The sequence below is a fragment of the Nonomuraea antimicrobica genome, assembly GCF_039536965.1.
Lineage (GTDB): Bacteria > Actinomycetota > Actinomycetes > Streptosporangiales > Streptosporangiaceae > Nonomuraea > Nonomuraea antimicrobica.
This window is the reverse complement of the sequence record NZ_BAAAZP010000081.1, coordinates 1-113,416: the sequence shown is the minus strand read 5'-3', so window position 1 is coordinate 113,416 and position 113,416 is coordinate 1. Positions and strand designations below refer to the sequence as shown.

General features: G+C 69.4%; 109 protein-coding genes, 4 tRNA genes and 1 pseudogene (1 of these 114 cut by a window edge). 59 read left to right on the top strand and 55 right to left on the bottom strand.

Annotation, left to right across the window (positions count from 1 at the left end; genetic code table 11):
- A protein-coding gene (gene mfd / locus ABD844_RS21630; RefSeq protein ID WP_344880613.1) for a transcription-repair coupling factor crosses the window boundary here: on the bottom strand, positions 1–2,662 show its 5' portion. The gene continues 827 nt to the left of window position 1, outside the view; the window shows 2,662 of its 3,489 coding nt (coding positions 1–2,662); the start codon lies at positions 2,660–2,662; its stop codon lies off the left edge, out of view.
- Positions 2,663–2,800: 138 nt separating this feature from the next.
- The gene (locus tag ABD844_RS21625) at positions 2,801–3,199 is read right to left on the bottom strand and encodes a cupin domain-containing protein (protein WP_344880610.1); all 399 of its coding nucleotides are present in this window, start codon (positions 3,197–3,199) and stop codon (positions 2,801–2,803) included.
- Positions 3,200–3,261: 62 nt separating this feature from the next.
- Here ABD844_RS21625 and ABD844_RS21620 point away from each other — a divergent pair, with 62 nt between their 5' ends.
- The 3 genes from ABD844_RS21620 (at position 3,262) to ABD844_RS21610 (ending at position 6,210) form a co-directional block, all read left to right on the top strand.
- Entirely contained in the window at positions 3,262–3,981 is a 720-nt protein-coding gene (locus ABD844_RS21620) for a class I SAM-dependent methyltransferase (protein ID WP_344880608.1), read from the top strand.
- 136 nt (positions 3,982–4,117) lie between these two features.
- The gene (cysC, locus tag ABD844_RS21615; RefSeq protein ID WP_344880605.1) at positions 4,118–5,332 is read left to right on the top strand and encodes an adenylyl-sulfate kinase; all 1,215 of its coding nucleotides are present in this window, start codon (positions 4,118–4,120) and stop codon (positions 5,330–5,332) included.
- Positions 5,329–6,210: a sulfite exporter TauE/SafE family protein gene (locus ABD844_RS21610; protein ID WP_344880602.1), complete on the top strand. Its 882-nt coding sequence runs from the start codon at positions 5,329–5,331 to the stop codon at positions 6,208–6,210. Before cysC ends, ABD844_RS21610 begins: the two co-directional genes overlap by 4 nt.
- On the opposite strand, the gene ABD844_RS21605 is transcribed toward ABD844_RS21610, so the two are convergent.
- Positions 6,155–7,180 (bottom strand): glycoside hydrolase family 26 protein, encoded by a 1,026-nt coding sequence (locus ABD844_RS21605; protein WP_344880599.1) that lies wholly within the window; start codon positions 7,178–7,180, stop codon positions 6,155–6,157. The genes ABD844_RS21610 and ABD844_RS21605 overlap by 56 nt on opposite strands.
- Before the next feature lie 370 nt (positions 7,181–7,550).
- On the opposite strand from ABD844_RS21605, the gene ABD844_RS21600 reads away from it, so the two are divergent.
- Genes ABD844_RS21600 through ABD844_RS21575 form a run of 6 tightly spaced genes read left to right on the top strand, consistent with a single transcriptional unit; the run spans position 7,551 to position 14,012 of the window.
- A complete protein-coding gene (locus ABD844_RS21600; RefSeq protein ID WP_344880597.1) occupies positions 7,551–8,843 on the top strand; it encodes a Wzz/FepE/Etk N-terminal domain-containing protein in 1,293 nt (430 codons plus the stop codon).
- Positions 8,840–10,126 (top strand): hypothetical protein, encoded by a 1,287-nt coding sequence (locus tag ABD844_RS21595; RefSeq protein ID WP_344880594.1) that lies wholly within the window; start codon positions 8,840–8,842, stop codon positions 10,124–10,126. The genes ABD844_RS21600 and ABD844_RS21595 overlap by 4 nt, the downstream gene beginning before the upstream one ends.
- Positions 10,123–11,022 (top strand): hypothetical protein, encoded by a 900-nt coding sequence (locus ABD844_RS21590; protein WP_344880591.1) that lies wholly within the window; start codon positions 10,123–10,125, stop codon positions 11,020–11,022. The genes ABD844_RS21595 and ABD844_RS21590 overlap by 4 nt, the downstream gene beginning before the upstream one ends.
- Entirely contained in the window at positions 11,019–11,873 is an 855-nt protein-coding gene (locus tag ABD844_RS21585; protein ID WP_344880584.1) for a sulfotransferase domain-containing protein, read from the top strand. The genes ABD844_RS21590 and ABD844_RS21585 overlap by 4 nt, the downstream gene beginning before the upstream one ends.
- Positions 11,861–13,117 carry a lipopolysaccharide biosynthesis protein gene (locus ABD844_RS21580; protein ID WP_344880581.1) on the top strand — a complete coding sequence of 419 codons (1,257 nt, stop codon included), beginning with the start codon at positions 11,861–11,863 and terminating at the stop codon, positions 13,115–13,117. The genes ABD844_RS21585 and ABD844_RS21580 overlap by 13 nt, the downstream gene beginning before the upstream one ends.
- 4 nt (positions 13,118–13,121) lie before the next feature.
- On the top strand, positions 13,122–14,012 hold the full coding sequence (locus ABD844_RS21575) for a sulfotransferase (protein WP_344880579.1): 891 nt from the start codon (positions 13,122–13,124) through the stop codon (positions 14,010–14,012).
- On the opposite strand, the gene ABD844_RS21570 is transcribed toward ABD844_RS21575, so the two are convergent.
- The 12 genes from ABD844_RS21570 to ABD844_RS21515 form a co-directional block, all read right to left on the bottom strand.
- Positions 13,966–14,994, bottom strand: a complete 1,029-nt coding sequence (locus ABD844_RS21570) for a WecB/TagA/CpsF family glycosyltransferase (protein WP_344880576.1) — start codon at positions 14,992–14,994, stop codon at positions 13,966–13,968. The genes ABD844_RS21575 and ABD844_RS21570 overlap by 47 nt on opposite strands.
- On the bottom strand, positions 14,991–15,875 hold the full coding sequence (locus ABD844_RS21565; protein WP_344880573.1) for a glycosyltransferase family 2 protein: 885 nt from the start codon (positions 15,873–15,875) through the stop codon (positions 14,991–14,993). Before ABD844_RS21565 ends, ABD844_RS21570 begins: the two co-directional genes overlap by 4 nt.
- Entirely contained in the window at positions 15,872–16,768 is an 897-nt protein-coding gene (locus tag ABD844_RS21560; protein WP_344880570.1) for a sulfotransferase family protein, read from the bottom strand. Before ABD844_RS21560 ends, ABD844_RS21565 begins: the two co-directional genes overlap by 4 nt.
- 97 nt (positions 16,769–16,865) lie before the next feature.
- Complete coding sequence (gene cysN, locus ABD844_RS21555) at positions 16,866–18,128, bottom strand: sulfate adenylyltransferase subunit CysN (RefSeq protein WP_344880567.1); 1,263 nt, start codon at positions 18,126–18,128, stop codon at positions 16,866–16,868.
- 71 nt (positions 18,129–18,199) lie between these two features.
- Entirely contained in the window at positions 18,200–19,114 is a 915-nt protein-coding gene (cysD, locus tag ABD844_RS21550) for a sulfate adenylyltransferase subunit CysD (RefSeq protein WP_344880564.1), read from the bottom strand.
- A 20-nt stretch (positions 19,115–19,134) separates the two neighbouring features.
- Positions 19,135–19,932: a 3'(2'),5'-bisphosphate nucleotidase CysQ gene (locus ABD844_RS21545; protein WP_344880561.1), complete on the bottom strand. Its 798-nt coding sequence runs from the start codon at positions 19,930–19,932 to the stop codon at positions 19,135–19,137.
- On the bottom strand, positions 19,932–21,371 hold the full coding sequence (locus tag ABD844_RS21540; RefSeq protein WP_344880558.1) for a sugar transferase: 1,440 nt from the start codon (positions 21,369–21,371) through the stop codon (positions 19,932–19,934). Before ABD844_RS21540 ends, ABD844_RS21545 begins: the two co-directional genes overlap by 1 nt.
- 110 nt (positions 21,372–21,481) lie before the next feature.
- The gene (gene pth, locus ABD844_RS21535) at positions 21,482–22,066 is read right to left on the bottom strand and encodes an aminoacyl-tRNA hydrolase (RefSeq protein WP_344880555.1); all 585 of its coding nucleotides are present in this window, start codon (positions 22,064–22,066) and stop codon (positions 21,482–21,484) included.
- Between the two features lie 66 nt (positions 22,067–22,132).
- A complete protein-coding gene (locus tag ABD844_RS21530) occupies positions 22,133–22,753 on the bottom strand; it encodes a 50S ribosomal protein L25/general stress protein Ctc (RefSeq protein WP_344880552.1) in 621 nt (206 codons plus the stop codon).
- Positions 22,754–22,851: 98 nt separating this feature from the next.
- Positions 22,852–23,829, bottom strand: coding sequence for a ribose-phosphate diphosphokinase (locus ABD844_RS21525; protein WP_344880548.1), 978 nt, complete (start codon positions 23,827–23,829; stop codon positions 22,852–22,854).
- Positions 23,826–25,277, bottom strand: coding sequence for a bifunctional UDP-N-acetylglucosamine diphosphorylase/glucosamine-1-phosphate N-acetyltransferase GlmU (gene glmU / locus ABD844_RS21520; RefSeq protein ID WP_344880545.1), 1,452 nt, complete (start codon positions 25,275–25,277; stop codon positions 23,826–23,828). Before glmU ends, ABD844_RS21525 begins: the two co-directional genes overlap by 4 nt.
- 272 nt (positions 25,278–25,549) lie before the next feature.
- Positions 25,550–25,621 (bottom strand) — tRNA-Gln (locus ABD844_RS21515).
- Positions 25,622–25,896: 275 nt separating this feature from the next.
- Here ABD844_RS21515 and ABD844_RS21510 point away from each other — a divergent pair.
- From ABD844_RS21510 to ABD844_RS21495, 4 genes are all read left to right on the top strand, one after another.
- On the top strand, positions 25,897–26,835 hold the full coding sequence (locus ABD844_RS21510; protein ID WP_344880542.1) for an acyl-CoA desaturase: 939 nt from the start codon (positions 25,897–25,899) through the stop codon (positions 26,833–26,835).
- 43 nt (positions 26,836–26,878) lie between these two features.
- Positions 26,879–27,784 carry a TetR/AcrR family transcriptional regulator gene (locus ABD844_RS21505; RefSeq protein ID WP_425568627.1) on the top strand — a complete coding sequence of 302 codons (906 nt, stop codon included), beginning with the start codon at positions 26,879–26,881 and terminating at the stop codon, positions 27,782–27,784.
- A 119-nt stretch (positions 27,785–27,903) separates the two neighbouring features.
- Entirely contained in the window at positions 27,904–29,964 is a 2,061-nt protein-coding gene (locus ABD844_RS21500; protein WP_344880536.1) for an RNA degradosome polyphosphate kinase, read from the top strand.
- Positions 29,957–30,799 (top strand): NUDIX hydrolase, encoded by an 843-nt coding sequence (locus tag ABD844_RS21495; protein WP_344880533.1) that lies wholly within the window; start codon positions 29,957–29,959, stop codon positions 30,797–30,799. Before ABD844_RS21500 ends, ABD844_RS21495 begins: the two co-directional genes overlap by 8 nt.
- 54 nt (positions 30,800–30,853) lie before the next feature.
- Here ABD844_RS21495 and ABD844_RS21490 read toward each other — a convergent pair whose 3' ends face one another.
- The 3 genes from ABD844_RS21490 to ABD844_RS21480 are packed head-to-tail and all read right to left on the bottom strand — an operon-like array spanning position 30,854 to position 33,502.
- Entirely contained in the window at positions 30,854–32,332 is a 1,479-nt protein-coding gene (locus tag ABD844_RS21490) for a CYTH and CHAD domain-containing protein (protein WP_344880530.1), read from the bottom strand.
- 52 nt (positions 32,333–32,384) lie between these two features.
- Entirely contained in the window at positions 32,385–32,735 is a 351-nt protein-coding gene (locus ABD844_RS21485; RefSeq protein ID WP_344880527.1) for a VOC family protein, read from the bottom strand.
- On the bottom strand, positions 32,732–33,502 hold the full coding sequence (locus ABD844_RS21480; RefSeq protein WP_344880525.1) for a trans-aconitate 2-methyltransferase: 771 nt from the start codon (positions 33,500–33,502) through the stop codon (positions 32,732–32,734). Before ABD844_RS21480 ends, ABD844_RS21485 begins: the two co-directional genes overlap by 4 nt.
- A 57-nt stretch (positions 33,503–33,559) precedes the next feature.
- Here ABD844_RS21480 and ABD844_RS21475 point away from each other — a divergent pair, with 57 nt between their 5' ends.
- On the top strand, positions 33,560–34,066 hold the full coding sequence (locus tag ABD844_RS21475) for a MarR family winged helix-turn-helix transcriptional regulator (RefSeq protein ID WP_344880522.1): 507 nt from the start codon (positions 33,560–33,562) through the stop codon (positions 34,064–34,066).
- Positions 34,067–34,753: 687 nt separating this feature from the next.
- Here the strand turns inward: ABD844_RS21475 and ABD844_RS21470 are convergent.
- From ABD844_RS21470 to rsmA, 4 genes are all read right to left on the bottom strand, one after another.
- Positions 34,754–36,643, bottom strand: a complete 1,890-nt coding sequence (locus ABD844_RS21470) for an ABC-F family ATP-binding cassette domain-containing protein (protein WP_344880519.1) — start codon at positions 36,641–36,643, stop codon at positions 34,754–34,756.
- 667 nt (positions 36,644–37,310) lie between these two features.
- Positions 37,311–38,213 carry a 4-(cytidine 5'-diphospho)-2-C-methyl-D-erythritol kinase gene (locus ABD844_RS21465; RefSeq protein WP_344880516.1) on the bottom strand — a complete coding sequence of 301 codons (903 nt, stop codon included), beginning with the start codon at positions 38,211–38,213 and terminating at the stop codon, positions 37,311–37,313.
- A gap of 581 nt (positions 38,214–38,794) precedes the next feature.
- Positions 38,795–39,343, bottom strand: a complete 549-nt coding sequence (locus ABD844_RS21460; protein ID WP_344880513.1) for an NlpC/P60 family protein — start codon at positions 39,341–39,343, stop codon at positions 38,795–38,797.
- A 552-nt stretch (positions 39,344–39,895) separates the two neighbouring features.
- On the bottom strand, positions 39,896–40,756 hold the full coding sequence (rsmA, locus tag ABD844_RS21455; protein WP_344880510.1) for a 16S rRNA (adenine(1518)-N(6)/adenine(1519)-N(6))-dimethyltransferase RsmA: 861 nt from the start codon (positions 40,754–40,756) through the stop codon (positions 39,896–39,898).
- A gap of 46 nt (positions 40,757–40,802) precedes the next feature.
- Between rsmA and ABD844_RS21450 the strand changes: the two genes are divergently transcribed.
- Entirely contained in the window at positions 40,803–42,959 is a 2,157-nt protein-coding gene (locus ABD844_RS21450) for a serine/threonine-protein kinase (protein WP_425568623.1), read from the top strand.
- Positions 42,956–44,155, top strand: coding sequence for a hypothetical protein (locus ABD844_RS21445; protein WP_344880506.1), 1,200 nt, complete (start codon positions 42,956–42,958; stop codon positions 44,153–44,155). The genes ABD844_RS21450 and ABD844_RS21445 overlap by 4 nt, the downstream gene beginning before the upstream one ends.
- 85 nt (positions 44,156–44,240) lie before the next feature.
- Here the strand turns inward: ABD844_RS21445 and ABD844_RS21440 are convergent, their stop codons facing one another.
- From ABD844_RS21440 to ABD844_RS21425, 4 genes are all read right to left on the bottom strand, one after another.
- A complete protein-coding gene (locus tag ABD844_RS21440) occupies positions 44,241–45,155 on the bottom strand; it encodes a resuscitation-promoting factor (RefSeq protein ID WP_344880503.1) in 915 nt (304 codons plus the stop codon).
- Positions 45,156–45,238: 83 nt separating this feature from the next.
- A complete protein-coding gene (locus tag ABD844_RS21435; RefSeq protein ID WP_344880500.1) occupies positions 45,239–46,093 on the bottom strand; it encodes a TatD family hydrolase in 855 nt (284 codons plus the stop codon).
- 82 nt (positions 46,094–46,175) lie between these two features.
- Positions 46,176–47,957 (bottom strand): methionine--tRNA ligase, encoded by a 1,782-nt coding sequence (gene metG / locus ABD844_RS21430; RefSeq protein ID WP_344880497.1) that lies wholly within the window; start codon positions 47,955–47,957, stop codon positions 46,176–46,178.
- 86 nt (positions 47,958–48,043) lie between these two features.
- Complete coding sequence (locus tag ABD844_RS21425) at positions 48,044–49,264, bottom strand: glycosyltransferase family 2 protein (protein ID WP_344880494.1); 1,221 nt, start codon at positions 49,262–49,264, stop codon at positions 48,044–48,046.
- Positions 49,265–49,362: 98 nt separating this feature from the next.
- Here ABD844_RS21425 and ABD844_RS21420 point away from each other — a divergent pair, with 98 nt between their 5' ends.
- Positions 49,363–50,910 carry a hypothetical protein gene (locus ABD844_RS21420; protein ID WP_344880491.1) on the top strand — a complete coding sequence of 516 codons (1,548 nt, stop codon included), beginning with the start codon at positions 49,363–49,365 and terminating at the stop codon, positions 50,908–50,910.
- On the opposite strand, the gene ABD844_RS21415 is transcribed toward ABD844_RS21420, so the two are convergent.
- On the bottom strand, positions 50,846–52,426 hold the full coding sequence (locus ABD844_RS21415) for a dolichyl-phosphate-mannose--protein mannosyltransferase (protein ID WP_344880488.1): 1,581 nt from the start codon (positions 52,424–52,426) through the stop codon (positions 50,846–50,848). The two genes, ABD844_RS21420 and ABD844_RS21415, sit on opposite strands and share 65 nt — an antisense overlap.
- 10 nt (positions 52,427–52,436) lie before the next feature.
- Complete coding sequence (gene rsmI / locus ABD844_RS21410) at positions 52,437–53,285, bottom strand: 16S rRNA (cytidine(1402)-2'-O)-methyltransferase (RefSeq protein ID WP_344880485.1); 849 nt, start codon at positions 53,283–53,285, stop codon at positions 52,437–52,439.
- A gap of 78 nt (positions 53,286–53,363) precedes the next feature.
- Between rsmI and ABD844_RS21405 the strand changes: the two genes are divergently transcribed.
- Complete coding sequence (locus ABD844_RS21405) at positions 53,364–54,998, top strand: dolichyl-phosphate-mannose--protein mannosyltransferase (protein WP_344880482.1); 1,635 nt, start codon at positions 53,364–53,366, stop codon at positions 54,996–54,998.
- A gap of 113 nt (positions 54,999–55,111) precedes the next feature.
- Entirely contained in the window at positions 55,112–56,311 is a 1,200-nt protein-coding gene (locus ABD844_RS21400) for a hypothetical protein (protein WP_344880479.1), read from the top strand.
- A gap of 18 nt (positions 56,312–56,329) precedes the next feature.
- On the opposite strand, the gene ABD844_RS21395 is transcribed toward ABD844_RS21400, so the two are convergent.
- Positions 56,330–56,728, bottom strand: a complete 399-nt coding sequence (locus tag ABD844_RS21395) for a MerR family transcriptional regulator (protein ID WP_344880476.1) — start codon at positions 56,726–56,728, stop codon at positions 56,330–56,332.
- A 48-nt stretch (positions 56,729–56,776) separates the two neighbouring features.
- Between ABD844_RS21395 and ABD844_RS21390 the strand changes: the two genes are divergently transcribed.
- The 3 genes from ABD844_RS21390 (at position 56,777) to ABD844_RS21380 (ending at position 59,634) form a co-directional block, all read left to right on the top strand.
- A complete protein-coding gene (locus ABD844_RS21390; protein WP_344880473.1) occupies positions 56,777–57,571 on the top strand; it encodes an MBL fold metallo-hydrolase in 795 nt (264 codons plus the stop codon).
- A gap of 43 nt (positions 57,572–57,614) precedes the next feature.
- Complete coding sequence (locus ABD844_RS21385; protein WP_344880470.1) at positions 57,615–58,547, top strand: DUF5996 family protein; 933 nt, start codon at positions 57,615–57,617, stop codon at positions 58,545–58,547.
- 292 nt (positions 58,548–58,839) lie between these two features.
- Positions 58,840–59,634 (top strand): alpha/beta fold hydrolase, encoded by a 795-nt coding sequence (locus tag ABD844_RS21380; protein WP_344880467.1) that lies wholly within the window; start codon positions 58,840–58,842, stop codon positions 59,632–59,634.
- A gap of 12 nt (positions 59,635–59,646) precedes the next feature.
- Here the strand turns inward: ABD844_RS21380 and ABD844_RS21375 are convergent, their stop codons facing one another.
- Positions 59,647–60,297, bottom strand: coding sequence for a haloacid dehalogenase type II (locus ABD844_RS21375; RefSeq protein ID WP_344880464.1), 651 nt, complete (start codon positions 60,295–60,297; stop codon positions 59,647–59,649).
- Between the two features lie 461 nt (positions 60,298–60,758).
- Between ABD844_RS21375 and ABD844_RS21370 the strand changes: the two genes are divergently transcribed.
- Positions 60,759–62,030 carry a Cmx/CmrA family chloramphenicol efflux MFS transporter gene (locus ABD844_RS21370; RefSeq protein ID WP_344880461.1) on the top strand — a complete coding sequence of 424 codons (1,272 nt, stop codon included), beginning with the start codon at positions 60,759–60,761 and terminating at the stop codon, positions 62,028–62,030.
- Positions 62,031–62,035: 5 nt separating this feature from the next.
- The gene (locus ABD844_RS21365; protein WP_344880458.1) at positions 62,036–62,830 is read left to right on the top strand and encodes a maleylpyruvate isomerase family mycothiol-dependent enzyme; all 795 of its coding nucleotides are present in this window, start codon (positions 62,036–62,038) and stop codon (positions 62,828–62,830) included.
- A 212-nt stretch (positions 62,831–63,042) separates the two neighbouring features.
- Here the strand turns inward: ABD844_RS21365 and ABD844_RS21360 are convergent, their stop codons facing one another.
- On the bottom strand, positions 63,043–63,366 hold the full coding sequence (locus ABD844_RS21360) for a hypothetical protein (RefSeq protein ID WP_344880455.1): 324 nt from the start codon (positions 63,364–63,366) through the stop codon (positions 63,043–63,045).
- 333 nt (positions 63,367–63,699) lie between these two features.
- On the opposite strand from ABD844_RS21360, the gene ABD844_RS21355 reads away from it, so the two are divergent.
- The 3 genes from ABD844_RS21355 to ABD844_RS21345 all read left to right on the top strand — a co-directional run bounded on the left by ABD844_RS21355 (position 63,700) and on the right by ABD844_RS21345 (position 67,246).
- Positions 63,700–64,653, top strand: a complete 954-nt coding sequence (locus tag ABD844_RS21355; protein WP_344880452.1) for an endo alpha-1,4 polygalactosaminidase — start codon at positions 63,700–63,702, stop codon at positions 64,651–64,653.
- 162 nt (positions 64,654–64,815) lie between these two features.
- A complete protein-coding gene (locus ABD844_RS21350) occupies positions 64,816–66,150 on the top strand; it encodes a WXG100-like domain-containing protein (RefSeq protein ID WP_344880449.1) in 1,335 nt (444 codons plus the stop codon).
- Between the two features lie 67 nt (positions 66,151–66,217).
- Positions 66,218–67,246, top strand: a complete 1,029-nt coding sequence (locus ABD844_RS21345; protein WP_344880446.1) for a WXG100 family type VII secretion target — start codon at positions 66,218–66,220, stop codon at positions 67,244–67,246.
- A gap of 5 nt (positions 67,247–67,251) precedes the next feature.
- Here ABD844_RS21345 and ABD844_RS21340 read toward each other — a convergent pair whose 3' ends face one another.
- The 3 genes from ABD844_RS21340 to ABD844_RS21330 form a co-directional block, all read right to left on the bottom strand.
- Positions 67,252–67,995, bottom strand: a complete 744-nt coding sequence (locus ABD844_RS21340; RefSeq protein ID WP_344880443.1) for a hypothetical protein — start codon at positions 67,993–67,995, stop codon at positions 67,252–67,254.
- Positions 67,996–68,307: 312 nt separating this feature from the next.
- On the bottom strand, positions 68,308–69,270 hold the full coding sequence (gene pip, locus ABD844_RS21335) for a prolyl aminopeptidase (RefSeq protein ID WP_344880440.1): 963 nt from the start codon (positions 69,268–69,270) through the stop codon (positions 68,308–68,310).
- A gap of 88 nt (positions 69,271–69,358) precedes the next feature.
- Positions 69,359–69,916, bottom strand: a complete 558-nt coding sequence (locus ABD844_RS21330) for a DUF6624 domain-containing protein (RefSeq protein ID WP_344880437.1) — start codon at positions 69,914–69,916, stop codon at positions 69,359–69,361.
- 122 nt (positions 69,917–70,038) lie between these two features.
- Here ABD844_RS21330 and ABD844_RS21325 point away from each other — a divergent pair, with 122 nt between their 5' ends.
- Together ABD844_RS21325 and ABD844_RS21320 are read left to right on the top strand one after the other, a co-directional pair.
- Complete coding sequence (locus tag ABD844_RS21325; RefSeq protein ID WP_344880433.1) at positions 70,039–70,827, top strand: hypothetical protein; 789 nt, start codon at positions 70,039–70,041, stop codon at positions 70,825–70,827.
- Between the two features lie 56 nt (positions 70,828–70,883).
- Complete coding sequence (locus ABD844_RS21320; RefSeq protein ID WP_344880430.1) at positions 70,884–71,357, top strand: GNAT family N-acetyltransferase; 474 nt, start codon at positions 70,884–70,886, stop codon at positions 71,355–71,357.
- Positions 71,358–71,383: 26 nt separating this feature from the next.
- Here the strand turns inward: ABD844_RS21320 and ABD844_RS21315 are convergent, their stop codons facing one another.
- Positions 71,384–71,587, bottom strand: coding sequence for a hypothetical protein (locus tag ABD844_RS21315; RefSeq protein WP_344880428.1), 204 nt, complete (start codon positions 71,585–71,587; stop codon positions 71,384–71,386).
- A 25-nt stretch (positions 71,588–71,612) separates the two neighbouring features.
- Between ABD844_RS21315 and ABD844_RS21310 the strand changes: the two genes are divergently transcribed.
- The gene (locus ABD844_RS21310) at positions 71,613–72,371 is read left to right on the top strand and encodes a substrate-binding domain-containing protein (RefSeq protein ID WP_344880426.1); all 759 of its coding nucleotides are present in this window, start codon (positions 71,613–71,615) and stop codon (positions 72,369–72,371) included.
- 117 nt (positions 72,372–72,488) lie between these two features.
- The gene (locus tag ABD844_RS21305; protein WP_344880423.1) at positions 72,489–72,806 is read left to right on the top strand and encodes a hypothetical protein; all 318 of its coding nucleotides are present in this window, start codon (positions 72,489–72,491) and stop codon (positions 72,804–72,806) included.
- 165 nt (positions 72,807–72,971) lie between these two features.
- On the opposite strand, the gene ABD844_RS21300 is transcribed toward ABD844_RS21305, so the two are convergent.
- The 4 genes from ABD844_RS21300 to ABD844_RS21285 form a co-directional block, all read right to left on the bottom strand.
- Positions 72,972–73,385, bottom strand: a complete 414-nt coding sequence (locus ABD844_RS21300; RefSeq protein WP_344880420.1) for a hypothetical protein — start codon at positions 73,383–73,385, stop codon at positions 72,972–72,974.
- Between the two features lie 263 nt (positions 73,386–73,648).
- A complete protein-coding gene (locus ABD844_RS21295; protein ID WP_344880416.1) occupies positions 73,649–74,188 on the bottom strand; it encodes an AAA family ATPase in 540 nt (179 codons plus the stop codon).
- 94 nt (positions 74,189–74,282) lie between these two features.
- Entirely contained in the window at positions 74,283–75,188 is a 906-nt protein-coding gene (locus ABD844_RS21290) for an NADP-dependent oxidoreductase (protein WP_344880413.1), read from the bottom strand.
- Between the two features lie 197 nt (positions 75,189–75,385).
- Positions 75,386–75,748 carry a hypothetical protein gene (locus tag ABD844_RS21285; protein ID WP_344880410.1) on the bottom strand — a complete coding sequence of 121 codons (363 nt, stop codon included), beginning with the start codon at positions 75,746–75,748 and terminating at the stop codon, positions 75,386–75,388.
- Positions 75,749–75,855: 107 nt separating this feature from the next.
- On the opposite strand from ABD844_RS21285, the gene sigJ reads away from it, so the two are divergent.
- Positions 75,856–76,749: an RNA polymerase sigma factor SigJ gene (gene sigJ, locus ABD844_RS21280; RefSeq protein WP_344880407.1), complete on the top strand. Its 894-nt coding sequence runs from the start codon at positions 75,856–75,858 to the stop codon at positions 76,747–76,749.
- Positions 76,750–76,834: 85 nt separating this feature from the next.
- Here sigJ and ABD844_RS21275 read toward each other — a convergent pair whose 3' ends face one another.
- The 3 genes from ABD844_RS21275 to ABD844_RS21265 form a co-directional block, all read right to left on the bottom strand.
- Positions 76,835–78,007 (bottom strand): MFS transporter, encoded by a 1,173-nt coding sequence (locus tag ABD844_RS21275; protein ID WP_344880404.1) that lies wholly within the window; start codon positions 78,005–78,007, stop codon positions 76,835–76,837.
- Positions 78,008–78,268: 261 nt separating this feature from the next.
- Positions 78,269–79,105 (bottom strand): hypothetical protein, encoded by an 837-nt coding sequence (locus ABD844_RS21270; RefSeq protein WP_344880400.1) that lies wholly within the window; start codon positions 79,103–79,105, stop codon positions 78,269–78,271.
- Positions 79,102–79,638: an RNA polymerase sigma factor gene (locus tag ABD844_RS21265; protein ID WP_344880397.1), complete on the bottom strand. Its 537-nt coding sequence runs from the start codon at positions 79,636–79,638 to the stop codon at positions 79,102–79,104. Before ABD844_RS21265 ends, ABD844_RS21270 begins: the two co-directional genes overlap by 4 nt.
- A gap of 187 nt (positions 79,639–79,825) precedes the next feature.
- Between ABD844_RS21265 and ABD844_RS21260 the strand changes: the two genes are divergently transcribed.
- The 6 genes from ABD844_RS21260 to ABD844_RS21235 all read left to right on the top strand — a co-directional run bounded on the left by ABD844_RS21260 (position 79,826) and on the right by ABD844_RS21235 (position 84,167).
- Positions 79,826–80,359, top strand: a complete 534-nt coding sequence (locus tag ABD844_RS21260) for an RNA polymerase sigma factor (RefSeq protein WP_344880394.1) — start codon at positions 79,826–79,828, stop codon at positions 80,357–80,359.
- Positions 80,359–81,321: a CU044_5270 family protein gene (locus ABD844_RS21255; RefSeq protein ID WP_344880391.1), complete on the top strand. Its 963-nt coding sequence runs from the start codon at positions 80,359–80,361 to the stop codon at positions 81,319–81,321. Before ABD844_RS21260 ends, ABD844_RS21255 begins: the two co-directional genes overlap by 1 nt.
- 210 nt (positions 81,322–81,531) lie before the next feature.
- On the top strand, positions 81,532–82,356 hold the full coding sequence (locus ABD844_RS21250) for a hypothetical protein (RefSeq protein ID WP_344880388.1): 825 nt from the start codon (positions 81,532–81,534) through the stop codon (positions 82,354–82,356).
- Between the two features lie 5 nt (positions 82,357–82,361).
- A complete protein-coding gene (locus tag ABD844_RS21245; protein ID WP_344880385.1) occupies positions 82,362–82,577 on the top strand; it encodes an MDR/zinc-dependent alcohol dehydrogenase-like family protein in 216 nt (71 codons plus the stop codon).
- 148 nt (positions 82,578–82,725) lie between these two features.
- On the top strand, positions 82,726–82,899 hold the full coding sequence (locus ABD844_RS21240) for a hypothetical protein (RefSeq protein WP_344880382.1): 174 nt from the start codon (positions 82,726–82,728) through the stop codon (positions 82,897–82,899).
- An 8-nt stretch (positions 82,900–82,907) separates the two neighbouring features.
- Positions 82,908–84,167 (top strand): ROK family transcriptional regulator, encoded by a 1,260-nt coding sequence (locus ABD844_RS21235; protein WP_344880379.1) that lies wholly within the window; start codon positions 82,908–82,910, stop codon positions 84,165–84,167.
- Between the two features lie 186 nt (positions 84,168–84,353).
- On the opposite strand, the gene ABD844_RS21230 is transcribed toward ABD844_RS21235, so the two are convergent.
- The gene (locus ABD844_RS21230) at positions 84,354–84,872 is read right to left on the bottom strand and encodes a hypothetical protein (protein WP_344880376.1); all 519 of its coding nucleotides are present in this window, start codon (positions 84,870–84,872) and stop codon (positions 84,354–84,356) included.
- A gap of 209 nt (positions 84,873–85,081) precedes the next feature.
- Here ABD844_RS21230 and ABD844_RS21225 point away from each other — a divergent pair, with 209 nt between their 5' ends.
- A complete protein-coding gene (locus ABD844_RS21225; RefSeq protein WP_344880373.1) occupies positions 85,082–85,348 on the top strand; it encodes a hypothetical protein in 267 nt (88 codons plus the stop codon).
- Positions 85,349–85,456: 108 nt separating this feature from the next.
- Here ABD844_RS21225 and ABD844_RS21220 read toward each other — a convergent pair whose 3' ends face one another.
- From ABD844_RS21220 to ABD844_RS21210, 3 genes are all read right to left on the bottom strand, one after another.
- Positions 85,457–86,242, bottom strand: coding sequence for a hypothetical protein (locus ABD844_RS21220; protein ID WP_344880370.1), 786 nt, complete (start codon positions 86,240–86,242; stop codon positions 85,457–85,459).
- The gene (locus tag ABD844_RS21215) at positions 86,239–86,790 is read right to left on the bottom strand and encodes an RNA polymerase sigma factor (protein ID WP_344880367.1); all 552 of its coding nucleotides are present in this window, start codon (positions 86,788–86,790) and stop codon (positions 86,239–86,241) included. Before ABD844_RS21215 ends, ABD844_RS21220 begins: the two co-directional genes overlap by 4 nt.
- A 295-nt stretch (positions 86,791–87,085) precedes the next feature.
- The gene (locus ABD844_RS21210) at positions 87,086–87,718 is read right to left on the bottom strand and encodes a 2'-5' RNA ligase family protein (protein ID WP_344880364.1); all 633 of its coding nucleotides are present in this window, start codon (positions 87,716–87,718) and stop codon (positions 87,086–87,088) included.
- Positions 87,719–87,963: 245 nt separating this feature from the next.
- Here ABD844_RS21210 and ABD844_RS21205 point away from each other — a divergent pair, with 245 nt between their 5' ends.
- Positions 87,964–88,155 carry a hypothetical protein gene (locus tag ABD844_RS21205; RefSeq protein WP_344880361.1) on the top strand — a complete coding sequence of 64 codons (192 nt, stop codon included), beginning with the start codon at positions 87,964–87,966 and terminating at the stop codon, positions 88,153–88,155.
- Between the two features lie 144 nt (positions 88,156–88,299).
- Positions 88,300–88,806 (top strand): annotated as a pseudogene (locus ABD844_RS21200) (tyrosine-type recombinase/integrase); the annotation flags it as partial.
- Between the two features lie 229 nt (positions 88,807–89,035).
- On the opposite strand, the gene ABD844_RS21195 reads toward ABD844_RS21200, so the two are convergent.
- The 7 genes from ABD844_RS21195 to galU all read right to left on the bottom strand — a co-directional run bounded on the left by ABD844_RS21195 (position 89,036) and on the right by galU (position 93,657).
- Positions 89,036–89,112, bottom strand: a tRNA-Ala gene (locus tag ABD844_RS21195).
- A gap of 49 nt (positions 89,113–89,161) precedes the next feature.
- Positions 89,162–89,749, bottom strand: coding sequence for a divisome protein SepX/GlpR (gene sepX / locus ABD844_RS21190; protein WP_344880358.1), 588 nt, complete (start codon positions 89,747–89,749; stop codon positions 89,162–89,164).
- 124 nt (positions 89,750–89,873) lie between these two features.
- A complete protein-coding gene (locus ABD844_RS21185; RefSeq protein WP_344880761.1) occupies positions 89,874–90,527 on the bottom strand; it encodes a GNAT family N-acetyltransferase in 654 nt (217 codons plus the stop codon).
- Positions 90,528–90,598: 71 nt separating this feature from the next.
- Complete coding sequence (locus ABD844_RS21180; RefSeq protein WP_344880355.1) at positions 90,599–91,075, bottom strand: MogA/MoaB family molybdenum cofactor biosynthesis protein; 477 nt, start codon at positions 91,073–91,075, stop codon at positions 90,599–90,601.
- On the bottom strand, positions 91,075–91,509 hold the full coding sequence (gene moaC, locus ABD844_RS21175) for a cyclic pyranopterin monophosphate synthase MoaC (protein WP_425568626.1): 435 nt from the start codon (positions 91,507–91,509) through the stop codon (positions 91,075–91,077). The genes ABD844_RS21180 and moaC overlap by 1 nt, the downstream gene beginning before the upstream one ends.
- Before the next feature lie 71 nt (positions 91,510–91,580).
- A complete protein-coding gene (gene glp, locus ABD844_RS21170; protein ID WP_344880348.1) occupies positions 91,581–92,768 on the bottom strand; it encodes a molybdotransferase-like divisome protein Glp in 1,188 nt (395 codons plus the stop codon).
- A complete protein-coding gene (gene galU / locus ABD844_RS21165) occupies positions 92,755–93,657 on the bottom strand; it encodes a UTP--glucose-1-phosphate uridylyltransferase GalU (protein ID WP_344880345.1) in 903 nt (300 codons plus the stop codon). Before galU ends, glp begins: the two co-directional genes overlap by 14 nt.
- A 24-nt stretch (positions 93,658–93,681) precedes the next feature.
- Between galU and ABD844_RS21160 the strand changes: the two genes are divergently transcribed.
- The 4 genes from ABD844_RS21160 (at position 93,682) to ABD844_RS21145 (ending at position 97,122) form a co-directional block, all read left to right on the top strand.
- Positions 93,682–94,251 (top strand): 5-formyltetrahydrofolate cyclo-ligase, encoded by a 570-nt coding sequence (locus ABD844_RS21160; RefSeq protein ID WP_344880342.1) that lies wholly within the window; start codon positions 93,682–93,684, stop codon positions 94,249–94,251.
- Between the two features lie 24 nt (positions 94,252–94,275).
- On the top strand, positions 94,276–95,781 hold the full coding sequence (locus ABD844_RS21155) for a potassium/proton antiporter (protein WP_344880339.1): 1,506 nt from the start codon (positions 94,276–94,278) through the stop codon (positions 95,779–95,781).
- A gap of 79 nt (positions 95,782–95,860) precedes the next feature.
- Positions 95,861–96,181 (top strand): FmdB family zinc ribbon protein, encoded by a 321-nt coding sequence (locus ABD844_RS21150; protein ID WP_344880336.1) that lies wholly within the window; start codon positions 95,861–95,863, stop codon positions 96,179–96,181.
- A 635-nt stretch (positions 96,182–96,816) separates the two neighbouring features.
- On the top strand, positions 96,817–97,122 hold the full coding sequence (locus ABD844_RS21145) for a hypothetical protein (RefSeq protein ID WP_344880333.1): 306 nt from the start codon (positions 96,817–96,819) through the stop codon (positions 97,120–97,122).
- Positions 97,123–97,242: 120 nt separating this feature from the next.
- Here the strand turns inward: ABD844_RS21145 and ABD844_RS21140 are convergent, their stop codons facing one another.
- A complete protein-coding gene (locus tag ABD844_RS21140) occupies positions 97,243–99,210 on the bottom strand; it encodes an MFS transporter (RefSeq protein WP_344880330.1) in 1,968 nt (655 codons plus the stop codon).
- Positions 99,211–99,320: 110 nt separating this feature from the next.
- On the opposite strand from ABD844_RS21140, the gene ABD844_RS21135 reads away from it, so the two are divergent.
- Genes ABD844_RS21135 through mscL form a run of 3 tightly spaced genes read left to right on the top strand, consistent with a single transcriptional unit; the run spans position 99,321 to position 101,136 of the window.
- Positions 99,321–100,127 carry an S-methyl-5'-thioadenosine phosphorylase gene (locus ABD844_RS21135; protein ID WP_344880327.1) on the top strand — a complete coding sequence of 269 codons (807 nt, stop codon included), beginning with the start codon at positions 99,321–99,323 and terminating at the stop codon, positions 100,125–100,127.
- Positions 100,124–100,708, top strand: coding sequence for an RcpC/CpaB family pilus assembly protein (locus tag ABD844_RS21130; RefSeq protein ID WP_344880324.1), 585 nt, complete (start codon positions 100,124–100,126; stop codon positions 100,706–100,708). The genes ABD844_RS21135 and ABD844_RS21130 overlap by 4 nt, the downstream gene beginning before the upstream one ends.
- A gap of 29 nt (positions 100,709–100,737) precedes the next feature.
- Positions 100,738–101,136, top strand: coding sequence for a large conductance mechanosensitive channel protein MscL (gene mscL, locus ABD844_RS21125; protein WP_344880321.1), 399 nt, complete (start codon positions 100,738–100,740; stop codon positions 101,134–101,136).
- A gap of 9 nt (positions 101,137–101,145) precedes the next feature.
- On the opposite strand, the gene ABD844_RS21120 is transcribed toward mscL, so the two are convergent.
- Positions 101,146–102,210, bottom strand: a complete 1,065-nt coding sequence (locus ABD844_RS21120) for a D-alanyl-D-alanine carboxypeptidase family protein (RefSeq protein WP_344880318.1) — start codon at positions 102,208–102,210, stop codon at positions 101,146–101,148.
- Positions 102,211–103,040: 830 nt separating this feature from the next.
- Here ABD844_RS21120 and ABD844_RS21115 point away from each other — a divergent pair.
- The 11 genes from ABD844_RS21115 (at position 103,041) to ABD844_RS21065 (ending at position 113,406) form a co-directional block, all read left to right on the top strand.
- Positions 103,041–103,113, top strand: a tRNA-Arg gene (locus ABD844_RS21115).
- A gap of 702 nt (positions 103,114–103,815) precedes the next feature.
- Positions 103,816–104,094, top strand: a complete 279-nt coding sequence (locus tag ABD844_RS21110; protein ID WP_344880315.1) for a hypothetical protein — start codon at positions 103,816–103,818, stop codon at positions 104,092–104,094.
- 484 nt (positions 104,095–104,578) lie between these two features.
- A complete protein-coding gene (locus tag ABD844_RS21105) occupies positions 104,579–105,223 on the top strand; it encodes a Crp/Fnr family transcriptional regulator (RefSeq protein ID WP_344880312.1) in 645 nt (214 codons plus the stop codon).
- 18 nt (positions 105,224–105,241) lie between these two features.
- The gene (locus ABD844_RS21100) at positions 105,242–106,033 is read left to right on the top strand and encodes a hypothetical protein (protein WP_344880309.1); all 792 of its coding nucleotides are present in this window, start codon (positions 105,242–105,244) and stop codon (positions 106,031–106,033) included.
- Positions 106,034–106,249: 216 nt separating this feature from the next.
- Positions 106,250–108,157 (top strand): hypothetical protein, encoded by a 1,908-nt coding sequence (locus ABD844_RS21095; protein WP_344880306.1) that lies wholly within the window; start codon positions 106,250–106,252, stop codon positions 108,155–108,157.
- 9 nt (positions 108,158–108,166) lie between these two features.
- The gene (locus ABD844_RS21090; RefSeq protein ID WP_344880303.1) at positions 108,167–108,883 is read left to right on the top strand and encodes a hypothetical protein; all 717 of its coding nucleotides are present in this window, start codon (positions 108,167–108,169) and stop codon (positions 108,881–108,883) included.
- On the top strand, positions 108,883–109,161 hold the full coding sequence (locus tag ABD844_RS21085) for a helix-turn-helix domain-containing protein (protein WP_344880300.1): 279 nt from the start codon (positions 108,883–108,885) through the stop codon (positions 109,159–109,161). Before ABD844_RS21090 ends, ABD844_RS21085 begins: the two co-directional genes overlap by 1 nt.
- Positions 109,158–110,288, top strand: a complete 1,131-nt coding sequence (locus ABD844_RS21080) for a hypothetical protein (protein WP_344880297.1) — start codon at positions 109,158–109,160, stop codon at positions 110,286–110,288. Before ABD844_RS21085 ends, ABD844_RS21080 begins: the two co-directional genes overlap by 4 nt.
- A 393-nt stretch (positions 110,289–110,681) precedes the next feature.
- Positions 110,682–110,744: transfer RNA gene (locus ABD844_RS21075), tRNA-Arg, on the top strand.
- Between the two features lie 774 nt (positions 110,745–111,518).
- Positions 111,519–112,532, top strand: a complete 1,014-nt coding sequence (locus ABD844_RS21070) for a protein NO VEIN domain-containing protein (RefSeq protein ID WP_344880294.1) — start codon at positions 111,519–111,521, stop codon at positions 112,530–112,532.
- 100 nt (positions 112,533–112,632) lie between these two features.
- Positions 112,633–113,406: a hypothetical protein gene (locus ABD844_RS21065; RefSeq protein ID WP_344880291.1), complete on the top strand. Its 774-nt coding sequence runs from the start codon at positions 112,633–112,635 to the stop codon at positions 113,404–113,406.
- Positions 113,407–113,416 lie beyond the last annotated feature (10 nt).

Sequence of the window (113,416 nt, the reverse complement as noted above, 5' to 3'; positions counted from 1 at the left end):
TGGCGTTGGGCACGTCGAGCCCCGACTCGACGATCGTGGTGGAGACGAGCAGGTCGTACTCGCGTTCCCAGAAGCCCACCATGATCTTCTCCAGCTGGTGTTCGTTCATCTGGCCGTGCGCGACCGCGATGCGCGCCTCGGGCACCAGCTCGCGCAGCCGCGCGGCGACCCGGTTGATCGAGGCCACCCGGTTGTGCACGAAGAAGACCTGGCCGTCGCGCATCAGCTCGCGCCGGATCGCGGCGCCGATCTGCTTCTCCTCGTAGGGGCCCACGAACGTGAGGATCGGGTGCCGCTCTTCCGGCGGCGTGAGGATCGTGGACATCTCGCGGATGCCCGTCAGCCCCATCTCCAGCGTGCGCGGGATCGGGGTGGCGGACATGGCCAGCACGTCGACCTGCGTGCGCAGGTGCTTCATGGCCTCCTTGTGCTCGACGCCGAACCGCTGCTCCTCGTCGATGATGATCAGCCCCAGGTCCTTGAACCTGACCTCGGGGCTCAGCAGCCGGTGCGTGCCGATCACCACGTCGACCGCGCCCGACCTGAGCGCTTCGAGGGTGCCCTTGACCTCGCCGTCGGTCTGGAAGCGCGAGACCGGCTTGAGCGTGACGGGGAAGCTGGAGAAGCGCTCGGTGAAGGTGGACATGTGCTGCTGCACCAGCAGCGTCGTGGGCACCAGCACCGCGACCTGCTTGCCGTCCTGCACCGCCTTGAACGCCGCCCGCACCGCGATCTCGGTCTTGCCGTAGCCGACGTCGCCGCAGATCAGCCGGTCCATCGGGACGCCGCGCTCCATGTCGCGCTTGACCTCGTCGATGGCCTCGAGCTGGTCGCCGGTCTCCGCGTAGGGGAAGGCGTCCTCCATCTCCCGCTGCCACGGGGTGTCGTCGCCGAACGCGTGCCCCGGCGAGGCCATGCGCGCGGAGTAGAGCCTGATCAGCTCGCCGGCGATCTCCTTGACCGCCTTCTTCGCCCGCGACTTGGCCTTGGCCCAGTCGGCGCCGCCCATGCGGTTGAGCGTGGGGGCCTCGCCGCCGACGTAGCGGGTGACCTCGTCGAGCTGGTCGGTGGGCACGTAGAGGCGGTCGCCCTTGGCGTACTCGATGACGAGGTATTCGCGGGTCGCGCCCTGCACCGTGCGCTGGACCATCTCGACGTAGCGGCCCACGCCGTGCTGCTCGTGCACCACGTGGTCGCCGACCTTGAGCTGGAGCGGGTCGACCATGTTGCGGCGGCGCGAGGGCAGGCGCCGCATGTCTTTCGTGGACGCCTTCTGGCCGACCAGGTCGAGGTGGGTGAGCACGGCCAGGGTGGGCGTGATGAAGCCGTGCTCGATCAGGCCGGTCGTGACGTGGACGACCTTGGGCTCGGGCGCCTTGTCCAGGTACTGCTGGAGCCTGGCGGGCACGTCGACGCCCTTGAGCAGCTCGACCATGCGCTCGGCCGGGCCGTGGCCCTCGCTGAGCAGCACGACGGCCTTGTCGTCGGCCAGCCAGCCCTTGATGTCGGCCAGCGCCTTGGCGGTGTCGCCGCGGTAGGCCTCGGAGTCTTGCGCGTCGAGCTCGGCCCCCGCGCCGAACGGCGCCATCGTCCACCACGGCTGGCCCAGCACGTCGGCGTGGTCGCGGATCTCCTCCAGCGTGCGGAACGCGGCCGCGCCCAGGTCGATCGGGGCCTCGCCGCCGGCCGCGGCGTTGATCCAGGAGGCTTCGAGGAACTCCTGCGAGGTGCGTACGAGCTCCTCCGCCCGCCCCCTGATCCGCTCGGGGTCGCACACGAACACCGCGGACCTGATGGGCAGGTGGTCGAGCAGCAGGTCCATCTCCCCTGCCAGCACGGGCGCGAACGCCTCCATGCCCTCGACCGGCGTGCCCTCGGCGAGTTGGTCGAGCACCTCGGCCAGCGCGGGGTGCTGCTCGGCCAGCTCGCGCGCCTGGGCACGGACCTCGCCGGTCAGCAGCAGCTCCCGGCACGGCGGCGCGAACAGCCCGTCTTCCGCCGCCTCCAGCGAGCGCTGGTCGGCCACCTTGAACCAGCGGATCTCCTCGACCGTGTCGCCCCAGAACTCCAGCCGCAGCGGGTGCTCCTCGGTGGGCGGGAACACGTCGAGCAGCCCGCCCCGCACGGCCACCTCGCCGCGCTTCTCCACCATGTCGACCCGGTGGTAGCCGTTGTCGACCAGGTTGCGGACGACGTCGTCGAGGTCGGCGTCGTCACCGGCGCGCAGCCTGGTGGGCTCGAGGTCGCCCAGGCCCTTCACGATGGGCTGCAGCAGGGCCCTGACCGGCGTCACGATCACGCTGAGCGGCCCGGCGGCGGTGTCGCCCTTGACCGGGTGGGCCAGCCGGCGCAGCACCGCCAGCCGCTGCCCCACGGTGTCGCTGCGCGGCGAGAGCCGCTCGTGCGGAAGCGTCTCCCAGGCCGGGAAGACCGCCACGGAACCGGGCTCGACCAGGCTCGTCAGCGCGGCGGCCAGGTCTTCGGCCTCGCGCCCCGTCGCCGTGACGGCCAGCACGGTGCGCTGGTCGTGCCCGGCCAGCGCGGCCACGCCGAACGGCCGCAGCGCGGACGGCGCGATCAGCGAGACGTCGCCGCCCTCTTCGAGAGCGGCGGTCAGTTTCGGGTCGGCGCGAACAAGGTCAAGCAGTCCGGAAAGACTCATCAGATACGCCCACAGCCCCACGACGGCAACACGACCACCCCCGGGCCAGACGAGGTCACGGGGGTCCCCACAAGCCTACTCGCCACCGGAGCTCAGCCGACGCGGCGCCCAGGCCCTGAGTAGCCAGGCCCGGAGCGTTCAGGGCCCAGGGTGATCACGAACAGAGTGATCAGGATCAGGCACGGAGTAGCCGGGCACGGAGGGCCAGCGCACGGTGAGCACGGTCGACGCCTCCTCCGCCCGCCACGAATGGTCGACGCCCCTGCCCCACACCACGTAGTCGCCCGGCTCCGACAGCAGCACGCTGCGCCCCGGCAGCTCCACCCGGAACCGGCCGCCGATCAGCACGAGCAGCGCCGTACGGTGCTCGCCCCTCACCCACTCCGCCCGCTCGTCGCCCGGCGGGTGCACACCCCACTTGATCTCGACGTCGGCGCTGTGCCTTGGGTCGCCGGGGGGTTTGAAGTGACCGAGCAGCCAGCCGCGGTCGCCCGCCGCGTCCGCACCGGCGTTGCCCACGTAGACCCGATCGCTCACAGGCCAGGACGCTAGCAGGGAAATGCATTACTGATCCCGATCGGTTGATTACTGTAGGTCACATGGCTGAGGTGCGATCAGTCGCCCAAAGAGGCGACCTCTTCGGTGAACGGCTCCGCGAGCACTGTGCCGGGCAGCCGATCAGGCGGCTCGACGTGCTGGTCGCCGGGTGTGCGCACGACGAGGCGCTGGTGCTCGATCACATCGAGATCAGGGCCACCGGGGCCGACGAGGACCACCCCGAGATCAGGAGGGCGCTGAGCGAGCGGGCCGACCTGGTCGCCTACTCGCTGGGCGACCTGCGCTCGGTGCCGCTGCCGCCGCGCGGCTTCGACGTCATCCAGCTCTCGTTCCTGCTGGAGCGCGTACGGCACGCGGAGCTGGTCTTCGACCGGCTGCTGCAGTCGTTGCGGCCGGGCGGGCTGGTGCTGCTGCGCGTACGCGACCGGCGCTCGGCCTACGGGCTGCTCGACCGCATCACGCCCTGGTGGCTGCGCCGCCCGCTGTGGCGGGTGCTGGTCAGGCCGGGCACCCCTGGCCCGCTGCCCGCCGTGTACGAGCCCCTGGCGTCGAGCGACGGCCTGCACGAGTTCTGCCTGAGCCGGGGCCTCATGATCACCGACGACGAGCGCAACACCAGCGGCCCGGCCCGCGGCCGGGCGATCGGCGCGGCCGCCGTCGCGGTGGCGTCCAAGCTGACCAGCGGACGCTTCCCCGCCTCCCACGACGAGATCACCATGGTCATCAGAAAGCCCCAGCACCACTTCGCCCGCCTGATCTGACGCCCGGCCACGGGCACATGAGGCACGGAAGGAGGCAGGGGGGCGGTCATAGGGGTCGCACGCTGGCGGCACACTGGTCTCAATCGATAGAGTCGTTTCCTACCAATTCAATCGGAATAGTTGGGATACAAAAGACGTGGAGTGGACCCCCGACCCGCGCGAGCTGGCCGACCTCGAACTGCTGCTCTCCGGCGCGTTCGAGCCGCTGACCGGGTTCCTCGGCCACGACGACCTGCACGCCGTGCACGAGCGCGGCGCGCTCGCCGACGGCACCCCGTGGCCCGCGCCCGTCACCCTCCGCGTCCCCGCCGACCTCTCCCCCGGCGACGAGGTCACCCTGCTCGACCCCGAGGGCCTGCCGCTGGCCGTGCTCACCGTGACCGCCCACGAGCCCGACGGCCTGACCGCCGGGACGGTCAAGGGCCTGGGCACGCCCGAGCACGGGCCGTTCGCGCGGCTGCGGCGCACCCCGGCCCAGGTCGCCGACGAGCTGGGCGGCCGTCCCGCGCTCGCCGTGACCATGCGCGGCCCGCTCGACGACCTCTCCGAGATCGTCGCCACCGCCAAAGAGCTGGACGCGGTGATCCTGCTGCTCCCCCTCTCGTACGGCGAGGCCGGCCCGGCCGTCGTACGCGCCGCGCTGCGCGCCAAGGAGCAGCTCCCCGCGGGCACGATCGTGGTCTCGGTCCCCCTGGCGCCCCGCGAGGAGCCGGAGCTGGACCTGGAGCTGCGCGAGCACGTCGCCACCGCCTACGGCGCGACCGAGCACCTGGCGGGCCCCGAGCCGGTACGCATCCCCGGCCCGCCGCACCGCCGCGGCCTGGTGGTCTTCTTCACCGGCCTGTCAGGCTCCGGCAAGTCCACGATCGCCCGCGGCCTGCGCGACGCGCTGCTGGAGCTGGGCACCCGCTCGGTGACCTACCTCGACGGCGACGTGGTGCGCCACCTGCTCTCCAAGGGCCTGACCTTCTCCAAGGCCGACCGCGACCTGAACATCCGGCGCATCGGCTTCGTGGCCGCCGAGGCCGCGCGGCACGGCGGGCTGGCCATCTGCGCCCCGATCGCGCCCTACGCGGCCACCCGCGATGAGGTGCGCGAGACGGTCGAGTCGGTGGGGGCCGACTTCCTGCTCGTGCACGTCGCCACGCCGCTGGAGGAGTGCGAGCGCCGCGACCGCAAGGGCCTGTACGCCAAGGCCCGCGCCGGGCTCATCCCCGAGTTCACCGGCGTATCCGACCCGTACGAGGAGCCGGAAGACGCCGACCTGGTCATCGACACCACGCACCTCTCGATCGAGGCGGCCGTGTCGCGGGTGCTGGACACGTTGCGGGGCGGAGGCTGGATTCGTTGATCGACTGGGCTCTGATCGGCGGCTCCTTCCTGGTCGCCGTCGTGGTCGGGCTGACCGGCATGGGCGGCGGGGCGCTGATGACCCCGATGATGATGTTGTTCTTCAACGTCCCGCCGCTGGCCGCGGTCTCCAGCGACCTGGTCGCCTCGGCCGTGATGAAGCCGGTCGGCAGCGTCGTCCACCTGCGCCGCGGCACCGTCAATCTGCGCCTGGTCGGCTGGCTGTGCGTGGGGTCGGTGCCGGCGGCGTTCTGCGGGGTGTTCCTGGCCAGGGCGTTCGCGGTCACCGACGCGGTCAAATACGCCCTGGGCGTCGCCCTGCTGCTGGCCGTGGCGGGCATGGCGCTGAAGAGCCTGCTCGGCGCGAGGGGTGGCTCGTCGAGCGCGCGCGACATCGTCGTACGCCCAATTCCGACCCTACTGGTCGGTACGGTGGGCGGCCTGGTGGTGGGGGTCTCGTCCGTGGGCTCGGGATCGCTGATCATCGTGGCCCTGCTCGTGCTCTATCCGGCGCTCAAGGCCAACCAGCTCGTCGGCACCGACCTGGTGCAGGCTGTGCCGCTGGTCGCCGCCGCCGCGCTCGGCCACCTGCTGTTCGGCGACTTCCGGATGGACCTCACGCTCTCGCTGCTCGTCGGCTCGATCCCGGGCGTCTACCTCGGCGCGCGGATCTCCTCGCGCGCCCCTGGGGGCCTGATCAGGGCGATGCTGGCGATCGTACTGCTCGCCTCCGCGCTCAAGCTGCTCGATGTGAGCACCACGCTCACCGTCTGGGCGCTGGCCGCCGCCACCGCGGTCACGGTCGTGGGCTGGCGCCTGCGGGTCAGGGCCGCGGCACGGGCGTCGAGCGGAAGTACGGATCTCGAGCCAGCTCGCTGAACGCCCGGTCGGCCCCCGGGTCGGAGTCGAAGCTGGTGTCGCCGCGCGGCGCCTGCGGCGAGTCGAAGTACAGCACCGCCTTGATCTGCGGATAGCGCTTGATCTGCCGCAGCACCGACTCGAAGAACCGGCGCTTGAACGAGCGGTCGCGCTCCCTCTCGAAGACGCCCCACTCGGCCACCATGACCGGCTTGCCGGGGAAGCGGGCCTGCATCCACCGGTAGAAGCCCGGCCACTCCGGATATTCCTTGCGCGTCTTGTTCACGAGCCCGTCGAAGTCCTGCACCCGGTCGTCGGCGTACGGGTCCATCGCCACCCAGTCGACCACGTCGTCACCCGGGTAGAGGTCTTCGAACCAGGGTTCGGCCGCCCAGTTGGGCGCCCCCATGTACGTCATCACCACCACGGCGTTCCGCACGCCCTCGGCCCGCAGTCGCAGCACGACGTGCCGGAACATGGCCGCGTAGTCGGTGGCCCGCATGCCGGAGCCGGAGGAGTCGTCGACGTCGTTCTCCGGCTCGTGGTGCAGGGTGAGGAAGAACCGCTCGGGGAAGGTGCGCCTGAGGTAGGCGGCCAGCCGGTCGATCCGGGCGTCGAGGGCGCCGTCGGCGATCTCCGCCCAGGTGTGGTCGAACGACGGCTTCCAGTTGATCATGAGCAGCCGCGGCCTGGCCGGGTCGCGGGCCAGCCTGACCTCTGCCTCGGTGGGGAACAGCTCGCTGCCCCGGTGGTAGACGTGCAGCACGTCGGCCGCGGCGCCCATGCGTGACTCCGCTCCGTGCAGCGCCTGCTCCACCGGGGCGCCGGTGAAGACCTCCGGGGCCATGCCCCACCAGGCGCCGCAGGACGGGATGAGCCTGGAGGTGGCCGTACAGGCGGGCGAGCCGGCGGCGGCCTGGCCGGCCGCGGGAGCCTGGGCCAGGGGGCGCAGGTGGGAGCCCTCGGCGGTGGAGCAGGCGGCCGGCGTCATGGCGAGCACCGTCGCCAGGGCGAAGCCGGCGAATGCGGCTTTCGTTGTGGAATGAGAAATGCCCCGTAGCTGCAAAGCCTTCCAACCCCCTCGTCGAACGACCCCCGCCTCTCACACCTGAACCTTGCCATGTCATTCCTGGAACTTCAGCCAGTGTGCGAGTCTCCCCAGTTCGTGATGGGTACACGCCGCTCTCAATTTCCGGACATTTCCATTTATGAAGGGGCTTCTTTCCGGCCTTACCGGAAGAAAATCATGAGTATTGAACCCTGGGCCATATCCGTCCGCCCTATAGTGGGCGAACACTCGGCAGGTGACGCAGCGAAGCCGCACAGCGACAATCCGTACACAATCAGGAGAGCCTCCCCTCATGAGCTCCGGCACCGACCTGGACGAGCACCTCTCGCTGCTACGCAGGCGCTGGCTGCTCCTCGTGGGCTGCGTCGTCGTCGGCGGCACCGCCGGGCTGGCGCTGATGCGGCTCACCCCGGCCGCCTACACCGCCACCACGCAGGTGCTGGTCGTGCCGGTGGGCCCGCAGGAGCCGGCCAATCAGGTGACCGGCCGCCAGCGCGAGGCGCTCAACCTCGACACCGAGGCCCAGATCGCGCAGTCGTCCGTGGTCGCGGCGCGGGCGGCCGGGGAGCTGGGCGGCGCCGCGCCCGAGCCGGTCGAGGTGTCCGTGCCGCCCAACTCGGCGGTGTTGTGGATCTCGGTGACCGCCGGCGACCCGGCCGTCGCCGCCACGCAGTCGCGCGCCTACGCCGAGGCGTACCTGGCCAACCGCCGCGAGAGCGCGCTGGTGTCGCTGACCGAGCAGCAGCAGGCCGTGCTGAGCAAGATCAAGCAGGTCAACGCCGGCCTCGACCAGGTGGTCAAACATCTCGGCGGGCTGCCCAAGGGCACTCCTGAGCACACGATCGCCGCCCAGCGCCAGAGCGTGCTCAACCGGCAGGCGGCCAACCTGGCGCTCAGGTACGACGCCCTGCGCACGGTCGCGGTGACCCCCGGCTCCGTCATCGGCCCTGCCGCCCCGCCCACCGCCCCCAGCTCCCCCAGCCTGTCGCTCTACCTCGGCACCGGGCTCATGGCCGGGCTGCTGGCCGGGTCGGCCGCCGCCTACGCCCGCGACCGGCTCGACACGCGGCTGCGCACGCCCGCCGACGTCGAGCGGCTCACCGGCCTGCCCGTGCTCAGCGACCTGTCCCGCCCGCGCGAGCACGGCGTGCTGCACGAGCTGGCCTGCGCCGTGGTCTCCGCCTGCCCCGGCAAGCGGCTGCTGGTCAAGGCGCTGCCCGCCGACCTGTACGCCTCGTCGCTGGCCGAGCCGCTCGCCGTCAGCGCGCCGCTCGTCGTGCTCGACGGCTCCGACGTACGCGACCTGGCCAGGGCCGACGCCGCCGTACTGCTCGTGGGGCTGGGCCGGGTGACCGCCGAGGAGGTCACCGCCGTCGTACGCGGGCTCGCCCGGCACGACGTGCCGACCGTCGGCGTGGTGACGGCCACCGACGCGGTGCCGTCGTTCATCCCCCTGCTGGAGCCGCGCACGCACCCCCCGCTCGGCAAGCTCGTCGCGACCGGCGAACTCGACGCCAACGTGTCGGCCGAGACCACGCCCATGCAGGCGTTCCCCCACCCGCGGCGGCCGGGCAAGCCGACGTGACCCGGCCCGCGTGGCCCATCGCCGCGCTGCTGGTGGGCTATCCGGTCTGGTGGGCGCTCGGGTTCGGCGGGCTGTCGGTGATCGTGCTGGCGGTGCCCATGGCCGTGGTGCTGTGGCGGCGGCGGCCGATCCGGGTGCCGCGCGGGTTCGGGCTGTGGGTGCTGCTGCTGGCCGGCTACCTGGTGAGCGCGCTGATGCTGACGGAGACGCCGCCCGGCACGTACGGCGAGTTCGGGCCCGGCCGGCTGCTCGGCTACGCCATGCGGCTGGCGCTCTACTGCTCGGTGCTGGTCATGGTGCTCTACCTGGGCAACCTCACCGAGCGCGAGCTGCCGCAGCTCCGGCTGGTACGCATGCTCGGGGTGCTGTTCGTGACCACGGTCGCGGGCGGGCTGCTCGGCGTGTTCGCGCCCGGGTTCGAGTACACCTCGCCGGTGGAGCTGCTGCTGCCCGAGTGGCTCGGCGAGAACTCGTTCGTCCGCAACCTCATCCACCCGACCGCCGCCCAGACGCAGAAAGTGCTGGGCTTCTCCTCGCCCCGGCCGGAGGCGCCGTACGAGTGGGCCAACGCCTGGGGCAGCAACGCCTCGGTGCTGCTGGTGTGGTTCGTGGTCGGCTGGTGGGCGTACGGCCGGGTGCGCCACCGGGTCTTCGTGGCCGTGGTCGTGGCCCTGGCCGCCATCCCCGTCGTGTACTCGCTCAACCGCGGCCTGTGGATCGGGCTCGGGCTGGCCGTGGTCTACCTGGTCGTGCGGGTGGGCGGGCGTACTCGGGTGGCGCTGTGCGGCGCGGCCGTGGCGGCGGCGCTGGCCTTCACGCTCAGCCCGCTGGCCGCCCTGTTCGGGCAGCGCCTGGACAAGCCGCACTCCAACGACATCCGCGCCTTCACCGTGAGCGCCACCCTCGCCGCCGCCGGCCATTCGCCGGTGATCGGCTACGGCAACACCCGCAACGCCAGGGGCAACCACCGCTCGATCACCACGGGCCGGACCGAGTGGTGCCAGTCGTGCGGGCATCCGCCGCTGGGCAGCGACGGCCAGCTCTGGCTGCTGATCATCACGCAGGGGTTCACGGGGGCGGCGCTCTACGTGGCGTTCTTCCTGGGCGCGATCCGCCGCCACTGGGGCGACCGCAGCCCCATCGGGCTGGCCGGGGTGCTGGTGATGGGGTTCGTGCTGCTCTACATGTTCGTCTACGACGGCCTGGTCACGCCGCTCAGCCTCTATCTCGTCTCGTTCGCCCTCCTGTGGCGCAACGCGTCCCTCCAGGAGAGTCAGCCATGAACGACGCCGCCGTCCGCCTCGGCTACCTTGCCGACACCGTGCGGCTGCTGTACCCCGGCACCGGCGCGCAGCGCGCGTACACGCTGCTGCCGCACGCCGCCGTGCCCCGCAGGCTGGCGCCGCGCCGGTGGTGGCACGTGGGGTCCCAGGTGCTGGTGCCGGTCGAGGGGTCGATCACGGCGTACCTGAGCGAGGTCTTCGAGCGGCAGGTCGAGACCGTCCTGCACGTGCGGCCGGCGCTGCGGGCCAACCGCAAGCCGGTCCTGGAGGTCCGGTCGGGCGGGCGGCGGCTGGCGTTCGTGAAGATCGGCGACAGCGAGCGGGCGCGCGAGCTGATCAACCGCGAGGCGGCGGCCCTGTGCCGGCTGGCCGGTCTCTCCCTGGAGACGGTCGTGGCCCCGTCCGTGCTGCACCACGGCGACTGGCGGGGGCTGCCGGTGCTCGCGCTGTCGCCCCTGCCCGTACGGCGACGGGGCGGCCCGCCCGGAACGCTGCTGCTGGACGCGGTCACGGAGATCGCGGGCACCGGCGGCGACCGCCCGGCCTGGCACGGCGACCTGGCCCCATGGAACGTGTGCCGTGCCGCCGACGGACGCCTGCTCGTCTGGGACTGGGAACGCTACGAGATCGGCGTCCCCTACGGCTTCGACCTCGTGCACCACTTCTTCCACCGGGCGCTGCGCCGGATGAGCCCTCCGCTCGCGGCTCGGGCGTGCGTGGCCCGCTCCGTACGGCTCCTCGCGCCCCTGGGGTTGTCGCCCGCGACCGCCAAGCGGACGGCGCTGCGCTACCTCATCGCCCTGGCCGACCGGCACGCCGCCGACGGCCACGCGCCGCTGGGCCCGCCGGAGTCCTGGCTCAACCCGGCCGTCGACCACGAGGAGCTGCTGACATGAGGGCCATGAAGCGATCGGTGCTGTCGCTGTCGCGGGCCACCGGACGGTTCACGTCGGCGGCGCGCGTGCTGCCGACGTTCCTGATCGCGGGCGCGCAGCGATGCGGCACCACGTCGCTCTACCGCGCGCTGGCCCAGCACCCGCTGCTGCTCAAACCCGTCCTGCACAAGGGCGTGCACTACTTCGACATCGACTACCGGCGCGGCCTGTCCTGGTATCAGGCGCACTTCCCGCTGCGGGTGAGCGTGGCACTGCTGGCCCACCGGTACGGCACGCGCGCCCAGGCGTACGAATCCTCCCCCTACTACCTGTTCCACCCGCTGGCCGGTGAACGCATCGCCGCCGACCTGCCAGGCGTCAAGCTGATCGTGCTGGTCCGCGACCCGGTCGAGCGGGCCTCCTCCGCGCACGCCCACGAGCTGGCCAGGGGCTTCGAGACCGAGTCGCACTTCGAGTACGCCCTGGAGCTGGAGTCCCGGCGGCTGGCCGGGGCCGAGGAGCAGCTCAGGCAGTCGCCCCACGCGCTGCACCATTCGCACCGCCACCACGGCTACCTGGCCAGGGGCCGCTACGCCGACCAGCTCGACCGGCTGGAGCCGCTGATCGGCCGCGACCGCCTCCTCGTACTCGACAGCCACCGCTTCTTCGCCGAGCCTGAGACGGCCTACGACCGGGTGCTGGACTTCCTGGGGGTGCCGCACCTGGGCTATCCCGTCTTCGAGCGGCACAACCGCCGCCCACTGCCGCGCCCCGTGCCCCAGGTGCTGGCGCAGGCGTTGCGTGACCACTTCGAGCCGTACGACGCGCGGCTGACGCGCTGGCTGGACGGTGAGCCCTCGTGGCGACGGTGATCGTCAGGAGAGGGCTGGCTGGACTGTCGGGGGCGGTCTTCGGGGCGCTGGCGCAGTTTTCCCTGGTGGTGGTCGTGACCAGGGCGTACCCGGCCGCCGAGGCGGGCGCTTTCTTCACCGCGACCGCGCTGGCGCTGATGGCGGCGGGCATCGCCAAACTGGACGCGGGCAACGGGCTGATCTACTTCATCGCCCGCGCCAAGACCTACCACTATCGCGGTATCTCCGGATATCTCAGGGCGGCCCTCGTGCCGTGCGTGGTGGTGGCCGGGGGCGCGGCGGCCGTGCTGTACCCGCGACTCGGGCCCCTGGCGGGGCTGCTGCCCGTCATGGTGACCGCCGACGTGCTGCTGGCCGCCACCCGGGGGTTCGGCGCCCTGCGGCCCACGGTGCTGCTGGACGGGGTGCTGCTGCCGGCGGGGCAGCTCCTGCTGGTCGGCGGGGTGGCGCTGGCGGGGTGCGCGGCCTGGTGGCTGCCGCCCGCGTGGGGGGCGGCGTACGTGCCCGTGCTGCTCCTGGCCGCCGCCGGGCTCAGGGGGCGGGTGCCGCGTACGCCCTACCTGCCGGGGACCGGGCGCGACCTGTGGCGCCACACCGGGCCGCGCTCGCTCGCGGGGGCGATCCAGGCGGTGTTCCAGCGGGTGGACATCGTGATCGTGGCCGCGCTGGCCGGGCCCGCGCAGGCCGCCGTCTACACCGCCGCCACCCGGTTCAGGGTCGTCGGCCAGCTCGCCAACCAGGGGCTGGCGCAGGCCGTGCAGGCGGGGCTGGTCAGGGCGCTGGCCGACGGGCAACGGGAGCGGGCCGGGGAGCTGTACCAGGCGGCCACGGTCTGGCTGGTGCTGCTGACCTGGCCGGTGTGGCTGGCGTACGCGTGCCTGGCGCCGTGGGTGCTGCGGGTGTTCGGGCCCTCGTACGGCTCGGCCGCGCCCGTCGCCCTCGTCCTGGCGGGCACGATGATGGTGGCGACCGCCTGCGGCATGGTGGACGTGGTGCTGACGGCCGCCGGGCACACCGGCGCCAGCCTGGCCAACCTGCTGGCCGCCATCGGCTGCACGGTGCTGCTGGACCTGGCGCTCATCCCGTCCCACGGGGCGCTGGGGGCGGTGGCGGGGTGGTCGGGCGGCGTGATCGTCAAGAACCTGCTCCCCCTGTGGCAGCTCCACCGCCGCTACGGCCTGCACCCCTTCGGCCGCCACACGCTCGCCGCGCTGCGCGTACGCAACCGGGTGGCGGGGTGGTGAGTGAATGACGGTGCTGGTCACGGGGCTGCCGCGGAGCGGGACGAGCTGGACGGGCAAGATGCTGGCCGCCGGGGGCGAACTGGTCTACGTCAACGAGCCGCTCAACCCGCAGCACCCGCCCGGCCGCTGCCCGGGGGTGCTCGCCGCCCGGGTGACGCACCGGTTCCAGTACATCTGCGAGGACAACTCCCCCGCCTGGCTGCCCGCCTTCCGCGACACGGTCGCGCTGCGCTACCGGTGGCTGGCCGAGCTGCGGGCGAACCGCGGCCCGTACGACCTGGCCCGGCTGCTCCGCTACGGCACCGCCTTCACCCTCGGGCGGCTGGCGGGGCGGCGGGCGCTGCTGGACGACCCGTTCGCGGTGCTGAGCGCGGGCTGGTTCGCCGGGCGGCTGGGATGCCGGGTGATCGCGCTGGTGCGTGACCCGGTGTCGTTCGTGGCGAGCTGGCAGCGGCTGGGGTGGACGGTGTACTTCCACGAGCTGCTGGAACAGCCGCTGCTGGTCCGCGACCATCCGGAGGTGCTGGAGCTGCGGGCGCTCGTCGGGTCGCAGGACCGGGTGGCCAAGGCGGCGGCGCTGTGGCGGGTGACGCGCTCGATCCTGGGCCGCACGCCGGGCGTCCTGCTCATGCCGTACGAGTCGCTGGCCGCCGACCCCGTCGCCGGGTTCCGTCACCTGTACGCCTACGCGGGCCTGCGCTGGTCGCCGGCCGCCGAGCGCCGCATCGTACGGGCCTGCGGCGACGGCGGGGCCACGACCGGGGCGGGGTTCGCGTGGTCGGGCCTGTCGCGCACGGCGTACCGGCGGATGGACTCGCGCCGGGCACTGGCGGAGGGCGCCCGCGGGCTCAGCGAGGAGGACGCGGCCCGCGTCCGCGCCCTGACCGGCACCTGAGCCGCGTGACGAGACACCCGCCGAGCAGCCGCACGGCGAACGGCAGGTCGTCCACCAGGTAGCGGCGCGCGAGCCGGCCCGGCTCGCAGGCCAGCCTGAACGCCCATTCGAGCCCGGCCCGCCGCATCCAGCCCGGAGCCCTGGCCGTGGTGCCGGCGGCGAAGGCGATGGCCGCCCCGCAGCCCACGAACCACGCCTGCGGCAGCTCCTCGCGCAGGGCCAGGATGAGACGGTCCTGCCGGGGGAATCCGAGCCCGACGAAGACCAGGCGGGGCCGGGCGGCGACCACCTTCCCGCGTACGCGCGCCGTGCCCTCGGGGGTGTCGTCGAAGCGGTAGGGAGGCGCGTGGACGCCGCAGACGTCCAGGCCCGGGTGGCGGGCGGTCAGCTCGCGGGCAGCCACCCGCACCACGTCAGGAGGGCCGCCGCCGAGCAGGTAGACGGGCCAGCCCCGCTCGGCGGCCAGCGCGCAGAGCGACCAGATGAGGTCGGCGCCGGTGACCCGCGCGGGCACGGGGGTGCCGAGCAGCCTGGCCGCCCACACCAGCGGCATGCCGTCGGCGACCACGAGGTCGGCCGAGCGCACGAGCGTCCGGAGCGCGGGGTCGGCGTCGGCGGCGCGGCAGATGTCCACGTTCGGCGTGACGATGCGCCCGCCCCTGCCCAGCTCCAGCGCCACCGCCACGCGCCGCACGACGTCGGCCTCGGTGACGGCGTCGACCTCGATCCCGCCCACCGCGACCCGCCCACCACCGGCCCCCACCGGGAGGCGCGGCTCTGGGAGTCGCTGCCCCTGCTCTGGGAGGCCCCGGCCCTGGCCGGGAAGGCCCTGGCTCTGGCCGGGAAGGCCCTGGCTCTGGCCGGGAAGGCCCTGGCCCTGGCCGGGAAGGCCCTGGCCCTGGTCGGGAAGATGCTGCTCGGGGAGGCGCTGTGCCGGGATCGGCGCGATCCGGGACGGCGGCGGGACGGCGCCGGGGGTCAAATGCCGTGTCCTCGGCTGTGCAGGGCCGCCTGCACGGTGGGCGCGGAGACGAGCCCCGCCGCCACCGCTAGCGCGATCGCCGCCCTGGGCTCCCCCAGCCGGGCCGACAGCGTCCGCAGGGCCCATCTCGCGGCGGCCCAGCGCTGCCCCAGCGCCGCGTGACCGAACGCAAGCTGGCCGTAGACCCGCGCCGCGCCGCGCGGGTCCACGGCCAGTTCAGGATGCCGGGCGAGCATCCACTCGAGCCCGGCAATGCGGTCGGCCCACCGGGCCGCGTAGTGGGACCCCGCCCAGCGCACCAGCACGAGCGGCCGGTCCACGTGGACGATGGGCCGCCGTTTGGCGGCGCGCAGGGCCAGGTCCCAGTCTTCGTTCTGGCCGCCGGGCGCGCTCTCGTCGGGCCGGAGCACGCCACGCCGGAACAGGAACGTCGACGAGTGCACCATCACCATCCGCGAACGCACCAGGTCGGCGGCGGTGACGACGGAGGCCCCGGCCAGACGGGCGACCCTGCGCCGCCCGTGCTCCACCTCGATGGCGCAACTGGCGAACTCTCCGTCGTCGTCCAGCAGGGCGCGTACCTGGGCGGTGAGCTTGCCGGGCAGCCACACGTCGTCGTCGTCGCAGAAGGCGATCAGGTCGGTGTCGAGGGCGGCGATGCCGGTGTTGCGCGCCCCCGGGAGCCCGGGGGTGAGGGTGTTGGGCAGCACGCGTACGCGCCGGTCGGGCACCTCGGGAGCGGGCCCGCCGTCGGAGACCACGACCACCGCGAGCCCACCCGCGTAGTCCTGCCCGAGCACGGCCGCCACGGCCTCGCGCAACAGCCCGGGCCGGTCTCCGCGCGTCGGGACGACGACCCCGACCGACGGCCACCGGCTCACGCCGCGACCCCGGTGTAGCCGTAGCGTGCCCGGAGAGGCCACGTGAGCGCGTCGACGACCCGCCGGTCGCCGTCGGCCAGGCCCGACCGCCACGAGTCGTCCCGGCGCAGCTCGACGTTTCCCACGTGGAAGCGCATCGGGTTGCCCGAGGCCGTGTGCGAGGGCCCCAGCCGGGCGGTGCGCCCCTCCAGGAAGCCCAGCTCAGGCTCCGGCAGCCCCAGGCGGACCGCCAGCCCCTTCAGCGTGGCCCCGGGGTCGGCGAGCAGGTCTTCGTAGCGGATCCGGGTCACGCGCGCTCCCCTGCCCGGCAGGAGCTCCAGGGCGGCGTTCTGCGCCGACCAGTGGACGGCGGTGCGCGCCGGGCTCCAGCGGGTCATCGGCCGCCCGTCCTCGGGCCGGTGTACGGTCCTGGCCCAGGAGTGGGCGACCGCGCGCGGGTCGCGTACGACGTGCACGACGTGTGCGTCGAGCCCGCTCGCCACCAGGCAGCAGGCCAGCGAGGCGTGCTTGCTGGAGTCGATCACCACGGGCGCGTCGGCGGCGCGGTAGAGCCGCCGGTAGGCCCGGGTGTATTCAGCCAGGTCAGGATGGTCGATGCGGGCGATCCTGCGGGTGCGGTCGACCCGGTGCCGCAGGGTCAGCATCCGCTCGGCGAGCCGGCGCGTCCAGCCGCCGAATGCCGTCTTCCCGACCCGCCCCCAGAACGGACAGGCCGGGAAGACGACCCCGCAACCGCAAAGTTCCGCTGCGAGCACCCCTCGCTCCCACAGATGCACCACCTCTCCCAGCGCCACCACACCGGGCAGCTCGCCAAGGAGCCTTTCCAGCAACGTGGTGCCGCTGCGGCCGAGGCCGCCCAGGTAGATCACCTGGGGGACGGTGGTTTCAGTCAAGGGAACGAAGGGCCTTCGCGGGTGTGACGAACACGGAACGCGATGACCCTAGCGCGGAGAGTAATGCCTTGGTAAGGCAAACGCTAAAAGATCTACCTCAGCTCGCGTCGATGATCATGCCCGCGCCCACCGTGCCGTTCGTGGCCTCGTCGACCAGGATGAAACCGCCGGTCAGCCGGTTGCGCGCGTAGTCGTCGACGAACATCGGCTGGGTGACCCGCAGCGACACCCGGCCGATCTCGTTGAGGGCGAGCGAGGTCGCCTCCTCGTCACGGTGCAGGGTGTTGACGTCGAGCCGGTAGTGCAGCTCGCGCACCATCGCACGGGCGGTGCGGGTGGTGTGCTTGATCGTCAGCTTGGTACGCGGCGTCAGCTTGAGGCCGTCGCCCATCCAGCAGACCATCGCCTCCAACTCCTGCGCCGTGTTCGGCTGGTTGTTGGGCCGGGCGATCATGTCGCCGCGCGAGATGTCGAGGTCGTCCTCGAAGCGCAGCGTCACCGACATGGGCGGGAACGCCTCCTCCACCGGCCCGTCGAAGGTGTCGATCGAGGCGATCCGCGTGGTCAGGCCCGAAGGCAGGTGCACGACCTCGTCACCGGGCTTGAGCACGCCGCCCGCCACCTGGCCGGCGTAGCCGCGGTAGTCGTGGAAGGCGGGGTCGGTGGCCCGCTGGGGACGGATGACGTACTGGACGGGGAAGCGCACGTCGGTCAGGTTGCGGTCGGAGGCGATGTGCACGTTCTCCAGGTGGTGCAGGAGGGACGTGCCGAGGTACCAGGGCATGTTCTCCGAGCGCGAGACCACGTTGTCGCCGTTGAGCGCGGAGATCGGGATGAAGGTGAGGTCGGAGACGTTCAGCTTGGACGCGAACGCCGTGAACTCGTCTCTGATCTCCTCGAAGCGCGCCTGGGAGTAGTCGACCAGGTCCATCTTGTTGACGGCCAGCACCAGGTGCGGCACGCGCAGCAGCGACGTCAGGAACGCGTGCCGCCGCGACTGCTCCAGCACGCCCTTGCGGGCGTCGATGAGGATGATCGCCAGATCGGCCGTGGAGGCGCCGGTCACCATGTTTCTGGTGTACTGGATGTGCCCGGGCGTGTCGGCGATGATGAACTTCCGGCGCGGCGTCGCGAAATAGCGGTACGCCACGTCGATCGTGATGCCCTGCTCGCGCTCGGCCCGCAGCCCGTCGGTCAACAGCGACAGGTCGGTGTATTCGGTGCCGCGGTCGCGCGAGGTGCGCTCGACGGCCTCCAACTGGTCCTCGAAGATCGCTTTGGAGTCGTAGAGCAACCGTCCGATGAGGGTGGACTTGCCGTCGTCGACGCTTCCCGCGGTGGCAAAGCGAAGAATGTCCATCAGATGTGGCCCTTGTCGTCAAACACAGCCGGTCCTCCAGGACGAACCGCGACTGCTACGGACGGGTGCATTTAGAAGTAGCCCTCTCTCTTCCGGTCTTCCATGGCCGCCTCGGACGAGCGGTCGTCGGCCCTGGTGGCCCCGCGCTCGGTGATCCGGGTGGCGGCGATCTCCTCGATGATCTCCTCGACCGTGGCGGCCGTGGACTGGACGGCGCCCGTACAGGTCATGTCGCCCACGGTGCGGTAGCGCACCACCGCCTCGAACAGCGGCTCCTCCTCGCCGCGCGACACCACCTCGGAGTCGGGCAGCAGCATGCCGTCGCGCTCGAACACCTTGCGGGTGTGGGCGAAGTAGATGGAGGGGATCTCGATGCCCTCGCGCCTGATGTAGTCCCAGACGTCGAGTTCGGTCCAGTTGGACAGCGGGAAGACGCGGATGTGCTCGCCCTTGCGGATGCGGGAGTTGTAGAGGTTCCACAGCTCGGGGCGCTGGTTCTTCGGGTCCCACTGCCCGAAGTCGTCGCGGAAGGAGAACACCCGCTCCTTGGCGCGGGCCTTCTCCTCGTCGCGCCTGGCGCCGCCGAACACGGCGTCGAACTGGTGCTCCTCGATCCCGTCGAGCAGGGTGGTGGTCTGCAGGCGGTTGCGCGAGGCGCGCCGCCCGGTCTCCTCGACGACCCGGCCCTGGTCGATGGAGTCTTGCACGCTGGCCACGATCAGCCGGGCGCCCAACTCGGCCGAGCGCCGGTCGCGGAACTCGATGACCTCGTCGAAGTTGTGCCCCGTGTCGACGTGCATGAGCGGGAACGGGATGGGCGCCGGCCAGAACGCCTTCTCCGCGATGCGTAGCATGACGATCGAGTCTTTGCCCCCGGAGAAGAGCAGACAGGGACGCTCGAACTCGGCCGCCACTTCGCGCATGATGTGGACGGCCTCGGCCTCGAGCACGTCGAGCTGCGACGTCGTATAGTCGCGCTGGAGCATGTGAACTTCCTCCGGCGGGTTCAGCGATGAAGGTCCCGGATGCCGGCGAGCAGGGATGTCGCCAGCTCTGGTAGGGAAACCAGGATATCCGGTAGTGACGGGTCGGCTTGGTTGTACGTCAACTCGGAGCCGTCGATCCGGCTCGCGTGCGCCCCTGCGGCCAGCGCCACGGCGACCGGCGCGGCGGAATCCCACTCGTTTTGCCCCCCGGCGTGTACGTACGCCTCCACCTCGCCGGTGAGCACCGCCGAGATCTTGGCCCCCGCCGAGCCGATCGGCACGAGGTCGGCCCCCACCAGGTAGGCCAGCTTCCTGACGAACTCGGGCGGCCTGGTGCGGCTGACGGCGATGCGGAAGCGCCCCTTGTCGTACGCGGGCAGCTTCGGCGGGTCGGCGGTCGTCAGCGTACGGCCCTGGGAGGGCAGCGCCACGGCGCCCGCGCTGAGCCTCCCGCGCTCCCACAGGGCCACGTGCACGGCCCAGTCGGCCCTGCCCTCGTCCGCCGCGCCCGCCTCCGCACCCTCACGCCGCTCCGAGAACTCCCTGGTGCCGTCGAGCGGGTCGACGATCCACACCCGTTCGGCGCCCAGCCTGCGCGGGTCGAGCCGCTCCTCGCGGGTGGCCTCCTCCGACAGCACGCTGTCGCTCGGCCGCAGCCGCGCCAGCGACTCCATGAGGTAGAGGTGAGAGGACCGGTCTCCCTCGGCCCGCAGCGCCCCCGGGTCGTCGTACCCCAGGTGCTCGCGAACCCGCAGCAGCCTCTCACCGGCCTCGGTCGCCAGATCGGCGGCCAGGGCGTGGTCGTCGCGAATCGTCATCAATATGCTCCTTGCCCGCGGGCGACGGCCGACCAAGTCTTCCACAGGATCTGGAGATCCAGCGTGAGGGACCAATTCTCCACGTAACGCAGGTCGAGGCGCACGGATTCCTCCCACGATAGGTCAGATCTCCCGCTGACCTGCCACAGCCCGGTCAGCCCTGGGCGTACGAGGAGCCGCCGGCGCACGTCGTCGCCGTAGCGGGCGACCTCCTCCGGCAGCGGCGGCCGGGGGCCCACGAGCGACATGTGGCCCAGGACGACGTTGATGAGCTGCGGCAGCTCGTCGAGCGAGTGGCGGCGCATCAGCGTGCCGAGCGGCGTGACCCGTGGATCGTTCCGAATCTTGAACAGCACGCCGTCGCGGTCGCTGACGAGGGTGATCTTCTGCTGCTCGGAACCGCGCCGCATTGTGCGGAACTTCACGATCGTGAAAACCTCGCCGTCCCTGCCCACCCGGGTCTGACGGAACAGCGCCGGCCCCGGGCTCGTCGCGCGTACGGCCACCGCCAGCCCCACCAGCAGCGGCGCCAGCAGCACCAGCAGCGTGGCGGCCACCAGGCGGTCGAAGACGTTCTTCACGAACTGCCGGATCCCGGCCAGCTCGGGATGCTCGACGTGCAGCAGCGGCATCCCGGCGACCGGCCTGATCGTGGTGCGCGGCCCGGCCACGTCCATCAGCGCGGGTGCGACGACCAGCTCGGTGTGGCTGCGCTCCAGCCGCCAGGCCAGCCGGCGCAGCGCCTGCCCGTCCATCTCGGGGCAGGCCAGCACGGCCACCGTGTCGGCGTCGTGCTGCTCCACCGCGATCGGCACGTCGCTGAGGTCGCCCGCGACCGGGACGTCGGCCACCCGCTGCCCGGGGTGCCCACCGGGCACGCAGGCGGCCACGACGTCCATGCCGTGGTGGCGTTCGCGGTGGAAGAGGCGTACCAGCTCGGAGATCGAGGCGGCGTGCCCGACCGCCACGACCCTGCGCATGCAGGCGCCCGCGGCCCTACGGCGGTGCAGGGAGCGGCGCAGGGCGTATCTGAGGACGAGGGAGAAGAACGTGACCAGCGGCAGCGCCAGCACGACGTAGCCCCGGGCGACGTCGGTCTTGGTCACGTAGGAGCCGATGGCGGTGCCCGCGGTCAGCGCCATGCCGGCCTGCACGACCCGGCGGAACTCCTCGGAGCCGACGCCGAGCATGCGCGGCTCGTACGCGCGGGCGACCGCCACCGCACAGCACCACACCACCGGCAGCACCAGGCTGACCAGCAGGTACGGCAGCACGTAGGGGGTGAGCCCGCCGAACCTGACCGAGAACGCGGTCGCCGCCCCGATGCCCGCCCCGCACAGATCGCCCAGCACCGCGCACATCCGATATGAGCGCACCCAGGAGGGCGTGCGCGGTTTGGCCCCCCAGCCGACCCCATGACCGGTCCTCGCGAAAGCCATGAGGCCTTCACCGCGCACGCATGCCTCCAGGTGTGACCACTCCTGAACGGACAGTCACAGATGGTAGCGGCGCGTACGTCCGGCAACCGGCGAACGACCCAATGTGGTGATCAGCGTGGAGGGCCGGAAATGTGCAGATCAGCCCGGTGGAAGTCGTTCTGGGTGGCCTCCAGGCCGCGGGCCATCAGCGACTCGACGACGTCGGCGGCCCGGTCGACGAGGAAGGGCAGGTCTTTGCGCTCGACGGTGGCGAAGTCGCGCAGCACGAAGGACGCCGGGTCCATGCGGCCGGGCGGTCGCCCGATGCCGAACCGTACGCGCAGGTAGTCGCGGGTGCCGAGGACCTTGGTGATCGACTTGAGCCCGTTGTGGCCGTTGTCGCCGCCCCCGAGCTTGGCGCGCAGCGCGCCGTAGGGCACGTCGAGCTCGTCGTGGACGACGATCAGCCGCTCCGGCCCGATCTTGTAGAAGTCGGCGAGCGCCTTCACGGGCCCGCCGGAGAGGTTCATGTACGTCAGGGGCTTGGCCAGCACGGCGGCACGCGTCTCGCACGCCTCGGCCCTGCTCTTGTGGGCCTTGAACCGCCCGCCCGCCCTGGCGGCCAGCTCGTCGAGCACCATGAAGCCCGCGTTGTGCCGGTTGCCCGCGTAGTCGGGCCCCGGGTTGCCCAGTCCGGCGATCAGCCAGCGATCCATGCGACCCCCTTGCGCGGAACGGGACGGCTCGATGCCGGCCGCCCCGTTCACGAGTGAACCTGTCGCCTACTCGGCGGCCGGAGCCTCCGCGCCCTCGGCCGCGGGCGCCTCAGCGCCCTCGCCCTCGGCGGCCTCGCCCTCGGCGGCCTCGACCGGCTTGCCGATGACCTGAAGAATCACGGCCTCGGGGTCGGCGGCCAGGGTGGCGCCCTTCGGCAGCCGGAGCTGCGCGGCGGTGACCGCGGTGCCGACCTCCAGGCCGTCGATGTCGACCTCGACGCCGGTCGGGATGTGGGTGGCCTCGGCCTCCACGGTGACCGTGACGAGCTGCAGGTCGAGCAGGCCGTCGGAGTGGACGTCGCCGACCGTGGTGACCGGGATCTCGACCGTGACCTTCTCGCCGCGCTTGACCAGGAGCAGGTCGACGTGCTCGACGAAGCCCTTGATCGGGTCGCGCTGAACGCCCTTGGGCAGCGCGAGCTCGTCGACGCCCTCACCCTTGAGGCGGATCAGCACGTTGGGGGTGCGCAGCGCGAGCAGCACCTCGTGGCCGGGCAGCGTCAGGTGCTTGGGGTCGATGCCGTGCCCGTAGAGAACGGCGGGCACCTTGTCGGCGCGGCGGATCTTGCGAGCGGCGCCCTTGCCGAACGTGGTGCGCGGCTCGGCGGCGATACGTACTTCGGACACGACATCTCCTAGGGATGCTCGGGACGGATTGTCGAACGCTCACCCTCACCCGCCCTAGCGGAAGGCATTACGAGCGCAACCCCACTATCCTACTGGGCTCAGGTGTCACCCTCGAACAGGCTCGTGACCGAGCCGTCCTGGAAGACCTCGGTGATCGCGCGGGCGATGAGCGGCGCGATGGACAGCACGGTGAGCTTGTCGAACCTGTTGGCCGTCGACAGCGGCAGCGTGTTGGTGACGATGACCTCGGAGATCCGGGAGTTCTTCAGCCGGTCGACCGCGGGGTCGGAGAAGACCGCGTGGGTGGCGGCGGTGATCACGTTGGTGGCGCCCTGCTCGTAGAGCGCGTCGGCGGCCTTGCAGATCGTGCCCGCGGTGTCGATCATGTCGTCGATCACCACGCAGGTGCGCCCGCGTACGCGGCCGACGACCTCGTTGACCTTCACCTGGTTGGCCACGTCGAGGTCGCGGCGCTTGTGGATGAACGCCATCGGCGTGCCCAGCGTGTCGGCCCAGCGCTCCGACAGGCGCACGCGGCCGGTGTCGGGCGAGACGACCGTGGTGTTCTCCAGGTCGAGCTTGTTCTTGAGGTAGCTCTCCAGCACCGGCATGGCGAACAGGTGGTCGACAGGGCCGTCGAAGAAGCCCTGGATCTGGGAGGTGTGCAGGTCGATCGACATGAGCCGGTCGGCGCCCGCGGTCTTGAACATGTCGGCCATCAGCCGGGCCGTGATGGGCTCGCGCCCGCGGCCCTTCTTGTCCTGGCGCGCGTAGCCGAAGAACGGCATGACCACGGTGATGCGCTTGGCGGAGGCCCGCTTGAGCGCGTCGACCATGATGAGCTGTTCCATGATCCACTTGTTGATGGGCCCGGTGTGGCTCTGGATGACGAAGGCGTCACAGCCGCGTACGGACTCGAGGTAACGGGCGTAGATCTCGCCGTTGGCGAAGTCGATGAGCCTGGTGGGGGTGAGGGAGACGCCGACGTGCTGGGCGACCTCCTCGGCCAGCTCCGGATAGGCCCGCCCGGAGAAGAGCATGAGGTTCTTCTCGCCGGGCTGCTTGATGCTGGTCACTGCTTCTTCTCCTGCTGCTCTTGCCCGGCCAGCGCCCGCTCGGCGGCCGCGGCCGACTTCGTGCCCGCGCGCCTGCGCAAGACCCATTTCTCGATGTTGCGCTGCCGCGCCCGCGCCACACCCATGGCGCCGGGCGGTACGTCGTCGACGATCACCGAGCCGGCCGCCGTGTAGGCGCCGTCGTTGACCGTCACCGGGGCGACGAGCATGGTGTCGCAGCCGACGAACACGCCGTCGCCCAGGGTGGTGCGGTGCTTGTCGACCCCGTCGTAGTTCACGAAGACGGTGGAGGCGCCGATGTTGACGTCGGCGCCGATGATGGCGTCGCCCGCGTAGGACAGGTGCGGCACCTTGGAGCGCTCGCCGACCGTGGTGTTCTTCATCTCGACGAACGTGCCCGCCTTCGACCTGCGGCCCAGCACGGTGCCCGGGCGCAGGTAGGCGTAGGGGCCGACGTTGGCCTCCGGGCCGACCTCGGCCTGGTCGCACACGGCGTTGCGCACCACGGCGCCCTCGCCGACGAAGGTGTCGGTCAGGGTGGTGGCGGGGCCGACCTCCGCCCCCGCCTCGATCACGGTGGCGCCGCGGAGCTGGGTGCCCGGATGGACGACCGCGTCGGGCCCGATGCGGACGCCGGCGTCGATCCACGTGCTGGCCGGGTCGATGATCGTGACGCCGGCGCGCATGTGCTCCTCCAGCAGGCGCTGGTTGAGCACCTTGCGGACGAAGGCAAGCTGCACGCGGTCGTTGACGCCCTCGACCTCGGCGAAGTCGGCGGCCACGAAGGCGCCGACCCGGTGGCCGTCGCGGCGCAGGATGGCCAGGACGTCGGTGAGGTATTCCTCGCCCTGGGCGTTGTCGGTGGACACGCGCTTGACGGCGTCGGCCAGCAGCAGGCCGTCGAAGGCGTAGATGCCGGAGTTCATCTCCTTGATGGCACGCTGACCGGGGTCGGCGTCCTTGTCCTCGACGATCTCCAGCACGGCGCCGGCCTCGTCGCGGACGATCCGGCCGTAGCCGGTCGGGTCGGGCACCTCGGCGGTCAGCACGGTGACCGCGTTGCTCTCCGCGGCGTGCCGGTCGAGCAGCTCGGCCATGGTCTTGGCGCGCAGCAGCGGCACGTCGCCGTAGGTGACCAGGACCGTGCCGGAGATCGTGCCGACCTCTTCGAGCACCGTACGCACGGCGTGGCCGGTGCCGCGCTGCTCGCGCTGGACGACGGCGCGCGCGTCGGGGCTGGTGGCGGCGAGATGGCCGCCGACCCGTTCGAGCGCGTGGCCGATGACGACGATGAGCTGCTCGGGACCGAGGTCGCGGGCGGCGGCGAGCATGTGGTCGACCAGCGCGCGGCCGCACACCTCATGGAGGACTTTCGGGGTCTGGCTCTTCATCCTGGTGCCCTCGCCCGCGGCGAGGACGATGACGGCTGCCGGGCGCGGCACACTCACGGACTGAGGCTCCCTGTGTCTGGACGGATCAGGGCTATCGGCACGTCAACCGCGCCGCTCTGCGGTGGGTCGCGTTCAGCGCTCCGCCGCAGCCTGCACATCGCGCAGCTATGGGCGGACCGCGTTCACAGACCGCCACAGCTTGCACATCGCAGCTATGGTGAACCGCGTTCAGCGGGCCGCCACAGCTTGCACGTAGTGCAGCTACCCTCCCGACACCGTGAGGATACCTGGCCCCGCCCCGGACGTTCTCCAGGGGAGGCACATCAAAGCTCCCGGAAGAGGACTCGAACCCCTACAAAGTGGACCAAAACCACTTGTCCTGCCGATTAGACGATCCGGGACAGATCGGACACGTGAGTCCGACGCCTCTCTACGATACCGACCCCGCACCCGGACGCGCGCCCGTATTAGCCGTCACCGTGTCCCGCCGCGCCCCATCGCGTCGCCCGCGTAACAGACCCGCCGAAAGGGCGCAAGGCACAAATCCCACCCACCTCGCGCCGCGCACCCTCACGTTTTACACATTCACGGCTTAGGTCTTCCTTACTTACGCTAGCGTAGGTTACGGTCGCGTAGACCGGACATTCATCCTCATACATGTCGTTGGAGGTCGCCAATGACCGTTGTCGCCGAGCGTTCCGCATCCGCGCCGAAGCCCGAGTTCGAGCCTGAGCCGAAGTCCAAGTCCGAGCTGTTCACCTTCGGCGTGGTGGTCGGGCTGCCGCTCGTCGCGATCGCGGCGGCCGTGCCGCTCGCGTGGGGATGGGGGCTCGGCTGGACGGACATCGCCATCGCCCTCGTCTTCTACGTGGTCTCCGGGCTGGGCGTCACCGTCGGCCTGCACCGCTACTTCACGCACGGCTCCTTCAAGGCCAAGCGGCCGCTCAAGATCGCCATGGGCATCGCGGGCACCCTGTCGCTGGAGATGTCCGTGCTGGACTGGGTGGCCACGCACCGCAAGCACCACAAGTTCTCCGACAAGGAGGGCGACCCGCACTCGCCGTGGCGCTTCGGCCCCGGCTTCAAGAACATGGCCAAGGGCCTGCTCTACGCCCACATGGGCTGGCTGTTCGAGAGCGAGCGCACCAACAGGGAGAAGTACGCCCCCGACCTGTGCAAGGACCCCGACGTGCTGAAGCTGCACAGGTGGTTCGGCCCCATCGCGCTCACCTCGATCCTGCTGCCCGGCGTGCTGGGCCTGCTGCTCACCTGGTCCTGGCAGGGCGGGCTGACCGCGCTGTTCTGGGGCTCACTCGTCCGCATCGGGCTGCTGCACCACGTGACCTGGTCGATCAACTCGATCTGCCACGTCTTCGGCGAGGAGGACTTCCAGGTCCGCGACAAGTCGCGCAACGTGTGGTGGCTGGCCATCCCCTCCTTCGGCGAGTCGTGGCACAACCTGCATCACTCCGACCCGACCTGTGCCAGGCACGGCGCGCTGAAGGGCCAGATCGACCTCAGCGCCGGCCTCATCCGGATCTTCGAGAAGCTGGGCTGGGTGTACGACGTCCGCTGGCCGACGCCCGAGCGCCTGGCGGCGAAGCGCATTGCCTGATGCCGATCAGCCGGTGAGCGGCGGCGCAGCCGTGGCCGTCATTATGGAGACCGTGACCGAACCCCAATCCCGCAGACGCATGTCCGGTGCAGAGCGAAGAGAGCAGTTGGTCCGCATCAGCCGCGCTCTCTTCGCGGAGAAGGGCTTCGACGGCACCTCCATCGAGGAGATCGCAGCTACCGCACAGGTGTCGAAACCCGTGGTGTACGAGCATTTCGGCGGCAAGGAAGGCGTCTACGCGGTCGTCGTCGACCGGGAGATGCAGAAGCTGCTCGGCATGATCACCGACGGCCTCGCCGCCGCCCACTCCCTGGTCAAGCTAGAGCGGGCCGCGCTGGGCCTGCTGCGCTACATCGAGGAGAGCAGCGAGGGCTTCCGCATCCTGATCCGCGACTCGCACGCCGCCTCGGGCACCGGCACCTTCGCGAGCCTGATCAGCGAGATCGCCAGCCAGGTCGAGGACGTCCTGGCCGACGAGTTCGCGGCCCGCGGCTACGACCCCAAGCTCGCGCCGATGTACGCCCAGATGCTGGTCGGGATGGTCGCGCTGACCGGCCAGTGGTGGCTCGACGTCCGCAAGCCGGGCCGCGAGGAGGTCGCGGCCCACCTGGTCAACCTGGCCTGGAACGGGCTGACCGGGCTCGATCCGAACCCGTCGCTCACCACCAGGACCCGTGGCGCCGCCACCGCGGCCAAACCGCGCGCCACCAGCGAGAAGGAGCTGCGCGAGTTCGAGAAGGCCCGCGAGAGGGAGCTCAAAGAGGCCGAGAAGGTCCGCCAGCGGGAGCTGAAGGAGGCCGAGAAGGCCCGGGTACGCGAGCTGAAGGAGCGCGAGCGCCTGCTGAAGGAGGCGGAGAAGGCCCACGAGCGCGAGGAGAAGATCCGCCAGCGGGAGGCCAAGCTGGCCGAGCGGGCCGCCCGTCTCGAACAGGTAGATCACTCTGAGTAAACTCTTGAACCCGCCGGGTCTCCGGGTCGACGATTGTGTGGAGCAGGACTGACCTTTAGGGGTGAGTCATTGCTGCGACGTTAACGTTCTGTTCAACCAAACGGGGCAATATACGCCATATGTCCGCGGAACCGTTCGAGCCTGCCAACGACCTGCCCCTCCCACAGGAGCGGTTTCTCAATCGCGAAGAAAGCTGGCTCCAGTTCAACGAACGCGTGCTCGAACTGGCCGAGGATCCCTCGCTCCCGCTGCTCGAACGGGTGCGCTTCCTGGCCATCTTCGCCAGCAACCTCGACGAGTTCTTCCGGGTCCGGGTGGCCGGGCTCAAGCGGCGGATGGCGACGGGCCTGCTGCTGCGTACCAAGAGCGGGCTGAAACCGCGCGAAGAGCTGATCAGGATCACCACGATCGCCGAGGAGCTGGCCAGGCGGCACGCGGCGGCCTTCCACCAGCAGATCTCCCCGCAGCTCGCCGCCGAGGGCATCGAGATCGTCCGGTGGGACGACCTGGGCCGCGAGGAGCGTACGGAGCTGCGCAAGCTGTTCAGGGAGCGGATCAGGCCGGTGCTCACGCCGCTGGCCGTGGACCCCGCCCACCCGTTTCCGTACATCTCCGGGCTCAGCCTGAACCTGGCCGTCCTGGTGCGTAATCCGGCGACCGATCACACGGTGTTCGCCCGGGTCAAGGTTCCCTCGCAGTTGCCCAGGTTCGTCCAGGCGTCCAAGGATCGGTTCGTACCGCTCGAAGACGTCATCGCCGCTCATCTCGGGCAGCTCTTCAAGGGCATGGAGATCCTCCAGCACCACGCCTTCCGCGTCACCAGGAACGAGGACCTCGACGTCGACGAGGACGTCACAGAGAACCTCATGCAGGCCCTGGAGAAAGAGCTGCTCAAGCGGCGGTTCGGCCCTCCCGTGCGGCTGGAGGTCGAGGACACGATCACGCCCGAGGTGCTGGCCCCGCTCGTGGAGGAGCTGGAGCTGGACCCGCACGAGATCTACCGACTGACGGGGCCGCTCGACCTGACCGGCCTGCACGCCATCGCCGACCTCGACAGGGGCGAGCTGAGCTACCGGCCGTTCGTGCCCGCCGAGGTGATCAACGCCGACGACGACATCTTCTCGACCCTGCGCGAGCGCGACGTGCTGCTGCACCACCCGTACGACTCGTTCGCCACGAGCGTGCAGCACTTCATCGAGGTGGCCGCGGCCGACCCCCGGGTGCTGGCGATCAAGCAGACCCTCTACCGCACCAGCGGCGAGTCCCCCATCGTGAACGCGCTGATCGACGCGGCCGAGGCGGGCAAGCAGGTCGTCGTGGTCGTGGAGATCAAGGCCCGCTTCGACGAGCACGCGAACATCTCCTGGGCCCGCAAGCTGGAGCGCGCCGGCTGCCACGTCGTCTACGGCGTGGTGGGCCTGAAGACCCACTGCAAGCTGGCCCTCGTCGTACGCCAGGAGCCCTCGGGCGAGCTGCGCCGCTACTGCCACATCGGCACCGGCAACTACAACCCGAAGACCGCCCGCCAGTACGAGGACTTCGGCCTGCTCACGGCCGACCCGCTGGTCGGCGAGGACGTGACCGACCTGTTCATCCACCTGACCGGCTACTCACACCACTCGGCCTACCGGCGGCTGCTGGTCGCGCCCCACTCCATGCGCAGCGGCCTGGTCGCCAGGATCGAACGGGAGATCGCCCACCAGCAGGCCGGCCGGCCGGCGCGGATCAGGATCAAGACGAACTCGCTGGTCGACGAGCCGATCATCGACGCGCTCTACCGGGCGTCCAGGGCGGGCGTCCCGGTGGACCTGTGGGTGCGCGGCATCTGCATACTGCGTCCGGGGATTCCCGACCTGTCGGAGAACATCCGCGTCCGTTCGATCCTGGGGCGGTTCCTCGAACACTCCCGCGTGTACGAGTTCGGCCTCGGCAGGCGTCCCGAGGTGTGGATCGGCAGCGCCGACCTCATGCGCCGCAACCTCGACCGCCGGGTCGAAGCGCTGGTCAAGGTGACCGCGCAGCAGCACAAGGCGTACCTCATCGAGCTGATGGACCTGGCCATGGCCGAGACCACCAACGCGTGGTGGCTCAACTCCGACGGCACCTGGGCCCGTCACCCCGGCGAGGACCTGCAGAGCCGTCTCATCGGGATGCGCCGCTGGAGGACCGTTGATGACTGACCTGCTCCGGGCCGCCGGAGCCGTGCTCTGGAGGGGCGAGGAGAGCAGCCCCGAGGTTGCCGTCATCCACCGCCCCGACTACGACGACTGGACGTTCCCCAAGGGCAAGCTGAAGTCCGGCGAGCACGTGATCGCCGCCGGGCTGCGCGAGGTGCGCGAGGAGACCGGCCTGACCGTGGTGCTCGGCCGGGCGCTGCCGCCCGTCCACTACATGAGCGCCGGGCGGCTCAAGCGGGTGGACTACTGGACGGGGCGGGCGCTCTCCGACGACGGGTTCGAGCCGGGCGAGGAGGTCGACGAGCTGCGCTGGTTGCCGGTGGAGCAGGCCAGGCGGCTGCTGACGTACGAGTGGGACGCGGGGCTGCTGCGGGCCCTGCGCGCCGCGCCGCTCGTGACCGTGCCGCTCGTCCTCGTCCGGCACGGCTCGGCCGGCTCCAGGAACGAGTGGGCGGACGACGACGCGGCCCGCCCGCTCGACACCGACGGGGCCTCCCAGGCGGCGAACCTGGCCACCGCGCTGCCCGCCTACCGGCCCGAGTCGCTGGTCAGCTCGCCCAGCGCCCGGTGCGTGCAGACGCTGGAGCCGTACGCGGAGCGGGTCGGGGCCGACATCAGGATCGAGCCGCTGCTCAGCGAGGAGAGCCAGGACCCGCAGAAGACTCCGGCGCTGGTGAGGGGCATCACGCAGCCGGCGGTCGTGTGCAGCCACGGCAAGGTGCTGCCGGCCCTGATCCAGGCGCTCAGCGGCACGAACGTGCACCTGCGCAAAGGGGCCTTCTCCGTGCTGCACCGGGTCGGGGACAAGGTCGTCAGCGTCGAGCGCTACCCGGCCTGACGCCCACCATCAGTACGGTCGCCGACAGCGTCGAGTGTCGGGTGAGGAGGTTCCTCACAGCACCTTCGTCACCGCTTTGAGGGTCTTCTTCCAGAGCTTGGGGAACTCGGCGTGGGCGCGGTCGGCGGCGTTGCGTTCGACGCCGATGAGCAGCCCGTAGGTGAAGGTGTCCTCGCCGGCCTCGCGGGCGCTCTCCGCCTCCTTGGCCAGCAGTTCCTGGGCGACCACGCCGTCCTGGTAGGTGCCCAGCACCTCCTGGATGCCCTCGGCCAGCTTGGCGAGCTTGCCCATGTCGTCTCCGAGGGTGGGCTGGAGCGCCTCCGCGGTGTATCGAGCGCGTTTGGCCGCCTTGCGCACGTCGTGCATGGCCAGCTCGCGGCGGTCGAGGTCGTCGATGGCCTGGGCGAGGTCGTACCTCTTGGTCACCCGGTCCCAGTTGGCCGCGGCGATGGCGCGCAGCCGCTCCTGCGCCGGCTTGGCCGCCGCCTTGCCCAGCGCCGGCGCGGCGGCCAGCCCGTCGAGCGCGTCGAGCAGCGCGTAGTAGCGGTCGCCGCTGAGTGCCTCCTTGATGCGCCCGTACGCCTGTTGTTCGCGTTCGAGCAGGTCCGAGCCGAGCCGGGTCTGAATGGGGCCCGTGACCAGCTCCGGCGCCAAGGTGGCCAGTTCCTTGCCGAACCTGGCCCTGATCACCTCCAGGTCGCGGGCCTCGCCGAGCACGTTGCCGAGCCAGCGCAGCTCGTCCTGGATGTGGTCGGTGTCGAGCACGACGCTCTTGAACGCCTTGAGCGCGCTGCGCAGCCGGCGGGCGGCCACGCGCATCTGGTGCACGGCGTCCTCTTCTGCGCGGCGGACGCGGGGATCCTGCGACAGGAGGGCCGAGACCTGGCCCGCGACGTAGTCGACGACGATCTCGCCGGTCGTGCCGGGCTGCGTGGGGGCTGTGGGGAGCGGGGCTGGTTCGAGCAGCTTCGCGAGCTTGCTGGCGGCCTCGGAGGGGGTGGCCCCGGCCTTCCTGAGCCGCTTGCCGACCTTGGCCAGCAGCGCCTCGGAGCCGCCTTCGAGCAGCTCGGCCTCGACCTCGCGCCACCGTACGACCTTGGACTCCTCGCCGTACACCGTGCCCTTGACGCGGTCGTCGGCGATCTCGACCAGCCTGGTCTCACCGTCCTGGAGCAGCGTGACGTCCCTGCGCGTGTCGAGTTCGGCGACCGGGTGCAGCTCGACGCCGCGGGTGTAGGCACGGACGAGTTCCGCCAGCTCGGCAGGCACGACCTTGGTACTGCGGGTGAGCGGGTGGGTGATCTCCTGGCGTACACCCTTGGCCTTGGGGAGCTTCAGGTGCCAGCCGGGATCGGCGCCGCCCCGTCTTCGCCTGAGGGTGACACCTCGGGCGGCCAGCCTCAGGTCGGGCGTGTCGTAGTAGAGGGCCACGAGCTGGTAGCCCTTCGGGCCCACGACATCCGCCAGGCCGCTGAGGTCTGGAATCGCGTATTCGGGAGAGACGTCGAACTTGTCCTCGATCTCGATGCCCACTGCACCTCGCAAGAGTTCGATTTCGGACAATCATGCCACTCAACGATGAATATCACACGGGTCGCAGAAGCTCGATTCTGTTGCCCACCGGATCTTCGACATGGATGCGCCGGTATCCAGGGAAAAGATCGTCTTCCGTTGCATCCGGAAATTTCGCTATATAGGAGTCTAGGTCATCTACGAGAAAGGCGGGATGGGCCTTGCGCGCGGGCCGGAAATCGTCCTCGATGCCGAGATGAACCTCCAGGTCATCGCCCCTGAACCAGACCCCGCCGCGCGCGGCCAGTGCCGGCGGCTTGGGCACCTCACGCAGGCCGAGCACTCCCGTGTAGAACTCCCGCAACAGCGGCTCACTGCCACGCGGCGCGGCCAGTTGAACGTGATGCAGCGCTTCTATCCTCATTTCTGAGCCACCACGAAGATCCTCCGGAATGGGAACGGCGTGCCGTAACTCCTGGCCGGATACGCCTCGGCCAGCGACCCGGAGAGATCGCGCAGGAAACGCCGCCGCTCGGCCGGATCGAGCCGATCCAGGATCGGGCGCAGGGCGGTGCCGGAGACCCAGTCGAGCACCGGGTTCTCGCCCTGCAGAACGTGCACGTACGTCGTCTCCCAGGCATCCACCCGGACACCGCCCCGGTGGAGCAGATCGAGGTAGTCCAGCGGCTCGGCGACCGGGCTGTCCCTCCTGAAGTCGCCGAGCCTGTCGGACCAGGCGCGCGAGGAGCACAGCTCGCGGATGGCGACATGGCTGGGCGCGTCGAAGTTGCCCGGCACCTGGAAGGCCAGCCAGCCGCCCGGGGCCAGCGCCTCCACCCAGTGCTCCAGCACGGCGCGGTGCTCAGGCACCCACTGCAGGACGGCGTTGGAGACGATCACGTCCACGGGCCGGTCGGGACGCCACGTGACGACGTCGGCCACCGCGAACCTGACCTTCGACCCCAACTGCCTGGCCTTGCCGATCATGGCCGGGGACGAGTCGAAGCCCTCCACGGTCGCGTTCGGCCAGCGAGTGCTCAGCTTCGTGGTGAGTTCGCCGCTGCCGCAGCCCGCGTCCACGACATAATCGGGCTCGACCGCGCCCACTCTGGAGACCAACTCGACGAACGGCCGCGACCGCTCGTCGGCGTAGACGGCGTAGGTCGCGGGATCCCAGATATCTCTTGACATGAAGATAATTGATATCGAGAGAGATATCTCGACGTCAAGACAGTACACTCTTGTGTCATGACGGAGGATGCTAGGGACGAGGTGGACCGCCTCGTCGCGGCTTGGCGAACGGAGCGCCCCGACCTCGACGTCGAGCCGCTCCAGGTGCTCTCCAGGGTGTCACGACTGGCCAAGCACCTCGACCGTGCGCGGCGGGCGGCGTTCGCCGAGCACGATCTGGAGCCGTGGGAGTTCGACGTGCTGACGGCGCTGCGGCGCGCGGGGAAGCCGTACGAGCTCAGCCCCGGGGCCCTGCTCCGGGCCACCCTGGTGACCTCTGGCACGATGACCAACCGCATCGACCGGCTCGCGCAGGCGCGACTGGTGCGCCGCCGTCCCGATCCCGAGGACCGGCGGGGGGTGCTGGTGTCGTTGACGGACACAGGGCTGGCGCGGGTGGACGCGGCGTTCGACGACCTGCTGCGGAGGGAGCGGGAGCTGTTGTCGGGGTTGGAGGGTACGGACCGGCGAGCGCTGGCCTCCCTCCTCCGCACCCTCCTCGCCCCCTTCGACTCCCCCCACTGACCTCTACCTCTGCCCCTCCTCGGAAGCCGCCTGCCTCCCAGGCCACCGACCGCGCGGGGACGGCAGCCTCCGGCTGCCCGCCCGATGAGCGACGGCCTCCCGGGGGCGAACTATCTCTCAGGCAGCCAACCACCGGGAAGCAGCCGCCCCTCGGGCCGCCGATCATCCGCGAATGGCAGGCTCCGGGGCAGACAGGCCCCATAGACGGCGGCCCCTCCGAGCTACCCGCCCCATATATGGCGACCTCTCCGGGCAGCCAGCCTCATGAACGGCGGCCTCTCCGGGCAGCCAGCCCTCGTGAACGGCGGTCTCTCCGGGCAGCAACTCCCAGGTACCGCCTGCCTCCCGAGTCGCTGTCTCCCAAGGGCCGTCAGCTTCCCAGGCGGCCGATCTTTGGCAGCGGCCGGCTCCGGGCTGGTGACCCGGGGCGGCGGTTTCTTGGGAGGTCCGGCCGATCCCCGAGACCCGGTGGCGCTCCCCGGCCTTCCAGGACGGTTTGGGCCCTGCCGAGCAGGATGCAGACCGCCAGGGACGCGCGCTTGGGCGCAGGGACGCCGCGCGCTTCGGCGCAGGGACGCCGCGCACTAAGGCACAGGGGCACCGTGCGCTTGAGCACAGGGGCGCCGTGCGCTTGGGCACAAGGACGCCGTCGTTTACCGAGGCGCCGTGGGCGGCGGCGGGGGTGCGTCAGTCGCCCAGGCGGTCGGCCACCTCCAGCCACTCGGCTTCGATCGTGTCCTTCTGAACCGTGATCTCGCGGAGTTGCGCGTCGAGCGAGCCGAGCTTGGCGTAGTCGCTGGCCGCCTCCGCCATGGCGGCGTGCAGGCGGGACTCCTGCTCGCCGAGCTTGTCGAGCTGGCGTTCGAGGCGGTTGAGTTCCTTGCGGAGCTCGCGTTCCTCCTTGGCGGACAGCCCGGCCTGCGACGCCTGCCCGGCCGCCGCCGTTCCCCCTGCGGTGGCTCCCCCGACGGTCGCGCCCGTCACCGTGTCACCGGCGGCCGTCGCGGTACCCGCAGCCGTACCAGCGGCTGTGCTGGAGGCCGTCGTGGTGCCGAGGCCGAATCGGGCGGTGACAGCCGTGCCCGCGGCGCGCCGTTCGAGGTATTCGTCCACCCCGCCCGGCAGCAGCGACAACCTGCCGTCGCCCAGCAGCGCCACACACCGGTCGGTCACCCGCTCCAGGAAGTAGCGGTCGTGACTCACCAGGACGAGCGTGCCGGGCCAGCCGTCCAGCAGGTCTTCGAGCTCGTTGAGGGTCTCGATGTCGAGGTCGTTGGTGGGCTCGTCGAGCAGCAGGACATTGGGGTCGTCCATGAGCAGCCGCAGCAACTGCAGCCGCCGCCGCTCGCCGCCCGACAGGTCGCCGATCACCTTCCACTGCGCGTCGCCGCGGAAGCCCAGGCGTTCGAGGAGCTGGGAGGCGGTCCACTCGCGCTTGCCGAGCTGGAGGTACTTACGGATCTCCTCGACCGACTCCAGCACGCGCCGCGTCGGGTCGAGCTCGGCCAGCTCCTGGGACAGGTGCGCCAGGCGTACCGTCCTGCCCCTGACCACCCGGCCGGAGTCGGGGCTGACCGTGTCGGCGAGCAGCCGCAGCACGGACGACTTGCCCGACCCGTTGACGCCGATCAGCCCGATCCGGTCGCCAGGCCCGAACTGCCACGTCAGGCGATCGAGCACCAGCGGCCCCGCGCCGGGGCCGCCCGCGTGCAGGGTGACGTCTTCGAGGTCGTAGACGGTCTTGCCGAGCCGGGCGGCGGCGAAGCCCATCAGCTCGACGGTCTCGCGCGCCGGCGGCTCGTTCGCGATCAGCGCCTGAGCGGCCTCGATGCGGAACTTCGGCTTGGACGTGCGGGCGGGCGGGCCGCGCCGCAGCCAGGCGATCTCCTTGCGCATGAGGTTCTGGCGGCGTTCCTCGGCGGCCTGGGCGATGCGCGCGCGTTCGGCCTTGGCCAGCACGTACGCGGCGTATCCGCCCTCGTAACGCTCGACCCGCCCGTCGACGACCTCCCACGTGCGGGTGGACACGGCATCGAGGAACCACCGGTCGTGCGTCACCGCCACCAGCGCGCTCTTCCTGCCCGCCAGATGCCCGGCCAGCCACGCGATGGCCTCGATGTCGAGGTGGTTGGTGGGCTCGTCCAGCATGATCAGGTCGTGGTCGTCGATGAGCAGCTTGGCCAGCGCCGTACGCCTGCGTTCGCCGCCGGACAGCTCGCCCGCCTTGGCGTCGAGCTCGAGGTCGCCGATCAGGTTGGCGAGGATCTCGCGTACGCGCTGGTCGCCCGCCCACTCGTGCTCGGCCAGATCGCCCAGGACGATCTCGCGTACGGGGGTGGAGGGGTCAAGTGTGTCCTGCTGTGACAGGAACCCGACGCGCAGGCTGCGGTTGTGGGTCACCCGACCGCTGTCGGGGCGTACGGTGCCGGCGAGAACGGACAGCAAGGTCGTCTTGCCGCCCCCGTTACGCCCGACCACGCCGATACGCTCACCGGCCTCCACGCCGAGCGAGACGTCGGCGAGGAGCGGCTTGGGCCCGTATGCATGGGAAACCGACTCAAGATTGACCAGATTCATGGCCTTCCCAGGGTATCGGCTCGTAACGGGCTCCACTCCAACCTGCACCGAGCGGAGGAGCGGGAAAGTGCGGTCGGGGGCGAAAGGGATCTGAGGCCAAGCGGGTGGACGCGTTCAAGGAGTTGAGTCTCCGGGCTGCGCTTTCAGCACTTTCACGCTCTCCGACGCACCGCCAAACCCCCTGATCCCCGTCTGGCGGCCCCATACGGCCCCTTGGCAGCCCAGTGCCAACGATCTCAGGATGCGCAGAGACGGCCGCCGCCGCAGGTGAGAGCGGCAATCAGGGACACGCGGAACGTACGGCCCCTGGCAGGGATGGCTGCGAGACCGAACGCACGGCCGCTGACAGGCGCAGTCGCAAGACCAAGCGCACGGCTCTGGCACGGACGGCCGTGAGGCCGAGCGCACTGCCCTGGCACGAACGGTTGCGAGACCGAGCGTACGAGCGTACGGCCCTGGCACGGACGGCCGTGAGACCGAACGCACTGCCCTGGCACGGACGGCTGTGAGACCGAGCGCACGGCTCTAGCACGAACGGCTGTGAGACCGAGCGTACGAGCGTACGGCTCTGGCACGGACGGCCGTGAGACCGAGCGTGTGACCGTTGGCAGGGGCGGTTGCGAGGCCGAGGGTGAGGCCCCAGGCCGGGGACGGGTGTGAGCTGGTGTTAGACCAGGGTGGCGCCGTGGACCGGGCCGTGGGCGGCCACTGCGGTGTGGGCGGCGCCGGTGGCGGTCAGGCTCTGGGCCAGGTCGCGGGCGTGGGTGGCGTCGATGGCCAGGAAGGCGCAGGTGGGGCCGGAGCCGGAGACGATCGCGCCCAGCGCGCCGTGCTGACGGCCCGAGTCGAGGGTGGGCGCGAGTTCGGGGCGGAGGTTGAGGGCGGCGGCCTGGAGGTCGTTGGTCAGGTGAGACCCGAGGGCGTAGGCGTCGCCGGTGCCCAGGGCCTCCATCAGCGAATCGTCGAGCATCGGCCAGGGCACCTCGGCCCCCAAGGCCGCCCTGAGACGGTCGCACTCGGCGTACACGGTGGCCGTGGAGAGGCCGCCGTCCGCCAGCGCGAACACCCAGTGGAACGTGCCTCCCGTGGGCAGCTCGCTCAACTGCTCACCGCGGCCGGTGCCGACGGCGGTGCCGCCGATCAAGGAGAACGGTACGTCGCTGCCGAGGTCACCGGCGATCTCCATGAGATCTTCCATGGGCAACCCAAGCCCCCACAGCTCGTTGCAGGCCACCAGGGCACCGGCGGCGTCGGCACTGCCGCCCGCCATCCCCCCGGCGACGGGGATCTCCTTCTGGATGATCAGGTCGGCGCCGTAGGTACGGCCCGCGTGCTTGGCGAGCGCACGGGCAGCGCGGATCGCCAGGTTGCAGTCATCGGTCGGCACCTGGTCGGACCACTTCCCGTTCACCTGAACCGTGATCGACTCGGACTCCTTCGCCACGACCTCGTCGAAGATCGATACTGCATGGAAGACGTTGACCAGGTCGTGGTAGCCATCTTCCCGGAGCGGGCCGACAGAAAGCTGCACGTTGACCTTCGCGGGCACACGTACGGTCACCGAACTCATCGATCTTCTGCCACTCTCATCACTTGCCGGGGTCAAGGACACTCGATGTTATCGGGGCCCGCCGCCCTGACATGCGGTTCTCGAAAATATGACCCGGAGGACTACCAGATGTTCAACACGGAGAGTCAAGTTGGTGGGCATTTGCCCGATGCCGAGGACTAACGAAAAGTGGCCGGTCATCCGGTGAGCCAGCGTCGGTGAAGGCTGCTGTGTCCCAGCGACGCACTGGCGGCCGGACTGACTGCCCGGTAGGTGGGCCGTGGCACCGCCCGGGATCGTGAATCGGTCGTTCGACTCGGGTGTGTGAGGACGGGACACGGGCGCGCGAGGATGGGACACGGGCGCGTGAGGGGAGGGGACACGGGCGCTGGTCGTGTCGGACGTCGGCGCGTAGGGCGTGGCGGAGCTTGGGACGATGGCGGAGCCTGGGGCGGTGGCGGAGCCTGGGGCGGTGGCGGAGCCTGGGGCGGTGGCGGAGCCTGGGGGTGTTGACCGCCTCGGGACTCGGAGGTGGAGCTGCCCACTCGTGCCCGGCATGCGAGCCGCGTCTCGGGCTGAGGGCGAACGGAGCGTGATGCTGCTCACCCGGGACGTACGACGCCTCTGAAGGTGGTGCGGTAGTAGGACGAGGTGAGGAAGTTGGACTTTCTGACCATGTCGCCCGTCCTCGTGGCGTGGACCATGAGGCCACCCGTCAGGAACAGGGCCACGTGGGTCGGGTCGCCCGCGCCACCCCCGAAGAAGAGAAGATCCCCTGTACGGCGTGCGGCGAGAGGAATCCGGCGGCCCTGCCGGAACTGGGCCCCGGTGTAGTGACTCAGCCGTACGCCCGCTCTGGACCAGGCGTAGAGGGTCAGCCCGCTGCAGTCGAAGCCTCTGGTGCCGGATCCCCTGCCTATTCCCAGGGTGGGCCCCTTCGGGGAGCCTCCGCCCCAGGAGAAGGAGACGCCTATCTGGGTGATGGCGGCTGCGGCGGCGATCTGCCCCTTGGTCAGGACCTTGTTGGCAAGGAGCGGGCCGTTCGCTCGCGGTGGTGCGGTGGGGCCGGCATGAGCGGGGGCGGGCGTGAGAAGGGCGGCGAAGACTGCCGAGATGAGGACCAGGCACAGGGTGATGGCGTGGTGGAGCATTGATGGCCTCCCGGATGGATCGAGGTGGGAGGCCCAGCATCGGATGGCGGACGGGTGGGCGGATCGGCCGAACGGGATTCTGTGGAGGACGACCGCTTATCCACAGCCGAAGGGGTGACCTGCGGCTGTGCAGCCATAACGGCCCGCCCTGGTCCGACAAGCCCGACGGTGCGAACGGCGACCTGCACAGCAGCTCGACCCGCCGCGTCCCAGCCAGGAAGAAGCCCAGGCTGTCCTTGCGGCGATCCCGTCTCGTTCTCATCCGGGGCGAGTAGGGCGACCGGAGCGACCGCGCCGACCGGGGCGAGCAGGGCGAGCAGGGCGAGCAGGGCAACCGCGCCGACCGGGCGACAGGCCCGACCGCGCCGACCGGGCGACAGGGCCGACCGGGGCGACCGGGGCGACCGAGGCGACCGAGGCGACCGAGGCGACCGAGGCGACCGAGGCGACCGAGGCGACCGAGGAGCGTACGGCGTTTGGCGCGGGTTCTGGCCGTGGTGAGGGTGGGTTCTGGCCGTGGTGAGGGTGGGGTCGGGCCGTGGTGAGGGTGGGTCAGGGGCGTTGTTCGGCTATGCGGGCGAAGGCGTGGACGTCGAGTTGTTCGCCTCTCGTCGACGGGTCGACGCCCGCCGCGCGGAGGGCGCGTTCGGCGTCGGCGGCGGTGCCGGCCCAGGTGGACAGGGCCGCGCGGAGGGTCTTGCGGCGCTGGGCGAAGGCCGCGTCCACGACCTCGAACACCTCCTCCCGCGTGGCTGAGGTCGGCGGGGGGTCGTGGCGGGTCAGGGAGACGAGGCCGGAGTCGACGTTGGGGACGGGCCAGAAGACCGTACGGCCGACGGGGCCCGCACGGCGTACGTCCGCGTACCAGGCGGCCTTGACCGACGGCACTCCGTACACCTTCGAGCCAGGGCCGGCGGCGAGCCGGTCGGCGACCTCCAACTGAACCATGACCAGGCCCTTGCGCAGCGACGGAAGGGCCTCCAGGAGGTGCAGCACCACCGGTACGGCCACGTTGTACGGCAGATTGGCCACCAGGGCGGTGGGCACGTGGCCGGACAGGTCGTCGAGCGTGACCTTCATGGCGTCGGCGTTGACGACCGTCAGGTCGCCGCCGGCGTCGCGGTCGGCGGCCGTGATGGGGAGTTGGGCCGCGAGAACCGGGTCGATCTCGACGGCGACCACGTGAGCCGCCGACGGCAGGAGCGCGAGCGTGAGCGAGCCGAGCCCCGGCCCCACCTCGATGACGACGTCATCAGGGGACAGCTCGGCGACCCGGACGATGCGCCGGACCGTCCCCGCGTCGATCACGAAGTTCTGGCCAAGTCTTTTTGTCGGACGAAGATCTAGCTTGTTCGCCAAATTACGTATTTCCGCCGGGCCCAACAGGCTCATCATCCAACCAGTCTCCCGCATCGAAGAACGTGCGATGGCGGACGGGGAGACCAAGGGAGAGGATGGCGTGGAACAGGAAGGGACGTCCCTCATGGAGCCAACGGGCGCCGCGCCGCTCCAGCCTGCCGACCGGCGGGAGATCGGGCCCTACCGGCTGCTCGGGCGGCTCGGCGAGGGCGGGATGGGGACCGTGTTCCTCGCCCGCGCCCCGACGGGGCGTTTCGTCGCGCTCAAGGTGGTCAAGGCGGAGTTCGCCAATCAGCAGGGCTTCGCGGCCAGGTTCCACGCGGAGGTCGAGAACGCCCGGCGGGTGGCGTCGTTCTGTACGGCCCAGGTGCTGGACAACGGCGACACCGGGGACGGGCGGCCGTACATGGTCACCGAGTACATCGCCGGGACCCCTCTGTCCGACCAGATCACGACCTACGGGGCTCTGGACCCGGGGGCGTTGCACGGCGTCGCGCTGGGGGTCGCGGCGGCGCTCGCGGCCATCCACGTGGCAGGGCTGGTGCACAGGGACCTGAAGCCGGCGAACGTCATCCTCTCCCTCTCCGGCCCACGTGTGATCGACTTCGGCATCGCCAGGGCGCTCGACCGGGACACGGGGTTCACGCTGTCCGGTGAGCTGCTGGGGAGTCCTGGATGGTGGGCGCCCGAGCAGGTACGCGGTGAGGTCGTCAGCCCGGCGGCCGACATCTTCGCCTGGGGCTGCCTGGTGTCCTACGCCGGGAACGGGCGGCATCCGTTCGGGCGGGGCGACGCCGTCACGCTGGCCACGCGGGTGCTCAACTCGCCGCCCGACCTGGGTGCGCTCCCGGCGCCGCTGAACGAGTTGGCGTGGCGGGCCACCTCGATGGACCCCGCCCTGCGCCCGACCGCGCAGGATCTGCTGATCGCCCTGGTGGGAGGCAGCGCCCCGGCACCGGCCGCCACCATCGCCGCCACGCCCGCAGGTGATCCGCCGACGCTCGTCGCGACCGAGTTGCTCGGCGGCTGGCAACCGCCGAGGAACGTGGTGGACGGGCCGGACATCACGGCCGCGTTCACGACACCGCCGCCCGGCGATGCGACGGGCAGGGCGGTTCCGGGCCCAGCGGCTTCGGGGGCTGGGCTGAGGGCGGGTTCGGGGCCGGCTCCCCGTGCTGGTGAACGTTCGAGGCAAAGTGCTGGTGAAGGTGGAGGTCCCGGCGCTGGTGCCGGTGCTGGTGAAGGTGCGGGCCCCGGTGCTGGTGAAGGTGCTGGTGCTGGTGAAGGTGCTGGTGCTGGTGAAGGTGCTGGTGCTGGTGAAGGTGCTCGTGGAGGTTCGGGGCGAGGAGTGGGTTCCGCGCCGGGTCAGGGATCCCGGCCGGGTAGGGCCGGGCCGCCGTCGGCGTTCGGTGCCGCGGCCGGGGCCGGGCCGGGTCTCGCCACGTCCGGCGGTGACGACCGGGGCGCGGCCGACGTTTCGCCGCAGGCTCCGGTGTCCGTCGAGGAGCGGGCTCGCCGGGAGGAGCAGGCTGCCAGGGAGGAGCTGGCCCGCTGGCAGGTCCCCGGCCGGGAAGAGGAACGACGACCGTCGCGGGTACGCGGGTTGTTACGCTCGGCCGGGCAACCCCGGCGACCACCGGCCCCTTCGCGGCAGGGGACCGAAGCAGGCGCTGAGACCCGGCCCGGTGACGCCGTACCGACCGACCCGGGCGAGGACGACGGGGCCCGCGGCTCGCGTACGGCCGGGACGCGGTGGCTGATCGCCGCCGCCGCGGCCGTGCTGGCCATCGTCGTGACGGCGGGCGTGCTGATCGCCACCTCCGCCCGCGACACGACCACCACCACCGCCGCCCAGGGCACTCCACAGGCTGCCGGCAGCACGCGCCCGAACGACGTGGGCCGCAGGTTCGCGCTGGGCGCCGACTTCGACGACCCCGTCGCCATCGTCGCGGCGGCCCCGGAGTGCGGGCTGAAGGAGTACGAGGGCCGGACCGCCGCCCGAGGCCAGCTCTGCGTGGTCCGCTGGACGATGATCAACCCGGGCGGCGAGCGCCAGGTGCTGATCCAGCCCGTGGTCACCATGGTCGACGACCGGGGCGGGGAGCACGACGCCGCCCCCGTGACCCTGCCGCCCGCCATCCTGCCCGGTGGGAGGGTGGACAGCGCGTTCGTGTTCGACCTGGCCGCCTACCGCAGGCCCGTACGGATGACCGCGACCATGCTGGAGAACGGCCGGCAGATCGAGGTGGCACTGTGACGATCTGGTCCGTGCTCGTCGCGCTCGTCCTCGCGGCGACGGGAGTTCCGGCCATCGGCACCCCTGCCGTGGCCTGCGCCGGGGCCGGGGCCGCCGACTTCGACGGTGACGGCGTGGACGACGTCGCCGTGGGCGATCCGTTCGGCGACGATCGGAAGGGGGCGGTGCACGTCCTGTCCGGGGGCAAGGTGGTGCCCGTCGCCGTTCCCGGGCTGCTCGCGGGCGACGGTTTCGGCTGGTCCGTACGCCTCGCGCAGGTCAACGGCGACGCCTGCGCCGACCTGGTGATCGGTGCCCCGTACGCGGACGTGGACGGCGCCGAGGACGCCGGAGCCGCGTACGTGGTCTACGGCGCAGGCGCCGCTCCCCCGCAGCGCCTGGTCGCGCCCCAGCCCCAGCGGTTCGCGCATTTCGGCTGGTCGCTGGCCGCGCGCGGCGACCTGGTCGCGATCGGCGCGCCGTACGAGGACGAGGCCCAGCTCGTCGACGTGGGCACCGTCTACGTGCGCAAGGGCGCGGGCGAGCTGCGCCGGATCGGCCAGGAGACCGTGGACGTGCGGGGCAACAGCGAGGTGGGCGACCAGTTCGGCTGGTCGATGGCGTTCGGGCCGGGGAACGGGCTGGTCGTGGGCGTCCCGTACGAGAACGCCGACGGCGCGGGCCGCCAGGTCGAGGCCGGGCGGATCGACTCGGGTTCGGTCGTCTTCATCGACGACGTGCTGGCCCAGAAGCTCACCTCGGACAAGCTCGACTCACCGACCGACGCCTCAGGCGACCGGTACGGCTACGCGGTCGCCTACTCCGAGGGCTCCGGCTATGCCGTCAGCGCGCCGGGCCCCGGATACGTGCAGCTCCTGGATCCGGCCAGGAAACCCACGCGGACGGTGACGCAGGCGGGCGGGCAGGCGTTCGGGTTCTCGATGGCCGCCTCGGCGGACGGGCGGCTGGCGATCGGCGCCCCCTACGGCGGCGGGGTGCGGGTGGTCTCGTGGCTGAACGTCTCGGAGGAGCGCAGGCTGGCTACCGGTGACGGGCTGTTCGGCTGGTCGGTGGCCTTCAGCGGGAACAAGGTGTACGTGGGGCAGCCGGACGCGGGGCCGCACGGGAGGGTCGCGGTGGCCGGGCGCAACGCCGACACGGTCGAGCCGGTCCAACCCCAGAACGGGGCCGACTTCGGCGTGTCGGTGTCAGGCTAGGCGCCCCGGGCCCTTCGTCCGGCTCCGTGTCAGGCTGGGCCTCCCCGCCTCCCCGCGTCCCCGCGTCCGCTCGGCCGGCTTCGTGTCAGGCGGTGCCGAAGAGGTGGGCGCCGCAGCTCGGCCACTGGCCGTGCCACCTGCCGCCCACCTGCTGGTACAGGAGCTGCGCCCGGTACGTCTGCTCCTCCTCCGGCCAGGCGCTCGGCAGCCCCATCCCGCCCACGGACTGCCACATGGGCAGGCTGAACTGGTACATGCCGTAGTAGGGCCCCTCCGGGTTGAACGCCGTCGGGTCGCCGTGCGACTCGCACTCGGCCAGGGCCCGCCAGTCGAGCCGGGCGGTCGCGGGCACGATCTGCGTGGTGCGGGTGGGGGTGACGGTGATGACCGTCCCGTCCTTGGGGAAGCTGCCCAGCGGCGGGGTCACCCGGTAGCCTCGGCGCAGCTCGATGCGCTTCTGCCTCAGCACCTCGCGCACGGTCCTGGCGGTCGTACGCGAGGTCAGCCGCATGGTGCCCGCCACCACGTAGACCACGCGCCGGGTGTAGACGGTCAGCTCCATGCCCTCCAGCGGCACCGCGTCGCCGGGCGGGGCCGACAGCTTGCTCGCGGCGGGGGTGATGTCCAGCTCGGCCAGGGCGTCGCCGACGTTCGTGGCGGTGACGAGGTGCCTGCTGGTGTGGCCGTCGAGGGTCAGGGTGATGGGGCGGGCGCGGCGTACCTCGATGGTGGCGCCGTCGGCGACCTCCTCGTGGCCGGAGGGGTTCACGACGTCGCCGTACCCCATCGACACGCCGGCGTCGGCGAGCAGTTCGTGGACGGTCGCGGCGAAGGCGCGGACCGGCCTGCGCTCGCCGTCGACGACCACGATCACCTCTTTGACCAGGACCGACACCGCCACGAGCACGCCGACGGCCACCGCGCCGGCCAGGCACACGACGGGTGTCCACGGCGAACGCCACGGGATCGGCGGACGGGGCGCACGCCTCTTGCCTCGCACGAACCACCTCCGGTAGGGGGGTAGGACCGCCCGAACGTTAGCGTCGGGCCCGTGCCCGCCTCCACCGGTTCACCAAAAGATGGTCACCACTCGCCGAAGACCGTGACTCCGTTGGCGCTGATCGCCTCGCACAACTCATCCGGATGGACCTTTTTGACCTCGGCCAGGCAGCGCAGGGTGAGCGGGATGAGGTAGGGGGCGTTGGGCTTGCCTCGGTGCGGGACGGGCGGCAGGTAGGGGGCGTCGGTCTCGACCAGCAGCAGCTCGGCGGGCGCGACCTCGGCCGCCGCACGGAGGTAGCCGGCGTTCTTGTACGTCACAGGCCCGGAAAACGACATGAAATATCCGGCTTCGACGCACTTTTTCGCCATTTCGGCGTCACCCGAGTAGCTGTGGAAGACCACCTTGTCCGGCGCGCCCTCCTCCGCCAGCACCCTCAGCACGTCGTCGTGCGCCTCGCGGTCGTGGATGACCAGCGCCTTGCCGGTGCGCTTGGCGATCTCGACGTGGGCGCGGAAGCTCGCGTGCTGGTCGGCCTTGCTCGCCCAGTCGCGGTAGTAGTCGAGGCCGGTCTCGCCGACCGCGCGCACCTGGGGCTGCCCGGCCAGGGCCTCGATCTCCGCCAGGACCTCGGGAGTGGCCTCGTGGGCCTCGTTGGGGTGGATGGCGACTCCGGCGTAGACACCCTCCTGGTCGGCCGCCACCTGCGCGTTCCAGCGCGAGGAGGGCAGGTCGTAGCCGATCGTGACCAGCCTCGTCACCCCGACGGCGCGGGCGTCGTCGAGGATGCCGCGTACGCTCGCCCGTGCCGCCTGCGCGGCCAGCGCCACCGGGTCACCCGACGACGCCTGCCGGTCGCCCACCATGATGTCGAGGTGGCAGTGGCTGTCGAACACGGGGGCGGAGAGCGGCTCGGGCGCGGCGGGAAGCTTGGTCACGGCATCCAACGTAGCCTCCCCGCGGCCCGGCCGCGGCCACGCCACCCGTGCGGGGAACGTGGCCGGGCCGATCGCCCGCGGGTCACTCGCCCAGCCGGGCCAGCTCCTCGTCGACGACCTTGGGGTCCAGCTTCTTGAACAGCGGCACGGGCGGCGCGAGCGGCGTGCCCGGCTTGATCGGCCGGTGCTCCCAGCGGGCGGTCCCGTCGTACTCGCCGGTGATCACCGGGTAGGGGGTGCCGCCGTCTTCGTCGACCTCCTGGATCTCCGGCATGCCCGACCACACGCCCTCGCCGCCGAGCATGGCGAAGACCTTGTTGGACGAGCCGGGCAGGAACGGCGTGAGCATCGTCTTGGCGTCGTCGACCACCTGGAGCGCGACGTGCAGGATGGACCTCTGTCGCGCCGGGTCGTCCTTCAGCTTCCACGGCTCCTGCTCGGCCAGGTATTTGTTGGCCTCGCGGACCACGTCGAACGCCTCGGTGATCGCGTTCTTGAACCGCGACCGGCCCAGCTCCGCGCCCACCGGCCCGAACGCCTTGCGCGAACGTTCCAGCAGCGCCCGGTCGGCGTCGGTGAGGTCGCCTGGCTCGGGCACGGCCCCGAAGTTTTTGGCCGCCATCGAGATCGACCGGTTGACCAGGTTTCCCCAGGCCGCGACCAGCTCGCCGTTGTTGCGGTTGACGAACTCCTGCCAGGTGAAGTCGGTGTCCTGGTTTTCCGGGCCGGCCACGGCGATGTAGTAGCGCAGCGCGTCGGCGTCGTAGCGCGCCAGGAAGTCGCGCACGTAGATGACGACCTGCCGCGAGGAGGAGAACTTCTTGCCCTCCATCGTCAGGAACTCGCTGGAGACCACCTCGGACGGCACGTCGAGCGCCCCCAGCGAGCCGGGCGAGCCGTCGCGCGCGCCGATGCCGCCGTAGCCGTACAGCATCGCCGGCCAGATCTCGGCGTGGAAGACGATGTTGTCCTTGCCCATGAAGTAGTAGCCCCGGGCGTCGGGGTTTTGCCACCACTGGCGCCAGGCGTCGGGGTCGCCCGAGCGCCTGGCCCACTCGATGGAGGCCGACAGGTAGCCGATGACCGCGTCGAACCACACGTAGAGGCGCTTGTTGGGCTGGTCGCGCCAGCCGTCGAGCGGGATCGGCACACCCCAGTCGAGGTCGCGGCTGATCGCCCGCGGCTGCAGGTCGCCCAGCAGGTTGAGGGCGAACTTGAGCACGTTGGGCCGCCACTCGCCCTGCTTGGCGCGCAGGTAGGTGCCGAGCACCTCGGCGAAGGCGGGCAGGTCGAGCATGAAGTGCTCGGTCTCGACGAACGTCGGCTTCTCGCCGTTGATGCGGCTGCGGGGGTTGATGAGCTGGATCGGGTCGAGCTGGTTGCCGCAGTTGTCGCACTGGTCGCCGCGCGCCCCGTCGTAGCCGCAGATGGGGCAGGTGCCCTCGATGTAGCGGTCGGGCAGGGTGCGGCCGGTGGAGGGGGAGATCGCCCCCATCGTGGTCTTGGGGAAGATGTAGCCGTTGGCGTGGAGGCCCTTGAAGATCTCTTGCGTGACGGCGTAGTGGTTTCGCGTGGTCGTCCTGGTGAACAGGTCGTAGGACAGGCCGAGCCCGGTCAGGTCTTCGGCGATGACGCGGTTGTAGCGGTCGGCCAACTCTCTGGCGCTCACGCCCTCCTTGTCGGCCTGCACCTGGATGGGCGTGCCGTGCTCGTCGGTGCCGGAGACCATCAGCACCTTGTTGCCCGCCATCCGCTGGTAGCGGCTGAAGACGTCGGACGGCACGCCGAACCCTGAGACGTGCCCGATGTGGCGAGGGCCGTTAGCGTACGGCCACGCGACGGCGGTCAAGATGTGCTGGGACATGTTCCTAAGCCTACGGGGATCGCGAGCGGGCCTCGAACCGATTGCCCGCGAGCCCCCTCAGCGCGCCGCGGGCCCAGCCCCTGTCTCTACCGCTTCGACTTCTCCAGCGAGACCGCCTCCGCCGCCTCCTCGGCCGCCTTGGCAGCCACGTCGACCGAGCTCTCGCGGGTGCGGCGGATGCCCAGGATGCTGATGAACAGCGCCGCGAAGATCGTCTGGAAGCTCATGACGAGCGCCGTGGCGGACGGCACGACGATACGCAGCGACTCGCGCGGGTTCAGCTCGCCGAAGCTGCGGATCTGCCAGTGCACCAGCGACATCACCAGGCCGACCAGACCGGCCAGCGCCAGCAGCCCGCCGACCACGAGCCCCTTCTCCAGGCTCACGATGCCGATCAGCTTGCGGATGCGCGGCGACTCCGGCAGGAACCCCTCCTCGGCCGCGTAGACCTTGGTGAACACGGCGAACAGGGCCGCCTGGAAGCCGATCACCACCAGCGCGGACGACCCGACCAGGGTGTCGACGTCGAAGGCCAGCTCGCCGATCTCGACCGGGCCGAAGGTCAGCGCCGTGCCGGCGACCAGGCCGATGATCATCATCAGCACGCCGGGGTAGAAGAACAGCCACTTCGGGCTGTAGAGGAGCAGGAAGCGCAGATGGCGCCAGCCGTCGCGCCAGGAGCGCAGGTGCGGCGGGCGGGAGCGGCCGTCGGGCGAGAGCGTGGTCGGCACCTCGCGTACGTCGAGCCCGGACAGCGTGGAGCGGACCACCATCTCCGAGGCGAACTCCATGCCACCGGTCTGGAGCTGCAGCCGCAGGATCGAGTCGCGCCTGAACCCGCGCAGCCCGCAGTGGAAGTCGCCGATCGCCGACGGGAAGAACAGCCGCCCGACGAACGACAGCACCGGGTTGCCCAGGTAGCGGTGGAGCGGCGGCATGGCGCCGGGGGCGATGCCGCCCTTGAAGCGGTTGCCCATCACGAGGTCGGCGCCGTCGCGCAACTGCTCGACGAACGGCATCAACGCGGTGAAGTCGTAGGAGTCGTCGGCGTCGCCCATGATCACGAACTTGCCGCGCGCCGCCCTGATGCCGCCGATGAGGGCGTTTCCGTAGCCCTTCTCGTCGACATGGACCACGCGGGCGCCGGCGTCGCGGGCGAGTTGCTGCGAGCCGTCCGTGCTGCCGTTGTCGGCGATCAGCACTTCGCCCTCGATGCCGTGCTCCTCCATGCACGCCAACGCCTTGCGTACACAGACTTCCACGGTCTCCGCCTCATTGAGGCAGGGCATGACCACCGTCAGTTCCACGTGTCTACCCTTCAGTTAAAGCTCTTCAGTGGACCATCATGCCCTGAACGCGACGGTGGTCGGGCACAGACGTGAAAACGACTGGCATTCTTTACAGCATGGTGAGCGTCGCGGAGATTACCCCTGTGAACCACTCCGCTCCAGGCCGGGCAGCTCGTGCGCTGTCCATGTTGCGCAGGCATCGGGTGTTCGCCGCGGCCTTCGGCGGCGGCGCCGTGCTGCGGCTCATCACCATGCTCGGCTACGGCCCGGCCATGTGGTTCAACGACTCCTACGAGTACGTCTCGGTGGCGTTGCACCCGCGGCCGCACCCGATCAGGCCCGACGGCTACAGCTTCTGGCTGATGCTGCTCAAGCCGTTCCACAGCTTCGCCCTGCTCACCTTCACCCAGCATCTGATGGGCCTGGCCACGGCGTGCCTGATCTACGCGCTGCTGCGGATCAAGTTCCGGCTGCCGAAGTGGGGGGCCACGCTGGCGGCGGCGCCCGTGCTGTTCGACGCCTACCAGATCCAGCTCGAGCAGTTGGTGATGTCCGACACGCAGTTCATGCTGCTCGTCGTCGGCGTGATCACGATGGTGCTGTGGAAGCGGCGGCTGACCTGGAAGGCCGGGGCGGTCGTCGGCCTGCTGCTCGCGATGACCTGGCTGACCCGCTCGATCGGCCTGCCGATCCTGGCGCTCGTGGTGCTCTATCTGCTGGTCAAGCGCACCGGGTGGCGGCCGATCGCGGCGGTGGTCACGGCCTGCGCGATCCCCGTGATGGCGTACATGGGGTGGTTCGCCTCCGCGTACGGCAAGTTCGCGATGACCAACAGCGACGGGCTCATCCTGTACATGCGCACGGCCATCTTCGCCGACTGCAACAAGATGGACATCGACAAGTACAAAGAGGTCCAGCTCCTGTTGCTGTGCATCAACGACCCGGTGAGCCAGCGCAAAGACTACGCGCAGTGGTACCTGTGGGGTCAGGGCAACGGCGACGGCACCGGCACCGGCGAGGTGCTGCACCGGTGGGGCATCAACAAGAAGTGGAGCGAGATCACCAACGACGCCGCCAGCAAGTTCGCGACGCGGGCGATCCTGTCGCAGCCGGGCGACTATCTGAAGGTGGTCGCGCGCGACTTCTTCCGCTCGTTCCACTGGTCGCGCCCGCGCTTCCCCGACGAGTCGACGTACAACATGTACCAGTTCAAGCCGTACGTCGAGATCGACGACACCGGGCAGCCCAAGCGGCTGCCGAAGTGGGCGTCCTACGCGGGGGGCCGCACCGACACCGACGCGTTCAGCTACGAGCAGGGCCCGCCCGAGACGCGGGTCGTGCACCCGTGGGCCGACATCATGAGCGCCTACCAGAAGGTGTTCTACCTGCCCGGCATCGCGCTCGGCGGCGTCCTGCTGATCGGCCTGTACGGCGTCGCGGTGCGCTGGCGCAAGTTCGGCGGGCCGGTGGTGCTGCCGTGGCTGGGCGCGATGGGGCTGCTGCTCGCCCCGGCGGCGTCGGCGGAGTTCGACTACCGCTACGTGCTCCCCGCGGTGCCGCTGGCCTGCGTGGCTGCGGCGATCACGCTGCGCCACGGGGTCACTTGGGGGCGACGCCGACCCAGGAGTTCAGCAACATCCGGGCCCACCACTGCGCGTGGGTGACGGTCTCGCCGGTGAGCACCGGTGACAGCCACCAGAAGTTGACCAGCACGACGAGCGCGAGCGCGCCCGCGCCCGCCGCGCCGACGGCCCGCCTGGTGGGGCCGGCGTCCCGCCTGCCCAGCACCAGCCCGGCGCACAGCGTGAGTGCCAGCACCATGAACGGCACGACGGGGATCATGTAGAACAGGTACATCGTGCGGTTGTCGGCGATGGCGTAGTAGAACCACGGCAGCCAGCCGACGGCGAAGGCCAGCAGGGTCGCGCCCGCCCGCCAGTCGCGGGAGGAGACGTACCACACGATGAGCGCGATCAGCGCGAGCGCGGCGGCGTACCAGAGGGCGGGGGTGCCGACGCCGTACACGGCCTGTGTGCAGTCCTGGCCGCCGCAGGCGTTCTTGGTGCCCTGGTAGTAGAAGGGGACGGGGCGCACCAGCAGCGGCCACTGCCAGGGCTCCGACATGTACTCGTGGTAGTCCTGCAGGTTGCTGTGGAAGCCGAGCACCTGGATCTGGTACTGCAGCCACGACCGAACCGAGTCGAACACGAAGAAGAAGGGCCCCTGGGAGGTGGCCTGGTCCCAGTTGCGGCCCCAGCCGCCGGCGGTGGCGAACCAGCCGGTCCACGACGCGACGAAGGCCGCGGCGGGCACGAGCGTCATGGCACCCAGCGCGCCGGGCCCGTCGTGGGCCAGCGCCCCCCGGTACGGCTCCCGCAGCCCCAGCGCCCGCCGTGCCCCCGCGTCCCACATGAGCGACAGGACCGCGAAGGCCAGCAGGAAGAAGATCCCCGACCATTTGACCGCGCACGCGGCCCCCAGGCAGAACCCGGCCGCCAGCCGCCACGGCCGTAACCCGAGCCGCGGGCCCAGTGTGCTCACCGGCGAGGTGTCGTGCCGGTCGGCCAGCCGCCGCCGCGCCCAGTCGCGGTCGGCCACCAGGCAGGCGAACCCGGCCAGCACCCAGAACATCAGGAAGCCGTCGAGCAGCGCCGTCCGCGACAGCACCAGGTGCAGGCCGTCGAGCGCCAGCAGCAGACCGGCCAGGCAGCCGAGCAGCGTCGAACGGGTCATCCTGCGCGCCACCCTGGCCATGACCAGGATCGACAGCGTGCCGACGAGTGCCGCCGCGAAGCGCCAGCCGAACGGGGTCATGCCGAACAGCCACTCGCCCGCCGCGATCATCCACTTGCCCAGCGGCGGATGGGCCACGAAGGAGGCGCAGTCGGCGGGCTGCGCGCACTGCTTGAAGACGTCGAGGTTCCCGGCGAGCAGGCGCCGGTCGGCGATGGGGTTCTTGGCGTCGCCCAGCATGGTGCGCTCGACGCCGTGGACGATCAGGGAGTAGGCGTCCTTGGCGTAGTACGTCTCGTCGAAGACCAGGGCCTTGGGCTCGCCGAGCCGGAGAAACCGGAGCAGGCCGCCGAAGATCGCCACGGCGAGCGGCCCGGCCCAGCCCAGGAGGGCCGTGCCCTGGATCGGCGGGACCAGCCGCTGCGCCGAAGGCCCCCAATTGTTCACGATGCGCACCCTATGGCGTGGCGGATCTCCTGTGAACCAGGTCGTACAGCTCCCGTTTGGGGATGCCCGCGCCCTTGGCCACGCCGGTGACCGCCGTGTTGCGCCGCTCTCCCTCGGCGACCCTGCGCTCGACCTCCGCGACCAGCGCGTCGAGGTCGTGCTCGGTCTCGCCCGGCACGTGCCCGGCGACGACCACCGTGATCTCGCCCTTGACGCCGGGGGCCGCCCACTCGGCCAGCTCGCCGAGGCCGCCCCTGCGCACCTCCTCGTAGGTCTTGGTCAGCTCCCTGCACACCGCGGCCTGCCGGTCGTGACCGAACGCCTGCGCCATCGCCTCCAGGGAGCCGGCCAGCCGGTGCGGCGACTCGAAGAAGACCATCGTGCGCTGCTCGGTCGCCAGCTCGGCCAGGCGGCGGGCCCGCTCGCCCGGCTTGCGCGGCGGGAAACCCTCGAAGCAGAACCGGTCGCTGGCCAGCCCGGACACGGCCAGCGCGGTGGTGACCGCGCTCGGCCCCGGCAGCGCGGTGACGGTGACGCCCGCCTCGACGGCCAGGCGGGTCAGGCGGTAGCCGGGGTCGGAGACGCCCGGCATGCCCGCGTCGGTGATGACCACGACCGTGCGGCCCTGCTTGAGCGTCTCGACGAGCTCCTGGGCCCGGCCCACCTCGTTCTGGTCGTAGTAGGACACCACCCGGCCGGTCAGCTCGACGCCGAGGTCGGCCGCGAGCCTGCGCAGCCGCCTGGTGTCCTCGGCGGCCACGACGTCGGCGCTCGCCAGCACCTCGCGCAGCCGGGGCGAGACGTCTCCGACCTGGCCTATGGGGGCCCCTGCCAGCACCAACCTGCCGTTCCCTGTCACCCGACCATTGTGGCAGGGCATCCCAATTGGACCGTGTTTCTTGGGTAACCACCGCTCTGGGGCCCGTACGATGTCCGAATGGCGGTGACCGATTCCCCGTACCAGACCTACGAGAGCCCGGAGGTCGGCATGAGCCGGCCCCGGGCGCAGTCCGTACGCGATCGGGTGGTCCCTCCCCTGCGCGGAAGCGTGCTGTGGGGGTGGATCGGACCGCTGCTGGTGACGTTGTTCGGCGGCGTGCTGCGGTTCATCCAGCTCGGCCATCCCAACTCCGTGGTGTTCGACGAGACGTACTACATGAAGGACGGCTTCTCGCTCGTCACCCACGGTGTCGAACGCGTCACGATCAAAGACGCCGACAAGGCGATCATGGCCGGCAACACCGACATCTGGCAGGCGTGCTCGCCCGCGGAGCTGGAGAAGTGCGCCTCCTACGTGGTGCACCCGCCGCTGGGCAAGTGGATGATCGGCGTGGGCGAGTGGCTGTTCGGGCTCAACCCGTTCGGCTGGCGCTTCGCGGCGGCCGTGGTCGGCACGCTGTCGATCCTCATCCTGGCCAGGGTGGCGCGCAGGATGACCCGCTCGACGCTGCTCGGCTGCTTCGCGGGCCTGCTGCTGGCGCTCGACGGCCTGCACTTCGTGCTCTCGCGCACGGCGCTGCTGGACATCTTCCTGATGTTCTGGGTGCTGGCCGCGTTCGCGTGCCTGGTGGTCGACCGCGATCAGGCCAGGGCGAAGCTGGTCGCCTGGTACGAGGACTCACCGATCTCGCCGCAGGGCCCGTCGCTGGGCATCAGGTGGTGGCGGATCGGGGCCGGGGTGTGCCTGGCCTTCGCGATGTCGGTCAAGTGGTCGGGGCTGGCGTTCCTGGTCGCGTTCGCCGCCATGTCGCTGTTGTGGGACTTCGGCGCCCGCCGCGCCGTGGGGCTGCGCCAGCCTTACCGGGGGGCGTTCGGCAAGGACGTGCCGCAGGGGCTCGTGGCGTTCGGCGCGGTGCCGTTCGTGGCGTACATGGCGACCTGGGCGGGCTGGTTCGCCACCGCCGGCGGCTACGGGCGCAACTGGGACCAGGCCACCTCCTCCAGCAACCCGCTCTTCTTCCTCTTCGACTCGATGCGGTCGTGGGTGCACTACCAGTGGCAGGTCTTCACCTTCCACAGCGGGCTGGACACCACGCACTCCTACATGTCGGAGCCCTGGTCGTGGCCGCTGCTGCTGCGCCCGGTCGCCTTCTACTACGAGGGCAAGCAGAACGTGTGCGGCGCCAAGGACTGCTCGGAGGCCGTGCTCGGCGTGGGCACGCCGGTGATCTGGTTCGGCGCGGTGGCCGCGCTGGTGGCCCTGATCGCCTGGTACTTCTCCTCGCGCGACTGGCGGGCCGGGGCCGTGCTGCTGAGCTACGCCATGGGCTGGCTGCCGTGGTTCTACTTCGCCATCGCCGACAACCGTACGATGTTCCTGTTCTACGCCATTCCGATGGTGCCGTTCATGGTGCTGGCCATCACGTTGTGCGCGGGGCTGCTGATCGGGCCGTCCACCCCGACGGCCACGGGCGCGATGCCGCTGCGGCGTACCCTCGGGGCCGCCGTGGTCGGCGCGTTCGCCCTGCTCGCGCTGATCAACTTCTGGTGGCTGCACCCGATCCTGTCCGGCGAGTTGATCCCGTACGCAGAGTGGAAGGCCCGCATGCTCTTCGAGAAACGGTGGATATGATCGCCTTACCGTTGGCTCAATAGGGGTTTCTTAGGGTAGTCGCAGTGCAAGACCCAATACGCACCGGATTCGGTCATCGTCAGGTCCGGGGTCGATACGGCAAACTTCGAGGCATGAGCGCACCGGATGTCACCGCCCTTCTCGCCGAGTTGGAGCGATCTCAGCCGGATCTGGCCGAGGAGGCCAGGACCGCCGTCGAATGGTTGACGGGTGGGGAGCCGCTGGAAACGGTGACCCAGCTCGACGTCTGCGAGTTCCTCTGGTATACGCTGCCGCTGAAGGTCGGGCCACAGAAGGCCGGCGGCGACCACGAGCGCCTGGCGCGTTCGCTGGGACGACTGCTCCAGCTCGGTGGCATGGACCGCTACGCCGCGTTGTGCGTGTCGCCGACGACCGTCCAGATCCTGCGCACCTACGCCCGCGAGGGCGAGGACGCGGGCACCAACGCCTATCAGCAGGCCCTGGAGGCCACGGGCGTGCTCCCGCCCGACGTGCCCGAACTCCAGTGGAGCATGATCATGGGGCCGGAGGAGCTGGGCGCGCACATCGCCTGCTCCGCCGCACTTGAGCTGGCCATCGTGGCCGGCGAGAGCGTCGACCGTACCGAGCTGACCCGCCGCTGGCTCACCCAGCCGCGGGCCGACCTGGGCGGCGACACCTGGCTCAACCGGGTGCACGGCGAACGGCTCAACCGCTGGGTGCTGGGCCGCGGCCCGGCCCGGCGGGAGCTGGCCCAGCCGTTCGAGGTGCGCCTGCACGCTCCCGTGTCCCCGCAGCCGCTGCCCGCCCTGCACCGGCTGCTGTCCGTGGCCGCCTCGGGCGAGTCCCTGCCGCTGCGGCTGGCGCCCTCCCCCGAGGCGGCGCGGCTGCGCGACCTGGCCGAACGTGAGCTGGGCGCGATCCGCCGCGACGGGGCCAAACTGACCATCACCGACTACGGGCGGCGGCTGCTGAAGTCGAAGTCGGCCATGTGGTCGGCGGTCACCAGGCTGCTGCTGGCCAGGGGCGAGCACGAGTTCGAGGTGTCGGCCAGGGAGGCCGCGCTGATGCTGCTCGCCGACGGCACCCTCATGTCACCCGCCAAGCTGCTCGAACGGGTGACCGAGGTGGTGGGCGGCGAGGGCTGGCACCCGGCCACGAGCCTTGAGGACGTCACCGGGCCGGTGACCGACCTGGTGGCCCAGCTCACGGCGCTGGGGCTGGCGTTCAGCGACGAGCTGGCGGTGCGAATGGACCGCTCCGGGCAGTTCGCGGCCCTGGCGGCGCTGCGGGCCCACGCGCTGCGGCCCAGGAAATACGTCAGCTCCGGCTGACACCCGTGGCGGGGTGCCTCAGCCCTGGGGCACCCGCCGTACGGCCTGTTTGAACTCCGGACATTCAACCAGCGGGTCGTGCTCGCACACCGCCGCGTGGCGCAGGCTGTCACGCAACCGGGTGAGCTGCGCGACCCGCTCCGACACCTCCCGCTCCTTGGCGGCGAGGTGCTCGCGCAGCCGGGTGTCGGACGGGCCGGCAAGCAGGAAGTCGGCGATCTCGGAGAGCCTGAACCCGGCGTCGCGGGCGCAGGAGATCAGCGCCAGGCGCTCCAGCGTCTCCGGCCGGTACGCCCGGCGCAGCCCGTTGCGCCCCTCGGCCTGGATGAGCCCCTTTCGCTCGTAGAATCGCAAGGCCGACGCGGCCAGCCCACTCCGCCTGGCCACCTCTCCGATGTCGAGCAACGTGCCGTCCACGACCAGACTCCTTGACTTGAACCGCGCTTCAAGTCGCAGTCTAGTCGCATGCGAATTCACCACCTCAACCTCGCCGGGATGCGCGAGATCGACTCACTTGACGGACGCCCCTCCAAGCGGGCGGTGTGCCACGCGCTGCTAGTCGAGACCCCCGGCTCCGGGCTCGTCCTGGTGGAGGCCGGGCTGGGCCTGGACGACGTGACCGAGCCGGGCGAACACCTCGACCGCGAGTGGACCGAGTTCGTGGAGCCGGTCCTCTCCCCCGCCGAGACGGCCGTGCGGCAGGTGGCGGCGCTCGGGCACGACCCCGCCGACGTACGCCATGTCGTGCTCACCCACCTCGACGTCGACCACAGCGGCGGCCTGCCCGACTTCCCGCAGGCCCGGGTGCACGTGATGGCCGCGGAGCTGGAGGCCGCACTGGCGCAGGCGCCGAGCCGCCGCTACCGGCCCACCCATTGGGCGCACTCGCCCGACTGGGTGACGTATCCGGGCACGGGCACCCGCTGGCTCGGCGTGGACGGAGTGCGACCGCTGACCGGCCTGCCCGAGGACGACTTCCTGCTCGTGCCGCTCGCCGGGCACAGCGCGGGGCACACAGGGGTGGCGGTCAGGGACGGCGACCGCTGGCTGCTGCACGCCGGGGACGCGTACTTCTACCACGGCGAGCTGGCACGCGAGCCGGTCTCCCACCCGCTGATGGACGTCGTGCAGCTCGACGCCCAGATCGATCCCGCGCGCCGGCTGTCGACCCAGGAGACCCTGCGCTCGCTCGCACACGACCACGGAGTGGCGGTCTTCTCGGCCCATGACCCCTGGGAGCTGGCCGAATACTCAGAGTAGTTACGATTGTCGAGATAACGCGCTACGTCGGAGGGGGATCGTCATGGAGCTGTTCCCGGCCATGCCGCTGGCCGAGTGGACGGAGGCGAAGGAGACCTTTCACAGATTCGCGCAGATCGTCGGCAAGATCCGGCTCGCTGCGAGCAACCGGCGCAACCACTGGTGGCAGGTGCCGTTCCACCCGACCGGGCGCGGGCTCACCACCCGGCCGATGGGCGGGCTGGGCGAGCAGCCGCTGTTCAGCATCGACTTCGACCTCGTACGCCACCGCCTGGTCGTGGACGTCTTCGACGGCCGCAGCGCGGAGTTCAGCCTGATCGGCAGGTCGGTGGCCGCGTTCCACGACCGGCTCTTCGACACCCTGGCCGGGCTGGGGATCCGGCCGGAGATCTGGGCCGTGCCGTTCGACCTGAGCGACGACACGCCGTTCGCCGAGGACACGCTGCACGCGCGCTACGACCCGATACTGATCAACCGCTACTGGCGGATCCTGTCGCAGGTGGTGCAGCTCCTGGACCGCTTCGCGGCCGACTTCGCCGGCAAGACCAGCCCGGTGCACCACTTCTGGCACACCTTCGACATCGCGGTCACCCGGTTCACCGGACGGGTGGTCACGGTCTCGCCCGACGCCGACCCGGTCACCCGGGAGGCCTACAGCTGGGAGGTCATCAGCTCGGGCTTCTGGTTCGGGGACAAGGAGCGGCCCTGGCCGGCGTTCTACTCCTACACCGCGCCGGAGCCGCACGGGATGGAACGCGAGCCGCTGCGCCCCGCGCAGGCGGAGTGGATCGCGGCCAGGGGCAGCCACCTGGCCGTCCTGCGCTACGACGACGTACGCGTCATGGACGACCCGGTGGGGGCCGTGCTGGAGTTCCTGGACAGCGCTTACCAGGCGGGGGCCCGGCTGACCGGGATCGACGCGGAGACGCTGGCCTCGCCAGGGGGCGTCACGGACCCGTACTGGGCGAAGACCTGAACACACACGTGAGCGCCCGCCCTCCGGGGAGGGCGGGCGCCCGACGAGTGCGTACCGGTGTGCAGGTCGCCTCTCGGCGAAAGGCACAACGCGGCTCCAGCCGAACGGTAGTCCGCGAAGGCAATAGGTGAGGCCCGGGGACACTGGACACACCGGCCACGATCTATGTAACCACACCAGCCCGGCGCGCATTCCCCTCCCGCTCCGGTTATTTTCCTGAGCCCTCCGGCGGGCGCCGGACGCCAGGCCGGAGGATTTTCGCCGCCTTCCGCCATGCGGCACCATCGGAGGCGTGCCATACGCAACCAGCCCCGACGGCGTGAAGCTGTCCTACCAGGTCCGCGGCGCCGGGCTCCCCCTCGTGCTGCTCCAGGGCCAGGCCAACGACCACCATTGGTGGGACACCGTACGCGGCGACTTCGACGGCTCACACCTGACCATCACCTTCGACTGGCGCGGCACGGGCAACAGCGACAAGCCCGACGTGCCGTACACGACGCGCGGGTTCGCCGCCGACGTGCTGGCCGTGCTCGACGACGCGGGCGTGGCGCGGGCGCACGTGTACGGCACCTCGATGGGCGGGCGGGTGGCCCAGTGGCTGGCGGCCGACCATCCGTCGCGGGTGGGGGCGCTGGTGCTCGGCTGCACCTCGCCGGGCGGGGCCCACGGGGTCGAGCGGGACAACGACGTACGCAGGTCGCTGGTCCAGCCGGACCGGGCCGCCGCGCGGCGGGCGCTGCTGGAGCTGATGTACACGCCTGCCTGGCTGGCCGAGCATCCGGGGCCGTACCACACGATCGGGTCCCGGGGCATGCCGGCCCACGCCCGCCGCCGCCATCTGGCCGCCAGCGCGGGGCACGACGCCTGGGACGCGCTGCCCGCCATTGAGGCGCCCACGCTGGTCGTGCACGGCACCGACGACGTGTTCAACCCGGCGGCCAACGCGCCGCTGCTGGCCGGGCGCATCCCCGGCGCCTCGCTGCGGTGGATCGAGGGGGCGCGGCACGCGTACTTCGAGGAGTTCAGGCAGGTCGCGAGCCCGCTGGTGCTGGAGTTCCTGGACGGGGCCGCGTCGCTGCTCCCCTGACCCCGTGGCGGGTCACGCCCACAGGGCCGCCAGGGCCCGCAGGTCGGGGGCCGAGACGTGCGGCGCGCTCATCACGCTCGGGTACGCCCCACCGTCCCGGTCCAGGTACGCCCCCGTCAGCCCGGCCCGCTGGGCGCCGTCGACGTCCCACGGGTGCACGGCGACCAGGGCCGCCACGCCGGGGCTCACTCCCGCCTGGCCGACGGCGTACTCATAGGCCGCCCTGGCGGGCTTCCACGCGCGGGGGCCGCTGACGTCGAGGGTGGCCTCCACCAGGTCGAGCAGGCCCGCGCGGTCCAGGATGCCCCGGGTCATGGCGGCGGCGCCGTTCGTCATGGTGAACAGCCGGATCCCGGCCGCGCGCAACGCCCGCATCCCCTCCGGCACGTCGGGATGCACGCCGAGCCCCGCGAACCCGCTCAGCACGTACGCGACCGCCGCGTCGTCCAGCCGCAGCCCTCTGAGGACGTCGGCGGCGATCCGGGCGAACTCCGCGAAACCGCCGGACACCGTGAGCGCGAAGCCGTCGCGCAGCACGCTCGCGAACCAGGTCGTCATCTGCTCGCCGGACAGCCCCACCTCCTCGAACCTGGCCCGCAGCGGCTCCATGTCGGTCAGCGTCTCGTTCACGTCGAAGATCACGACTTGCGGACGGGCGTCCATCTGCCTCTCCTCACCTTCCTGGCCCTCTCAGCGCGTCGAGGGCCGCTGCCACGCCTCTGCCCACGTCGGCCGCCGCCGCACCGACGCTCCCGGCGCCGGTCGCGGAAATCGATTGGACGCGACGCGGGCGGGGTTGCTACGTTGCCGGGTATGTCGAGCCCCGAGGCGTCAAGACACTAGCCACCGGTCGTCCGGTGGCTGTCCCGTGCCGCCCGCTCCGCCCCACGAGGTGAGAGCGCGCCGCCGCGACCCCGGGGCGTGGCTCATCACCGCCACGAGCTGCCCGGAAGCCATGACTTCCGCGCCCGCGCGAACGCCTCCCGCGCCTTGAGCGCCTCGGCCTCGCGTCCCTTCGCGCCATCCGGACCACCGTGAACGCCAGGCCGTCCGCCGTGGCAGGGCCGCATCCCGGTCCTGCCCGCCCTACTGAGCCGATCCACCACGTGGTCGCGGAGTTTCTCATGCCTTTCGCTGTTTACCTGCTCGGACTGGCGGTCTTCGCCCAAGGGACGTCCGAGTTCATGCTGGCCGGGCTCGTGCCCGGCATCGCCGGGGACCTCGGCGTGTCCATTCCCGCCGCAGGGCTGCTGACCTCGGCGTTCGCCGTCGGGATGGTGGTGGGGGCGCCGCTGATGGCGGTGCTGAGCCTGCGCCTGTCCAGACGGTTCGCCCTGCTGGCGTTCCTGTGCGTCTTCCTGGTCGTCCACGTGGTCGGCGCGGTCACGACCAGCTACGAGGTGCTGCTCGTGACGCGGGTCGTGGCGGCGCTGGCCAACGCCGGGTTCCTGGCGGTGGCCCTGGCCACGGCGATCGCCCTGGCCCCGCGCGACGCCAAGGCGCGCGCCACCTCCGTCCTGCTCGGCGGCGTCACCGTCGCGTGCGTCGCGGGCGTGCCCGGAGGGGCGCTGCTCGGTGAGCTGTGGGGATGGCGCTCGGCGTTCTGGGCGGTGGCTCTGGCGCTGGTGCCGGCCGTCGTCGCGGTGCTGAAGTCCGTACCCGGCCCGTCAAGCGCCGAGAACGCGGCGCCTGCCGGGGACGCGCCTGCCGGGGACACTGCTGGAGACACTGCCGGGGACACTGCCGGGGACACGGCGCCTGCCGGGGGAACGGCGCGCGGGGAGCTGCGGGCGTTGCGCCGTCCGCGGCTGCTGGTGCTCCTGCTGCTGGGGGCGCTGGTGAACGGGGCCACGTTCTGCACCTTCACCTACCTCGCGCCGCTGCTCACCGAGGTCACCGGCCTCGGGTCCGGGTGGATGCCCGGCATGCTGGCGCTGTTCGGGCTGGGCTCGTTCGCCGGGGTGACGATCAGCGGGCGGATCGCGGACGCGCGTCCCGTACCGCTCCTGGTGATCGGCGGGCTGGCGCTGGCGGGCGGCTGGGCCGTGCTCGCCCCGGCGGCCGGGGCTCCGGCGGCGGCCGTCGTACTGGTCTTCGTCCAGGGGATGCTGTCGTTCGCCGTCGGGTCCACGCTGATCTCGCAGGTCCTGTACGCCGCCACCGGCGCCCCCACGCTGGCCGGCGGCTTCGCCACGGCGGCGGTCAACGTGGGCGCGGCCCTCGGGCCCTGGCTGGGCGGGGTGGCCATCGGGGCCGGGCTCGGGTTCCGCTCGCCGGTGTGGGTGAGCGCAGCGCTGGTGGGGGTGGCACTGGCCGTGGCGGGTGTCGCGTACCTGGTCGTCGCGCGGCGCGCGGGAAACCGGGTGGAGGCCGGCCTGCGGGCCGGGGCACAGTGAAGACCATGGAACCTGCCGCACGTTTCCAGCGGGAAGCACGTGCCTTCCACGCCGCCGCCCGGCGGGCGGCCGAGGCGGGCGACGCGCCCGTAGTGCCGTCCTGTCCGGGCTGGTCGATGTCCGACCTCGTGCTCCACCTGGGCGGGGTGCACCGGAGCGTGAACGCCATCATCAGAGATCGCCTCGGCGGGCCGCCCGAGCTCGCCGGTCTCGTCCGTGCCGAGCTGCCCGCCGACACCTCGGGCTGGCCCGCACCGGACTCGGCGCCGACCATGGGGCCGATCCCGTCCACGCTGCTCGACTGGTTCGCCGAGGGGGCAGAGCAGCTCGCGGCCCGGTTCCGTGCGCACGCGCCCGACGAACCCGCGTGGACCTGGTCGAGCGAGCAGACGGTCGGGTTCTGGCTGCGGGTGCAGACGATCGAGGCGGCCGTGCACCGCTGGGACGCCGAGAACGCCCTCGGCGCTCCCCGGCCCATCTCCGAGGAGGTCGCGGCGGACGCGATCACGCACACCTTCGAGGTCATGGCGCCCGCGCGGCGCGCCTGGGCGGACGCGCCGGAGGGGGCGGGCGAGCGGTTCCGCTTCGTCCGTACCGACGGGCCGGGCGAGTGGGTGGTGAGCTTCGAGGGCGGGCAGGTGCGGCTCGGCGACTCCGGCGGGGACCCGGATGTGGAGGCGGCCGGGACGGCGTCGGATTTGGCGTTGTTCCTCTGGCACCGGATCCCGGCCGGCACCCTCGGCGTACGCGGCGACCCGACCCTGCTCGACCGCTACTTCGCCCTCGTTCCGCCGGTCTGAACGGCGGCCCGTAGGGTGGTGCGGCGAGCACCGGCGCCGGACGCTGCACCGTCACCCTCCACCCCGGCGGCTCGCTGTTCGTGGCCGACGCCGGGCGCGGCACCGACACCCGTTTCGACGAGCGAGGCCGACCGGTGAAGAAGCCGATCCCGGCCTGGCCCCGCTCGACGACGACCTGAGCCGCTTCGCCCCCGCCTGGCCGCACCTGTCGATCACGGTCGACGATCGGCATCGCCCGTGGAGGCGACCTCCTCGGCGATCGTGAGCTCGGCCAGGCGGATGTCCTCGGCCATCCGCTGCATCGCCTCGCCGAACCCGTTCATGTTGCCGCACAGGTGCTCGCAGGCCTGGGAGAGGAGATCGGTGAGCGAATCCATCTCCGCTCCTGTGGCGGTGCCGCCAAAGGCGGTGCCGCCGGTGCCGTGCACGGTCGCGAGCAGGGTGTCGGTGCGGCGCCGGAACGCGGCGACCGAGTCGGTGAGGTCTCGCCCCCCACCGCTCAGGGCCGAGTAGTCGAAGCGGAACTCGTCACTCACAAGCATCGTGGCTATCACGAACGGCACGAGGCGGGCAAATCGGCAACCGGTCCACGGCGGACTGCCGCTGCGCGGGGCCTTGCGACCGGATCTCGCGCATCCTTCGTCCTGAACCGCGACAGGGTGATCCACGGAGTGGCCGAGCGGTGCATCGTCGGAGGGTGTCCGCAGGACGGGGAGGTGTGGGGCGGAATATGAATGTTTGGTGGACCGGGTGGTGGGGCTCCGGCCGCCTGTGCGATTCTCAACCCCAAGATCGGCAGCCTCCCTCTGGGAGGCGTCCGCTTTCTTTTCCGCGAAATCGCATTCCGCCATACAGAACAGAAGGTGAGCATGTCGGTACAGCTCCGAACGCTCTCGACCCGGATCGCCCTGGTCGCGGCCCTGCTACCGGTCGCGACGGCCGCCATGGCGGCCCCGTCGCAGGCTGCCGCATCGGCCCAGCTCTGGCGCCCGTCGGTGGAGAGCCGCTGGCAGTACCAACTCGAGGGCAACAAGGCGTACGCCTCGACCGGCGGCGTGAACGTCAATGTCTGTGAGGTCCCGCAGAGCGGCGGCGCCTGCGTGCGACCGAGCGTCTTCGACATCGACCTGTACGCCGCCGAAGAGGTCTCCGGCAACAACAAGACGCTCAACACGGCCGCCGTCAAGGCCATCCATGCCCGGGGCGCCAAGGCGATCTGCTACATCGACGCCGGCTCGATCGAGGAGTTTCGTCCCGACTACCAGCAGTTCGTCGACTGGCACAAGAAGAACGGCAACTCGCTGCTGGGCAAGCCCTTCAGCGAGGAGTTCCCCAACGAGCGCTGGGCCAACCTGAACAACGACAAGGGTCAGCGCGACTTCCTGCTGAAGATGATGGCGGCCCGCGTCGACAAATGCGTCCAGGCCGGGTTCGACGGCGTCGAGTTCGACGTGGTGAACGCCCACGAGGAAGGCAAGTCCGTCACCGGCTGGAACATCACCCCCGCCACCCAGCTCGTCTACAACCGGGCGCTGGCCGACCTGGCCCACGCCAAGGGCCTGTCGGTGGCACTGAAGAACGACCTCAGCCAGGCCAAGCAGCTGGTGTCGAGCTTCGACTACGCGGTGAACGAGGAGTGCTTCCAGTACGAGGAGTGCGAGTCCTTGTCGGTCTTCGTCAAGGCGGGCAAGCCCGTCTTCCACGTGGAGTACGAAACCTCCCCGGCGAGCTACTGCGCCAAGTCGAAGGCGCTGAAGTTCAACTCCATCAAGAAGCCGGCGGACTACTCGCTGCACGACAAGCCGTACAAGGCGTGTAGGTAGGACGGGCGGGCCGCCACTGTGCGGCAGACTGCCCGATGTGACCGTTTAGCACCGTTCATGGTAATTATTGGTACGCCTCCCTTCGACTACCATCCTCGGCACCACAGGACGGGAACATGACGGAGATCGACTCCGTGGGCAGTTACACTCGGGCCTGATCAGATGGCGATCACGCTTCCGGCCCACTTACAGGAGCCGTTCAAACTACTTGGCGTGGAGTGGGTGCCGGAGGACGAGGATCACATCCGGCAGTGCTCGGCCGCGCTGCGCGCATGCGCCGACAGCCTGGACGCCGAAGTCGGCCCGGAGGCGAACGGCGCCGTCCGCCACGCGTCCGCGGGGAACGCCGGCGACCACATCGACGGTCTCAACGCCGACTGGTCCTCCTACCACGACGAGAACCAGAACTCCGGACACCTGCGGAGCCTGGCCGCGTCACTGCGCCACCTCGCCGACGGGCAGGACGTGTACGCCGGTTTCGTAGAGATCGTCAAGTTCCTCCTGATCCTTCTGGCCGCCTACGTCATGCTCGTGGTGGCCTGGGCCGTGGCCATGGCGGTCATCTCCGGAGGCGTGGCCGTGGCTCAGGGACGGACCATGGTCGGGATCTTGCGTACGTTCGCCAGAAGGGCCGTGGCCACCCTGCGCAGTAAGCTGGCGCGCCACTTCGGCCAAGCGGTGATCAGGACGGTGGAGCGCAGGCTGCGCTCCCTGCTCGGCGCCAAGGCCCCCAGGTTCCCCCCTGTGCAGAAGGGCTCGCGTGTTCGCGCGGCGCTCGGCAGGACCGGCATGCTGGGGGCCTCCGGCGCCGCTGCGTGGACGATCTCCCAGAACCCGCCCACGCGGCACCCGCACGAGCCGCCGACGTCGCCGGAGAAGGGCCCCAGGGACGGCAAGTACGATCTGGGCCCACCACGGGACCCGGGGATCCCCTTCGACGACCCGTGGCCCTTCGACCCCGACGCCAAGCCGGGCCTCTCGGACTACGCGCAGTGGTACAAATGGCAGGCGCTGCAGGACGCCGAGGATGCCACGCCCGGCTTCGACGAGGCCGCGGACACGCTCCGGCACTACCTCAGCGGCTCGGGCGACGACTACCAGGTCGACTACGACCGCGCATACCAGGACGACGCACTGATTCGCCAGGCCGTCGACGCGGAGATCCGCCGCGCCCAGGAGAACGCCGAACGCCTCCACCGCGAAACGGGAAACCAGCAGTTCCAGATGACCGGCGAGCCGATCTCCGTCAAGAACACCGAGACGAAGAACTGGGAGTTCGCGCTCGGGCAGCACTCCATCTGGGGCAGCGGCGACGTCAGGGTCGAGGGGAACCAGGCCACGATGGACGTCACCGTCCACGCCTACGACCGTTACAACTTCAACCGCGAGGACTCCTGGATCAACCAGGAGAACGGCCGCTTCGAGACGCTCGGCTGGGCCAGATCGTACGACACGCACGGATCACTCACGCGAACCGTCACCTGGACGATCAAGTAAGCAGGCGGACAACCAAGAGAGCCGGCCACCTTGCGGCGGGCACTGAATTTGGATAAAGGTGGCCATCATGGCACCCGAGCCCACCAGCGAGACGAGCCAGGCACAGATCACCACGACCGACGTCTGGGATTTACGAGCGGACCCAGGGCGGCTGGAAATGCTGGCCACCGCCTGGCGAAGCCTTGGTTCCAAGGTGCAGTCCGCCGAAGGGACGGTCAACGACGCCGCCCAGCGGGTCTTCTCCAGGGAAGACTGGACGGGCGACACGGCCGACTCGTTCAACGACTACCGCAAACGGCTGACCGGCGACATCGAACGGGCAGGCGCGTGGGCGGACAACATCGCGCAGACGCTCGAGTTGACCGCCACGACGCTCCGGGTGCAGCAGGGACTGCTCGACGACGAGCGCGACAGGCTCAGCGCGGTGCCCGCGAGCACCGACGCCCAGGGAGTGACCTTCCGGCCCGCGGACGCCGACCAGACCACCCTGGTCAACAGCGCCATCAGCACGGCGAACGAGATCCGCGCCCGCGTGGACACCGTGCTGGAGGAGAAGCGGCAGGACCTCAATTTCTACCGTGAGCAACTCGACCTGATCTCCGAGGAGTGGAGGCCCCGGACGATCCGCATGGTCAACCTCAACATCGGCCAGGGCGCGGGCAACTCCCCCGGCGACTCGGCCGGCACCGACTCCGAGGACATCGACGACATCGCGGAGGCGATCACCAGCCAGGACGCGGACATCGCCACGGTCCAGGAGGTCTTCGGGCACGACGTCGCGAACCTGGAGGAGGAACTGGAAAGCCGTACGGGTGACAACTGGGACGTCAGGTACGAGGAGGCGAGCAGCAAGTACCACGCCAGCAGCAGCCTGCCCATCCTCGGTGACGTCATGAACGCGTCGTTCGGCAACGCCGTGCTCGTCCGGGAAGGGGACGTGATCGCGGGCTCGGACGGCAGCGACCGCGTCAAGCTCGACGTCGAGGGCGGCGAGATCACGCTACCGGCGAACCAGCCGGGCAGCGGAAACCCCCAGATCGACGACGGGGAGGGCCGCTCCGCCGCCACGACGGAGGTCCAGATCAATCCGCGATGAGCGGGCTACCAGTCGGGGATCTGCACGTCGACGGCCTGGCCGTCGTGGTCGGAGGTGGCCCCGTCGAACAACCGGGGCGGCTGGTCCATGGTGAAGGCGGGCGAGCCGGCCAGGTGGTCGATGCGCTTACCGGTGGGCGAGGTGCCGACCATCTCGCCATCGCCGTTGACCGCCCCGGAGTAGACCGTGTAGCCCTCGTCGGCGAAGTCGCCGACGGCGTCGCCCGAAGTGGTGTTCTTCGGGTTGTCGCCGTCGTTGGTGACCACGTTGAGGTCGGCGCCCAGAAGGGACGGGCCGCTGTTCATCGCCTCGTGCAGCCGGTCGATCTGGCCGGTCCGAACGTAGTCGTCGTACTCGTGCAGCCCGTGGCTGTGCACGTGGGCGCTGTAGACGTTGAAACCTTCCGCGGCTCCCGCGAACAACCGGTCGGCGATCTTGTCGTCCAGCTCCCTGAACGCCGTGATGACCCGGCGCAGCCGTTCACCGTCGGACCCGAGCACCCCGACGAGGATCTCCGCGAGACCGTCGGCCGCCGCCTGGACATCCGCGTGCGCCGACCCGGCCGACGTCGCCTTGGAGGTGTTGCCGAACGCGTTGGATCCGGGCACGCTGGGCACCGGCACGTAGGTGACGGCCCCCGGGCTCTGTGCCAGTGCCTCGCGCCCCTCCTCCACCGCGGTGCGCGCCGCGTCCACCTGCTCGGCCAGCTCGCCGACCGGACCGAACTTCATGCCCACCTCAGCACCCATGGCTCACAATCTACCTGTCATCAAGGACGCGTCCCCTGACATTTGCCGCACCGCCGCACACCGCGCCCGACGCGAACACTGGGTGGCGCGAGCATAAATAGGTGGTGTCCGAATAACCCGAGAAGTACTGTTACGGCAGGTCAGCGAGCTGACAAGGCGTGGCGATGCCGTCGGCGGCGCCTCGCCGCGCCCTGTCTGCCTGCCAGCCTTCCGAACCCGCGGCTCATCCGTACGGAATCGACCGACGGCGAGGCGATGGTCGCCAGGGGCACCGTCCAAACCCCCAGATGATCGCGAGCCGCGGGTTCACCCTCACCTGGGGGTGAAGCGGTCGATGGCGGAGAAGAGCGCCTGTCTGAACGCCCCGCTGCCGGTGTGTCCCGAGTCCTCCACGACGACGAGTTCGGCGTCCGGCCAGACCTGGGCCAGCTCCCAGGCCGTCTGGAGCGGGCCGCCCATGTCGAGGCGGCCGTGGACGAGCACCCCGGGGATGCCGGCCAGCCGGTGCGCGTCGCGCAGCAGCGCGCCCTCCTCCAGCCAGGCGGCGTTGGAGAAGTAGTGGGAGCAGATCCGCGTCAGCGCCATCACGGCCTCGGAGGGGCGGTCGCTGTAGGCGTTGGGCTTGCCGTTCGGCTCCAGGGAGATCACCGCGTCCTCCCAGGTGACCCACTCCTGGGCGGCCCGCTCGCGCACCTTCTCGTCGGGGTCGGCCAGCAGCCGCGCGTACGCCGCCAGCAGCGCGAACAGGTCACCGCCGCGGTCCGCCTCGGGCACGCCCCGCCGGAACCGCTCCTGCTCCTCGGGGAAGAAGCGGCCGGCGCCGCGGTAGAGCCACTCGATCTCGCTGCGGCGCGTCATCGTGACGGCCGGCATGACGATCTCCGAGACCCGCTCGGGATGGGTCTCGGCGTAGGCCAGGATCAGCGTCGCGCCCCACGACCCGCCGTACAGCAGCCACTTGTCGATGCCGAGGTGCTCGCGCAGCCGTTCCATGTCGGCGATCAGGTGGGGGGTGGTGTTGTTGGCCAGGTCGGTGGCGGGGTCGGCGGCGTGCGGGCGGCTGCGCCCGCAGTTGCGCTGGTCGAACAGGACGATGCGGAACCGTTCCGGGTCGAACATGCGGCGCGAGTTGACGGAGCAGCCCGACCCGGGCCCGCCGTGGACGACGAGCGCCGGCTTGCCCTCCGGGTTGCCGCAGACCTCCCAGTAGACGAGGTTGCCGTCACCGGTGTCGAGCAGGCCGTGGTCGTACGGCTCGATCGGGGGATGCAACATAGGACTTCTCCACGGATTGTCGAAGCAATACAACAGTGCTTATACAGGCACTGTAACAGCGCTTGAACATATCCGGGGCGACCGGGTCTCACTGGGCCGAGCGGAGCTCCTCGAGGTACTCCCGCAGCGGCTTGAGCCCGGAGTCGGCGCGGCGTTCGTCCACGTTGGCCGCGTCCTCGATGGGCGTACGGGGTCGCCAGGCGCCCTGCGGATCGGTCTCCCACTGCGTGCCGTACACCTGCGGCCTGCCCTCCGCCACGCGTACCCGGTCCACGAGGTAGGCCAGGTCGGAGGGGTCGGCGTCGCCCTCCTCCACGGCCCGCCGCATCAGGTCCAGGCCGCGCCGCTGCAGGTCGAGGTCGCGGTCGGCGTGCTGGACGAGCAGCCAGGCCGCGTGCGCGCCGTCCTCGCCGACCAGGGCGTACCCGGGCCAGCCGTGCCGGTCGAGGATCTGGCGCGTGCGCTCGGTGTTGGCCCGTTCCACCCTGGCCCAGTCCTCCTGGGCCGCGTCGAGGGTCCTGACCTCCTGGTCCTCCTTGAACATGCGGAGCAGTTCGGCACGCAGCGCCGGGTTCGCCGGCTGATCGTCGCCGCAGGCCGTGACGAGTGCCAGGGCGGTGAGCAGGAGGGCCAGGAGTAGGCGCATGCCTCGACCCTTCCTCGCTCCCGGCGGGCGGTAAAGAGGGCTAGATCCAACTATTACGTACTCGAACCACCACTAAGGGTAATGATCGCAACGAGAGTAGATCTTCACTCAACGGGAGCATCATGTACAGGCAGGCCATTGCCGCATTCACCGCGACCTCCGCCGTCCTGCTGGCCGCCGCCGCGCCGGCGAACGCGGAGGACGCGACCGTCGCGGCGCAATGCAGCAACCGCGACGACATCAGCATCAACGTCACGCCACCCGCGTCGCTGACCGGCACCATCACGGCCGACGAGATCCGCGGCCTCATGGAGTCGGTCGTCGCCGACACCTCGCTGCACGGCTTCTTCTCCCCGCCCCTGCCCATGTACGACGACCTCGACTCGGCGCGGTACCCGGGCAGGGCCCTCTCCCCGTCCCTGCCGATCCCGAACCTGCCGCCGCTGGCCAGCCTGATGCCGCCCGGCAGAGGCCCGTACGGACCGCCCAGGGTGCCCGTCCCGACCTCCGCGTACGAGCCCTGGGACACGCCGACCCCCGCCCACGACATGCTCGAAACCCTGGTCAACCGGGCGATCGAGTGCGTACGCCGCTCGGCCGCCCCGGGCACGGAGCTGCCCCCGCTGCTGTCCGTCGACACCTCGCCCGTCACGCGTTACCTCGAAGCGCTCGTCGCCACCCGGCCCCTCGTCTGCGACCCGGAGACCGGCCGGCCCAGCCCGGCCCAGAACCCCACCACGCTGCTGGAGTCGCTCGGCGTACAGAGCCTGCTCGAGGCGGTCGTAGACAACAGCACGCTCTGCGCGAACCTCGCCACGAGCCGGCCCGCCTCCGCGGTCGCCACCGGCACCACCTCGGTCCTGAACAGGATCGGCGTCGCGGGCCTGCTCGACGCACTGCTCGACGACTGACCGCGGAGGGGAGGCCCGTCCGCGCCGTATCGGTCGGGCCCGCCTATCGTGACGGGGTGGACACCATCGAGACACCCCTTCTCGTCCTGCTCCCCCTGCGTCCCGAGCACGCGGGCGAGATGGCCGAGGTGCTCTCCGACCCGGCGCTGCACGAGTTCATCGGCGGCGCCCCGCTCACCGAGGCGGAGCTGCGTACCCGCTGCGAACGGCTGACCTCGGGCCCGCCAGGCTGGCGCAACTGGGTGATCTGGGCCCGCGAGGACGAGCGGCTGGCCGGCTACGTCCAGGCCACGATCGACGGCCGCCGCGCCGAGGTCGCGTGGGTGGTCGGCACGCCGTGGCAGGGCCGCGGCCTGGCCACCTCGGCCGCCACGGCCCTGGTCGAACACCTCATGGAACAGGAGGTCGACACGGTCGTCGCCCACATCCACCCGTCCCACACCGCCTCAGCGGCCGTCGCCACCGCGGCCGGCCTGCACCCCACCGACCACTGGGAGGACGGCGAACTGCGCTGGGAACGATCCCACTAGAGCCCGGACGAAGCTCTCCAAGCCGGTCAGTCGAAGGTTTCGTGGAGGGTTTCTGGGTGGTCGTCCAGCTCGATGTGGACGCGGTCGAGCGCGCCGGTGAACGGGAAGCCGCGCGGATAGTCCCAGCTCACCGGTGACAGCGCGTCGCGGCCCAGCACCATGCCCTGCCAGCCGATCAGGTAGCGGGCCGTCGTGAGGGGCTGCGCGCCGGAGGCGGGGCGGCCGTCCACGGCGAGCGACGCGACGCCCCGGCAGATGACGCTGACCGCCGCAGGGGCCCGGTTCCTGCCCAAGGCCAGGGCGGCGCTGGCGGAGATCCGTTCGGGAGTGGACGAGGTGCGCACGCTGCACGCCGACCTCACGGGACGCTTCACGGTGGGCGGCTACCCGGGGCTGAGCGCCGTGCTGCTGGCGCCGCTGATCCAGCGCTTCCGCCGGATGTACCCGGGAGTCGCGGTGGTGCTGCGTGAGGGCGACCCGCTGCAGTTGGAGGAGGCCATCGCCCACGGGGAGGTCGATGTCGCCCTGCGAACCTCGGACGTGCCGCAGGTGCACCACGACATCCCCTCGAAGCACCTGTTCCACGAACGGATCGTGCTGGTGGCGCCGAAGGGGCACCCGCTGGCCACCTCCGCGCCGACGGACCTGACGCTGCTGGCGAACGAGACCGTCATGGTCACCGGCGACCCCTACGCCGGCTGGGCCGACTACCGCGACCGGCTCGACCGCATCGGCGCCGATCCGGTCGAGATCATGGTGATCGCCCAGTCCACCACCATCGCCGCCCTCGTGTCCGCCGGTCTGGGGGTGGCGATCCTGGGGGCGTTCGCGGCGCAGGTGTCGGTGTTCGGGGACAACCTGGTGACCCGGCCGCTGCCGGGGCCGCTGTGGCAGCGCGAGATCCGCCTCTACCGCAAGGCGGGACGGGTGACCAGCACGCCGGTGGACGCCTTCCTCGACCTCCTCGACGAGCACGCCCCGGCCCTGACCGCGCGCACCGCCGTCTGGCCCTAGCAGTGCCGGTCCCAGCCACAGCCGGGGGCAGGCCCCTATGGTCTCTTTGTAGCGGTCTTATAGCGGCTGCTTGCTACGTTCGGCGACGACGCGACCGATCTACCACCAAGAGGTTTCATGAACATGAGAGCCGGGCTCAGGGCGTGGACCGTGGCCGCCGGCGCCGCGATCCTGCTCGTCGCCGCATCGGGTGCCGCGAGCGCGACTCCTGTGGAGACGGCAGCCGCGATAAGCTGCGTCAAGAAGATCGACAGCGGCAAGGAGCGCTTCATCTACCCCTGGGTCAAGGTCAAGAGCAGTTGCGCCTGGACCTACGACGTCAAGGTCATCTGGAACAACGGGACCGACGGCAACTGCGTCGAGCTGGCGCCGGGCAAGACGACGAAGAGCATCTCCACCCCCGGCGCTTCGTACCAGCGGGTCGACCACTGCTGACGCGGTCGTGCACCCGTGCCACGGCGTTTCCCCGATGGAAAACGCAGGGGTTCGGGACTTCCCAGGCCGTCAGATGCCACCACGGCCTCGGCCGGGCGGGCGCACACCAGGCCGGACGGCCGGTGCGCGCCCGCGGGGAACCCGGCATCGAAGCCGGTCGAACGGTTACAGGTTGAACTGGCCGGTCTCGACCACGACCCGCCCCCGCGGCACTTCCAGCTTGCAGTTGATCTTGTAACGGTCACCGTTCGTGCCGCGCTTCGTGGCCGGCCCCACGCCCAGACTGGTCGTGGTCCGCGGGCCGTTCTGGATGATGTCGCCGGTATGAGAGTGCCAACTGAAACTGTGACGGTGCACCGGGAAGCACCACAGCTTCATGCTGCGCCGGGAACTGCACCCGGCCTTGCCGGAGTAGGTGTAGCGGTTGGCGCTGCTGTTCCAGTTCACGCTGGCGGTCACTTTGCAGCCGTGGCCGCTCTTGCTCACCCTACTGGTGCCCGCCCAGGCGGGCGTGGCGAGCAGGGCCAGCGTCACTGCCGCGCTTCCGGCGAGGGCGAGGGTCGTACGTAAGGGCTTCACGGAAGGTCCTCCCTGGGTCGGTGTTGGCGTACAGGTGGAACCGCTTCGCCTTTACTGACGAAATCAGCCGCCGACGTGTGACATCGCCTCATGACCCAACGTCAGGACGCGGGCGGCCGCATCTGACCGAAGGCCGTGTTCCCGCTGTTCACCGGGAGGTCCGCTCATCGGGACGCCGGGATGCCGACTTCACCGACTTCGCCGAGGTGCGCGGACCGACGAGACGGGCACCGTGCCCCGGTGCCCCGTGCCCCGCCCGCCGCTCAGAGCTGACTCGCCTCACCTGCCTGAAGGCGGGCGTCGCGGAGGATCAGCCGGGCGGTCTCCTCCGCCGCGCTGTCCTCGCCGATGATCGTCTCCGTGCCGTCGGGCAGGGTGTCATGGTCCAGCCACCACCGCCGCATCTCGTCGGGACCGAACTGGTCGCGCTGGGGCCGCGTCCGGTGCCTGCGAAGGGTCTCTTCCCAGGGCACGTCCAGGTAGTAGCCGCGACTGGTGCCGCGGTGGTCGCGCGAGAGCGCCCGCAGCATGTCCCCGTAGCGGCTGCGGGTGAGGATGCCCTCCAGGATCACGTGGTATCCCTGGTCCAGGGCGTGGCGGCACATCAGGTCGAGCAGCCCGATGTTCACGCCTCCCGGCCGGTCCAGTTCCCGCAGGATGTCTCGGCGTACGACGTCCTGGCCGATCACGGCCATGCCCCGTTTCCGGTAAATGTCGCGTACGGTCCGCGCGACGGTGGATTTGCCCGACCCCGAGTTGCCGCGAATGACGATGAGCACCGTGTCCCGCGAGCCAGTGAGCACCGCACGACACTACCGGACCGGCCCCGGAACGCCTGGCAACGGCAAGGCGTTCCGAGGTGAAGACCCGGCGGCCATGGCAACACGCCACCCAAGATCAGAACACGAGGGCGACCTTCCCCGTCAACTGGCCACGGCGGAAGCGCTCATGTGCCGCTCGCACCTCGCGCAGGCTGTACTCGGAGTCAACGCGTACCTTCACGTGGCCCGCGTCCACGATCCCGGCCAACTCGGCGAGACCCGCACCGTGCTCGCGTACCTGATTGACCGTGGTCCGAACCGCGCGGTGCGACAGATCCGGCACCGGCCCGGCCTGGGTCGCGATGGAGGCGTAACGGCCCTTGTCGACGACGGCACCGGTGACGAAGGCGCCGAAGGTGTCGAAGACGGCGTCGTACGCGGCTGCGGGCAGCGCCGCACTGTCGGTTGTGGCCCATTCCGCCCCGAGGTCGCGAACCACCTCGACCTGAGCCGGCCTGGACACCAGCGCGTCGACCCGCGCCCCACGCGCTCGGGCAAGCTGCACCGCCAGCCCGCCCACCGCACCGGCCGCTCCCGCCACCAGCAGTCGTTCTCCTGGGCGGAGGTCCAGCCAGTCCAGCGTCTGGGAGGCGGTGAGACCGGGCAGCGGCAGCGTCGCCGCCTCCACCAGGCTGATCGTTGCGGGGGCGACCGCGAGGGCGTCCGCCGGCATGGTCACGAGATCGGCCCAGGTTCCTCGACCGGTGTCAAGCTGGTGGGACATCCCGAAGACCCGCTCACCAACCGGCAGTCCGCTGGTGCCGCCGTCCACGACGATCCCGGCCAACTCCCAGCCCAAGGTCATCGGCAGGGGTGGAGCGCCCTCTCCGATGGCCCCTTCGCGGGTCTTGTCGTCCACGGGGTTGATGGCGGAGGCGATGACGCGCACCAGCACCTCACCGTCCCGGGGGCGAGGCGCGGGCGCCTCCGCCAGTGTCAAGACATCGGGGCCGCCGAAGCGGTCAATCCGTACAACACGCATGCCCAGCTCCCTTAGTGTTCGACCGAAATCCAACAATAGGGGCTGCGGATCTCCACGCCCCTCATGGGCCATCAACCGGAACCGAGACCGAACGACACGACGCCTACCCGCAACGGCTCCACACCGACAATCCCCATCGCGGACACATCGCACTCAAGCGCCAACCCGTTGCCGGGTTGGGAGCGGCGTACCGGACTTCAGCGCCGCGCCAGGGCGAGAACGCTCAGCCCGAACATCAGGACGCCCAGGGGGAGGTGGACCGACGGTACGTGCGCGATGCCGAGCGCGACCTGGACCGAGGCGAGGGCGAGGAAGCCGACCGCTTGCCAGACGGGCCGGGGCGAGCCGCCGCCCGGCTTCCACGCCAGCACCGCCGCGAGCACGTACAGCACCGACGCCCCGAACATCACACGGGCTCCGGCACTGTGTAGCGTCTCTCCGTAGGACGAGGTCAGCAGCAGTCCGGCGGAGACCGCTTGAAGGAAGATGGTCAGGGTCTGCAGGGCGATCGCGATCTGCAGAAACGAGAAGCGGCGCTGTGCCGTCGCCTGGGTGGCCATGCCACGGTCCCCTTTTCCGCCCGGGGGCAGTAGATCGACAGGGTCTTACCAGTTCGACGACGCGGCCCTGCGGAAGGTAAGGCGAGGAGGCGGTCGGGGGCATGGGGATGGCCGGAACACGCACCGATGAGATAACCGGCGAACGGCGCAAACTGCTCAATGTTGCCTACCGGCTGCTCGGTTCGCTGGCCGAGGCTGAAGACGCCGTACAGGAGGCCTACGCGCGCTGGTACGCGCTGCCACGAGGCCGCCAGGAGGAGATCGTGTCCCCTGGCGCCTGGCTGACTACGGTGACCGGCCGCATCTGCCTGGACGTACTCGGCTCGGCGCGGGCCCGGCGCGAACGCTACGTCGGCGCATGGCTGCCCGAGCCGCTGCCCGACCGCGCCGAGTGGGCCTACGGCGATGGCACCGACCCCGCCGACCAACTGGTCCTGGACGAATCGGTGACCATGGCCTTCCTCGTCGTCCTGGAGTCGATGACGCCTGCCGAGCGGGTGGCGTTCGTCCTGCACGACGTCTTTCGTTATCCCTTCGCCGAGATCGCCGACGTTCTCGGCCGGACCCCTGCGGCCTGCAAGCAGCTCGCGGCCTCCGCCCGGCGGCGGGTGGGCGTCGCGCGCGCTCCGATGACGGCGTCCGAGCGGGCCGACGCGGCTCGGCAGGTCAAAGAGGCATGGGAGACGAAGGACATCGCGGCCCTCGTCGACCTCCTCGACCCGGCCGCCGTGATGACCGCCGACGGTGGCGGCATCGTCGGTACCGCCCTGCGCCCGATCGAAGGCGCCGCGCGCATCGCCCAGTACATGGTCGCCATCGCCGACAAGGCTCCGGGGCTCGAACTCCTGGTGCGGTCGGTCAACGGTATGCCGGGCTTGGTGGCCCAGCATGCCGGCGCCGTCATAGCCGTCGCCTCGTTCGAGGTCGCCGACGGCCGCGTCACCCGGATCTGGGTGGTCCGCAATCCGGAGAAACTGCGGCCGTGGGCGCGGGACGGCTGACGCCTCAGTCGGAAGGCTGATCACCAAAAGGCGCCCACACCATGAACACCCTCTTCGGCAACAGCCGGCACGGCGCTTCGAGGACTCAGGGCCTGGTGAACGACCGTAGGGATACCGCCATGAGCAGAGCGGCCAACCCGCCGCAGATCATCACGGTGGAGACCGAGAAGGCGTCGACGACGCGGCCGCCGAGGAACGCGCCGAGAGCGAAGGTCGCCTGGAAGGAGGAGGTGAAGACGACGGTGGCGGCTTCAGGCGTGTGAGGGGCGGCGGTAGCGAACGATGCCTGCGAGCAGACGGGCACGCCCCCGTAGGCCAGCCCCCAGACCACAAGCAACAGCACGGCGCCGACGGTTGTACCGCCGACCGAGGGCAGCAGCAGAGTGGTGACCGCGATCAAGCAGCCGCAGGTTGCGAAAGCAGCTCGCGGGCGCGTGGCGACAGCCTTGCCGGCCAGGAAGTTGCCCGCGATTCCGGCGATGCCGTACGCCAGCAGGACGGCGCTGACGGCGGCGGGAGGCAGGCCGGTGACGTCCTGGAGGAAGGGCGTGACGTAGGTGTAGGTGCCGAAATGGGCCAAGACGACGAGGAAAGTAGCCAGCAGTGCGGTTTTGGCACCCCGAGTACGCAGCAGGCCGAGCAGGACACGAGGGCTGGTGACCTGGTGGGCGGGCAGCGGCGGCAGCAGTATCACCAGGGCGACCAGGACCAGGATGGCCAGCGCGGCCAGCACCAGGAAGGCGGTTCGCCAGCCGGCGAGCTGGCCGATGAAGGTACCGGCTGGTACGCCGAGCACGGAGCCCAGCGGCACGGCGGAGAAGATCACAGCGGTGGCGGTGCCGACGGCGTGTGGGGGCACCAGGCGGCCGGCCAGCCCGGCTCCGATGGACCAGAAGCCGCCGATGGTGAGGCCGACGAGCACCCTGGAGATCAGCATGACCCAGTAGGAGGTGGCCACGGCCGCCAGCACGTCGGCCACGGCGAGCACTGCCATGAGGATGCACAACATCACGCGCCGGTCCACCCGGGCGGTGGTCAGTGTGACGGTGGGTGCGGCGATCGCGGCGACGATGCCGGGCAGTGTCATGGTCAGCCCTGTGGTGCCGTCGGAGATGCCGAAGTCGGCCCCGATGGTGGTCAACAGGCCGATAGGCAGGATTTCGCTGGTGACGATGGCGAAGATGCCCAGCATGAGCGAGGTGACCGCGAGCCGGCCGATGAGGGGTGAGCGGGGCCGGGCGAGTGTGGTGGTGGACATGGTTCCCGTTCAGGCAGGTGTGCGTGGAGTGCGGGCTTCAGCCAAACAGCGATGAAGCAGTGAGCACTGGCATGTTTCAGACGCAACCGTCGCCTGCCTGCCCGGCGGCCAGTCCCTCACGCGCTCTCCTGCGGCTCGACACCACCAGCGCCCTCCATCAGGATCACGTCCCAGAACCGGCCTGAAGACCTGGACGGGATCCCGCACCAGCCAGGAGGCCGCGGACAGCGGCCCCCTTCACGCATACGGCGAATCTCCGTCTCACCGCGTGCCGCAGTCGTCGCCACCCGCCGACCGCTGCTGGTTCGCTCTCTTCACCCGCTCCGGACCCGCCTCGACCTGCACCTTGCCCGGGGCCCACGGCCACACGTCCGTGACGAACCAGTTGTCCGGCACCTCAGCAGCCCCAACTCTGCGGGACTCCGCGCCGTCCATGACCTTGAACTCGGCGATCGAACCGTCCCTCTCCGCCAGCACCGCTCGCAGCCCACCAACCGTGAGATTCGTGAAGGCGACACAGTGCAGCAGCTCGCCGGGGGCATCCGCGAAGCCCATCGAGTCATACTTCTCTCCCGGCCTGGCCGGCCTGGCCAGTACGAGCGTGGCGTTGCCCGCCTGATCCGCGGGGATTCGCAGCGCGAACTCGCAGCCGTCCTGACTCTCCTCGCATGCCTGGTGCGCGTATTCGATCTGCCCTCCCTCCCCCGAATCCGAGTAGACGAGCTGCCCGACGATGCTGGGCGAGCCTGGGGTGAAGGAAAGGTCGATGTCCAGTCCGCGTGCCTGGAATTCGGCGCGATAGCGTTCGGGGTCGGCGTACAGGTCGATGATCGTGACGATCAACTCGTCGCCCGACCGCTGGAACGCCAGCGCGCCGCTGGGAGCGAGCGGCGCCGCCTTCGGCACGAACGCCACTCCGATGACGGCGGCCAACGCCAAGGCGGCGGCCAAGGGCAGTATTACCGGCCAGCGCCACCTCCTGCGGACCCTGACGGGCGTCGCCACGATCTCCTCCAACAGCTCCTGAGCGCCACGCCCCTGTTGTGGCGCGCTGGGAGCGGGGTCGATGGCCCTCAACATGCGATCGACCTTGCTCACAGGCTCTCTCCCCTCAGTTCCGCGGTCGGGTTACCCTCATCGGCCAGGCCGAGCCCCTTGGCCAGCCGCTGGCGTGCCCGGTGCAGGCGGATGCGGACCGCCGTCGCCGTACATCCGAGGACCTTGCCGATCTGCTCGCTGGTCAAGCTCTCCCAGCAGGCCAGCGCCAGCACTTCACGATCACGCGACGACAGGCGGTCGAACGCGTCACGCACGTGATCGAGGTCCGCAGGCGCCACTCGGAGGTCGGCCGCCAGCTCCTCACGGAGCCGTTCGGCCAGCACGGCCCTGCGGGAGGCGCCGCGGCGCTGATTGAACAGCACACGGCGGGCCACGCCGTACAGCCACAGCAGCCCCTCATCGTCCTCAGGCACGTCATCGATACGCCGCCACGCGATGAGGAACGTCTCGGAGATCACGTCTGCCGCGTCGTCAGGCGAGCCGGCACGGCGAACGGCGTACTGGTAGATGGCCGGGTAGTACGCGCGGTAGATCGCCTCTAAACGATCCCGCGCTCCCGGTGGATGGGTCACGGATGGATCTCCTAGTCGAGAGTGCCGGATGTAGGAGTACATGTCCGGCACCCGCGGCGACTGTTTCACGCCGTATCGACCCGTTCCGACGGCCTCGGGCGCCACACCCGGGCCGCCGATGTTGTGGAAGGGTCGGCTCGGAGCGGGCAATCACTGTTGTCCATGTTTCCCGGCAAGAGAGACTTGCATGACCATGTCCCTGGACGGAGCGGTCGCCGATCCTGAGCGGTTCGCCACCGTCTTCGATGCTCACTACGAGGAGATACGCCGCTACGTCGGCCGCCGCCTCGACATCGACATCGCCGAGGACCTCGCCGCTGAGACCTTCCTCATCGCATTCCGCCGGCGCGGCAGTTTCGACGCCGCCAAAGGCACTATCAGAGCCTGGCTGTACGGCATCGCCACCCACCTCATCGGCAGACACCGGCGGGCCGAGCTCCGGCGCTACCGGGCACTGGCCAGATCCGCTTCGCCCGCCGCCGACGACGGCCATGACCAGCGCGTGGTGGATCGGGTCGCCGCCGGGGTGACCGTGCAGAAGCTCTCGGCCGCGCTGGCCGGGTTGTCGCGCGGTGAACGCGATGTGGTGCTGCTCGTCGCGTACGGCGAGCTGACCTATGAGGAGGTGGCCGCGGCGCTCGACGTCGCCTACGGCACCGTCGCCTCCCGGCTGAGCCGGGCCAGGACCAAACTGCGTGACGCGTTGGGAGTTGAGGTGTGATGAAGGAGTTCCAGCTCATCGACGAGGTGATGCCGGACGCGCCGCCCGCCGACCAGGCCAGGGTGATGGCGGTCCGCGCGCGGATGCTGAGTGACGGCCGGCGACACCGCCTGCCTGCCTGGTCCAGGGTGGCGCTCACGGCCGCGGCCGTCAGCGTGGTCTTGGTCGGCGGATTCATAGCCGCGCCCCTGCTGGGCGGGCCCGGGACCCAAACGGCTACGGCGCTGGGCCCGGCCGCGGTGCTGGAGGCGGCGGCGGACCGGCTGGCCGCACGGCCGCCAGGCACCGGCGCCTGGTGGCGGCGGGAACTGGTGCAGGTACTTCGGAGCAAGGCCATGTACGGCTTCACCGTCGAGCAGCGGGTCGAGGAGGTGCTGTGGGTGAACCGAGAAGGGGAACAGCGGACGGAGCGAGGAGACGTCTCCGCCAAACCGCTCACTCCCGCCGACGAGCAGGTGTGGAAGGACTCCGGCTCGCCGAAGCTCTGCGAGCCCAGCGACGACTGCCAGATCGGCAGGTTCTACTTCTCCCCTGTGGATCAGGTCAAGCCCGTGGCGAACCTGCCCACCGACCCCGAGGCGCTCAAGGCCGAACTGCTGAAGCACTTCCCCGTGAGTGGCAAGGAGAATAAGGAGGCGTGGCTCTGGGCTGTTGCCAATTGGCTACTCCTCAATACCGAGAGCACTCCGGGCACGAGGGCGGCGCTCTACCGGATGCTCGCCGATCTGCCGAGCGCACGGGTGACCGACGGCGTCACCGACCCCGATGGCCGCACCGGAGTCGCGCTGATGTACGGCGGCCCAAATGCGCTCGGGCAGATCGTCATCGACCGGGACAGCGGCGACCTGCTTGCCCTCCAGGATGAACAGGTCCCAGCGAATGGCCTTGATGACGTCGGAACATTCAACTCGTACGTGGTCAAGCAACTGGGCTGGACCGACGAGGCACCTGGGAGCGACTGAGGCCGCCCCGGCGGGCGCAGGTTCAGCTTCATGCTTGAGGACGCGCCGGGGGCGATGCCTGTAACGGGTCACCCCCGGCGCACCCTCACAAGCAGCCTGAGGTCAGAGGTCTGCTCGTTTCCCGGAGGCAGGCCAAGTGCGTTCAGGATGTCGCGGTCGCTCGCGTTCCACCCCGCTGGACTCGACCTCCGTCCGCAGCCTGTTTGCCGTGTGGCCGAGCGGCTCGACCCGTCCCCACTTGCCCGCCGACGGCCTCACCTGGTCGGGCGGGGCCTGGATGCGCACCTCGACCCGGTAGCGCGCGGGGGCGGTGATCCGGATCCGGTTGGGACGAAGGCGGCCGCGTATCCGCCGGGCAGTTCGCGCAGCCGGGGCGGCAGCACCGCGATCACCTTGGCCGGCGCCCTGACCGACGTCTCCTCCACACCTTCCCGCCCGCCTGCCGCAGCGCTCTGCAGGCTGAGCACGACCTCGTCGTCCTCGTCGTCCTCGTCGTCCTCCTCGCGGCCTCGGGGCGATGTGTGCGAGGAGCAGTTCGAGATCGTCGAGACCGAGGTCGCCGCACCGGGCGAGGGCCAGTTCCCGGTGCGCGACGACTGGATGATGCTTTCGGTCGTCATGAGCGCCCTGATGGAGGCCGAGCCTCACCCCGACCTGCCGATGTCGGCGTACGCGCTGGGCGAGCCGCCGTGGATGCCGACCGTGGGCACGGACGTGGCGTCCAACAGCCCGCAGCTCTTGGTCGGCGACCTGGTCCACCACAACAGCGGGTTTCGCGAGTACGTCGTCGGTGAGGCCGACAGCTGGGAGTTCACCCGGCTCGACCCTGATCTCCTGCCCGGTCCGCAATACCACCTCAACCAGGGCGTAACCGCCTGGCGGGGCATGGTCGACGTCGCCAAGATTGGCGAGGGCGACACCGTGTTCGTCTCGGCCGCCAGGCGAGCAGTTCGAAGCCGCGCTGCAGGTGGCGGCGCCCAACGCCCGCTTCGCTCTGCGGCGACCTGTCCGGCAAGAACCCCACCCTCGACCTGAACCCCGTGATCCTCAGGGACATCACGCTGCGCGGCTTCACCATGCCGTATGAGCCGGAGGCGTTCGAGACCTGGAACGCGCACTGCAGCCAGTGGCTACGAGACGACAAACTGGTCTTCCCGCACACCGTGATCGACGGCGGCCTCGCCGCGGTGCCGCGTGCTCTGGTGGACCAGCTGAATGGCAGGTTCAGGGGCACGGCGCTGGTCAAGCTGTCTTGACTCCCGCAGAGCGAGTCGTCGCCAAGCCTCAGGGGACCACAAGGCACCCGATCAAGGCAGGCGAGGCGAGATCGCAGCCTGGTGTTCTGCGCGAACGTCGGAACCCGCTGGAGTCCCCCGCGAACCGCGTCACTCGTTCGTCTCCATCATGAGTGACCAGGGCGTCATCCCCATCGAGACCATCGCCGATCTCGTCGGGCACGCGGGCACGAGTGTCACAGAGGCGGTCTACCGGTTCCAGCTCAACCCGGTGATCGCCAAAGGGGGCATGAAGATCGCCTCCCGTACCGAGAGTGATCGTCTCCCGCGTTGGACGTCATGACGGCTTTCATGCTGGAGACGATCATGTTGCCTGCAATCGGCTTCACCGGCGGCGCTTTGCGGGCCAAGATTGGTCGCATGAGCGCAAATCCCGGGCGTCCGCGTCTGTTACGTGAGCTGAACGACCGCGCTGCGGTGGAGTTGCTGGCGTCGTCCGGGGCGCTGACTCGGGCGCAGGTGAGCGAGATGACCGGGCTGTCGAAGGTGACGGCCAACCATGTCCTGTCCCGTTTGGAGGATCGTGGCCTGGTTGTCAAGGTCGGCGTGCAAGAGGGAGGACGTGGTCCTTCCGCGGCTCTTTACGGGCTCAACCCGTTGTGCGGCTATGTGATCGCGATCGAGGTCTACCTGGACACGACCTCCGCCGTTCTTACCGACATCACAGGGCGCGTGCTGGCGGAGACGACAGTTTCGACCGACGTCGCCGCGGATCCGGCCGAAGCGGTGTACACGATCGCGGAAGGCCTCACCCAGGCCGCACAGATCGACATGTCGTGGGTGCAGGCGTGCGTGATCGCTCTGCCCGCCGTCATCGATCCCGTTACAAGCAACATCCGCTTCTGCTACGACATGCCCGCGTGGTGCGGGAATGTGATCGAGGTTCTGCGCCAGAGGTTGCGGCTGCCCGTCACGATCGACAACGATGTCAACCTCGCCGCGATCGCCGAGCGCGCGGCGGGGGTCGCGAGCGACGTACGCAATTTCGTACTGGTCTGGATCGGACGTGGGCCTGGATCGGCCGTCATGGTGGGCGACCAACTGTTGCGGGGGACGGCGGGCGCGGCTGGTGAGCTCGGTTGGATGCCTGTCCCTGGCGCGGCCGTGAGCGACGGCGGCTTTGATCGCAGCCGGCATGAGGTGGGCGCTGCCTTCCAGGCCCTGGTGGGCTGGCGGGCGGTGCAAGAGCTGGCCAAGAGGCACCAGATCGCTGCCGAAGATGCCGCACAGAGCGTGGCGGCCGCCGCGGGGAATGCCGCCGCGGGGAGCGTGGCGGGGGCGGCCTTTCTTGATGAGTTGGCACGGCGGATCGCTTTGGGGGTCGCGTCAATCTGCACCGTTCTCGATCCTGAGCTTGTTGTGCTGGCAAGTGATGTCGGTGCTGCGGGAGGTGACGAACTGGCCGGTCGTGTTCAGCGGGCTGTCGCCGACATGTGTCTGGCCCGGCCTCGGGTGGAGGCAAGCACGGTTCTGGACTGGCCTGTGCTGCGCGGGGCCGTACTGGTCGGGATCGGCCAGGCACGTGAGCGTGTGTTCTTCGGCGATCTATGAGCAGTGCGCGCTCCTGGTGGGGTGTTCACGAGTGTGGTTTCGCAGGGACGATGATGCACGGGCAAAGATCGCTTCCCGAGATGCGCGTGATCGTTTCCCAGCCTGTCCGGCGTCTTCAGGTAATGGCAGCGCTCCGCATGCGGCACGCGTCGGCGCGGGACCGGGAGGTCATGCGTCACATGAGGTTCAGGGGCCGTCGGACCAGATGTACCAGGGGCCCGTGAAATGCTCGTAGCTTCCCTCTTCTGGAGCCGGTGCCCGACCCGGAAGGTAGGCGAAGCCGTACCATCTCCAATTGATCGTGAGCTCGGTGACCATGAACCTCGCTCCACCAGGGATCTTCTCCACATCGCCCACGAAATACAGGCCCCACCATCGATCGCTGTCGTACTCACTGCGCGCCGACAGGGCGTGGCGCTCCAGGCTCGACTCCGACAGGGCGAAGCGCGCGCGAAGGGGCGCGTCGACCTTGACGAGCAGCACCGTACCCAGCACCAGTGCGAGCGGGACGAACATCCACCGCGCCCACCCCCGCCCCGGACCCAACATCCACGACCAGGCAACGGCGAGCGCCACCCAGTACGGCACCAATGCCAATGCCCAGACGGACAGACCGGGAGCGCTCACCTCAAAAGACGTCAGGAGCGAGCCGAGCCCGATCGCCCCGGTAAAGAGCAGAGCGCGGCGGTTGCGAGTCGGGCCCATAGGGCGATCTTGCCCGACATCAGAACCAAGCGCAGCAGATCATCTCCCCGCACTCGCCCGACCTCGGCCACCTGGACAAGTCCGACCGGGACTGCCCTACCTGAGCCCCACACTGCCGGAGCGCGTACTTGCGGCAATCCGCACCCGGTGTAGCCCACCTCGCAGAACTCGGATACGCCAGCCGCACTTCCGTAGCCGACGAGCCCCCGTTGACCGGCGCGTACATGGCCGCTGTCGCCTTCCCGCAGTTGGCGCTCGGCGTGGTCTCGACACCCCGCACAAACGCATCGGAGCCCAACGCCGTCACCACCCTGAAACCCCTGGCCGCGCCCGGCTTCCCCACAGCCTTCGCCGTCGTCGACCGCGCCTACACCGACCAGCAACGCAACCATTTCGCCGCCGTGCTCGTCGACGCGACCGTTCGGAGGGACGGGGTGGGCAGTTTCGTCCCGGGTCGCAGTCTCCGACTCTGGTGAGAGGCTTCAATGAAGCAGCACTGCGTGCTGTCTGGGGAAGCCCGGCTTGACGGGTGAAATGCCGGTTGGAGTACGTCGGGCGCCCGCATACCCCAACCGGCTCATGATTCAGTTTCCGGCCATCTCCTTCACCATTGCCTCATCGGATTCCGCATCTACGAGGGTGCAAGGCGCGACCGGGCTGCCGGCCTTGGCCAGATAGGTACCGAGCCACCAGGCCATTTCCGGGTGGTTGCCCGGCCGGAACTCCAGCACCAGCGTCTCCCCCTTCCTGATGTAGCTCGGGGAGATCACGAAGGTGTTCCGGTTGATCGGTCTGGCGGCGTCCGCGGAGCGCCAGTTCTCCGGCGCGTCGAACTCCTTGCGCTCCTGGTCGGTCATGTTCTTGGTGCTCGGTGGGTCGTAGGCCAGGTCCGCGCCGGCAAAGCGGCCACGGGCGCAATGCTCGTCCGCATCGGTGAACGTCACGTCGGCCAGGATTCCCTCGGCCTTGAGCTTGGCCTCCAGCCCTTCAGAGTCCCGGAACTCTCGGACCGTCACCTGAACGGTGCCGTCGGGCTTCTTCACCACGGCGTACGCCGCGCTCTGTGACACGGAGACCAGCGGCACCGCCACCAGCGCGGCCGCGGCGATGCCCGCGACCGCCACCCCCGCCAGCAGGCGACGACGCAGCGGGGAAGGGCCGTGCCGCGGTGCCGCCGCGGTAGTCGCCGGGGACGGGTGAACGTGTTCCGGCTCGGCGGCACGCCTGCCGGGCAACCAGGACGCGCGGCGTCGCACGGGCGGCGTCGCGACGATCTCCTCCAGAAGCTCCTCCACACCCTGGCTCAGAGCGGGTTCGTCGTGATCAGCAGCCGGGTCAATGGTGGCAAGCATGCGGTCGATCTTGTTCATCGGGCTTCTCCTCTCAGCGGGGTCATCACGGGGGCCTCATCCGTCGTGCCGAGTAGCCGGGCCAGTCGTTTACGTGCTTTGTGCAGCCGGATCCGAACGGCGGTGCTGCTACAGCCCAGCACTGTGGCGATTTGCGGGCCGGTCAGCCCTTCCCAAGAGGCCAGGGCGAGCACCTCCCGGTCGGCCGGGTCCAGGGCGGCGAAGGCGGCATGAATTGCCTCAGTACGCGGATCGGCGAGCGTGGTCTCCTGGCGGACGGCCAGTTCGCCGCGGAGCCGCGCGGCCAGCGCGCTGCGGCGCGACTCCCCGCGCCGGTGATTGGCCAGGACGCGGCGGGCGGCGCCGTACAACCACAGCAGGGCGGCATCCCCCTCCGGGACGTCATCCAGCCGCCGCCAAGCAGCGAGAAAGGTCTCCGCGATCACGTCAGCGACGTCGTCAACCGAATCGGTACGGCGGAGCGCATAGCGCTGTACTGCCGGGTAGCAGGCGCGGTAGAGCGCCTCGAAACGATCTCGCGCGCCGAAGGGCACGCGTGGATCTTGCACAGGTGTCTCCTTGTCGAAGAGTGGCGGAACACCTCACTAGGTGTCCGGCACCTCCGTCAGTGTTTCCTGCCCTGCTCACGCGCATAGCCAGGTCGCCGGCGTGCGGGGCGCCGAGCACCCAGGCCGCGCGCCGGCCAGGACCCCGCCGTCACGCAGTTCGATGTCCCGGAGAGGCCGCCGCATGCCCGCCCGAACCGTCCGGCCGCCCGCCGCGCAGCGGGCGGCGGCTTGAACCCGCATAGAAGGTTGTAACCACGCCAGATCTGATAGCCGCCTAACGAACGCCTGGCCTGCCCTATCGGCCGCCGATGGGCACTGTGGTACGGATGTTCCAGCGGTAGACCCACTCGGGGTCCAGGACCCGGTTCTGTACGATCAACGCCACCTCATCTACGTTGACGCTCGTCGAGTCGGCCTCGACCGTGTTCAAAGCGTCGACGTAGGGCTTGGCCGGTCCGGGGGTGTTGAAGTAGGTCAGGCTCACATGTGGACGGAATCCCTTGGCCCGCTCGGCTGCTGTTGGCGCGTTTCCAGTGACTTCGGCGATGCCGTTCCTGATGTCACCCCAGATCTGGTGCAACGGTTCTGTAGGAGTTGGAGCCAGGACCACGGCTTCGCCGACAACGGCGGGTCGATGGAAGGTCAGCTCGATGGGAGCGAGCTGACCAAGGCGTACGCCCACCGCCTTGATGACCTGGTCGAGCTGTTCTTCAGACACCTCGTCGGCCCACCCCACGGACTGCATGGTGAGGTGCAGCCATCGAGCCGGAATCGGGTTGTGACCATCGATCGTGGCAAGGGCGGCTTGATAGCGCTTCGCGAGCTGGTGCAGTTCTGGGGCCCGCTCAAAGGTCAGATGCCACGTGTAGACCAGACGGCCAGGCCGCCATCCTTGTCGTGGCCACCAGTGCGATCGAACCTCGTCCACGTTCTCGATGAGATCACAACCTGATGTGCTGCACGAGCGTCGGCACCCAACTGGACGCCTCGAACGTGCAGCGGGCGTTCCGCGAGCTCATCAGACGAGCGGAACTCGGAACGGCTTGAACTTCCAGCCACGAGAAAAGGGCCCCGGGATCACTCCGAGAACCCTACTCAGGCGATGGACCGGATCTTTCCCGGTGCCTGACACGTACGTCATCATGGGGTTTCGCCCGCCACGAAGGACGGTCCTTGAAGCGCAGCAAAAGAACTTACGGCTTATTGGCCCTCGGCTGGGTCATCCTCATCTTGGTGGGTTGGACGGCCTACTTCACGAATGCTCTGACCAATGATGTCCCGTCCGTGATTGCGATCGTGGGCATAGGGCTGGGATGCCTCCTGACCGCAGTCGTCGTAGCCATCAACGACCGCTGGCCGCGCTGAGCAACGCGAAGGTGCCTTGAAGAGGGCCATCAGGCAAGCTCAGGCACGTGACATCCTGCTCAGGAACGTCGCCAAGCTGGTCACCACGCCCAAGGACACAGACGGGCGCCCAGCAGAGCACTCACCCCGCACAGGAAGATTGCAGTGCTCAAGGCCGCCAAGTCATCCGAACTCCCCGTCTACGTGGCGCTCAGCCTCACCACGGGAGTTCGCGCCGAGGAAGCCCGAGCACTCCGCTGGGACCACGTCGTCGCCTGGATCCCCAGCCCCAAGGCGTGGCAACCGGTGACCGAGGCAGGGTTCAAGCACAAGAGGTTCGCCATCTACGTGTGGCGAGCCGACCGAGAAGGAGGTGACACCAAGACCCGCAAGTCACGCCGCACGCTGGAGTTGCCCAAACTGGCGGCCCAGGCTCTCTGGCAGCACCACGTCAACCAAGCCGCCCACAAGCTCAAGGCCGGCGAGACATGGCAAGATCACAACCTGGTGCTCTGCACAAGCGTCGGCACCCAACTGGACGCGTCGAACGTGCGACGGGCATTCCGCAAGATCACCAAGGATGCGAAGATCGGAACCACCTGGAGTCCCCGAGGACCACGTCACCCGTTCGTCTCCATCATGAGTGACCAGGGCGTACCCATCGAGACCATCGCCGATCACGTCGGGCACGCGGGCACCAGCGTCACGGAAGCGGTCTACCCGGCATCAACTCAGGCCAGTGATCACCAAAGGTGCCCACACGATGAACACCATCTTCGGCGACAGCCGACACGGGTAGAGAATCCGACTGAGATGGCTCCCCGATTGGCTCCCATCGACTTCCAGACACGGGAAAAGGGCTCCCGGATCACTCCGAGAACCCTTCTCACCTGCATCTTCTTGGTGGAGATGAGGGGATTCGAACCCCTGACCCCTTCGATGCGAACGAAGTGCGCTACCGGACTGCGCTACATCCCCAAGGACTCGACTAGGTTAGCAAACTTCGGAGGGTCCTCGCGCCACCGATTCAGTCGCCCACTGCCCGCCTGGGCGGCTCGGCGTACTGGTCGAACAGGACGTCCCGGTGGTGTGTCGTGAGATCGATGACCTCGGCCTCCGCCTCCGCCGCGGCCCGGCGCTGCTCACGTTGCCGCCGCAGGCGCTCAGTGCGCGCCTGGCGGCCGCGTTCGCGGCGTTCGCGGTCCACTTGTACGGCGATGCGGAGAAAGGCCATGTACGCCATCGTGATGACGACGGACGGCGCCACCCCCCACCACGGGATCATCTTCACCGAGGCCGTCACGATCGAGGCCAGCACCAGCAGGGCGGTGAAGAAGAGCAGACGCCGGCGGCGGGCCACGATGATGGCGCGGCGGCGCAGCCGGAACAGGCGGACGTCGACCTTCTCGACCTCGACGGGCGGTGTCCCGTCGTCCTCGTCGGTCTCCGGAGGAGGCGCCAGGTTGTCGAGATCGGGCAACTGGTGCTCGCCGGTGTAATACTCTTCGAGCTCCGCCAGTTCGGCGAGATTCGTCTTGTCCCTGCGCAACCACATGGGAATCAGGACGCAGAGCCACATCACGACGATGGCCAGGTAGAGGAGGACGCTGCTCACAACCACCTCCGGGCAGCACAAAGACGCAGTTGTGCTCGTCGCGCCTTGAATGTGCTCACGTCACGCACCGTAAGACCGCGTGTCACTAATTGACGAGCATTCGGTGCGGTGTGTCGCGAGATCGTCAAACCTCTTCGACAGATGGCCCCCCGTGAGCCGCAGACTCACGCGCGCGACGCCACTGCACGAGCAGGCCGGCGGGGATGTCCTCGACGGTCAGCGCGTAGCAAATGTGGTCGCGCCAGGCTCCGTCGATGTGGAGTTGGCGCCGCCGAATGCCTTCTTCCCTGAATCCCAGCTTCTCAACCACTCTACGGCTGGCCTGGTTCTCGGGGCGGATGTTCGCTTCCAGCCGATGCAATCCGGTGGTGAAAAAGCAATGATCAACGGCCATGGCGAGCGCGGTGGGGATGATCCCTTTGCCTGCCAGCGCCCCGTCCACCCAGTAACCAACCTGGGCGGAACGGGCGGATCCCCACACGATCGCACCCACGGTGAGCTGCCCCGCGAAGCGCCCGCCGTACGTCACCACCCACGGCAACGCCAGCCCCTGCCTGGCCTCGCGCCGCAGGGTGCCGACCATGGAGACGTACGGGCCGAGCCCCGTCCTGAACAGCGGTGTCTCCGGGTTGCTCGGCTCCCAGGGACGCAGCCAGTCGGCGTTGCGCAGCCGCGTCTCGCGCCACACGCGCACGTCGCTCAGCCGCAGCGGCCGGAGGGCGACCGGGCCTTCGTTCAGAGTCGCCGGCCAGCCACGAAGTCGATCCACGTCTCTCATCATCCCCCTATCGGGCACGATGTCGCCACGGATCAGCGAGGACCACTGCGGTCGGCCTCCGGTGGCGCCGCTCAGCGCGGGTGATCGCCGCCCCGAATCTGGTCGACCGCATGCCGCAGAATGGGCGCGAGTACGGCGACGCCATCCCGTACGCCACCGGACGAGCCAGGCAAATTTACGATCAAGGAATTTCCTGCCTGCCCCGCCAGCCCGCGGGACAACACAGCGGTCGGCACCTTGTCCCGATTCGCCAGCCGAATGGCTTCGGCAATACCGGGAATTTCCCGAGAAATCACTCGGGCCGTCATCTCGGGGGTCAGATCCAAGGGGGTCAGCCCCGTCCCTCCGGTGGTGACGATCACGTCGTAGCCGCCCGCCACCCCATCACGAAGCGCGGCCTCCACCGCCTCGCCGTCGGGCACCACCACGGGGCCCTCCACCTCGCACCCGGCGTCCTGGCGCAGCAGGTCGGCCAGCAAGGGCCCGGATTTGTCGGCATAAATCCCGGCGGAAGCCCGGTTCGACACCGTGATCACCAACGCGCGCATCAGGCCCCGTCCCGCGTCCACCGCCCGGTCTTGCCGCCCAGCTTCTCCTCCACCCGGACCTCGGTGATCACCGCGGCCGGGTCGACCGCCTTGACCATGTCGATCAGGGCCAGCGCCGCCACCGAGACCGCGGTCAGGGCCTCCATCTCCACCCCGGTACGGTCGGCCGTCTTCACCCGGCACGTGATCGCCACGCCCCAGTCTTCGACGTCGAGCGTGACCTTCACCCCGTGCAACGCGATCGGATGGCAGAGCGGGATCAGGTCGGGCGTACGTTTCGCCCCCATGATGCCCGCGACCCGCGCCACCCCCAGCGCGTCGCCCTTGGGCACCTCCCCCGACCGCAGCAGCGCCACCGCCTCGGCCGACAGCAGCACCCGCCCGGTCGCCGTGGCCGTACGCGCCGAGACCTCCTTGGCCGACACGTCGACCATGCGCGCGGCCCCGTTCTCGTCGATGTGGGTCAGCTCGCTCACAGCCGGATCGCCTCCACCGGTCCGTTCGCTCACAGCCGGATCACCTCCACCGGCGCTCCGCCGGCCACCTCGGTCACGTCTTCCGGCACCACGATCAACGCGTTCGCCAAGGCCAGCGCGGCGAGCTGGTGGGAGCCCTGCCCGTGCGCCGGCGACACCGTGCCGTCGTTCGACAGCACCCCCCTCAGGAACGACCTGCGCCCGAACGGCGACCGCAACGCCCCCGTGGTGTAGGCGGTGACGGTCTCGGGCACGCCGCCGGGAAGGCCGCGCATCTTGTCGAGCGCCGGCCGTACGAACAGCATGAACGACACGTACGACGACACCGGGTTGCCGGGCAGCGCGAAGATCGGCACCTGGTCGTCCCCCAGGACGCCGAACCCCTGCGGCATCCCCGGCTGCATCGCCACCTTCTCGAACCTGACCGTGCCCAGTGGCGCCAGCGCCTGCTTGACCGGCTCGTACGCGCCCATCGACACCCCACCGCTCGTGACGATCGCGTCGGCGCGCACCAGGTGGGTGTCGAGCAGGTCGAGCAGCACGCCCGGATCGTCCCCGACCGAGCCGACGCGGTAGCCCTCGGCCCCCGCCTCCCGGACCGCCGCGGCGAGCGTGTAACTGTTGGACTCCCAGATCTGGCCGGGAGCCAGGGTGTTGCCCGGCTCCACCAGTTCGGCGCCGGTGGAGATGACCACGACCCGGGGCCGCGGCCGGGCCCAGACGCGCCGCCGCCCCACCCCGGCGATGATCCCGAGCTGCGCGGAGCCGATCACGGTGCCCGACTTGAGCACGATCTCGCCGGCCTGTACGTCTTCACCCGCGCGCCGGACCGCGTTGCCCGCCTCGGCGCGGCGGTCGATGCGGACGGAGACCGTCCCCCCGTCCGTCCACTCCACCGGCACCACGGCGTCGGCCCCGGCCGGCAGGGGCGCGCCGGTCATGATGCGTACGGAGTGACCCGGCCCCACCGCCCGCAGCTCCACGGACCCGGCCGCGACGTCGTCGATCACCGGCAACGTGACCGGAATCTCCGACAGGTCCTCGGCCCGCACGGCGTATCCGTCCATGGCCGAGTTGTCGAACGGCGGCAGCGGCACCGGCGACGACACGTCCTCCGCCAGCGTCGCGCCCAGAGCCTGCTCCAGCTCCAGCTCAAGAGGGGCCAGCGGACGTACAGTGGCCAGGATCTCGGCCAGATGCCCGTCAACTGATTTCATCGAGGAACTCCCGTAGCCACGGCACGAACTCCGGCGCCAGGTCCTTTCGGTCCGCCGCGAATTTCACCACTGTCCGCAAATAGTCCAGCTTGTCACCCGTGTCATACCGCCGGCCCCTGAAGAGCACGCCGTGCACCGGTCCGCCGTCCTCGGAGCCGCGCCCGGCGAGCGTGCGCAGGGCGTCGGTGAGCTGGATCTCGTTGCCGCGCCCGGGCGGCGTGCTCTCCAGCACCTCGAACACCGCCGGGTCGATGACATAGCGCCCGATGATCGCCCAGTTGGACGGCGCCTCGTCGGCCGGCGGCTTCTCGACGAGGTCGGTCACGCGTACGACGTCGTCCTCGTCGGTCGGCGCGATGGTCGCCACGCCGTACAGCGAGACCTGCTCCTTCGGCACCTCCATCAGCGCGATCACGCTTCCGCCGAACGTGTTGCGCACCTCGATCATGCGCCGCAGCAGGTGGTCGCGATGGTCGATCAGGTCGTCGCCGAGCAGGCAGGCGAAGGGGTGGTCGCCGACGTGGTGTTTGGCGCAGAGCACCGCGTGGCCGAGCCCCTTCGGCACGCCCTGGCGTACATAATGCAGGGTCGCCAGGGAGGCGGGCTCGCGAACCTGGGAGAGCCGGTGCTCGTCGCCCTTGGCCTCAAGGGCCTCCTCCAGCTCGAACGCCCGGTCGAAGTGGTCTTCGATCGAGCGTTTGTTCTTGCCGGTGACCATGAGAACGTCGAGCAGCCCGGCGGAGGCGGCCTCTTCGACGACATACTGGATCGCGGGCTTGTCGACGATGGGCAACATCTCTTTGGGTGTCGCCTTGGTCGCCGGAAGAAACCGGGTGCCCAGACCCGCGGCGGGCACGACGGCTTTCGTCACAGGGTCAAAGTCAGCCATGAGTAGACCCTAGTGGAGGGACCTGTGGACAAGCTGAACCTGCGCCGTCAACTGAATGAGGCACGCGCTGCCCTCTCCCCCGAACAACTACACGCGAACGCCGTCAAGGTTCGCGAAACTCTGCTCGAACAACCCTGGGTCCAGATGGCCGGCCTGGTGGCCTGCTACTGGTCAACGGGGTCGGAGCCGGAGACGCACGGGCTCGTGTTCGCTCTCTGGAAACATGGAGCCACAGTCATCCTCCCCGTCCTGAGGCAGGACAACGACCTGGATTGGGCGGTGTACGACGGACCTGACACGCTCGCCCCGGGACGCCACGGGATCATGGAGCCGGTGGACACCCGGCGGGGCGTGGACGCCGTACGCACGGCCGCCCTCGTGATCGTGCCCGCCCTGGCGGTGGACCGGCAAACCGGAGTACGCCTGGGACGTGGCGGCGGCTCGTACGACCGGGCCCTCGCCCGGGTCGGGCCGAACGTTCCGACGGTGGCGTTGCTGCACGACGGCGAGCTGATCGACGGTGTCCCCCACGAGCCGCATGACCGGCAGATCAGGTATGCGATGACACCCTCGGGACTCACTAGGCTTATGTGAACGCAGGTACGAGAGGGGAGCCAGATGACGCTGAATGTCTGGCTCCTCGTCGGCGCCGGGATCGTCATCGCGGCCATCGCGTCCGTACGCCTCGCGCATCGCAGCGGTCTGCCCAGCCTGCTGGTGTTCCTGGGCTTCGGGCTGGCCGTGGGGCCTTCCGGGTTCGGCATCCCGTTCGAGAGCCCTGAGCTCGCGCAGCAGATCGGCCTGTCGGCGCTGGCGGTCATCCTGGCCGAGGGCGGTCTGACCACGAACTGGTCCCACGTGCGCCGTTCCGTCCCCTTGGCCCTGATGCTGGCCACCGTGGGCGTGACGGTCAGCATCGTGGTGGTGGCGCTGGCCGTTCAGGGACTGCTCGGGATCGACGGCACGACGGCGCTCGTCTTCGGCGCGGTGCTGGCGTCCACGGACGCCGCGGCCGTCTTCTCCGTCCTGCGCCGGCTGCCGCTGCCGCCGCGCCTGGCGGGGGTGCTGGAAGCCGAGTCGGGCTTCAACGACGCGCCCACGGTCATCGCCGTGGTGCTGCTCAGCGGGGCGTCGGGCTCCCAGGCGACGCTGGGAACGTTCCTGCTGGAGACCTCCATCGAGCTGATCATCGGCGCGGCGATCGGGCTCGCCGTCGGCCCCGCCGGTGCGTACGCCCTGCGCCACGTCGCCCTGCCCGCCTCGGGCCTCTATCCCATCGCCGTGCTGGCGCTCACGTTCGTCTCGTACGGCGGCGCCGTCCTGCTGCACGGCTCGGGCTTCCTGGCCGTCTACCTGACGGCCCTCATCCTGGGCAATTCGCGCCTGCCCCACCGCGCCGCGACCAGGGGTTTCGCGGAGGGAGCCGCGTGGCTGGCGCAGATCGGCCTGTTCGTCATGCTCGGCATGCTGGCCGACGTCGTGGAGATGCCCTCGGCCATCGTCCCCGGCCTGATCACCGGAACGGTCCTGGTGCTCCTGGCCCGTCCGCTCTCGGTCGTGGTCAGCACGTCCCTCTCCTGGGCGCTGCGGCTGGGCTGGGTGGGCTGGCGCGACCAGGCGTTCCTGTCGTGGGCCGGGCTGCGTGGCGCGATCCCCATCGTCCTGGCCACCATCCCGTGGGCGGCCGGCGTCGAAGGCTCCAAAGCGCTGTTCAACCAGGTCTTCGTGATCGTCGTCGTGTTCACCCTGCTCCAGGGGCCGACGCTGCCGTTCGTGGCGCGCGTGCTGGGAGTCTCCGCGCCGGGCGAGGCCCACGACCTGTCGGTGGAGTCGGCGCCTCTGGAGGAGCTCAAGGCCGACCTGTTGCAGGTCAAGGTCCCGACCGGCTCGCGGCTGCACGGTGTGGAGGTCTTCGAGCTCCGCCTGCCCGCCGGCGCCGCGGTGACCTTGGTCGTACGCGACGGCAAATCCTTCGTACCGGCCGCCACCACCCGCATCCGCGTCGACGACCAACTCCTCCTCGTCACCACCGCCGCCTGCCGCGACCAGGTCGAACGCCGCCTGCGCGCCGTCAGCCGCAGCGGCAAGCTGGCCGGCTGGTACGGCGAGCGGGGTTTGGAATAGCTGTTTGACCCCATCGGTTACCATTAGCAGTCGCATCGCTCGAGTGCCAAAGCTTGTAAGGACTTGTAAGGAGGAGCGCGTGCCGACGTATCAGTACGCCTGCAACGACTGCGGTGAGCAACTCGAAGTCGTTCAGAAGTTCACCGACGATGCGCTGACGGTCTGCCCGAACTGCCAGGGCAACCTGCGGAAGGTGTTCTCCGCGGTCGGCATCGTGTTCAAGGGCTCGGGCTTCTACCGGACCGACAACCGCTCGTCGTCCTCGGCCACCTCCTCTTCTGCTTCGTCGGGGGAGAGCAAGTCAGGCGAGAGCAAGTCGACGGAGAGCAAGTCCTCGGAGGGCAAGTCGTCGGAGAGCAAGTCCACCACCGCCCCGGCGCCGGCGGCCGCCTCCAACTGAGGACAAGCCCCGGTCCGTACGCGGGAGACGCCACATCGCCCCACCCGCGAACCCCACCGGGGCCCGCTCCCGGCGGCCCACCGCATCGGCACTGACGCCCCAGCCGATCCCCCGTCCCGCGAACGCACAAGACCCGCTGTAGGGCCCGGAAAGGCCCGCCGCGCCCGCTCTAAGCCATCGAGGCGGACCGATGCGGCCACGAGGCGCCGTCGGGCTTCCAGGCCCCGCAACGGCCCATCCAACGATCGGCCTGCACCCGCGCCGCGCCGCGCCTCCGCCATCTCCCGCGACGACGCACGCCGGTCACCCGGCAGCAGCCTGCGACTCCGTCAAGATCCGCGAACACCCTGGCCCCGCGCCCAGCACTCCCCCCGGCGACATCGCCTCAAAGAATCACACCCAGGGGATTGCTTTCCTCCCCCAGACAAAGACGGACCCATCCGCGCCACACCGGACATTTCCCTGCATCTCGACAACAACCCGGTGGAGAAAACCTCACCCGCCCGACGGCGGTCCTCTAAACCCCCGCCCACACATGGCCCCGGGCTTGCCATCATGTGCTCGCACACCTGTGGAGACCAGGGAAGATCAACAGCCCGGCCTCCCTCCCAGCTAATGCAAAGGCACAGTTGTCCGTGGACGTAGAGGCAGAGCTTCTCGACCTGAAGCGTCGTATGCAAGCAATCGAAGCAACCATGTACTCCGGAGACGCCACCCCGGCCTCGGTCATCACCGAACTGAAGAAGATGATCACAGCCATCGAGACAGGGATCAACGACGACCTGGCGGCTCACGGCGTGGAGATCGCAGGTCTTCGCCATCAGATCAACGACTGCTTCACCTCCGCGCACAACCAGGTACTCGAACGATTCGACTCCCTCAGAATCGACCTCATGCACCTCAAACTCATACTCGAACAACAACTCAAGAGCAGCGCATAGAGCCGCTTACCGGCAGCGCCCTCGACACCACGTCCGAGGGCGCCGCCGCCCCCGCCGTACGTCAAACGTGCCACCCGCCTCCACCCCACAAGTCACCCTCAAAAGGGCCACCCACCCCCGCTACCGAGGCCGATCAACCTCCGCCCCCAGCAGTTCCTCCGCGATCCGATCCGCGAGCCGTGCGAGCTGCGGATGTGCCCCCCAATCCGCCACCAACAACCTCAACCCCTCACACGCGCACTGCAAAAGCCGCGAAGCCGCCCGTTTTCCCGCCTCCGTGAGCCGCAACGCGTCCCCGTCATCCGACCGCCGCACCAGCCCCACGTCCACCAGTTGATCGACGTACGGCCGTCCGTATTCCTTGCTCACCTTGGCCCGCGCGGCCAGCTCCGCGCAGCGCACCCACCCCTCCCCGCCCAGCCTGGCGATGATCCACACGCCCTGCGGCGAGATCCCGTTCAACCCCGCCACCTCCCCGAGCCGGTCGTAATAGCCCCGCCGCAGGTCGGCGTCGGCCAGCCGGACGAGCCCCCGCTCCACCTCCGCCAGCGAGGACCGCTCCGCGGACGTCGCCCCCAGCCCTTCCCCCAGATCGGCCGCCTTGGTCGTCTCCCTGAGCCGCGCCTGCGGTATGAACCAACTGAGGAGGAACGCCCCAAGCATCACGGGCGCCGCGACCCGGAAGACGGCCACGATCGCGTCCGCGTAGACATGCAGGAACCCGTGCGCGAGCCCCTGCGGCAACCGCTGGATGGCGGTCGGATCCTCCCGAACCCTCGCGGGATCGAACCCGGGAGGCAACCCGGCGCCGCGGAGCACCCGCCGCAGATCGTCGTCCAGCGTGGCGGCGAACACCGCCCCCAACGCCGCCACCCCGAACGACCCTCCGATCGACCGGAAGAACGTCGCCCCCGACGTGGCCACGCCGAGATCCTTGAAGTCGACCGCGTTCTGCACCACGATCACCAGCACCTGCATGGTCATCCCCAGCCCGGCCCCGAGCACCAGCAGAAAACACCCCATGACCAGCAGACTGCTGTCCTCCGTCATCGTGGACAGCAGGAACATCCCCACACTCGCGGCAGCGGTCCCCCCGATGGGGAGGAACCGATATCTCCCGGTCTTGGAGATGATCTGCCCGCTCACGATCGACATGCTCAGCATGCCCGCCATCATCGGCAGCAGGTACACCCCCGACAGGGTCGGACTGACCCCGTGCACCACCTGCAGGTAGAGCGGCAGATAGGTGAGCGCCCCGAACATCCCGAACCCCACCACGAACCCCACCGCCGACGACATCGCGAACGCCCTGACCCCGAACAGCCCGAGCGGCAACACCGGCTCGGCCACCCGCCGTGCGGCGATCACCCATCCGGCCAGCAGCGCGACCGCCGCTCCGGCCAGCCCCACGATCACTGGATCGTTCCATCGGTACGTCGTCCCGCCCCATGTCGCGATCAGCACCACGCACGAAGTCGCCCCGCCGAGCAGCACCACCCCCGCGTAGTCGATCATGTGCCTGGTACGCGAGCCATCCCCCGGCAGCACCGTCACGATCACGAACAACGCGACGGCCCCCAGCGGCAGATTGACGTAGAACACCCAGTGCCACGACAGATGATCGACGAACAGCCCGCCGAGCAGCGGCCCGACGATGCTGGACACCGCGAAGACCGCGCCGAAGAACCCTTGGTACCTCCCTCGCTCCCGGGCCGAGACGACGTCGCCCACAATGGCCTGGGCCAGCACCATCAGCCCGCCCCCGCCAAGCCCCTGAAGGGCACGGAACGCGATCAGCTCCCCCATGTTCCGACTCAGCCCGCAAAGGGCCGACCCGACCAGGAAGATGCAGATGGCGCCGATGAAGAGCCGCTTGCGCCCGTACTGGTCGCCCAGCTTCCCCCACAGCGGAGTGGAGACGGTCGAGGCGAGCAGATAGGCGGTGACGACCCACGACAACTCCTCCAGCCCGCCGAGGTCTCCCACGATCGTCGGCAGGGCCGTGGACACGATCGTCTGATCGAGCGCCGCCAGCAGCATGCCGAGCATGAGCGCGACGATGACGAGGGTGAGGCCCTGTTGCCGCATGCGGCGATCCTACTCTTCGTACTGGTGTGCCCACGCAGCGCGATCGAGTTATCCACAGAATGCCATTCGGGTTTCCCTGCCCTCGCACCGCTCCGGCTACTCTCAGCGCCATGGTCACTCGCGCAGACATCGGCGTCATCGGCGGTTCAGGCTTCTACTCCCTGCTCGACGACGCGGAGGAGATCGAGCTCGCCACGCCTTACGGCCCCCCGAGCGATGTCGTCACGGTCGGACGCATCGGCTCGCGCTCCGTGGCGTTCATCCCCAGACACGGGCGGGATCACCGCTTCCCGCCACACCGTATCCCCTATCGCGCCAACCTCTGGGCCCTGCGCTCGCTCGGCGTCCGCCAGGTGCTCGCGCCGAGCGCCGTAGGCTCGCTGAGAGCCGAGTACGGGCCGGGCGCCATCGTCGTCCCCGACCAGCTCGTCGACCGCACGTCAGGGCGCGTACAGACTTACTACGACATCGACGGCGCGGTCCATGTCTCCTTCGCCGACCCCTACTGCCCGTCCGGCCGCTCCACCGCCGTCCGGACGGCCCGCGAAACCGGCTGGGAGACCGTCGACGGCGGCACGCTGGTGGTCATCGAGGGCCCCCGGTTCTCGACGCGGGCCGAGTCGCAGTGGTTCGCGGGCAACGGCTGGTCGATCGTCGGCATGACCGGCTTCCCCGAGGCCCTCCTGGCCCGCGAGCTGGCCCTCTGCTACACCTCCGTCTCCCTGGTCACCGACCACGACGCCGGGGTCGAGGCGGGCCAGGGCGTCACCCACGACGAGGTCCTGGAGTTCTTCGCCCAAAACGTGACACGCATGCGCACCCTGGTCTCCGAGGCCGTCCAGTCGCTCCCGGACGAACGCACGTGCCCCTGCGGCCAGGCCCTCGACGGCATCAAGCTCCCCTTCGAGCTGCCGTGATCCGATCCTGGCTGTCCCGCTACGGCCGTCGCCGCCGCCTCATCGCGGCGGCGCTCGCCGCCCTGGCCGTCATCTCGGCGTTCATGGCCACCCGTCCCGCCGCCTCCGCGCCCACGGTCCTGGTCGCCTCCCGCGACCTGCCTCCCGGCCCCCTGCGACCGGGAGACTTCCGCCCGGCGGCACTCAACCTCCCGCCGAAAGGAGCGATCCGCACCCTCGCCACCGGTCAAACCCTGGCCACCCCCATGCGCATGGGCGAGCCACTGACCGACGTCCGCCTCCTGACCTCCTACCCGATGCCGCCGGGCATGGTCGCCACCCCCATCCGCATAGCCGACGCCGCCACCGCCTCGCTCCTCGCCCCCGGCTCCACCATCACCGTCCTCGCCAGCCACGACCAGGCCGGCCCGGCCCACGCGATCGTCACCGACACGAAGGTCATCACCATCCCCAAACCCTCGGCCCGATCCTCGTCAGCCGACGGCACTCTCCTCGTCCTCGCCGCGACCCCGTCCCAGGCCGCCGAACTGGCCACCGCTCAGGCCCACTCCCGCCTTTCCATCACGATCACAACTAACTAAAGGTAATCGTTCGGCTACGATCTCTTTCCGTGAACGGATTCAAGAAATTCCTCATGCAGGGCAACGTCATCGACCTGGCCGTGGCCGTGGTCATCGGGGCCGCTTTCAACGCGATCGTGCAGTCGTTCGTGGCCGACCTCCTGACGCCGCTGATCTCGGCGTTCGGCGGCCTGCCCGACTTCTCCTCACTCAAGATCACCGTGGGCCAGTCCAACTTCATGTACGGCAACTTCATCAACGCGGTCATCTCGTTCCTGATGGTCGCCGGGGTGGTCTACTTCCTGGTGGTCAAGCCGTACACGCATTTCCGCGACCGCACGGCCGCCAAGGTCGAGTCGACGACCCACGAATGTCCCGAATGCCTGTCGGAGATCCCCAAGGCCGCCTCTCGCTGCGCCTTCTGCAGCTCAGAGGTGGTCACAGTCTGACCGCCGGCCTCAGAGCGGCGAATCGAGCTTGGGGTCGTATTCCCAGTGCCAGGGCTCGAACGGACCGCTGTAGGCCCAGGCGGGGTGGAACCACCCGTACCGCTTGGAGTTCTTCTCCATCCACACGAACTCCGCCGACCCCGACCTCTCCACCCCGCCACACAGGTCCACTGCCAGCCCGAGCCCGTGGTTGCTCCGCCCCGGCACCGCCGCGAACCCAGGCCGCCGATAGTAGACGGACTGCTGCTCGGCAAGGCTCCGATACGCGTCCGTCACGCACATCGCCTTCCCGAACCGCTGCCGGTAGGCCTCGTTCAGGCTCACGAAGGCGATCGTGGCATCCGCCCTGAGACTGTGGCCCTTCTGCTGCAGCGGACACAGCATGCCCTTGGGAATCAGCCCATTGGGGTAACTGTCGGCCGTCGCCGCCCGCAGCGGATTGCACCCGAGCGCATCCCGTCCGACCTTGTCGACCTTGATCCCCAGCTTCACGAGCGCCTCGGTCAGCGACTTCACGATCTTGTCCGAACGCTGCCGCAACGTGTCAACCTCGGCCGCGAGCTGCGCCTCCCCCAGCAGATTGCCGGCCCGAAGCTCCTGCGCCTCACCGGCCAGCCGCTCGGCCTCTTTGTACAGGGCGCTGGTCTGCTCGACGGCGTGCTGGCGTGCGGACACCATCTGGTTCGCGTCCATCATCGCCCGCAGGGTCTTCTCATCGGCGCTGCCCGACAGGAACGGGACGATCCCCCCGGCCATGAGCGGCTGCTGATACATCAGCTCGGCCATCTGCGACACGGGCTGCCGCATCACCGCAAGCCGCCGCTCAAGCTCCTGCAACGCGGCCAGCTTGGTCTTGAGCTCCTTCTCGGAGGCGGCGATGTCGGCCCGCCGCTTCTCCAGAGCCTTGGTGGCGTCCTCGAGCTCCTTGGCCGACCGCTCGGCCTCTTTCCGCAACTCGGTCAGATCCGCCGGATCCTGCCGCTCGAGCGCGTACCGGCCGTCCTGCACCCGTACGAACGCCTGAGCCTGCACCGGCGCCTGCCCACAGGACACGAAGAGAGAAGCCACCGCCATGACAACCGCGATCAGACCCGCTGATCGAGGGGCTGGCACCTTCGACTCCTCCGTTTGCAAACTCGTTACCCAGGTCAGGCACGCACGTTACTACAGCCCCCCGCATGCCCGGACCGAACTCCGAAGAGCTGCTATGAGACAAATAGCCCACTTTGCCAACCCAGCCGCACCCGCAAGCCCCACCAACCCATCCTCAAGAGGAGGTACGCCAGACAGACCCTCCAAGTTCACATCCCCGGCACCAAACTCTCCCCAGCCATCCCCTCCTGCTCCCGATCCCGGCACAACTCCCACAACCACGTATCCACCCACTCCCCCGGACATCCATCCTGAGTACGCACAGGAACCGGCGTAACAGGCTCCTCCACCACCTCCGGACGAACCTCCTCATCAACCACCTCCCGCCTCTGCTCCCGCCCCCGCTCCTGCGGCATCGACCGCGCCGGCGCAGGCACAACCCCCGCATACCGCCGATCAGGCCGCGCCGGCGCAGGCACGATCACCGGCTCGAACGCCACACTCGCCGCCCCACCACCCACCGCGCCACCCCCCTGGCGCCCCTCCTCGAACCCCCGGATCTCCCCCGCCAACAACCCACCCGCAAGAATCGCCGGCGCCAGCAACGCACCGAACAACACCACGGGCCGCCGACGGGCTTGCGTGCTTCGCCTCCTGCTCACAGGCAGACGCTATCCACGCACGATGCCCACGAATCTGATCACTTGTCATGCCTTTACCGCAGCTCAGACCACCCATAACCAACCCCGCCCAACAGATCGCGCCCCCAGGTCCCACAGAGTGCCAGACTTTCGCTAGGCTTACGAGAGTCCGCCTCCGTAGCTCAGGGGATAGAGCACCGCTCTCCTAAAGCGGGTGCCGCAGGTTCGAATCCTGCCGGGGGCACTCGCCTAGATCGGCGTTTTTGGCCCCTGACCTGCGGTTTCTCAGCCGCAGGTCTTTGTTTTGTGGACCTTGATAGGCAACCGACGGTGCCCGCATGCAGCCGTAAGACCATGATCAGGGGACATGCGCGGGATGATCTTGAAGGCGTTTCCCCAGGTCAAACCGCAATTCTGGGCCATCCGGGTGTCAGTGGCCCGCTACGACCGCCTGGGGTACCGACAACGACAGCCGCTGATCGTGCCAAATACGTGCGCAAAATCCGAGCTCCCCCGCCCCGGCCGTCGCTGTTGAGGATGTCAGCACTCCTCGTACCCTGGCCGGGCCGGGTCCTGGATGCTGGCGGAACCTGTCAAACCCGGTGAGACGTCAGGCTACTTGCGTGCTTTGTGGTGAGGTGCTGGTCTCGGAGGTCACGGGTGGCTGGTTGATCCACACCTTGGTCGGCAGTGCCGGTGGATAGGGTCGCCGGCCGCGGAACCGTTCCGGATGCGCCTGGAAGGCCGCGTGGAGGGTGGCGATCCGCCTAGGAGACCGTGACAGTGACCCATCCGAGCTCGTGGCAGGGGCCGTCCCAACAAATGCGAACGCCGTAGCATCGACAAGCTGCTCGCACGCTCGATGGTGGAGGGGCGACAGGGCCGCCCGGCACGCCTTGAGTGATCAAGCAGATCGCATCGAACTGGATGCGCGGAGGCGATCGGCGTGTGCAGTACCCCCAACACCGCACTGGTCCACTCGCTCGGCTCCGCCCATGTCATCGACCACACCAAGGAGCACTACACGCGCGGCACCAACCGGTACGATCTGCTGCTGGACCATCGCGAACCACGGCGTGCTCGTGAACAGGCGCGTTCTGCGGGCGGGATGGTGGAGTGCGCGCCTTTCCTCGACCGGTGGGTTAGCTCGGTGCGGCGGGTCGTGCTGCTGTCCACATCGACCGTGCCCTTCTCCATGCCTGGGTGGGTGGATCGGGCCGACTGACGGACACCTTCGATGATGCTCATTGAGCACGTCATGGACCGTCTCGCGCGTCGAAGCGGGCCGGCAGCTATCGCCACATCACGGATACGCCTGCCACGACCACCGGGGCGCCATGGGGCCTGTCGGTAGCCGCAACGATCCACAACGCTAAGCGGGGGTGGCCACGGCGTCCCTGGCCATGCACCACGCCACCTTTCCCCTGGCCTTGCACCACTCGTCCACACAGCAGCATTTGCCATCTCTCGGTCCTGCCACCATCATGCCCAGATCGCGATGGAACTCATACGGTCGATTACGGCGTTCCGCTTCACGCCTCAAGCTCTCGAAGCTCTACCCATTCACAATTAGAAGAATATCTTTCACATCACTATCGCAACACTGTGGCCAGCTAACCATGAAGAGCAACATGCAATGACGCCCTGGCTTGATTATTAAGAACTTTGATATAGCTCCGCACCTGGCCGCATCGCCCTAAAATCGCCCCATGAATACAACTCCAGAGCGGGAAGTCTGGGAAGAGCTCATCGCCAATTCCCGCAGGGTCCGCTATCGCGCCAAGGAGCTCATTCTCAGGCAGGGTGAGCCCGGCAATCATGTCGTCATCATTCTCGATGGCCAGGTCAAAGTGCAGCGAGTCGAATCCAACGGCGAATGCAACGTCCTGGCCTTCCGCGGATCACAAGAGGTCCTGGGAAGGACCGCCGTGCTGTGGCGCCGCCGTCGTTTCGCGAGCGTCGAGGCGCTGAGCTCATGCCAGGTCGCCTGCGTTCCCGCCGACGTGTACTGCACAGCCATGGCGAGGACCGCGCTCGCCGCACAGGCAGTGGCGCACGCGCATGAACGCCTCCTCGAGTCGATGGTGGTGCAGGGCAACGGCCATCCCAGCACCCGACTGGCGTTCGCCTTGGCCAGACTTGCCGAGCGAAGCCAAGGCGATGCCCGACCCGACGAGCGAGCGGTGTTGTGCTTCACCCGCCTCGACCTCAGCCGGCATCTCGGGGTCGGCCGGAACACCCTCTCGGAATTACTCAAGCAGTTGGAACCCTTCGGCGTCGACACCGGGCGAAACTCCATCACGATCACAGATCTTCCGGCTCTGCGCGCGTTCGCGAGCGAGCTCGAAATCTGAAGAAGAAAGGAGCAATCTATGAATGGCGGGCCGGCTCACGGCAGCAATCAGAGCATCCTGATTCCCGACTATCGGGGAATCCTCGCAGTAGATGCGGAGGGCTTCACAGAACTCAGTTCCGTCGAGCACGAGGTAGTCGTGCCACTCATTCAGGGAATCCTCAAGTCATCACTCGAACGCGCCGGCCTCGCGAAGGTATGGAAGGACCGTGAATTTCCTCAAGGCCGAGGCGACGGATACGTGTTCGGGTTCAATCCGAGCAAGATGCCGCTTGTCATCGACCCGTGGCTCCGGGAGCTGCAGAACGTTCTTTCCGAAGACACCGCGAGCCCGATCCCGATCCGGCTTCGCGTCAGCCTCCACATTGGCCCGCTACCCGTCAACGGCGTGGAGCACGACGGAAACGGTACCCCCCGCAACGACACTCATCGCCTTCTCAACGCCGACCAACTCAAGACGATCATGGCCGCGGCGAGCCCGCATGTGACCCGGGTGGCGGCCATCCTCTCGGACCGCTGCTACGAGGACGCTGTTCTCAGCGGCCGGACGCTTCACCCCGATCACTTCATCAGCGTGTCGGCGACCGTCCGGGGCAAGAGTTTCCAGCAGCAGGCATGGATCCATCTGCCGGCTCCTTCGGGCAACCTTTTCGACCGCTGCTTCTTCGGGGAGCCGGGCCCGAGCGACCCGCCTCCCTCCTCCGCCCCCGACAAGCCGAGCTGGCAGGTACAAGAGATCAACAAGGTCACCCGCGGCAATCTGAACACCGGCATCATCCACGGCGACCAAGCCATCACCTACCGCGGCTGAGGCACACCAGACGAGCTCAACGGGCGCGAATGAGATCTATATCACACACCCTGTGCACTCGCGGTGCCGAAGCTCCTGTGTGGCCAGTGGACACTCACGCCAAGAGGAGAAGCCCGGGGACTGACCACCAAGCTCCCCAGCCGCCCCCCATAGATGGAGGTCTTCCATTGACTTTCTGGACTACAGACACGGTTACGCCCGACCCGGGTGGCCAGGATGTCTGAAAATCCGTACTCCGGGTCGGATTCCCCGCTCCACATTTCCGTCGCCGTTGGCCAGATGGTGAACACCGGTCGCATAGGCGGAAGTCAGAGAATGAGCGGCCATGTTACGGCCGAACCGCGCCTGCATCACGCTGACAAATTTCGGGGCAGGTTGCCCCAGAGCCTGCTCGCGGAAGCCGCGATGGGGTTCGTTCCTCCCCATTGGATGAAGAAGGCACAGGAGAAGAGCCGCAGCGGAATCGTGCTCCTGGCTGGAGGACGTGGAACGGGCCGTCGTATAGCCGCACTGAACTTGCTGTGCCGCGAGCACGGTGCCGCCGCTTCCATTCGTCACCTGGACGGCGATCTCGATTTCGGCACCTGGCAGCCGGCCTCCGGCGAGGCGAACGGATATCTGGTTGAAGGCACTCTCGGCGGCCTGATCAGGAACGGAGCGGCCCTCACCTCGATAGGCGCCCGGCTCTTGGAGGCAGGCGCGGTGATGGCTGTCGTCCTTCCGGACGATCCCGAACTCACGACCCAATTGGACGACCTCCTCGACATGGCTCCAATCCACTGCACGCCCCCGGACCCCCAGGAGGTCTTGCAGGCAAAGCTCGCCCTGGCTGTCCCCGAAAACGAGGACCGGAGGCGACTTCTTGGCAAACTCCCCTCGGAACTGTTGCCAGAACTCCTCCCGCCAGGCGCCTCGCCTCGGGACGCGGTGGACGTGGCGAAGGCGATAGTCACCGCCACGGGGTCAGCCGAATCGGCGGGTGCGCGTGCCGCATATATCGATGTAACCCTGGCCGAGCAGGCTGACCGCGAGATCGCAGAACTCCTGCCGAAGTGGCTGGATGATCCACCGGCCATGAACGCGCTCCTCGCGGCGGCGGTCTTCGCGGGCTCCAGTCCGCAGACCATCGCAGAGCAGGCTGATCGTCTGGCCACGGTGTCGCATGCCCAGGAAGTGGTCGATACGAGCATCACCTGTCAAGGGGGACAGCGTTCCCTTCACGCCCTCCTGTGCCTGGCCGGTGTTCGCACCGACACGGTTCAGCGCCCCGGCAGACCTCCGGAAACCCGCATGTTCTTCGCTCGCTGCCAGTGGCCAGGAGCCATATTGCGTCACATATGGCATGGGCCCTCGGCTGATTCTCTCGTGTCCTGGCTTCGGGGTGTCGAGGGGCATGACCTGATCGAGCGAGCGGGTTGGGCCCTCGCGTTGTCGGTTCCGGCGAAGCGGGGGAACGGACGGCTGCGCCGAATCCAGACGTGTGCGATGTCCGGCGGTCCCTCGGGGCGAGCCGTGGCGGCCAGAGCTCTGCGGATTCTGATGAACGACTCGAACCTCTCGCAAGAGACCGCAGCCTGCCTGGGAAGCTGGGCGTACGACCAGCGCTGGCCCTTACGGTGTGTCGTGGCCGTCACCTGTGGCAGCGACTCCGGAATCGCTCCGCTCCGTCCGGCTTTGGCACTAATGCGCAAGGTCGTCAGGAGCGCGGATGCGGACCCGAACCATTACGTCGATCAGGCTGTGGACGACGCCATACTTCATCTGTTCCGCCGAGGCGACCGGCGTGTCGTGCTACGGGAACTGTGCGACTGGACGGAGTCCGAAGGCGCGCAAGCCTGGTACGCGACGCGTGTCCTCTCCAAGCTGCTCCGCTCCGATCTGACCTGGTTCGGGGCCCAAACCGCCGATGACGAAGTTTTCGACATGACCGTGCTGCTGATCAGGCGGACACTGCGTGCTCGCGGGCCAGTCGGCGCTCTCCGCGACGTGATGCTGCGTTGGCAGCGTGCCGCGAACTGGGATCCGATCCAGGCTGAAGCCGTCGACGCCCTACTCTTTGCCGTCGGCGCCGACCGACATCCCCACGTACGACGGTTCCTCAACGCGATCGACCGACACCGATGAGGAGTACCCATGCCACTGCACCAGAGGAGCGACCTGTTTCAACGGATCGACGAGCGGATCGCTTCGGGCGAGCATGCCGGTCTGTCGATCGAATTCGGCAAGGTTCACCTGACCCCGTACCAGGCTCGGGACGCGGTGCGCGGCCTCGCTGGCGACACGACGCTGCGTGACATGGTCTGGCGCGAGGCCATTCTCGCGGCACAGCGCGAGGAGCCGGGGGACGACATGGCGCGACTGTTCGCCGTGTGGCTGGGGGAACCCTGGATGCGCCGCGCCATTTCCATGGTCTCCGCCTGGATACGCGTGAGCCACGAGGACCTCGAGGCTGAAATGGTCACCTCTTTTCTGGAGGGTTTGACGTCCGCCGACGCCGAGTCGCCCGGTGCGAGCGACAAGCTGCTCAAGTCCGCGGCGAACAGAACCTGCTCCGCGGTGAGGAGCGGCAGGCGTGAGATCCTCCTGGAAGATCCCGCCATTCTCATACCGCCGGATGACCTGGACCTGTTCACCCGGGACCGGTGGGAACTGGAAATCACGCCACCGGGACGAGCAGATGGGCTGTCCGCCCCGATCCGCTTCACCGCCTCTCCCACACAGATCGAAGGCGAACGGCTCGGAATGCTCGCCCATCGACTCGGGCTACAGGACATCGTCTACCGCGCGCGGCGACCCCCCGAGGGTCGGCCCATCGGAGCCCTGTCGCTGCGTCGGGTGGGAGCAGCCTGATGACTGGGACACCGCTGACCTTCGCCGAGATATTCGGCCTTCCTCTCGCCGTCGACCTGCGCACCGCCGCCAGAGCCCTCGGCATTCATCCGGAGACCGCTTACCGCTTGATCCGCATCGGGCGCTTCCCTTGCCCCGTCGTCCGAGTCGGCAACCGTTATCGCGTTCCTACCGCGTTCCTGCTGGACACGCTCGGCGTTGACCAAGTTCCGGTCTACGCCGAAGACCTGGAGACGGGCGTCAGATATGCCGCCCGAGAAATGGAGGAGCCCGGATGACTGTCATTGCCCCGCCCACTCTCGCTGAGCCGCCGGACGAACCGAATGAGCTGGCGCACGTACGAACGTGTTTCGCCATCGGCCCGATCGGTGACTCATTCGCAGCTCCTGGTAGTCGAAAGCGGAAGACCTACGAGGAAGCCTTGGAGATCTTCGAGCACGTCATCCTGGCCGCCTGTGGAAGGTTCGGCATCAAGCCGGTCCGCGCGGACGATCTACCCGGCTCTGGCGAGATCACGGACCAGATCTGCCGCCACATCCGAGAAGCCGACATCGTCATCGCCGATCTGGGTGGCGGCAATCCGAATGTGATGTACGAGCTCGGACTACGTCACGCTACCGGGAAGCCCACAATCCAACTCGGCGACCACAAACGGCTCCCGTTCGACATCTCGAATGTCAGGACTATCAAATTCGCCCGAACGAAGGGTGGCCTGATCGAGGCTCGCAAGGCCCTAGAGGATGCGCTCGAAGCCGGCATGCGTGACGGATTCGATCTCCTGACCCCCGCCAGGATCATACGTAGTCCAGTCGACGGCTCCGCATCGGTCTATCCCGTCCACATGGAGGAAGATCAGGAAACGCCAGGCCTCCTGGAGGATCTCGCTCTGATCGAGACCGAGATGGTGCAGATGACCGACGATCTCGAGGAGATCGGCGCCTGCATCAAGGCCATCGGAGCACTCACAGAGGCGGCTGCCCCCGATTTCAAGCGGGCCGCCTCCAGGAGTGCGCGAGTCGACGTTCGAATGGCGCTCATGGCCAAATACGTCCTGGCCGTCAGCGGCCCAGCAGATGACCTTGAGGCAAGTGCCACGCGGTTCGCCGAGCGGATGCAGGCGACCGATGGCGGCGTACGAGGCATCCTGCGCTTCTTCGCCACCACCCCACGCGAGCACCGCCGGGACGACAACAGTGAGTTCCTCCACAGCTTGATCGAATTGGCCAAGCTGTCCAGCGAGGGCATGAAACCACTCGACGAGTTCGGGACGACCGTCGACTGGGCCAGTGGGTTTAGCCGACAACTGCGTAAGCCGCTGATGAAGATCTCAGGTGCGGTTGGGAAGGTAACCTTCGCCGCGTCCCGCATCAATGAGTGGGCGGAAGCGGCCCGTGCTTTGCTGTAGCAGCGCGCGGAACAGTTTGGGCCCGCATCGCCGACACCCGTTGCGGGCCTTGCAGAGTCAGCTGATCAAGAAGCCGGAGGGAGGCATACATCTCGGAAGCGGTACGTGAGCCACGACGGCTGACGACCTATCCGTTTCGTTTTGCTTCTGAACCACCCGCCCCCACCCTAGGTGTTCCACTACGCCGAAGCCACCGCTGGCTGGGCCGGCTGCAGCGGCTCTGATCCGACACAGAGCACCCGCATCTGAAGAGCGGGAACGCCTTGCAAGGCTCCCACCACGGATGTCGCTTTGACCAGGCCAAACAGCAGCCAGATGACGGGTCGCTGGAAGTTGTTGCTCAGGACCCGGTTTACGTCAACCAGCCCACACATATCGCCCATGAATAGACATACTCGACCCGGTACGAGTCGAGCTCTCCTAAAGCGGGTGCCGCAGGTTCGAATCCTGCCGGGGGCACGCATCTCGACCAGGCAATTCGCCCTCTGACCTGCGGTTTCTTAACCGCAGGTATTTTGCTTGTCAGGCGCCTGATAGGTCGCCGAGGGCGCCCATATGCAGCCGTAGGAGCTTGATCAGGGGACATGCGGGGGACGATCTTGAAGACGTTTCCCCAGCTCACCTGAGCCTTAGATCACGTTGTTGCCTCGTGGCACCCGTGCCGCTGGCCCCAAACAGCGTGCCGCTCGCCACCTGAAGATCATGGAAACCCGCAGAAAGGCTCCCCCACGGCCCGTACGCCGATGGCGCCCACGTCCGCCCGCTCGGCAGGCCGCACGGTGGTCACGACGTGGCAGGCAACCTCCTGTGCCTCTGCTCAACGAGCATATGCTCTTTGACCAGGGCGCGATCACCATCAAGGACGACCTCACGGTGATCGACCGGCTCACGGGCGGATGTCCCGCTCTTGCTCCAGCTCCCGGATCCGGTCCTTGAGCTGCTTGGTCTCCTCTTCCAGCACGTCGCCCGAGCGTACGTGCCCGGCCAACGCACCCTGACCAGCAGCGGCACCGCCAGCCGCACCTTGCCCGCTCTCACCCTGAGCCTGCGCGCCCGCACCAACACCCGCAGCGTCTCGCGACTGACTCCTAAATCCCTCCCGATCGACGTGATCATCCGACCCCTGCCTTGACAACACCAGTGCCACCACGTCGGCCTTGAACTCGGGCAGGTGGATTCATCGCTATTAGAGACATCACTTCCCCTGGACCCCGAGATCCAGTCTCCAAAGTGTCCGTATTCATGGGGGAACGACAGCATGTGTCGGTTACCGTGATCGATATGGCCGAAGCTTCGTTTCTGATGGTGCATGTGAGCCAGAGCGCTACGGGGCAGGACAACCTCGCCTTCGGACTTGAGACTCGATCCTGGGGTTTCCCAAGCCGCATCAAGGAGTATGCGAGCACCAAGATGGACTTCGTCATCCTCGGAACAGGTGCGAAGCCGCGAGTGGACCTTGGGCTCTGGCTGGACGACACGATCGATCTGTACGTGTGTCAAGCGGTTGGGAACGTCTATGAGGGGACAGCCCCACACTGGCCCGACGAGGCACATGATCACCTCGTCAAGTATCCAACGCGGTTCGGCATCGAGCCGCTCGCCAGGCTCACCGACGTTCCTCTGGGCCCGACCGGTCCGCTACCCCTGGCGGGCAGCGACGCGATCCGTCGGTCCGGTCTCCACCGTGGCTTCGGAAAGCCAGTCCGGTTCAATCCCGACAAGTTGTTCAAGCTCATGGGTGTCACCCCCAAGCATTCCTCTGCCGACAGCGCTCCGCTCATCCCGTTGAACCAGACTCACCCTGTCCAGGTGCCGACGCGTCCCAAGCCTCCAAGGAGCGTTAGGCATGGCACGGGTGCCGGACGGCAGAGCGATCCGCGGAAGCGCGAGGCTGTTGAGCGCCACGCGGTCGACCTAGCGATACAGCACTACAGGCAGGCCGGCTGGACAGTGAAAGAGGTCGGCAAGCCCTACGACTTGCGCCTTACCAAGGCCGGCGCCGAGCGACGTGTGGAAGTTAAGGGCACCACGGGCGCCCCCACGTCGGTGGAGCTGACCGCCAACGAAGTCCAGCATGCCCGCGAGTTCCCCGAAGTCGACCTGTTCATGGTCAGCGACATCACCGTCACGGGCACCACCCCCAACTTCACCACCAGCGGCGGCACCGCAACGTTGCTACCCAACTGGGAACCCGCTGACGAGGACCTGCGGCCGACTCGTTTCGAGTACCGCATCCCCTCATAACGACCGTGCTGTACGACACCGATCACCGGCCGCGCTCGGATTGTCCGTATGACGTCCGGTCGGCGCACACTCGTCATCTCACCCCATCAGGAGCACGAGGGTGAAGCCCCGTTACTTGCTGGCACGTTCGGCCGGCGACTTGGCCGCAATGAACACCGAAGACCTCGTCCGGACGCTTGTACGCCGAGCCAACGAGGTGTACCGAGTCGTTGTCAAAGATCCGGAGGAGCAGTCCTGGCGTGCCAGCATCCCAACGGTCCTCGACGTCCTGCTCCTGGCCGGGCTGGGCGACGTAATGGTCCTGCTGGAGATGAGCACGCTGAGCAGCGACGCACGCATCGACATGCTGCTCGTGGGATCCCATCCCAACACCGGCGAACTGTCGGCCGTCGCCGTAGAGAACAAGCAGTGGTCGAAGCTGGCCCTCAACCCTCGTACCCGCAGAATCACTCATCTCGGCGCGGGACCCGAGGACAGTCAGCATCCGGTTGAGCAGGTCTGGGATTACTGCCGGGCGCTGGAACGCCAAGTGCCGATGCTCAAGGGAGCACTGTGGGGCGTGGCGAACCTGCATAACGCCTCGACCACGGCCGTCGCCAAGATCATGCCTCCAGGCGGTCAGCTGCGCCCCGATGTTGACGGCAAACGTGTTCGGGCCTTCGGTGATACCACCGACCGTAGAGAGTTCGCCCGTTTTCTTACCACAGTATTGAGTGCCGAGGGTGCCAGCAACCACGTCCGCCGGATCGATCGTGCGCACGTTCGCCCCAGCGAAGAAGTCATGCAAGCCGCTTACGAAGCGGTTCGGGGCAGGCGGGTCTTTCCACTGAGGCTTTTTCAACCCGTGGCGGCGGGGGTGCTGGTCACAGCATGATCGCGAGCTG

Bases quoted from the DNA above. Each gene is read 5' to 3' on its own strand.
- ABD844_RS21230 (WP_344880376.1), bottom strand. From the start codon at position 84,872: ATGGGCCCGACTCGCAACCGCCGCGCTCTGCTCTTTACCGGGGCGATC.
- ABD844_RS21240 (WP_344880382.1), top strand. From the start codon at position 82,726: ATGAGTGACCAGGGCGTCATCCCCATCGAGACCATCGCCGATCTCGTC.
- ABD844_RS21235 (WP_344880379.1), top strand. From the start codon at position 82,908: ATGCTGGAGACGATCATGTTGCCTGCAATCGGCTTCACCGGCGGCGCT.
- ABD844_RS21470 (WP_344880519.1), bottom strand. From the start codon at position 36,643: ATGAATCTGGTCAATCTTGAGTCGGTTTCCCATGCATACGGGCCCAAG.
- ABD844_RS21350 (WP_344880449.1), top strand. From the start codon at position 64,816: ATGGCGATCACGCTTCCGGCCCACTTACAGGAGCCGTTCAAACTACTT.
- ABD844_RS21330 (WP_344880437.1), bottom strand. From the start codon at position 69,916: ATGCGCCTACTCCTGGCCCTCCTGCTCACCGCCCTGGCACTCGTCACG.
- ABD844_RS21085 (WP_344880300.1), top strand. From the start codon at position 108,883: ATGACTGGGACACCGCTGACCTTCGCCGAGATATTCGGCCTTCCTCTC.
- cysD (WP_344880564.1), bottom strand. From the start codon at position 19,114: ATGCTCCAGCGCGACTATACGACGTCGCAGCTCGACGTGCTCGAGGCC.
- ABD844_RS21100 (WP_344880309.1), top strand. From the start codon at position 105,242: ATGAATGGCGGGCCGGCTCACGGCAGCAATCAGAGCATCCTGATTCCC.
- ABD844_RS21275 (WP_344880404.1), bottom strand. From the start codon at position 78,007: ATGTCCACCACCACACTCGCCCGGCCCCGCTCACCCCTCATCGGCCGG.
- ABD844_RS21310 (WP_344880426.1), top strand. From the start codon at position 71,613: ATGACGCTGACCGCCGCAGGGGCCCGGTTCCTGCCCAAGGCCAGGGCG.
- ABD844_RS21620 (WP_344880608.1), top strand. From the start codon at position 3,262: ATGGCTGAGGTGCGATCAGTCGCCCAAAGAGGCGACCTCTTCGGTGAA.
- ABD844_RS21495 (WP_344880533.1), top strand. From the start codon at position 29,957: ATGACTGACCTGCTCCGGGCCGCCGGAGCCGTGCTCTGGAGGGGCGAG.
- ABD844_RS21475 (WP_344880522.1), top strand. From the start codon at position 33,560: ATGACGGAGGATGCTAGGGACGAGGTGGACCGCCTCGTCGCGGCTTGG.
- ABD844_RS21185 (WP_344880761.1), bottom strand. From the start codon at position 90,527: ATGAGAGACGTGGATCGACTTCGTGGCTGGCCGGCGACTCTGAACGAA.
- sigJ (WP_344880407.1), top strand. From the start codon at position 75,856: ATGGCCGGAACACGCACCGATGAGATAACCGGCGAACGGCGCAAACTG.
- ABD844_RS21090 (WP_344880303.1), top strand. From the start codon at position 108,167: ATGCCACTGCACCAGAGGAGCGACCTGTTTCAACGGATCGACGAGCGG.
- ABD844_RS21305 (WP_344880423.1), top strand. From the start codon at position 72,489: ATGAACATGAGAGCCGGGCTCAGGGCGTGGACCGTGGCCGCCGGCGCC.
- ABD844_RS21120 (WP_344880318.1), bottom strand. From the start codon at position 102,210: ATGGCGGTGGCTTCTCTCTTCGTGTCCTGTGGGCAGGCGCCGGTGCAG.
- ABD844_RS21545 (WP_344880561.1), bottom strand. From the start codon at position 19,932: ATGACGATTCGCGACGACCACGCCCTGGCCGCCGATCTGGCGACCGAG.
- ABD844_RS21500 (WP_344880536.1), top strand. From the start codon at position 27,904: ATGTCCGCGGAACCGTTCGAGCCTGCCAACGACCTGCCCCTCCCACAG.
- metG (WP_344880497.1), bottom strand. From the start codon at position 47,957: ATGTCCCAGCACATCTTGACCGCCGTCGCGTGGCCGTACGCTAACGGC.
- ABD844_RS21605 (WP_344880599.1), bottom strand. From the start codon at position 7,180: ATGACGCCGGCCGCCTGCTCCACCGCCGAGGGCTCCCACCTGCGCCCC.
- ABD844_RS21105 (WP_344880312.1), top strand. From the start codon at position 104,579: ATGAATACAACTCCAGAGCGGGAAGTCTGGGAAGAGCTCATCGCCAAT.
- ABD844_RS21480 (WP_344880525.1), bottom strand. From the start codon at position 33,502: ATGTCAAGAGATATCTGGGATCCCGCGACCTACGCCGTCTACGCCGAC.
- cysN (WP_344880567.1), bottom strand. From the start codon at position 18,128: ATGGACATTCTTCGCTTTGCCACCGCGGGAAGCGTCGACGACGGCAAG.
- ABD844_RS21590 (WP_344880591.1), top strand. From the start codon at position 10,123: ATGAACGACGCCGCCGTCCGCCTCGGCTACCTTGCCGACACCGTGCGG.
- ABD844_RS21600 (WP_344880597.1), top strand. From the start codon at position 7,551: ATGAGCTCCGGCACCGACCTGGACGAGCACCTCTCGCTGCTACGCAGG.
- glp (WP_344880348.1), bottom strand. From the start codon at position 92,768: ATGAAATCAGTTGACGGGCATCTGGCCGAGATCCTGGCCACTGTACGT.
- rsmA (WP_344880510.1), bottom strand. From the start codon at position 40,756: ATGCGGGAGACTGGTTGGATGATGAGCCTGTTGGGCCCGGCGGAAATA.
- ABD844_RS21155 (WP_344880339.1), top strand. From the start codon at position 94,276: ATGACGCTGAATGTCTGGCTCCTCGTCGGCGCCGGGATCGTCATCGCG.
- ABD844_RS21095 (WP_344880306.1), top strand. From the start codon at position 106,250: ATGTCTGAAAATCCGTACTCCGGGTCGGATTCCCCGCTCCACATTTCC.
- ABD844_RS21370 (WP_344880461.1), top strand. From the start codon at position 60,759: ATGCCTTTCGCTGTTTACCTGCTCGGACTGGCGGTCTTCGCCCAAGGG.
- ABD844_RS21180 (WP_344880355.1), bottom strand. From the start codon at position 91,075: ATGCGCGCGTTGGTGATCACGGTGTCGAACCGGGCTTCCGCCGGGATT.
- ABD844_RS21460 (WP_344880513.1), bottom strand. From the start codon at position 39,343: ATGCTCCACCACGCCATCACCCTGTGCCTGGTCCTCATCTCGGCAGTC.
- ABD844_RS21220 (WP_344880370.1), bottom strand. From the start codon at position 86,242: ATGAACAAGATCGACCGCATGCTTGCCACCATTGACCCGGCTGCTGAT.
- ABD844_RS21420 (WP_344880491.1), top strand. From the start codon at position 49,363: ATGGTGAGCGTCGCGGAGATTACCCCTGTGAACCACTCCGCTCCAGGC.
- ABD844_RS21375 (WP_344880464.1), bottom strand. From the start codon at position 60,297: ATGGACGCCCGTCCGCAAGTCGTGATCTTCGACGTGAACGAGACGCTG.
- ABD844_RS21260 (WP_344880394.1), top strand. From the start codon at position 79,826: ATGACCATGTCCCTGGACGGAGCGGTCGCCGATCCTGAGCGGTTCGCC.
- ABD844_RS21285 (WP_344880410.1), bottom strand. From the start codon at position 75,748: ATGGCCACCCAGGCGACGGCACAGCGCCGCTTCTCGTTTCTGCAGATC.
- ABD844_RS21365 (WP_344880458.1), top strand. From the start codon at position 62,036: ATGGAACCTGCCGCACGTTTCCAGCGGGAAGCACGTGCCTTCCACGCC.
- ABD844_RS21080 (WP_344880297.1), top strand. From the start codon at position 109,158: ATGACTGTCATTGCCCCGCCCACTCTCGCTGAGCCGCCGGACGAACCG.
- pip (WP_344880440.1), bottom strand. From the start codon at position 69,270: ATGTTGCATCCCCCGATCGAGCCGTACGACCACGGCCTGCTCGACACC.
- ABD844_RS21540 (WP_344880558.1), bottom strand. From the start codon at position 21,371: ATGGCTTTCGCGAGGACCGGTCATGGGGTCGGCTGGGGGGCCAAACCG.
- ABD844_RS21325 (WP_344880433.1), top strand. From the start codon at position 70,039: ATGTACAGGCAGGCCATTGCCGCATTCACCGCGACCTCCGCCGTCCTG.
- ABD844_RS21405 (WP_344880482.1), top strand. From the start codon at position 53,364: ATGGCGGTGACCGATTCCCCGTACCAGACCTACGAGAGCCCGGAGGTC.
- ABD844_RS21135 (WP_344880327.1), top strand. From the start codon at position 99,321: ATGGTCACTCGCGCAGACATCGGCGTCATCGGCGGTTCAGGCTTCTAC.
- galU (WP_344880345.1), bottom strand. From the start codon at position 93,657: ATGGCTGACTTTGACCCTGTGACGAAAGCCGTCGTGCCCGCCGCGGGT.
- ABD844_RS21385 (WP_344880470.1), top strand. From the start codon at position 57,615: ATGGAGCTGTTCCCGGCCATGCCGCTGGCCGAGTGGACGGAGGCGAAG.
- ABD844_RS21345 (WP_344880446.1), top strand. From the start codon at position 66,218: ATGGCACCCGAGCCCACCAGCGAGACGAGCCAGGCACAGATCACCACG.
- ABD844_RS21255 (WP_344880391.1), top strand. From the start codon at position 80,359: ATGAAGGAGTTCCAGCTCATCGACGAGGTGATGCCGGACGCGCCGCCC.
- ABD844_RS21575 (WP_344880579.1), top strand. From the start codon at position 13,122: ATGACGGTGCTGGTCACGGGGCTGCCGCGGAGCGGGACGAGCTGGACG.
- pth (WP_344880555.1), bottom strand. From the start codon at position 22,066: ATGGATCGCTGGCTGATCGCCGGACTGGGCAACCCGGGGCCCGACTAC.
- ABD844_RS21465 (WP_344880516.1), bottom strand. From the start codon at position 38,213: ATGAGTTCGGTGACCGTACGTGTGCCCGCGAAGGTCAACGTGCAGCTT.
- ABD844_RS21400 (WP_344880479.1), top strand. From the start codon at position 55,112: ATGAGCGCACCGGATGTCACCGCCCTTCTCGCCGAGTTGGAGCGATCT.
- ABD844_RS21485 (WP_344880527.1), bottom strand. From the start codon at position 32,735: ATGAGGATAGAAGCGCTGCATCACGTTCAACTGGCCGCGCCGCGTGGC.
- ABD844_RS21290 (WP_344880413.1), bottom strand. From the start codon at position 75,188: ATGCGTGTTGTACGGATTGACCGCTTCGGCGGCCCCGATGTCTTGACA.
- ABD844_RS21510 (WP_344880542.1), top strand. From the start codon at position 25,897: ATGACCGTTGTCGCCGAGCGTTCCGCATCCGCGCCGAAGCCCGAGTTC.
- ABD844_RS21390 (WP_344880473.1), top strand. From the start codon at position 56,777: ATGCGAATTCACCACCTCAACCTCGCCGGGATGCGCGAGATCGACTCA.
- ABD844_RS21355 (WP_344880452.1), top strand. From the start codon at position 63,700: ATGTCGGTACAGCTCCGAACGCTCTCGACCCGGATCGCCCTGGTCGCG.
- moaC (WP_425568626.1), bottom strand. From the start codon at position 91,509: ATGGTCGACGTGTCGGCCAAGGAGGTCTCGGCGCGTACGGCCACGGCG.
- ABD844_RS21140 (WP_344880330.1), bottom strand. From the start codon at position 99,210: ATGCGGCAACAGGGCCTCACCCTCGTCATCGTCGCGCTCATGCTCGGC.
- ABD844_RS21340 (WP_344880443.1), bottom strand. From the start codon at position 67,995: ATGGGTGCTGAGGTGGGCATGAAGTTCGGTCCGGTCGGCGAGCTGGCC.
- ABD844_RS21585 (WP_344880584.1), top strand. From the start codon at position 11,019: ATGAGGGCCATGAAGCGATCGGTGCTGTCGCTGTCGCGGGCCACCGGA.
- ABD844_RS21505 (WP_425568627.1), top strand. From the start codon at position 26,879: ATGGAGACCGTGACCGAACCCCAATCCCGCAGACGCATGTCCGGTGCA.